At 39.4% G+C, this 89,936-nt stretch carries 72 protein-coding genes and 1 pseudogene; 43 read left to right on the top strand and 30 right to left on the bottom strand.

The window, feature by feature from the left end; all coding sequences use genetic code 11:
* Positions 1–452 precede the first annotated feature (452 nt).
* From H5160_RS05105 to H5160_RS05095, 3 genes are all read right to left on the bottom strand, one after another.
* The gene (locus H5160_RS05105; RefSeq protein WP_182736995.1) at positions 453–3,374 is read right to left on the bottom strand and encodes a TonB-dependent receptor; all 2,922 of its coding nucleotides are present in this window, start codon (positions 3,372–3,374) and stop codon (positions 453–455) included.
* A gap of 397 nt (positions 3,375–3,771) precedes the next feature.
* The gene (locus H5160_RS05100; protein WP_182736994.1) at positions 3,772–4,485 is read right to left on the bottom strand and encodes a metallophosphoesterase; all 714 of its coding nucleotides are present in this window, start codon (positions 4,483–4,485) and stop codon (positions 3,772–3,774) included.
* 215 nt (positions 4,486–4,700) lie between these two features.
* Positions 4,701–4,949, bottom strand: coding sequence for a YfhL family 4Fe-4S dicluster ferredoxin (locus H5160_RS05095; protein WP_010554958.1), 249 nt, complete (start codon positions 4,947–4,949; stop codon positions 4,701–4,703).
* Positions 4,950–5,544: 595 nt separating this feature from the next.
* On the opposite strand from H5160_RS05095, the gene H5160_RS05090 reads away from it, so the two are divergent.
* From H5160_RS05090 to H5160_RS05080, 3 genes are all read left to right on the top strand, one after another.
* The gene (locus H5160_RS05090; protein ID WP_182736993.1) at positions 5,545–6,072 is read left to right on the top strand and encodes an RNA polymerase sigma factor; all 528 of its coding nucleotides are present in this window, start codon (positions 5,545–5,547) and stop codon (positions 6,070–6,072) included.
* A gap of 63 nt (positions 6,073–6,135) precedes the next feature.
* Complete coding sequence (locus H5160_RS05085; RefSeq protein ID WP_182692786.1) at positions 6,136–7,113, top strand: FecR family protein; 978 nt, start codon at positions 6,136–6,138, stop codon at positions 7,111–7,113.
* A 24-nt stretch (positions 7,114–7,137) separates the two neighbouring features.
* Complete coding sequence (locus H5160_RS05080; RefSeq protein WP_182736991.1) at positions 7,138–9,993, top strand: TonB-dependent receptor; 2,856 nt, start codon at positions 7,138–7,140, stop codon at positions 9,991–9,993.
* On the opposite strand, the gene H5160_RS05075 is transcribed toward H5160_RS05080, so the two are convergent.
* Entirely contained in the window at positions 9,990–11,777 is a 1,788-nt protein-coding gene (locus tag H5160_RS05075; protein WP_182736990.1) for a metallophosphoesterase, read from the bottom strand. The two genes, H5160_RS05080 and H5160_RS05075, sit on opposite strands and share 4 nt — an antisense overlap.
* 180 nt (positions 11,778–11,957) lie before the next feature.
* On the opposite strand from H5160_RS05075, the gene H5160_RS05070 reads away from it, so the two are divergent.
* The 3 genes from H5160_RS05070 to H5160_RS05060 all read left to right on the top strand — a co-directional run bounded on the left by H5160_RS05070 (position 11,958) and on the right by H5160_RS05060 (position 17,023).
* On the top strand, positions 11,958–13,019 hold the full coding sequence (locus tag H5160_RS05070; protein ID WP_182736989.1) for a Ca2+-dependent phosphoinositide-specific phospholipase C: 1,062 nt from the start codon (positions 11,958–11,960) through the stop codon (positions 13,017–13,019).
* A gap of 21 nt (positions 13,020–13,040) precedes the next feature.
* Positions 13,041–15,764 carry a TonB-dependent receptor gene (locus tag H5160_RS05065; RefSeq protein WP_182736987.1) on the top strand — a complete coding sequence of 908 codons (2,724 nt, stop codon included), beginning with the start codon at positions 13,041–13,043 and terminating at the stop codon, positions 15,762–15,764.
* A 365-nt stretch (positions 15,765–16,129) separates the two neighbouring features.
* Positions 16,130–17,023, top strand: coding sequence for a LysR family transcriptional regulator (locus H5160_RS05060; RefSeq protein ID WP_182736985.1), 894 nt, complete (start codon positions 16,130–16,132; stop codon positions 17,021–17,023).
* 44 nt (positions 17,024–17,067) lie between these two features.
* Here the strand turns inward: H5160_RS05060 and H5160_RS05055 are convergent, their stop codons facing one another.
* Both H5160_RS05055 and yegQ read right to left on the bottom strand, forming a co-directional pair.
* Positions 17,068–17,940: an EamA family transporter gene (locus H5160_RS05055; protein ID WP_182736983.1), complete on the bottom strand. Its 873-nt coding sequence runs from the start codon at positions 17,938–17,940 to the stop codon at positions 17,068–17,070.
* Positions 17,941–18,164: 224 nt separating this feature from the next.
* Positions 18,165–19,550, bottom strand: a complete 1,386-nt coding sequence (gene yegQ / locus H5160_RS05050) for a tRNA 5-hydroxyuridine modification protein YegQ (protein ID WP_182736981.1) — start codon at positions 19,548–19,550, stop codon at positions 18,165–18,167.
* A 275-nt stretch (positions 19,551–19,825) separates the two neighbouring features.
* On the opposite strand from yegQ, the gene ndk reads away from it, so the two are divergent.
* The 9 genes from ndk (at position 19,826) to der (ending at position 30,316) form a co-directional block, all read left to right on the top strand.
* Positions 19,826–20,257: a nucleoside-diphosphate kinase gene (ndk, locus tag H5160_RS05045; RefSeq protein WP_002961288.1), complete on the top strand. Its 432-nt coding sequence runs from the start codon at positions 19,826–19,828 to the stop codon at positions 20,255–20,257.
* A gap of 170 nt (positions 20,258–20,427) precedes the next feature.
* A complete protein-coding gene (locus tag H5160_RS05040; RefSeq protein ID WP_002961289.1) occupies positions 20,428–21,558 on the top strand; it encodes a bifunctional tRNA (adenosine(37)-C2)-methyltransferase TrmG/ribosomal RNA large subunit methyltransferase RlmN in 1,131 nt (376 codons plus the stop codon).
* Between the two features lie 126 nt (positions 21,559–21,684).
* Entirely contained in the window at positions 21,685–23,523 is a 1,839-nt protein-coding gene (gene pilW / locus H5160_RS05035) for a type IV pilus biogenesis/stability protein PilW (RefSeq protein ID WP_182736979.1), read from the top strand.
* Positions 23,520–24,386 carry a RodZ domain-containing protein gene (locus tag H5160_RS05030; protein WP_002961292.1) on the top strand — a complete coding sequence of 289 codons (867 nt, stop codon included), beginning with the start codon at positions 23,520–23,522 and terminating at the stop codon, positions 24,384–24,386. Before pilW ends, H5160_RS05030 begins: the two co-directional genes overlap by 4 nt.
* A gap of 5 nt (positions 24,387–24,391) precedes the next feature.
* Positions 24,392–25,510 carry a flavodoxin-dependent (E)-4-hydroxy-3-methylbut-2-enyl-diphosphate synthase gene (ispG, locus tag H5160_RS05025; protein WP_154904108.1) on the top strand — a complete coding sequence of 373 codons (1,119 nt, stop codon included), beginning with the start codon at positions 24,392–24,394 and terminating at the stop codon, positions 25,508–25,510.
* 136 nt (positions 25,511–25,646) lie between these two features.
* Complete coding sequence (hisS, locus tag H5160_RS05020; protein ID WP_008168943.1) at positions 25,647–26,927, top strand: histidine--tRNA ligase; 1,281 nt, start codon at positions 25,647–25,649, stop codon at positions 26,925–26,927.
* 19 nt (positions 26,928–26,946) lie between these two features.
* On the top strand, positions 26,947–27,567 hold the full coding sequence (locus H5160_RS05015) for a tetratricopeptide repeat protein (protein ID WP_002961300.1): 621 nt from the start codon (positions 26,947–26,949) through the stop codon (positions 27,565–27,567).
* Between the two features lie 10 nt (positions 27,568–27,577).
* Entirely contained in the window at positions 27,578–28,756 is a 1,179-nt protein-coding gene (bamB, locus tag H5160_RS05010) for an outer membrane protein assembly factor BamB (RefSeq protein ID WP_002961301.1), read from the top strand.
* 93 nt (positions 28,757–28,849) lie between these two features.
* On the top strand, positions 28,850–30,316 hold the full coding sequence (gene der / locus H5160_RS05005) for a ribosome biogenesis GTPase Der (RefSeq protein WP_182736978.1): 1,467 nt from the start codon (positions 28,850–28,852) through the stop codon (positions 30,314–30,316).
* A gap of 60 nt (positions 30,317–30,376) precedes the next feature.
* Here the strand turns inward: der and H5160_RS05000 are convergent, their stop codons facing one another.
* Positions 30,377–30,880: a zf-TFIIB domain-containing protein gene (locus H5160_RS05000; protein ID WP_182736976.1), complete on the bottom strand. Its 504-nt coding sequence runs from the start codon at positions 30,878–30,880 to the stop codon at positions 30,377–30,379.
* A gap of 27 nt (positions 30,881–30,907) precedes the next feature.
* Entirely contained in the window at positions 30,908–31,495 is a 588-nt protein-coding gene (locus tag H5160_RS04995) for a DUF4202 domain-containing protein (RefSeq protein ID WP_182736974.1), read from the bottom strand.
* A gap of 227 nt (positions 31,496–31,722) precedes the next feature.
* Between H5160_RS04995 and H5160_RS04990 the strand changes: the two genes are divergently transcribed.
* Positions 31,723–33,450, top strand: coding sequence for a DUF885 family protein (locus tag H5160_RS04990; protein WP_182736973.1), 1,728 nt, complete (start codon positions 31,723–31,725; stop codon positions 33,448–33,450).
* 119 nt (positions 33,451–33,569) lie between these two features.
* Entirely contained in the window at positions 33,570–34,877 is a 1,308-nt protein-coding gene (locus tag H5160_RS04985) for a DASH family cryptochrome (protein ID WP_182736971.1), read from the top strand.
* Positions 34,878–34,906: 29 nt separating this feature from the next.
* Here H5160_RS04985 and H5160_RS04980 read toward each other — a convergent pair whose 3' ends face one another.
* The gene (locus H5160_RS04980; protein ID WP_182736970.1) at positions 34,907–35,983 is read right to left on the bottom strand and encodes a YeiH family protein; all 1,077 of its coding nucleotides are present in this window, start codon (positions 35,981–35,983) and stop codon (positions 34,907–34,909) included.
* Positions 35,984–36,104: 121 nt separating this feature from the next.
* On the opposite strand from H5160_RS04980, the gene H5160_RS04975 reads away from it, so the two are divergent.
* The gene (locus H5160_RS04975) at positions 36,105–36,983 is read left to right on the top strand and encodes a LysR family transcriptional regulator (protein WP_182736968.1); all 879 of its coding nucleotides are present in this window, start codon (positions 36,105–36,107) and stop codon (positions 36,981–36,983) included.
* 65 nt (positions 36,984–37,048) lie between these two features.
* Here H5160_RS04975 and H5160_RS04970 read toward each other — a convergent pair whose 3' ends face one another.
* The 4 genes from H5160_RS04970 to H5160_RS04955 all read right to left on the bottom strand — a co-directional run bounded on the left by H5160_RS04970 (position 37,049) and on the right by H5160_RS04955 (position 41,336).
* Positions 37,049–37,435, bottom strand: coding sequence for a hypothetical protein (locus H5160_RS04970; protein ID WP_182736966.1), 387 nt, complete (start codon positions 37,433–37,435; stop codon positions 37,049–37,051).
* A gap of 213 nt (positions 37,436–37,648) precedes the next feature.
* A complete protein-coding gene (locus H5160_RS04965) occupies positions 37,649–38,107 on the bottom strand; it encodes a thioredoxin family protein (RefSeq protein ID WP_182736964.1) in 459 nt (152 codons plus the stop codon).
* A 107-nt stretch (positions 38,108–38,214) separates the two neighbouring features.
* Positions 38,215–40,182 (bottom strand): hypothetical protein, encoded by a 1,968-nt coding sequence (locus H5160_RS04960; protein WP_182736963.1) that lies wholly within the window; start codon positions 40,180–40,182, stop codon positions 38,215–38,217.
* 242 nt (positions 40,183–40,424) lie between these two features.
* Positions 40,425–41,336, bottom strand: coding sequence for a LysR family transcriptional regulator (locus H5160_RS04955; RefSeq protein WP_182736961.1), 912 nt, complete (start codon positions 41,334–41,336; stop codon positions 40,425–40,427).
* Between the two features lie 174 nt (positions 41,337–41,510).
* On the opposite strand from H5160_RS04955, the gene H5160_RS04950 reads away from it, so the two are divergent.
* From H5160_RS04950 to H5160_RS04925, 6 genes are all read left to right on the top strand, one after another.
* Positions 41,511–42,188, top strand: coding sequence for a glutathione S-transferase family protein (locus H5160_RS04950; RefSeq protein WP_182736959.1), 678 nt, complete (start codon positions 41,511–41,513; stop codon positions 42,186–42,188).
* A 43-nt stretch (positions 42,189–42,231) separates the two neighbouring features.
* A complete protein-coding gene (locus H5160_RS04945; RefSeq protein ID WP_182736958.1) occupies positions 42,232–43,359 on the top strand; it encodes a zinc-binding dehydrogenase in 1,128 nt (375 codons plus the stop codon).
* Between the two features lie 223 nt (positions 43,360–43,582).
* Positions 43,583–46,141, top strand: a complete 2,559-nt coding sequence (locus H5160_RS04940; protein ID WP_182736957.1) for a CotH kinase family protein — start codon at positions 43,583–43,585, stop codon at positions 46,139–46,141.
* Positions 46,142–46,218: 77 nt separating this feature from the next.
* The gene (locus H5160_RS04935; protein ID WP_182736956.1) at positions 46,219–47,133 is read left to right on the top strand and encodes a polyphosphate polymerase domain-containing protein; all 915 of its coding nucleotides are present in this window, start codon (positions 46,219–46,221) and stop codon (positions 47,131–47,133) included.
* A 1-nt stretch (position 47,134) separates the two neighbouring features.
* Positions 47,135–47,722, top strand: coding sequence for a DUF4956 domain-containing protein (locus H5160_RS04930; protein ID WP_033022227.1), 588 nt, complete (start codon positions 47,135–47,137; stop codon positions 47,720–47,722).
* A gap of 1 nt (position 47,723) precedes the next feature.
* Positions 47,724–48,818, top strand: a complete 1,095-nt coding sequence (locus H5160_RS04925; RefSeq protein ID WP_182736955.1) for an OprO/OprP family phosphate-selective porin — start codon at positions 47,724–47,726, stop codon at positions 48,816–48,818.
* Positions 48,819–48,935: 117 nt separating this feature from the next.
* Here H5160_RS04925 and H5160_RS04920 read toward each other — a convergent pair whose 3' ends face one another.
* The 3 genes from H5160_RS04920 to H5160_RS04910 form a co-directional block, all read right to left on the bottom strand.
* Entirely contained in the window at positions 48,936–49,421 is a 486-nt protein-coding gene (locus H5160_RS04920) for a hypothetical protein (RefSeq protein WP_170071579.1), read from the bottom strand.
* 863 nt (positions 49,422–50,284) lie between these two features.
* Positions 50,285–50,818, bottom strand: a complete 534-nt coding sequence (locus tag H5160_RS04915) for a hypothetical protein (RefSeq protein ID WP_182736954.1) — start codon at positions 50,816–50,818, stop codon at positions 50,285–50,287.
* A gap of 163 nt (positions 50,819–50,981) precedes the next feature.
* Positions 50,982–51,479 carry a GNAT family N-acetyltransferase gene (locus H5160_RS04910; protein WP_182736953.1) on the bottom strand — a complete coding sequence of 166 codons (498 nt, stop codon included), beginning with the start codon at positions 51,477–51,479 and terminating at the stop codon, positions 50,982–50,984.
* A 696-nt stretch (positions 51,480–52,175) separates the two neighbouring features.
* On the opposite strand from H5160_RS04910, the gene H5160_RS04905 reads away from it, so the two are divergent.
* Positions 52,176–52,661: a hypothetical protein gene (locus tag H5160_RS04905; RefSeq protein WP_010554987.1), complete on the top strand. Its 486-nt coding sequence runs from the start codon at positions 52,176–52,178 to the stop codon at positions 52,659–52,661.
* Positions 52,662–53,015: 354 nt separating this feature from the next.
* On the opposite strand, the gene H5160_RS04900 is transcribed toward H5160_RS04905, so the two are convergent.
* Positions 53,016–54,221 (bottom strand): anhydro-N-acetylmuramic acid kinase, encoded by a 1,206-nt coding sequence (locus H5160_RS04900; protein WP_182736952.1) that lies wholly within the window; start codon positions 54,219–54,221, stop codon positions 53,016–53,018.
* A 149-nt stretch (positions 54,222–54,370) separates the two neighbouring features.
* Here H5160_RS04900 and H5160_RS04895 point away from each other — a divergent pair, with 149 nt between their 5' ends.
* The 4 genes from H5160_RS04895 (at position 54,371) to H5160_RS04880 (ending at position 58,586) form a co-directional block, all read left to right on the top strand.
* Positions 54,371–54,865 (top strand): GNAT family N-acetyltransferase, encoded by a 495-nt coding sequence (locus H5160_RS04895; protein WP_182693829.1) that lies wholly within the window; start codon positions 54,371–54,373, stop codon positions 54,863–54,865.
* A 179-nt stretch (positions 54,866–55,044) separates the two neighbouring features.
* Positions 55,045–56,073, top strand: coding sequence for an NADP-dependent oxidoreductase (locus H5160_RS04890; protein WP_002962785.1), 1,029 nt, complete (start codon positions 55,045–55,047; stop codon positions 56,071–56,073).
* Between the two features lie 50 nt (positions 56,074–56,123).
* The gene (locus H5160_RS04885; protein ID WP_002962787.1) at positions 56,124–56,741 is read left to right on the top strand and encodes a glutathione S-transferase family protein; all 618 of its coding nucleotides are present in this window, start codon (positions 56,124–56,126) and stop codon (positions 56,739–56,741) included.
* A gap of 225 nt (positions 56,742–56,966) precedes the next feature.
* Positions 56,967–58,586 carry a methyl-accepting chemotaxis protein gene (locus H5160_RS04880; protein WP_182736950.1) on the top strand — a complete coding sequence of 540 codons (1,620 nt, stop codon included), beginning with the start codon at positions 56,967–56,969 and terminating at the stop codon, positions 58,584–58,586.
* 107 nt (positions 58,587–58,693) lie between these two features.
* Here the strand turns inward: H5160_RS04880 and H5160_RS04875 are convergent, their stop codons facing one another.
* Positions 58,694–59,002 carry a YkgJ family cysteine cluster protein gene (locus H5160_RS04875; RefSeq protein WP_077535485.1) on the bottom strand — a complete coding sequence of 103 codons (309 nt, stop codon included), beginning with the start codon at positions 59,000–59,002 and terminating at the stop codon, positions 58,694–58,696.
* Between the two features lie 45 nt (positions 59,003–59,047).
* Positions 59,048–60,976, bottom strand: a complete 1,929-nt coding sequence (locus tag H5160_RS04870; protein WP_182736948.1) for an ATP-dependent DNA helicase RecQ — start codon at positions 60,974–60,976, stop codon at positions 59,048–59,050.
* A 247-nt stretch (positions 60,977–61,223) separates the two neighbouring features.
* On the opposite strand from H5160_RS04870, the gene H5160_RS04865 reads away from it, so the two are divergent.
* The 5 genes and pseudogenes from H5160_RS04865 (at position 61,224) to H5160_RS04850 (ending at position 67,412) form a co-directional block, all read left to right on the top strand.
* Positions 61,224–62,528, top strand: coding sequence for an NAD(P)/FAD-dependent oxidoreductase (locus tag H5160_RS04865; protein ID WP_182736946.1), 1,305 nt, complete (start codon positions 61,224–61,226; stop codon positions 62,526–62,528).
* Between the two features lie 137 nt (positions 62,529–62,665).
* Positions 62,666–64,756: a cupric reductase gene (locus H5160_RS04860; RefSeq protein WP_182736945.1), complete on the top strand. Its 2,091-nt coding sequence runs from the start codon at positions 62,666–62,668 to the stop codon at positions 64,754–64,756.
* Between the two features lie 117 nt (positions 64,757–64,873).
* The gene (locus H5160_RS04855) at positions 64,874–66,373 is read left to right on the top strand and encodes a DUF2235 domain-containing protein (RefSeq protein ID WP_154904082.1); all 1,500 of its coding nucleotides are present in this window, start codon (positions 64,874–64,876) and stop codon (positions 66,371–66,373) included.
* A gap of 232 nt (positions 66,374–66,605) precedes the next feature.
* Positions 66,606–66,947, top strand: a pseudogene (mntA, locus tag H5160_RS20370) (type VII toxin-antitoxin system MntA family adenylyltransferase antitoxin); the annotation flags it as partial.
* The gene (locus H5160_RS04850; protein ID WP_182736998.1) at positions 66,930–67,412 is read left to right on the top strand and encodes a type VII toxin-antitoxin system HepT family RNase toxin; all 483 of its coding nucleotides are present in this window, start codon (positions 66,930–66,932) and stop codon (positions 67,410–67,412) included. The pseudogene mntA and the gene H5160_RS04850, both read left to right, overlap by 18 nt.
* Positions 67,413–68,072: 660 nt before the next feature.
* Here H5160_RS04850 and H5160_RS04845 read toward each other — a convergent pair.
* From H5160_RS04845 to H5160_RS04820, 6 genes are all read right to left on the bottom strand, one after another.
* Positions 68,073–69,149, bottom strand: a complete 1,077-nt coding sequence (locus H5160_RS04845; RefSeq protein ID WP_259416671.1) for a HipA domain-containing protein — start codon at positions 69,147–69,149, stop codon at positions 68,073–68,075.
* A 197-nt stretch (positions 69,150–69,346) separates the two neighbouring features.
* Positions 69,347–69,730: a HipA N-terminal domain-containing protein gene (locus H5160_RS04840; RefSeq protein WP_259396065.1), complete on the bottom strand. Its 384-nt coding sequence runs from the start codon at positions 69,728–69,730 to the stop codon at positions 69,347–69,349.
* Positions 69,714–70,046 (bottom strand): helix-turn-helix domain-containing protein, encoded by a 333-nt coding sequence (locus tag H5160_RS04835; protein WP_029751611.1) that lies wholly within the window; start codon positions 70,044–70,046, stop codon positions 69,714–69,716. Before H5160_RS04835 ends, H5160_RS04840 begins: the two co-directional genes overlap by 17 nt.
* A 273-nt stretch (positions 70,047–70,319) precedes the next feature.
* The gene (locus H5160_RS04830) at positions 70,320–71,453 is read right to left on the bottom strand and encodes a DUF1570 domain-containing protein (protein ID WP_182736943.1); all 1,134 of its coding nucleotides are present in this window, start codon (positions 71,451–71,453) and stop codon (positions 70,320–70,322) included.
* A gap of 2 nt (positions 71,454–71,455) precedes the next feature.
* The gene (locus H5160_RS04825; RefSeq protein ID WP_182736942.1) at positions 71,456–71,941 is read right to left on the bottom strand and encodes a hypothetical protein; all 486 of its coding nucleotides are present in this window, start codon (positions 71,939–71,941) and stop codon (positions 71,456–71,458) included.
* 283 nt (positions 71,942–72,224) lie between these two features.
* The gene (locus H5160_RS04820) at positions 72,225–73,100 is read right to left on the bottom strand and encodes a nuclease-related domain-containing protein (protein ID WP_182736940.1); all 876 of its coding nucleotides are present in this window, start codon (positions 73,098–73,100) and stop codon (positions 72,225–72,227) included.
* Positions 73,101–73,608: 508 nt separating this feature from the next.
* On the opposite strand from H5160_RS04820, the gene H5160_RS04815 reads away from it, so the two are divergent.
* The 3 genes from H5160_RS04815 (at position 73,609) to H5160_RS04805 (ending at position 78,385) form a co-directional block, all read left to right on the top strand.
* Positions 73,609–76,761, top strand: a complete 3,153-nt coding sequence (locus H5160_RS04815; protein WP_182736938.1) for a DUF3427 domain-containing protein — start codon at positions 73,609–73,611, stop codon at positions 76,759–76,761.
* A 23-nt stretch (positions 76,762–76,784) separates the two neighbouring features.
* Positions 76,785–77,546 carry a hypothetical protein gene (locus H5160_RS04810; protein ID WP_182736936.1) on the top strand — a complete coding sequence of 254 codons (762 nt, stop codon included), beginning with the start codon at positions 76,785–76,787 and terminating at the stop codon, positions 77,544–77,546.
* Positions 77,547–77,638: 92 nt separating this feature from the next.
* Positions 77,639–78,385, top strand: coding sequence for a sce7726 family protein (locus H5160_RS04805; RefSeq protein ID WP_182736934.1), 747 nt, complete (start codon positions 77,639–77,641; stop codon positions 78,383–78,385).
* A gap of 7 nt (positions 78,386–78,392) precedes the next feature.
* Here H5160_RS04805 and H5160_RS04800 read toward each other — a convergent pair whose 3' ends face one another.
* From H5160_RS04800 to H5160_RS04780, 5 genes are all read right to left on the bottom strand, one after another.
* Positions 78,393–79,505: a beta family protein gene (locus H5160_RS04800; RefSeq protein WP_008136848.1), complete on the bottom strand. Its 1,113-nt coding sequence runs from the start codon at positions 79,503–79,505 to the stop codon at positions 78,393–78,395.
* A 1-nt stretch (position 79,506) separates the two neighbouring features.
* Complete coding sequence (locus H5160_RS04795) at positions 79,507–80,004, bottom strand: ImmA/IrrE family metallo-endopeptidase (protein WP_008136847.1); 498 nt, start codon at positions 80,002–80,004, stop codon at positions 79,507–79,509.
* 1 nt (position 80,005) lies between these two features.
* A complete protein-coding gene (locus H5160_RS04790; protein WP_182736932.1) occupies positions 80,006–80,587 on the bottom strand; it encodes a hypothetical protein in 582 nt (193 codons plus the stop codon).
* A gap of 455 nt (positions 80,588–81,042) precedes the next feature.
* On the bottom strand, positions 81,043–82,638 hold the full coding sequence (locus H5160_RS04785; protein ID WP_182736997.1) for a S24 family peptidase: 1,596 nt from the start codon (positions 82,636–82,638) through the stop codon (positions 81,043–81,045).
* Positions 82,635–83,231, bottom strand: a complete 597-nt coding sequence (locus H5160_RS04780; protein ID WP_182736930.1) for a bifunctional 2-polyprenyl-6-hydroxyphenol methylase/3-demethylubiquinol 3-O-methyltransferase UbiG — start codon at positions 83,229–83,231, stop codon at positions 82,635–82,637. The genes H5160_RS04785 and H5160_RS04780 overlap by 4 nt, the downstream gene beginning before the upstream one ends.
* A gap of 333 nt (positions 83,232–83,564) precedes the next feature.
* Between H5160_RS04780 and H5160_RS04775 the strand changes: the two genes are divergently transcribed.
* The 6 genes from H5160_RS04775 (at position 83,565) to H5160_RS04750 (ending at position 89,650) form a co-directional block, all read left to right on the top strand.
* Positions 83,565–84,302: an ABC transporter substrate-binding protein gene (locus tag H5160_RS04775; protein WP_182736928.1), complete on the top strand. Its 738-nt coding sequence runs from the start codon at positions 83,565–83,567 to the stop codon at positions 84,300–84,302.
* Between the two features lie 10 nt (positions 84,303–84,312).
* On the top strand, positions 84,313–85,053 hold the full coding sequence (locus H5160_RS04770) for an ABC transporter substrate-binding protein (protein ID WP_182736926.1): 741 nt from the start codon (positions 84,313–84,315) through the stop codon (positions 85,051–85,053).
* Positions 85,054–85,344: 291 nt separating this feature from the next.
* On the top strand, positions 85,345–86,943 hold the full coding sequence (locus tag H5160_RS04765) for an ABC-F family ATPase (protein WP_076914907.1): 1,599 nt from the start codon (positions 85,345–85,347) through the stop codon (positions 86,941–86,943).
* A 639-nt stretch (positions 86,944–87,582) separates the two neighbouring features.
* Positions 87,583–88,326 carry a ferredoxin--NADP reductase gene (locus H5160_RS04760; RefSeq protein ID WP_182736924.1) on the top strand — a complete coding sequence of 248 codons (744 nt, stop codon included), beginning with the start codon at positions 87,583–87,585 and terminating at the stop codon, positions 88,324–88,326.
* Positions 88,327–88,576: 250 nt separating this feature from the next.
* Positions 88,577–89,320: a nuclear transport factor 2 family protein gene (locus H5160_RS04755; protein WP_182711936.1), complete on the top strand. Its 744-nt coding sequence runs from the start codon at positions 88,577–88,579 to the stop codon at positions 89,318–89,320.
* 9 nt (positions 89,321–89,329) lie between these two features.
* Entirely contained in the window at positions 89,330–89,650 is a 321-nt protein-coding gene (locus tag H5160_RS04750; protein ID WP_076924937.1) for a hypothetical protein, read from the top strand.
* Positions 89,651–89,936 lie beyond the last annotated feature (286 nt).

Below are 89,936 nucleotides of genomic sequence, written 5' to 3'. Positions count from 1 at the left end.
GGCTGTTAGAACTCAATCTGTACGAGTGCCCACACAGATGATTGCTTTATATTGTTAAAGAACGTTTTGAGTCGCTTTAGCGTCTCAAGGGATGCGAATAATACACCCTTTATTTTTCGAGTCAACACTTTGTTTTAAACTTTCTTTTTAGAAGATTTAAAACCGAAGTTTTATTTAACTCTGTGAGTAGTTCGTGCCTCGCTATGAGTTGTCCGCTGCGCGTCGCCATATCCCGTCTCAGTGGGGTCGCATTATAGGGAGAACAGATTTTTACGCAAGCGTTTTATTGACAAAACTTTAAATAAAGCACTGTTCGCTGAGAATTTAAGCTAAACGCATTAAAAACACAACATAACCAGCATTTTATTAACATTTAACGCTTATTAAAGTGTTTGTTATGGCCTGCGCTATCAAAAAAAAACTGTCTACAGACCTGCTATTAAGTCATTTAGCTAAAAGCTATAGTTAAAGCCCGCGTAAAAACGACGACCTGAGTAGCTAGTATTGAGTAATCGCGCATCGGTGTCATTTCCTAAACGCGTTACTGATTCAGATTTAGTTAAATTAATAACCGCTGCGGTAAAGCTAAGCCCGTCGTATAAATTTACGGATGCATTTACATCGAGTTGCTCGTAAGGGTCTTGGTATACATTTAATCCGCTATTTAAACCGAGTACTGTTTCGCCGCGCTTATTATAAGAAGCACGTACATTAAAATAATCTCCTTCATAATAAACAGAGGTGTTGTACTGATACTTTGCACTACCTATTAAGGCCGACTGACCAAATTCTTTACCATTAATTGTTACATCTGCTTTATTGGTTTTGTTATAAGTGTAATTTGCGTAAAAGCCAAAACCATTATCAAAGGCATGCTGAATAAATACTTCCGCGCCTTTTGATACTGCATCGGTGCCATTACCTACAGTGCTGTAAGGGGCTATATTAATAGTCCCTGCATCCACTATATTATTTTTACCAGCAAAGTTTTGCTCTACGTCGATCACCAGTGGCACAACAAAGTTATCTACTTTTTTATGAAAAAGTGCCAACCCAACAGCAGAACCTTCGCCATAATAATACTCAATAGATAAATCAGCTTGAACTGATTCAAATGGTTTCAAGTTTTTATTTCCGCCACTACCGCTAAAACCAGGAAGCTCGTTAAATGCGGCTCTATCTTCTGCCCATTCACCTGATACATAGGTAATGCGCTGCTGCGCACCTAAATCACTATAGTCAGAACGAGATATTACTTTAGCTATTGCCCCACGAATAACTAAATCGTCGGTTGCATCCCACGCTATATTAAAGCTTGGCAAAACTTGAGTGTCTTTGTTTTGCTGAGTGACTAATTGATAGTCTTCTACAAAACGAGCGTCACCTGTTACTGGCTCACCTGTTTCATCATTTGTGTGATCTAATTGGTAGGTATATAAGTCAGTAGATGAAGTAAGTGTTTTTGTTTGCACAACACGCACACCCAAATTACCTCTGACTTCACTAAATTCAAAATCACCTTGTATATAAAAAGCCGATATTTTTTCTTCTATATCGTAAACAAAATTATCTTCAATGCGCGTATAAGGTACATAACTAGCAGTGACAATATCGCGGTATTTATTCCAGTCGATACTTGGCATTTGGTTTATATCAAAACCACCTGCAATATTATTCTCACTAGTAAATACATTTTGAGCTAATGGCATTCCACCATTCCATTGGTAGCTATCAAAACGGGTAATACCTTGTTCACTTGCTTCCCCTGCAGCAATATCAAAATTTGGATCTAAAAAGAAGGTGTTGCCGGTTTCACGGTGAAGAATTGAGTTGCGGTACTTAACACCGGTTCTAATTGTTTTTAAAAAGCCCCAATCTACATAAAAATCCACATCAGCTTGGTAGTAATCTTCTTCTAGCTCACTGCGTACAAAGCTTGAGTTTGAAGAGCCCGCATCACGACCGCCTCCAACTCCATTTTGTAAATTAACTAATGTATTAGGGTCGATATTAAGTGACACATTATTTTGATTGAGCGACCAGCCAGCCGTTTGAGCTGCGTTTTGAATAGTGGCTGCGTTTTCGCCCGCGTTAGAACTTTTATACGCCGCTTCCCAGCTTTCTTCTGGGCCGCCCTCTGATTGTGTATTACCAATTACAAAGCGCGCTTTAAAATTATCACCTTCATAGGTTAAATTAAAATCAAAGGTATGGGAGGTAGATTCCTCACGTACGTAGCTGCCACGCATCCACGGAAATTGCATATCATTTTCGACACCACTTGCCATTGCATCGTATTGCATACCAGTAACAATAGTGCCCGACTCATCAAGATTTACATCCGTCAAAAAATCAGGACTTAAAGACCACTCTGGTATATCAATCACAGATTCTGTTCTGTCTTGCCCAAGTGTAAAACCAAAATAATTAAAGCCAAGCTCTAAACGATTTGTTGGTCGCCACTGGGAACTAAATTGAATCCCTTCGCGCTCACGTTTTTCGTTAAGAACAGAACCTCGAACAACTTGCGGAAACCAAACGCCATCGTAACTGTTGCCGTTTGCATCATTAATAGTATCCCAACCGTTATTGTTATCAACTGTATTACCATGTATATCTGTTGCTTGCCCAGTGCCAGTATAGCGCCATACATTAGCATCAGTACCGCCCGAAAGCGTTCTGTTTGTCCGTTCCTGATAGGTATAGCCAACTAATACACCAAAGTTTTCGTTGTCATTTTTCCATGAATATAAACCCGTAAACTGCGGTTCGTACTCTTTTGTAACATCAGCGTAAGTACTCTCTACATTAAATACACCTGAGTTTGCATCCATACTCAGAGGTTTTCGGCTATGCATTAATACAGTACCACCAACCCCACCTTCATCTAAGCGTGCTTCTGGCGATTTATAAACCTCGACGCTTTCAATCATTGAAGACGGTAACAAAGCATAATCAAACGAACGCGAAGGCTCCCCCGGGGAAGACGCAATAAAATTACCATTAAGTTGTGTAAAGGTAAGTTCTGACGATAAACCACGAATACTAACCGATGAACCTTCCCCGCCGTCACGCTCAATTACCACACCGGGTACCCGCTGAAGTGAGTCTGCAACGTTTTTATCAGGGAACTTTCCAATGTCTTCCGCGGTAATGGCATCAACTACAGATCCCGACATACGTTTTACATCTAAGTTTTCGGCCATACTTGAACGGATACCACGTACTTCTATTACTTCCATATCTTTTGCGTGCTGCGAGTTTTCTTGCACTGCAAAAGCACACGTAGAACCCAAAGCAGAAAAAATTGATACATACAGTGACGACTTACAAAACGTTGAAAAAGGGAAAGGGTATATGCTTGCTACTATCATGTGAGGAGCTGTTCCATTTAAATCTGCTTATATAAAACTAAAGCGAGAAGTTAATCCTTTTACGTAAATTATTTACGAAATGGCAAAAATTTTTCCAAATTCTACACAGCCAAACTTAACCGTTTGTTAATAAAAAATATTAAATTAAATCAACCTCTCATATAACTGTATTAATTACCTATTAAATGAAAGTTAAAATCCAGCCCACACATCAGAGCAGCTCTCAATTAAAAAACTAAGAGCGGCTTTGTGATATTTAATAGCTCAATAAAATAACTACAGCGCACAAATCATCATTAAGAGTATACAAAAAACGAAGGGGGTAATTTGATGTGGTAGTCGGCAGTTTATACTTTAAAAAGAAAAACTGCCGGATAATATTTGAAAAGTGACAATGCTAAATAGCGTTGGATTTATTAAGCGAAGCAATAACCTCTGAAAGTTCTAAGAGTGTAGGCTTTCCTCCTAGATAATTGGTATCTATATGGTAACTATTGCCCACCCAAAAAGGTGCTTTAGTTGAGTTATGTCCATGTATTGAAAAGTCGACTCCATGACTTTTAACTACCTGATTTTGTTTAACTACTTCGCGATCCCACAATAAAGATTGCACAATTAGCGATTTATCATCAGGGTAATTTTCCCAATCCCACGATTGTGCAAATGTATGAGACAACCCAATTTTACAACCACGATACTCAAGTACTATTGAAAGCGGTTTAGTTAGTAACTCATCGCACATAACACTGAGCTTTTCACTTGATACCGACTTGTGCCAATTGCCACCATTGTCAGTCCATAATTTAAAAGCCGCTTTATCATTACTTAATAATGATTCCAACATTAAATGCTCATGATTACCTAATATCATACATGCCCTAATGGCTTGTAAGTATGTAAATAAGTCATATGTTTTATCCCCGCGATCAACAAAATCGCCTAGGCAAAACAAAGTATCTCTTTCAGGGTTAAAATTTACGTTATTAAGTGCGTTTTTTAAGGCAGGTAAATCACCATCAAGATCGCCAATTACAAATACTCGGCACTCATCATTAATAAATATTGTTCGTTTTGAAGATACAGCCTGAATAGCGTTAATACCTATATCCAAAATAGACTCCTATAGAATGCAATCTAAAACTTAGATTAATACTTGAGTTTATAAAGCCTTAAGGTAACACAATATAGTTGATAATTAATGAAGGTAATGAGATTTGATTGAAACTAAAAATGCATGACAGCGGGCTTTAGCTACAAGCTAAATAAGTAATGTAGGTAGTGCTTTTAACCTATAGTAAAAGCGGCTTAGCAAAATACCTGAACAAGTTATAAGTTAGTCAACAGCACAAACTTATCAGCCAGCTCATCTAAACTTTCACGCTTATTAGGATCGGGCTTTATGCAGTCAATTGGGCATACACTTACACAAGTAGGTTTATCGTAATGCCCCACACACTCAGTACATTTGTTTGCATCTATTTGGTATATTTTAGCGCCCATATAAATAGCCTCATTAGGGCATTCTGGGTCACACATATCGCAGTTAATGCACTTACTATTTATGAGTAAAGCCACTAATAAGCCCCTTCAATTAAAATCATTATTAAACATATACATAGATTTAAATGAAATGTTTTTTGACTACTTTTCATACAATCCAAGTTCAATAAAAAACCTTTGTTTTTCATTAAATCGTAGCACACATTCGTAACTCACCATTTTATTTTTAGGTGTAAATTCAGCCATAAATTATGCCTATTTTTCTCTGTTGCTTTGTTGATCCTAATCAATAAAAATAGCTGCACTTTTACTAAGTTTGATACTATTATTTTAACTTTTCTATGTCATTTTTTAAGTTAATATAAAACTAGCTGATCTGCCGAAAAGCGCTTAAGCCCTCTAGTCATACGCTAATCTCGCCAAAAGAACATTCAAATAAGTGATAACAAGGGAATATAGTACCTCCAAAAATTTAGTCTTTCTCAAAACGTTATTTGCTCAAATACTCTATGCCTAAAATTAAACCCTATTTAAAGCGTTAAGATGCTCTAAATGATAATTTATTCTTCGTATCATTACTTCAATTTACTTAATCGCCCAAGCGTACCTGTAATCAATTGGTCATATTATTCACTTAGTATTTATTTAAAATAAAATTCTAGACTGAGTAATGAAGACTTTTAAAAGCCCCCTGCCATCGAATTTAAATATTTCTTCTGAACAAAGCGATGTAAAAAACGTTATCAGCCATATTCGTAAGTTCATTAGTCGTCGAACAAATAATACCGATGACGTAGACAACCTTGTGCAAGAAGCTTTGCTGAGAACTTTAAATAGAAATGACACATTAGAAATTGAAAACTTTCAGGCGTACATAAATCAAGTCGCAAAGTCTGTTATGTATAGTGATTGGCAAAAAAATAAAAGCCAACCAAATAATGCAGAAGATATTGAGCTTTTTACAGATGATAATAGCGATCCAGAGGCGCAGTCAATTACAGAGCAAAAGCTCGAGCTTGTTAAAAGTGCGTTGGAAGAGTTGCCACCTTTAAGAAGAAAAGTATTTAAGCTTCGACGTATTAACGGATTAAGTCGCGAAGAAATTAGTCTGCAATTAAATATGAGCCAAGAATCTGTAAAAAAACATATTACGCGCGCAATGATACAAATAACGCTTCACATAGAAAAAAATCAATAAAAATGTCCCCTTTATTACACTTTTACGCTCTTTATATTTAATCAACGCAGGTTAGGTTTTTTAATGAACGAACAACGCTTAGAACAGGCAGCAGATTGGGTAGATCGGATTAATGATTTAAATGATCATGACCGTAAAGAACTATCGCTTTGGTTAAAATGCACAGAAAATAAGGCTGCATTTGAGAAAATAGCCAATGTATTTGGCGATCCTGCTGTTAAACAGGCTCTACACATTTACACTAAACAATATAGTTTACCGACTCCAATAATTACGCCTAATGCTAAACGTTCTAGGGCTTTCCCTATGCTCGCCTTAGCAGCTAGTTTTAGCGCTATTGCTTTTGCAGTGTACTGGCTTTCTATATCTCAACAAGCGTTTACACCAACACCTATTGCAAAAACAGCAGTTGAAACTAACCTACCTCAGCTTTTAGAAGCACGTTTAGGCAAACGTGTATCTAAGTTATTAGATGACGGTTCATATTTACACTTAAATGCAGATAGTGAGTTGACTGCGCACTTACTACCACACTCTAGGCAAATCGAATTAAAAAAAGGACAGGTTTTTTTTGATGTAGCCAAAGATAAAACACGGCCATTTATAATAAATTCCGGACAAGCAAGCATTAAAGTACTAGGTACTTCTTTTGATGTAGAGCGCAATAAGGATGAAGTAGTGGTAACAGTGTACGAAGGCAGGGTAGAAGTCTCGGCCTTAGATAAAGTGATATTAACTCCCTCTCAACAAGCTGTTATAAAAAATGGACATATAGCTGTAGATTATAGCCAGCAGTTGACACAACTCCCTGCTTGGCGAATGGGTTGGATTGATGCAAAAAAAGAACCTCTAACCACTGTTATTAAGCAATTGCAGCGTTATAGCCCTATGGTAATTAAAGTAGATAACGCACTAAATAATACTTTAATTAGCGGACGATTTAATCTCGAAACGCCGCAACAAAGCCTTATGCTAATAGCATCTACTTACAACTGGAATGTAGAAAAAAAGAGCAACGAACTTCATTTAACGCGACCTTAAATGAAGTATGTTGATTAAACTCTTATGCTAAAACATGTATGTACATTAGATAAACGTATTTTAGTGTACTTTTTTATTGCTGTTAGTTGCTTAACAGCAATGCCAAGTGCCGCAAAAAACATACATACGTTTGTTTATATACCTGCCGGTTCTCTCAGTGACAGCTTAAGAGAAGTAGCAAATGCATATGCAGTCTCTTTTAGTAGTAACCCTTCACTTATCGACGACAAAACTACATCCACCTTAATTGGCGATCATACACTTGCTCAAGCACTAGATTTTTTATTAATAGGCAGCGAGTTAACATATAAAATTCAAGACAAGGGTTTTGTTATTTTTCAACAAAAAATAACGACCAATAACGAAACACTTGAAGAAATAACAGTAAAGGGTATCCGCTATTCGTTGGCTCGCTCACGAAACTTAAAACACAATAATAAAACGATTAGCGAAGCAATTTCAGCACAAGATATTACCGATATACCAAATACTAACTTGGCTGAAGCCTTACAGTATATTTCGGGTGTAGCCATTACTCGCGAAGCTGGCGAAGGACGCCAAGTATCAATACGTGGCAGTTATCCTGATTTTAGTTTGGTAACACTTAACGGCATGCCTGTATTAGCAAATAACGATTCACCGATGGATAGCCGAGTGCAAAAACAGCGCGATCGTTCTTTCGATTTCAATATATTACCTGCCGAACTATTTAAACAAATTCATGTAATTAAAGCCTATTCAGCCGACAAAATAGCAGGTGGAATATCTGGTACTATGGCACTGCAAACTATAAACCCCTTAGATAATGAGGGGTTTAAATTTATTATTACCCCTGAGCTTGGCTACAACGACTATACAGGTACTGGCGCAACGCGTTATTCAAGCTTAATTTCTAACACCTGGAATAATTGGGGGGTACTTGCAAGCGTTGCGTACACAAACAGAGAATCGTTAGAGCAAGGCGCTAATACATTTCGCTGGCGAAATATTGCCATAGAAGGCGCTGATCTCTCGGCGTTAACTCAATCACAAGCTCAGCATTTAACTCAAGGCGATTATATAATCCCTCGCGGTAATCGCTACTCGGTATGGCAAGCAACCCAGCAGCGATTTGGGGCAAACCTATCTGTAGAGTACAAAAATGAAACCACGCATTTTGATTTTGATATGCTCTCAGGTTTTTTAAAAGGAGAGCGGCATGAATATCATTTATACCCTAGAGGGGATCAGTCAACGCCTATAATTAAAGGACTAACAACAATTAAAGACATTCAAGCTAATGAAAATAATGAGCTTGAGTATGCACGTTATGAAAATGCACGCGTGGCAACCGAAAGCCGAACTCAAAAAATAAATACGGCATATCAGCAAGGCGTGCTGTCACTTTCCCAGCAACTAGATAAAAATTGGAAAATAAACGCCATATTAGGAAACGAGCGCTCAAAGTATGACATTCCTTACAGCAATAAAATTTATACTCAAGGTGTAAGTGACGTTACAATTGATTATCGTAAAACGCCATTTTATGCAGATATTAAGTACAGCGAAAACTTGAAAAATCCGACGATGTGGCAAATGCATCATGGTGATATAGAGCAATACAATTCAAATAGTGAGTACACCTTCGCAAAATTAGATTTTCAATATGACGTTAATAGTTTAATAACTCTTCAATTTGGGGCTGACTGGACTCTGTTTGAAAATAAAATGAATAACGCACAGCAAAACGATATTTTTTTTAATGAAATATCCGATACACCACAACAATTAATTGACCTTCCTGCATCGTATGTTTCATCGCAAAATGCACATAAAAAACAGCAGTGGTTAAAAATAAACACTAATGAGGCACTTAAGCTTTATGGCATTGACCCATTTAATGTACAAGCCAATAATTTTTTAATCACGACTAAAGCTGAACATATAAAGGAATATAGCAGAGGTGCTTATACTCTATTAAGTACAGAGCAAGAAAAATGGGAGGCTCATATAGGTGTACGTTACCAATCAGAATCTATAACATCTTACACTCAAGCGCCTTACTCTCCGATTTTGTATAGTCTATGGCTTCCAACTTTTAATGGCTCATATTTTATTAACGATAATTGGCGATTTCGTGCAGGACTTTCTAAAAACTATTCAAAACCATTACTAAATTCACTCAATTTTGATGGCTCAAACGATACCCCCAATAGTACAAAATACATATTTAACTCAAATCTAAAACCTTACTTATCTTATAATAGCGATATTTCCTTAGAGGCTGATTTTAGTAGTCGCAGTTCGTTTAACATATCACTTTTTTATAAAGATCTAGAGGATTACATAGTCACAACACAAGCGCCTTTATTTGAAGATTCGCCGCCTACAACCTCCGATAGTCAATTACTTTGGCTAAGTAATGCAGAAACGGCCTATCAGTGGGGAGCCGAGGTAAGTTTAAACTACTTAATACATAATTCTGATTGGGGCATTAATATACAAGCGGCTTATAATAAAGGTAAAGTCACCTATTATGACTCAAATAGTGGCACTGCTTTATTTAAAAAAAACCTGCCTTTTTTATCTAAAATTACCGCATCAAGTATGATTTTTTACGACCACCCTAAATTCAATTTTAAACTCGGCGCTATTTTTAGAGATAAATATTTAGTGCGTGCTGGCAGCCTTTTACTCGATGAAAACGAAACCGGATTTATGCCGACCACCTATTGGGATGCAAGTGTAAATTATTATTTTTCTAATTATTGGAAACTTAAATTTAGCGCATTTAATCTCAGTAATGAACAAGAGCGACAATACAGTAATTCAACCCTCAGAGCTTACAACTCAACCACAAGTGGACGTACCTTTTACTTAGGGTTGAGTTATCAGTATTAAATGATTTTTCCTGTTTTTAAATCAACGCGGAAATTCTCCCCCTGGGTATGTTGACTAAATTTTGCCATTACTTTTATTAACAGGGCTAAGTATTGCTGTATTTGCGTATCTGTTTTACATGTCGATTGTGCTAAAAAAGTATTTAGTTGTTGATAAGTAATACGTTTTTTAGCTGTTATATCTGCTGTTACATCACCATTTCTTAATAAATAAAAATCTTGAAGCCATTCTTTTGTCGATACAGCTTCAAGCTGAGAGAGCAAATTAGGCGGTGCTTCATTTAAACATTGCATATTTGTAAACCAATCGGCTAAATGATGATTGTCATTTAACCATGCCACTAAATTTTTAGGCCAATCGCGTTTTAAAAAACGCTGTTTAATCAGCCCAAATAAATGTTGCTTGGTAAAATCACCATAACTCTTTGAGCTCAAAATAGTGCGGTCAAAATTATGAAGATTATGCAGGTTACGGTATTGCCATTCCTTTTCATATAAACTAAATAAGTTATTAAACCCCGGCACATCGTCTAATGTATGAGTACTGATAAGCGCGGTTTGCTTAGCTAAATTTAGCTCTACAACTTTATAAGCCGCTTTGTAAGCCGCTAAACTTGGCACTTGCACATTAACTAACTGGGAGTGCTGATTACTGGTTATCAGCGCCGTATCATTTAAATGCATATGCCCTGCAAAATGGAGCGTTAACCCTGTATCTGCCAGTATTTTTGCTGTACGTGGTGTTGGCACTCTTGGTAGAGAAAAATGACCACGGCTAAACACTTTATGTAATTCGTCATTTGCATTGTCGTAAAACTCCCCCATTGGAAAGTGACTAAATGCAACCAGTGTTTTATTTTGCGTTTTGGCTCTTTTTACAACCGTTTTTATCCACTTTAACAATAGACGCTTTGCATCAATTAAAGCATTATAGCCAGCACCAGACGACCCTTTAAAAGTGAGCGGTGAGTTTTGCCATTGCGGTGCATAAACATTGGCATCAATTGCCATTAACCAAACCCCTTTTATAGGCTCAACTAAATAACTCGCATCGGGCATGGTGATACAGTGTTTTTTGTTATTGGGGTTACACCATATAAACTCTCGGTTTTTATAAGGCGTTTCATATAGCACATCACCTTTATGTTTACTAAACCCAAAGTCATTGAGTGTGCTTAGTATTTCAGCGTATCCCCAGTTTTTTAAACCATCATCACATACAGACTGCTTAGCCATACACTTTTCATGTTGATAACTATAAACACCAAACTCTTTACCTTGCGCCATTAAAAAGTCCGCTTTACCTGCCGGTGTTGTATATGGTTTTACGGGATCGTGATTACCCGGTATGGCAAAGAAACGCATTCCATATTTCTTTTCATAATGACCTAAAATACGCGCCAGTGCCCGCACATTAATAGGTTGACCATCATCAGTAAAATCGCCAGGTAAGGCGACTAGTTTTATTTTTTTTTCGGCTAATTCATCTAATACATGTAAAAAAACAAAATAATTTTCATTAAAAAGACGTGTTGAATGAAGCTGGGCAAGCATACTACGCACTAGTAATGGTTGCTTTGAGGTAACATCCTTTGGTAGTTCTATATTATCTACGTCATGTAAATTAGCAAAAATATCATGTAGATGAATATCAGCTAAAAATGCCACTTTAACCGTCTCCATCTGCGACGCACTTTTAACCTCAAAGTACTCAATAGCACTTACTTTGCATGTAATACATAACCCAATCCATAGTGCTAACCATAGTACTTTGACTCTAATCATGATGGCTTTATCCCGTTTTTATTTCACTCATTATTTAGAGCGAGGTAATGGATAAAAGGGGACATAAAATTTTATAAACATGCTTTTCTATTATGAAACTTTTATTAAATGCATATTTTTGTGTCCCCTAATTTATAAATGCTCGCTCTTAGATAGCAAACTCAACAATTGAGACGTGCTATGCCATTTTTTATTTTTATTATTTTTGCAGGTTATGTAAGCAGTGTTAGCGCTAAGCCATTAAACACCCTGCAAATGATTGGCTCACATAACAGCTATAAAAAAACATTAAACGTAAGCGTTAAACATAAATTAAATGATTTAAGCCCCAAGCTAATGGCCCGTATTGATTACGGTCATTCATCTATTATTAAACAGTTAAATAGCGGTGTTCGCCATTTAGAAATTGACGTTTTAAAAGACCCTAATGGGGGTTTATACATAAAACCTTGGGCTAATACTTTTGCAACAACGCCTTTGTTTAATGAGTTAGAAAAAAAGCAATTAGCTACTCCTGGATTTAAAGTAATGCACATTCCCGACATTGATGTGCAAAGCCATTGTGTGTTGTTTAGTGGCTGTTTGAATACATTGAAAGCATGGTCAGAGGCAAATCCGCAGCACTTTCCAATTGTTGTAATGCTCAATGTAAAAGAAACACGCTCTGATTTAATTTTAGGAACCCAGCCACTTAAATTTACATCGAAAGATTATTATTTACTCGATGAGTTAATTCAAAAATCGTTACCTAACTTATTATTCACGCCAGATGATTTACGCAAAACGCCATTATCTTTAAACCAAACCGTCGTTAAGTTTGGGTGGCCAAGTACACGTGCTTTAGTAGGTAAATTCATATTCTTATTTGATGGCAATACACAGCAATCCGCACTTTATAAACAAAATAGACCTTCGTTAAAGGGGGCTAGCATGTTTGCCCATTATGATGAAAACCACCCCGAAGCTGCTTTTATGATTGTGAACAACCCTATACGCGACTTTTATAAAATTCAGCAACTTGTATTAAAAGGCTACATGGTGCGTACCCGCGCAGATGCAAATTTAAGTGCCACTAATTCGCAACGAACAATGCAGTTTAATGCTGCAAAAAATAGCGGCGCACAAGTAATTTCAACCGATTTTATACCCGGCTCGCCACAGCAGGCGCGCTTTAACTATGTGGTGCAATTTGACGAAGGTCATTTAGTGCGCACAAACCCTTTTATTAATAATCAACTTTAAATTAAAAACCAAGGAAGCATTATGTTGAACAAACCATCTCGTACGCTTTTAGCAACGGCTATAATGAGCTCATTAGGCGCGTCTAATTATGTGTATGCAGAACAATCTGCTCAAACAGAAGTAGAAGAAATAGTTGTACAGGGTTATCGCAACAGTTTGTTAAAAGCAAAAGATTTAAAGCGAAATGCTGTGGGCGCACAAGATTCTATTGTGGCTGAAGATATTGCAGATTTTCCCGATCTAAATCTAGCAGACTCACTACAACGAGTGCCTGGCATTGCGATTACCCGAGAAGGTGGCGAAGGCCGACAAATTTCATTACGAGGTTTAGGACCAAACTTTACACAAGTACAACTTAACGGTATGGAGGCTTTGGGTACGTCTTCTTCGGCAATGGATAGCCGAGGCTCAGTGAGCAGATCACGCGCTTTTGATTTTAACATATTTGCTTCTGAGTTATTTCAGCGCGTTGATGTGAAAAAATCCTTCTCAGCCGAAATGGATGAAGGTGGTATAGGTGGAACTGTTGGGCTTCATACAGCTAAACCATTTGATTTTGATGGTTTTAATACTGCAATATCAGGTCAACTTGGCGACAACTCACAAACCGATGATGTTAGTCCACGTTTTGCAGCTCTGATCTCAGATACTTGGGATGATAAATTTGGCGCATTATTTTCAATTGCATACAGCAAACGTGATGTAAATGAGCAAGGTTACAATACATATCGCTGGCGCAAAAAAAATGCTTCAGGCTCAGATATATCCGAGCTATCAGATGAATTACAAGATAAAATTAACAACGAAGAAGTGAGCTTTTCACGTGGTAGCCGCTATTCATTATTTGAAAACGAACAGGAACGTTTAGGGACGACCCTTGCTCTGCAATATCGCCCAAATAATAACCTTGAATTTAGTTTTGATGCTTTATATGGTGAACTGAATAATGATCGCAGTGAATTCCACTTGCAAAACCGAGGCTCAAGCTCAACAGCTCTTGGCTGTACAGGCCCTGCTTATAACAACGAGCAAGTATGTTCAAAGCTCACAGCACTTGAAATAAATGAAAATAACGACGCTATTTACTCAGTATACGAAGATGCCGCAATACACTCAGAAAGCCGCAGCCAATATGCAGACACTAAAATAAGTCAATTTGTATTAAAAAGTGACTGGCAAATTACAAACGATTTAAATATGACCGCTCTCGTGGGGCGCTCAGAAACCAAATTTAATACAGGGAGTGTTAAAGTTTATCTAGAAACATTTGGCGATGAAACAATTGATTACCGCCAAGATGCTTATTATGGTGAAAACACATACGGGTTTGAGCCTACAGACAGTAGTTTATTTCGTTATCACGAAATTGATATATCTGAAGAAGAAATAACTAATACATTCGACTCTATGAAATTAGATTTTAATTACACACTAAACAATGCTTCAAATATAAAGTTTGGTGTATCTAATAAAAAGTTTGAAAGTGAAAACGGTGAAAGTAAATCTGATAATATTAATCGCAGTGATTGGGAAGATGGCGTACTGGATGACACGGTAGATTCAAGCCTTACATTTACCAATACCGCACACAATAAACAACAATGGGTAAGTGTTGATGTACTAGGCACTCTAGCGAGTATGAATATCGACCCTAACTTAGATAACCCTGATTTTACCGATAACGTACAAGAAAAAACCTTTGGCGCTTATTTGCAGTACGAAGCTGAATGGGAACTAGGCTCAGGTTACTTAATGGGTAATGCGGGTGTGCGCCATTACGATACTACTACCAATGCTATAGGGTTAATAAATGGAGAAGTAGTTGACGTTGAAAATACCTATTCAGGGTTGCTACCCGCTATAAATTTAGTGTGGGATAGTAATAACAGTTTAGTGCTACGTGCAAGTTATGGCGAAAACCTCACCCGCCCTTCACTCGCTGCATTAGTGCCAACAGGTGTAGTACAAAATGATGCCACATCAACCAATGGCCTAAGTATCAGTTCAGGAAACCCAAACCTTAAACCATACGAGTCAGTTAATTTCGACTTTTCAGTTGAATATTACTTTGAAAATATAGGGTATGCAGCCGTAAGTTACTTCCATAAATCTATTGATAATTTCATTATCACCGAAACATATGACATTCCATACAGCCAGACTGGCTACCCAGTTAGTTTATTAGGCGACGTAGACGAAAACGGCAACCCACAAACAGCAAGTACTGTTTTTACCGTTATTCAACCACAAAATTTAGATGAAAGTGATATTAGTGGCTGGGAACTGGCCTTTCAACGAGATCTCGACTTTTTACCTGCTCCTTTTAATAACTTAGGTGTTATTGCGAATTATACCTTTGCTGATGGTGAAGCGCTGTACCGTAATGTGGGTAACTCAGGTGTTGATCAATATAAATCGTTCCCAGGACTTTCAGAACACTCTGGTAACTTTACAGTATATTACGATTCTGACTCATGGGGCGCACGTGTTGCAGCCGCTTATAGAAGTGACTATATTGCAGCGGTACAAGCGGGTAACGGCGATGAAGACGAAAACGGTTTTCATGCCAGCACATACATAGATGCATCCGCCTTTTATCAGGTTAATGAAAAGCTAAAGCTCACTATAGAAGCCAGTAATTTGACTAATGAACGAGAAGAGCAATATTCAGACTCCAATGATCGTTTATACAATACGACGGTTAATGGGCGTACTGTTTATTTAGGTGCCAGTTATCGCTTCTAAATTATAAAAATGAGGCTCTATTTTTGTGTAGAGCCTCTAATTATTTTTTAGGGATTCATCAAAAAAGACGACTTATAAAAATGATCACTTAATTAAGCGAATTTATATAGAGCACTCGATGTAAATCACTATTTGTAAATCTACTTTCAACGGCTCTAACAAGAACGATTTAAAACTACTTTTAATTTATTTAGATGAACAGATTGAGTTACGTTATTTACCAGTCCCCCTTATTTAAGAGTTATTAAATTAAAATCACATAAAATTTGATTGCCTAATTTCAGTTCTCCCCCCTTTAATCTCTAATGAAATTTTAAAGCGTCGCTTTTAATATTGCCTACATCCTAAACAATAAAGTAGTTCTGATGGCAGCTAGTTATTCTCTCGATGATTTACGTTACTTTTGCACCATAGTAAAACTAGGTAGCTTTAAAAAAGCATCAGCAAATCTTGATATGTCACTATCAACCTTAAGCCGCAGAATACGTCTATTAGAGCAAGCTCTTCAATTAACGCTACTCAATCGAGATGCCCATCGAGTAACGCTAACGCATACTGGCGAGTTATATTACGACCGCTATCGCAAGTTATTTGAGGAAGTAGAGTGTATCGAGCAAGCACTTTGTGATGAAAAAGACCAACCTAAAGGGAAAATTAGGATCTGTGCCCCCATTTACATGGGTAAACATTTTTTAAGTCCTATTTTTTGTGATTTTTTACTGCAGTATCCCGATATTCAACTAGATTTACGCTTTTCAAATAACCTTATTGATATTGAAAAAGAAGCGATTGATATAGCATTTAGAGTAAGAAACCCTGCCATTGATAATTGGGTTATTAGAGAGCTTAAACTTATTCATAATGTGCTTTGTGCTCACCCAGACCATGATTATCAATCCATCACTCATCCTAAACAATTAGAGCTGCACCCAAAAATTGCGTGCGTTGGGTTGGTTCCGTGGCAATTAAACAATCAGCAAACGAGCGAAGAGTACAGTTTTAATCCAAACACACATGTTCGATTGGAGGTTGATGAAATTCAAATGATGAAACAAGCAGTTGAGTCTGGTGTGGGTATTAGCTACATCCATGATTATATAGCATTACCACTTATTAAAGCCGGAAAGCTTAAACGCATTCTTCCTGATTGGCAAAGCAAAGGGCAGCCATTTTCTATGCTTTATCGCGACAGAAAACAAATCCCTTATCGAGTGCGTTTACTCATAGAGCATACACTGCAACACTTTACTAATATGTAGCAGTGTATGCTTTTTACAGCAAAGTGATTAAGCTCATTCGTCTTTTAAAAACTAAGCCTTAGTACAATTACACCTAAAAATGCCGTTGTTAATCCTATAACTTCTTGGCGTGTAAAAGACTCTTTTAGGATGATGCGTGAGTACAACAAAATAATTAAAATATTCATACCTGAAATCGCTGAAACTAGCCCTGTATTACCAATAGCAAAAGCCGATATTATTGCAACCATGCCAGCCACATTAGTTAAACCAATAAGTAACCCGCACGAAAATGTTTTACCGGCAGACCAATACGCTTGAGAAGCGCCTTGCTCTGCTAACATTTTTTTGCGCTTTACTAACCAACTAACAGCAAAAAGAAAACTACCAAAACCAAACATAGACGTTAGCGTTGCAAAGGTATCGGCCTCAAGAAGTGTTGATTGCTTACCCATTAAATCATTAAATGCAAAGGCAAGTGCAGCGAGTAATCCCCATTGCGCACCTTGTAGGTTGTTCAACGAAATATCGCTTGAATAACGAATGATATAAAGGCCACCAAAAATAATGAAAAAGCCAATTAATTGAATTGTTGTTAAGGTCTCCTGCCACAATAAAAAAGCAAATAAAAGGACAAACAAAGGCGTCAATCCCGATAAAATACTAATTAAAGACGCTTTACCAACCGAAAACCCCTTATGCAACAAACCATTAGCAGCAAAAGAGCCAAAACCTAACGCTAGCCCAACCGTAATGTCTGCCCAGCCATACCATGTATGTTCAAATACCACAGTACCTAGCGCACTAATAACAAATCCTACAAAAAATACACCGAATAATAATAAGTTACGGTTAATCTTTTTCTGCGACGTCCATTGATACAACACTCCTCGGGCACCAAAAAAAACGGTTGCGAGTAATGCAAAAATTATCCACATACAAAAATGATTCCTTTAAAAAGTAATGGGGTAACAGTGAGGAGCGATTTAACAACACGTGTTAAGTACGAATATCCATTATATTCGCTTTTAAAATTTTATAAATAAGCATTAATGATAAGATAAATTCCATAAATGGTATTTAAAAAATAGCAGATGAAGATATAACTGCTCAGCGTCACTCTATTTAATAAAATAGCTTTGAGCAGTTATTAGAGTGGATCCTAACTCACCTTTTTGAACGGATTACGGGTATCTTGGTGCGCGTCTAGATTACGCATTAAAATAGCGTGATCTAAGTTAATGCCCTCATCTAGCTGGATTTTTACAATGTGACCAGAACCTTTAGCATCGCTAATACTTTTGCCTCTTTTGTTTTCCATATATTCAAGCGTAAAAGTAATGTTGCCTTGTGGTGTCATAAGCTCTAAAGATTGACCAGTACAAAATTTATTTTTAACGTCTATTTCAACTAATCCATTTTCGCAGCGCCCAAATACTTCACCCACAAATTGCTGCTTAGTTGATACAGAGTGACCGTATTCATAGTTTTGATAATCTTGGTGGGCATGGCGTTTTAAAAAGCCTTCGGTATAACCACGATGCGCCAAGTTTTCTAATGTTTTAAATAAGCTAGTATCAAATGGTTTACCCGAAGCCGCATCGTCTATTGCTTTACGATAAACTTGTGCAGTGCGCGCCACATAATAAAATGACTTAGTACGCCCTTCTATTTTTAAACTATGTACACCCATTTTTGTTAACTGCTCTACGTATTGCACAGCGCGTAAATCTTTTGAGTTCATAATATACGTGCCGTGTTCATCCTCAAATGCAGGCATATACTCACCAGGGCGACCTTGTTCCTCTAGCATAAATACATCGTTGCTTGGTGCGCCTTCACCTAATGTAGGAATCACCTGTTTGGGGTCAATTTTATGCACCATTTCGCCGGTTTCGTTCTCAACACCAGGTTTTACATCGTAATCCCAACGACATGCATTAGTACACGTCCCTTGATTTGGATCGCGCTTATTTATGTAACCAGAGAGCAAACAACGCCCCGAATACGCCATACACAGTGCGCCATGTACAAATACTTCAAGTTCGGTGTCTGGGCAGAGTGTGCGTATTTCGGTTATTTCTTCGAGCGACAGCTCTCTTGATAAAATAACGCGTTCAATTCCCTGCTTTGCCCAAAATTGTACACTCGCGTAATTTACCGCATTTGCCTGTACTGATAAGTGAATGGGCATCGCAGGCCATTTTTCACGAACAAGCATAATTAAACCAGGGTCCGACATAATCAGCGCATCGGGCTGCATCGCAATAACTGGCTCTATATCACGTAAATACGATTTTACTTTCGCGTTATGCGGCGCAATATTAGACACCACATAAAACTTTTTATTTTGCGCATGCGCTTCACTAATACCAATTTGCAGCGTGTCTAAGTCAAATTCATTATTGCGCACACGCAAGCTATAACGAGGCTGCCCCGCATAAACCGCATCTGCGCCATAAGCAAACGCGTAGCGCATGTTTTTTAAACTGCCTGCGGGGCATAATAATTCAGGAATAAAAGGCATTGAAGAAATAACGGGTAACATGTGCGCTCCATACATCGAACTGGGTTTAAACCAGTTGCATGAGTTTTACCAATTTGATTGAAAAATTAAGCATTAATCCAGTGAAATTGGTGTTATTGAAAAATACATAAACACAAGCGCAGCAGTATAAATATGGCTAATAATTTAAATTTGATCGAGATCATAAAACAGCAATCAAACTGGTTTTTAATAAAATTAGGATTTTTCACTTAAAACGCGTATAATTCGCGCCCGTTAATATTCACACTTTTACTTAAAATTATTGGAGCATAAAGATGGCTTTAGAGCGTACTTTCTCAATCGTAAAACCTGATGCAGTTGCTAAAAACCACATTGGCGCTATCTACAACCGTTTCGAAACTGCTGGCCTTAAAATCGTTGCAGCTAAAATGGTTCACCTTTCACAAGAGAAAGCTGAAGGTTTCTACGCAGAACATAGCGAACGTCCTTTCTTTGGCGCTTTAGTATCTTTCATGACATCTGGTCCAGTAATGGTTACAGTTCTTGAAGGCGAAAACGCTGTTCTTAAAAACCGTGAAATCATGGGTGCTACTAACCCTGCTGAAGCACTAGCTGGCACTTTACGTGCAGACTACGCTGATAGCATCGACGAAAACGCTGTTCACGGTTCTGATGCTGTTGAATCTGCTGCTCGTGAAATCGCGTACTTCTTCGCTGACGAAGAGCTTTGTTCACGTACTCGTTAATTCGAATTCGTTAACAAAATGAAAAGGGCTTTCGGGCCCTTTTTTAGTCATTACGCAAAGTATTCATAAGTGCATTTTTTGATATTTTACTTAATGATTAAAGTGAGTGAATTGTGTACAATTCGTCCTCGTAAATTTTTATCTCCACCGTCACCGATTGAGGTTGTTTCATGACCGAGCAAAAAAAGATTAACTTATTAGATTTAAACCGAGATGCAATGCGCGAGCTATTTGCATCGTTCGGTGAAAAGCCGTTTCGTAGTGACCAGGTGATGAAATGGATTTATCATTTTGGCGTAGATAACTTCGACGAAATGACTAACGTAAATAAAAAGCTTAAAGAAAAGCTTAAAGCTGAGTGCGAAATTGTAGCGCCAGAAATAACAGTTCGCCAACAAGCAAGCGACGGTACTATTAAGTACGCGCTTATTCTTGAAGGCGGCCAAGAAGTAGAAGCCGTTTGGATCCCTGAAAAAGAGCGCGCTACGTTATGTGTATCATCACAAGTGGGTTGTGCGCTTGAATGTACTTTTTGTTCTACTGCTCAACAAGGCTTTAACCGTAACTTAAAAGTATCTGAAATTATTGGCCAAGTTTGGCGTGTAGCTAAAGATATAGGCCTTGATGGTCATAGCGAAAAGCGCCCAGTGACTAATGTTGTGATGATGGGTATGGGCGAGCCTTTACTTAATCTTAAAAACGTAGTGCCAGCAATGGAACTAATGATGGACGATTGGGGCTTTGGTTTATCTAAGCGCCGCGTAACATTAAGTACTTCAGGCGTTGTACCTGCTCTTGATTTACTAAAAGAAAAAATTGACGTAGCACTGGCTATATCACTTCACGCACCAGATAACGCACTGCGTGATATTTTAGTGCCTGTTAATAAAAAGTACCCTATTGAAGAGTTTTTAGCGGCGTGTCGTCGTTATATCGACGGTTCAAAAGCTAATAAAGACGTAACTGTTGAATACGTTATGCTTAATGGCATTAACGACAGCACTGATCAAGCGCATGCATTAGTACAAACGTTAAAAGGCACACCGTCTAAGGTAAACCTTATTCCGTTTAACCCGTTCCCGGGTAACGAGTACACACGCTCAAGTAATAGCCGTATCGACCGCTTTTCAAAAGTACTACAAGCTGCAGGTGTAACCTGTATTGTGCGCCGTACTCGCGGTGATGATATTGACGCAGCTTGCGGTCAGTTAGTCGGTGACGTAGTTGACCGTACTAAACGTTTAGCTAAAAAGAAAATCCGCGACGATAACGCGATTGCCGTTAATATCCACCAAGCATAATCTGTAACAGCCTTATATGAATAAACCATATAAGGCTGTTAAGTTGTTTATTTTTAAATAAATGATGCAAGAGTAAAGCTTTTAGGTAAGATAGGCGACATGGACTAAAAATAAAGAGATAAGGTAATGCGATCTATACTTGCTATAACACTATCAACACTTGCCCTAAGTGGCTGTGTGAGCGAAAGTAGTTATAACGGCAGTAATAAACCCGTCGTCGAAAATAAGGTTAATAATACTGGCGCAGCACGAACACGAATTGCTTTAGCCCTACAGTATTTAAAAACGGGTAATAATTCTCAAGCCAAATACAATTTAGAACGTGCAGCAGCATTTGCTCCTGACCTACCTGAAGTACATTACTCTCTTGCTTATTACTACCAACAAGTGGGCGAAAACCCGCTAGCTGATAAAGCCTACCAAAAAGCACTTGAAATCAAGCCAGACGATCCTAACACCCTCAATAACTACGGTGTGTTTTTATGTGGTATTGATGAATACGATCGTGCAACTGATCAATTTTTAAAAGCCATTGAAGTACCAAGTTATATTCGCGTTGCCGAAAGCTACGAAAATTTAGCCCTGTGTGCTATTGAATTTGATGATTTTGAAAATGCAGAAAGCTACTTTCAACAGGCACTTAATCACAGCTCTCAGCGAACATCTACATTAATTAGCTTAGCCGCACTGTATTACGCTAAAAGTGACTTGTACAAAGCCAGTGAACTTTTAAAACGCTATGAAAGTACGGGTCGAGTATCTTCTCGCGCATTAATGCTTAGCTATCTTGTAAAAAACCGAATGGGCAGAATTGAAGAAGCTGAAAAAATTTCCAACACTATTTTGCAAACTTACTCTACCAGCAACGAAGCCTATGCGTTAAAAGAGAAAAGAACACGTTTTAATGAGTTTGAAATACTGCGAGAAAAATACCGTAAAGCGCAGTTAAAAGAACTAAAAAATGACGCAAGCGGCGCGCACGTTAGTTCAAAACCAAAAATAAAAGTTATTAGAAAGAAACGTTCGCCAGAGGACGGTTCAACAAGCTTGGTAACAAACAACGAGCAAAAAACAGATAAAAATCTCGCAACAGCAAATAACCAAGATGTAAATCCAGTTATAGCAAGAGAAGAGCAAGCTCAAGCATTGCCAAATACGCTCAGTACGCAAGCCGACGAAGCAACCGTAATAGCAAAACAAGTAACGACCCAAAAAGAAGAGGCTCCTAAAGTCGTCGCGCCAAGCAATCCTACCGATACATCGGCTGTTATGCTTGCACTTACTACTGAGCACGACTCTGCAGATTCTATAGTAGCAGCGCCTGAAAAAGCGCAACCCGTTTTAGAACTTCAAAAAGAAGTTATAGCAACAAAACAACCGGCTAAAGCCGATGACGAGGTAACAATAATCTCGTTTGGCGCACCTAAAACAGGCCAGTTTAATTCGCAGCAAACTAGTAACTACAGTAATTCTGCACCTGCAGTTACTAATCAAAAAAACAGTAGTGACGTGGTATTCTACGAAGCGACTAAAAATACAACCGTTTTTGAAAACAGCAACTATCAAAATAATGCTGATATTGAATTTAAAAGCTACGAAGCAGTGCAAAAAGCTGAGCTTCCAATGCTTAATCCTAAAGTATCGCCTTTACGCGTGCCATTTCATGTAATTGCTGTTGGCGAAAACCTATTTAGCATTTCGGTGCGATACAATGTTAAACTACAAAAACTCCTGCAATGGAATGGTTTAAAAGAGTCGGATCGGGTAATGAATGGAAGTAAAATATACCTAAACGATCCTAATATTTATTACGAAATTAAAGCTGGTGATTCCCTTTACGATATAGCTACCCAGCGGCATGTATTAATTGACGAATTAATGCGATGGAATAAATTAAGTCCTGATATAGCATTAAAACCAGGGCACAGACTTTTACTAGTGGATCCAGACTCATACACATTATGAATGAAGAAAATACGCAAACACAGAGCGAACAGCCAACTGTAGGCCAAATACTAAAAAATCATAGAGAGCAAGCAAACGTTAGCATCGCAACTATCGCTGCACCGTTAAAGCTGTCTGAACTTCAAATTAAACGCCTTGAAAATGATGAATTTGCGTTACTAGGCCCTATCACTTTTGTTAAAGGCTATATAAAAAATTATTGCCGTGAATTAAAAGTCGATAGCGCACCTATATTAGCAATGATGCCGGCCCCACCAGAGCCGACCAAGCCCGCTAATATGCAAAGCTTTTCGCGCCGAACAGAAAAAGAAGCAAGCGACAGCCGTTTGATGTTTTTTAGTTATTTAATTTTAGCGATTGTTATTGGCTCATCTGCTTTATGGTTTTGGCAAAACGCCACCCCCATTGAAGAGCAAACCAGTAAAATAAACGTTGCCAACTCAATAATGAGTGAACGACAAGCAGCTCAACCCAGTATTTTACAGCAACAGCAACAAGCCGAAATTAACGACGAATCACTATTAGAATCAAAAGATACGCTTGAAACATCAACAAGCTCAGAAGCCGTTACAGAAACGGCTCCTATTACATCTAACAACGAAAGCCAAGAAGATGCTAGCAGTACAATTGTTATGAACTTTAACGGCGAAAGTTGGGTTGAAATTTACGATGGCGAAGGCGAAAAAATAGCATTCGGCGTTAAAAAAGCAGGCTACATTATGACCGTAAGCGGAACGCCTCCTTTTTCAGTTGTGCTTGGTAAGCATGACGCTGTAGACATTACTTTAAACGGCGAACCTGTAGATGTTTCTGCATTTCCTAAAAACCGTTTAGCCAAATTTACATTACCACTAGCAGAGTAGTCGCTATGTTTTCAGAATCCCCAATTAAACGCAGAAAATCCACCCGTATCAATGTAGGTAACGTCCCTATTGGTGACGGCGCCCCTATTGCTGTGCAATCAATGACCAACACCGACACCATGGATGTTGATGCAACCGTTGCACAAATTCAGGCAATACAAGATGCCGGTGCCGACATAGTGCGTGTATCAGTACCGACTATGGACGCAGCTGAAGCGTTTAAAAGTATTAAAGAACAAGTGACTATTCCGCTAGTAGCCGATATTCACTTTGATTACCGTATAGCCTTAAAAGTGGCAAAGTACGGCGTAGATTGTCTGCGCATAAACCCAGGTAATATAGGTAGCGAAGAGCGTATAAGAGCTGTGGTCGATTCTGCTCGCGAGTATAACATTCCTATTCGTATTGGTGTAAATGGCGGCTCACTTGAGCGCGACTTACAAGAAAAATACGGCGAGCCTACACCTGAAGCCTTATTAGAATCAGCAATGCGCCATGTAGATATATTACGCCGCCTTGATTTTGACCAATTTAAAATATCGGTAAAAGCATCAGACGTATTTTTAGCGGTAGGCGCCTATCGCTTACTCGCTAAAGAAATAGACCAACCACTTCATTTAGGTATTACCGAAGCGGGCGGCATGCGATCTGGCTCGGTTAAATCAGCCGTAGGTTTAGGTATGCTACTTGCCGAAGGTATTGGCGATACACTGCGAGTGTCGCTTGCAGCTGACCCTGTTCAAGAAATTAAAGTAGGTTTTGATATTTTAAAATCGCTGCGCATACGTTCGCGCGGTATTAACTTTATTGCCTGCCCAAGCTGTTCTCGTCAAGAGTTTGATGTAGTAAGCACCATGAACCAGCTAGAAGAGCGCCTTGAAGATATTATTGAGCCTGTATCGGTTTCGGTAATTGGTTGTGTTGTAAACGGCCCAGGTGAAGCCCTTGTGAGTGATATTGGCCTTGCCGGTGCAAACCGTCGCTCAGGTTTATATATTAATGGTGAGCGCCAAAAAGCGCGTATTGACAACAACAACATTGTTGACCAGCTCGAAGGCTACGTGCGCGACTTTATTGCTCAAAAAGAGCAGCAAACACCTATCGATATTAAAATAGTCGAATAAATACCGTATAAAGCGCCAAACAGCGGTGTTTGGCGTTTACCTTTATGACCAGAACGCTATAATAGCGGGTCAATTTTTAGCATTCTTGTTGTGTAAGCATTTTTTATTACACATAAACAGCATTTAGGATTTATCAGTGGCAAAACAAATTCAGGCAGTTCGCGGTATGAACGATTGTCTGCCGGGCGATACACAAGTTTGGCAGAAAGTAGAAAGCATTTTACGCGAGACAGTAGCATCGTTCGGTTATCAAGAAATTCGTTTTCCTATTGTAGAATCAACCGACTTATTTAAACGCTCTATTGGTGAAGTTACCGATATAGTAGAAAAAGAAATGTACACCTTTGCCGATCGCAATGGCGACTTATTAACACTTCGCCCAGAAGGCACCGCAGTATGCGTACGTGCTGGCAACCAAAATGGCTTACTATATAACCAAGAACAACGCCTTTGGTACATGGGTCCAATGTTTCGTCACGAGCGTCCGCAAAAAGGTCGTTACCGTCAGTTTCACCAATTTGGTTTAGAAACATTTGGTATTGCCACAGCCGACATAGACGCAGAAGTTATTTTATTAACAGCGCAACTATGGGAAGCCTTTGGTATTACTGACCACGTTCGTTTAGAGCTAAATTCTTTAGGCTCTAACGAAGCGCGTGCAGATTACCGTGATGCGTTAGTAGCCTACCTTGAGCAACACATTGATGTGCTTGATGAAGACTCAAAACGTCGTATGTATTCAAACCCATTACGCGTACTTGATAGCAAAAACCCAGACGTACAAGCAATTTTAACTGATGCGCCTAAATTGTCTGAAAACTTAGACGCTGAATCAAAAGAACATTTTGAAAATTTATGTGAACGTTTAGACGCTGCTGGCGTCTCATATACGGTTAATGAAAAGTTAGTACGTGGTTTAGACTACTACAACCGTACCGTATTTGAATGGGTAACCGACAGCTTAGGCGCACAAGGCACAGTATGTGCTGGTGGTCGTTACGACGGCTTAGTTGAACAGCTTGGCGGCAAAGCAACGCCAGCAGTTGGTTTTGCAATGGGTCTAGAGCGATTAGTGTTATTACTACAAGCGCTTGAGTGTGTAGGTGACATTCGTCGTAATGCTGATGTATATTTAGCAGCAATGGGCGACAAAGCAAGCATTCAAGCTCCTGCAATTGCAGCGCAACTACGTAAAGACGTACCAGGTTTACGCGTTATGGTGCATGCGGGCGGCGGCAACTTTAAAAAACAATTAAAACGTGCTGATAAAAGCGATGCACTTGTTGCAGTGATTATTGGTGAAGATGAATTAGAAAAAGGCGTTGTGACCATCAAGTATTTACGCGAGCGTAAAGAACAAGTCACATTAGAATTAGAACAAGCTAAAGCGCTATTAGCTGAGCTTATTAACGGCTAAGCGAACATTAGAGGTAAGAATGGATATTTATTCAACAGAAGAACAACAAGCAGAAGCCATTAAACGCTTTTTCCGTGAAAACGGCATTTCACTTGCACTAGGCATACTTGTTGGCCTTGGTGGCTTATATGGCTGGAAAGCATATAACCAAAACCAAATTACTACCGCTGAAAAAGCATCAGATTCATATACAGCGCTTGTTGAAAGTGATGATGTATTATCTTCAGCTGATGCGTTTATTAGCGAAAATAAAGATACAAACTACGCAACACTTGCTGCATTTGTTGCTGCAAAAGACGCTGTAGAAGCAAAAAAATTAGACGTAGCAAGCGAAAAGCTAAGCTGGATAGTGTCTAATACTGAAAATACAGAATTAAAAGCAATTGCGATTACACGTTTAGCGCGAATTCAAATTGCACAAACTAACTATGACGACGCATTAACTACATTAAATGCACCATTACCTGAAGCATTCAATGCAAACGTTGCCGAGCTTAAAGGCGACATTTACACACAGCAAGGTAACAAAGATCAAGCACGTACTGCATACCAAGCAGCAATAGATGCGGGTGGATTAACAAGTAACCCACTATTACAAATTAAGTTAGATGACCTAGCAGTAACTAGCCCAGCGGCATAAGGTTTTAGGCATGAAAAAATTTACAACAGCAGCCCTTGCCCTATGTATGGCAACACTGATGGGTTGTTCATCAAGTGATGATGAAGATGAACTAGTACTTCCTGAAATTGTAAACCAATTTGAAACTGACGTTGTTTGGCAAGAATCTGTAGGTGATGGCGTAGAGCATTACTTTTCTCGTTTAACACCAGCTGTTTACAAAGATACTGTATATGTTGCTAGCCGCGAAGGCCAAGTAGAAGCGCTTTCGCTTACTAACGGCGATACCAAGTGGGAAACCGATGTACGCCAAGATTTATCGTTTTGGCCATGGGCTGACAACGGTAATGCAAAATTATCAGGTGGTATTTTGCAAGCCTATGGTAAAATTTATATAGGTTCTGAACACGGCTTTATTATTGCTCTTGATCGCGAAACCGGTGAAGAAGTTTGGCGTAAAAATGTACCAGGCGAATCACTGTCTAAACCGACAGCAGGCGATGGCTTAATATTTGTAAATTTAGGCTCTGGTAAATTGTTAGCCCTTCACCCAGATACGGGCGAAGAGCGTTGGAGTTTTGAACAAGAAGTTCCACCACTAACATTACGCGGACAAAGCTCGCCAACTGTTGCTAACGGTGGTGTATTAGTAGGCCTTGAAACAGGCAAGCTAAGCGTTTTAATTTCAGACAGTGGTTACTCAGCATGGAGCGCAGAAATTGCGGTTGCTAAAGGCGCATCAGAATTTGAACGCCTAGTTGACGTAGACACTCAACCGCTTATTAGCGGTCCATACGCTTACGCTATAGCTTACAACGGCAACTTAGCTGCTGTAGATATTCGCTCTGGCAACGTAGTTTGGAAACGTGAGTACAGCAGCTACCGCGAAATTGCGATGGATGCACAAACAATTTATTTAGTAGATAGCGATGGTGTTATTTACGCATTAGATAAAAATTCAGGTATTGAACGTTGGAGCCAACCCGCTCTACGTGGTTGGTACCTAACAGGCCCTGCAGTTGCAGGTAGCCACTTAGCTTTAGGCGACCAAGAAGGTAACCTACATTGGCTAAATAAAGAAACTGGCGAGCTAGTATCTCGAGAAGACTTTGACAGCTCAGGCTTTTTTGTTGAGCCAGTTGTTGCCGACGATAAGCTAATTTTATACACCCGTGATGGTGAAGTTAGTATGGTAAAAATACCAAACTAACTGACTGCTATTAGTATAACCTGCTAATAGTTAATTGTTTTTTGTAAGGCTTCGCACTGCGAAGCCTTTTGTTGTTTTTTAAAGAGGTAGTTTATGCTTCCCGTGATCGCTCTAGTTGGGCGACCCAATGTGGGCAAGTCCACATTATTTAACCGTTTAACACGTACTCGTGATGCACTCGTAGCCGATTTTCCAGGTTTAACACGAGATAGAAAATATGGCCAAGCTAGTTACGATGGCTATGAATTTATCGTGGTAGACACGGGCGGTATTGATGGCTCAGAAGAAGGCATCGAAATCGAAATGGCAGATCAATCTCTGCTAGCCATTGAAGAAGCCGACATTGTTCTGTTTTTAGTAGATGCTCGTGTAGGTATGACCGTAGCTGACCAAGCCATTGCTAATCACTTGCGTAAACAAGAGAAAAAGTGCTTTGTTGTTGCCAATAAAACCGACGGCATTGATGCAGATTCAAACTGTGCTGAATTTTACCAATTATCATTAGGTGAAATACATCACATTGCAGCTGCACATGGCCGTGGTATTACCCTATTACTTGAACAAACACTTCAGCCGCTTATTGCTGAACTAGCTGCTCAAGATGAAGAAGTAACAGGTGATGACGAAGAATTAATCGATCTTTACGAAGAAGGCGAAGGTGGTGATACCGATCATCAAGCGTTTGCTGACAAACCTGTAAAGCTTGCTATTATTGGTCGCCCTAATGTTGGTAAGTCAACACTTACAAACCGTATATTGGGTGAAGATCGTGTAATTGTATATGATATGCCAGGTACAACGCGCGATTCTATTTATATTCCAATGACGCGTAACGACAAAGAGTATGTGTTAATTGACACAGCCGGTGTTCGTAAGCGTAAAAAAGTAAGTGACGTAGTTGAAAAGTTCTCAGTAATTAAAACACTACAAGCAATCGAAGATTGTAACGTGGTTTTACTTGTTGTGGATGCGCGCGATGGTATTTCTGATCAAGACTTAAGCTTATTAGGTTTTGCGCTTAACTCAGGTCGTTCGCTGGTTATTGCCGTTAATAAATGGGATGGCCTTGACGACTACGTTAAAGATCGTATTAAAACAGAGCTTGATCGCCGTTTAGGCTTTATTGACTTTGCACGCTTACACTTTATATCTGCACTTCACGGTACAGGTGTTGGTCATTTATTTGAATCGGTTGATGAAGCGTACGAGTCAGCAACTAAGCGTATTAGCACCGCAATGCTTCGCCGTATTATGGACATGGCTCAAGCCGATCACCAGCCGCCACTTGTTCGTGGTCGTCGTGTTAAGCTTAAATATGCGCATGCCGGTGGTTATAACCCGCCACGTATTGTAATTCATGGTAACCAAGTTCACGATTTACCAGATAGCTACAAACGCTACCTTATGAACTACTACCGTAAAGCACTTAAAATTATGGGCACCCCAATCAAAATTGAATTTAGAGAAGGTGATAACCCATTTGCAGGGCGTACTAATAAAGTAACGCTTTCGCAAAAACGTAAAATACGTGCGTTTGCAAAAGAAAACCGTAATAAATAAACTGCATAAGCGTTAATCTATTACAGAAAAACGGCGTACTTTTTAGTGCGCCGTTTTTTATTACTGAAAATTAAGTAATGCTAATTGCACCAACCGTTCAACTGTCGTGTCTTGAACATTTTTAGGCGCTTTGGGGTAATACTTTGATTTTGGCGGCTTAATAGTTATAAACCCATTATTGGTCGCCATTTCGTGGGCTAACAGCTTACGCTCTCGGGGGGTTAAATGGTTTTCGTGTATTTTTGCCAGCTCGCCGCTATCAAGCCATATGCCTGCACAACCAGGGCATTCGTCTATCTCAACCACTTTGAGCGGCGAAAAATACCGGCGCATCATCACAATACTTGGGCATTTAGGGCAATTTACTCGCGATGAGACTTCGCCCTCACCTTCGGTATAATTACTCAAATACTTAAGTAAAACCTGACCATGCTTTAACTCCGGCGAGCTAAACTTAAAAATTTGGCTGTTATCAAAAAATACGCCGCCTTGCGCTGACGTAAAAACAGTAATCCCGCCAACAAGTAAAGGTTCAAGTGGCGTATTACTACGAGGACAATACATTTAAAATTCCTTTTTATTTATTTTCTTTTACTCAAGTGCTTTATGAATAAGCCCAACAAGCGGGCCGGGCAATGTAATATTACCTGCAAGTACAAACTCATGGGCTTCATCTGACATTTTTTGCCATGTACGGCGAATAATACCAATCCATTTTTCTTCATTGTAATCTGGTTTTGCATTGGCAAACCCAAGCATATAATGTTCAATAAATACAAGGCTTGCTACATCTTCTACTAATTGGCTGTCTGGGTTACGTTTAATATTTTTTTTAGCGACCGCATCGTACACTCGGTTTTGCTCAGCTTCACCGTAACCAGCTTGCTTCATGAGCGCAACCACGCTGCTAGCATGAAATATATAAAGTGCACTGCGCCACTGATGATAGCCCTGTTTGTTCATTTCAAAATCACTACGTGGCGACTTCCAACGCTGAATATGCTGTGCACGCACTGCAATTTGCATGAGATCATCGGCATCTGGTTTAAAACGAGTTAACATTTCGCTCATGCGCAAGGCGTATAAACTTTCTTTTGGAAAGCTTTGTCCATTGTGCTGCTCAGTATTAGGGTCTTGGTCGTTTGCTTCATCAATTAAGGTAATTACTTTATTAAACATGACGATCATTTTTTATAATAAGTTTTAGTCATTCTAAACGCTGATAAAACAATAAACTAGTACGCCAATCAGTTACGCAGTGAAATTTGTTCAATCAAAAAGTAAAACCAAGAGTTACAGGTTATAAAAGTAAGCGCATTGATTAAGTTAACTTGGTACTATATTGAGCACAAATTAAAATAAAAAAGCGCGATAAATAATAACTAACTCGCCAATAACGGATGACTATGTTTAAAAAAAGTATTCTAGCTATATGCTTAGCGGTTGCATCGCTACCAAGCTTAGCCGACACTAACACTGATTTAAAAACCATTATTGATAACCACTGGCAAAACGCCAAAGCTGAAAAAATATTTTTTCGTACCGACCCAGACGGCTGGAAGCCAAACGGTACTTTGCCAAATTGGAGCGAGCAAGCCATTGCAAAGCGCCAAGCTTATAACAACAACGTACTAAAAAACTTAGCCAGCATTGACCCAAAAACGCTCAACAACGAGCAGCTAATGAACTACCGCTTATTTAAATATGAGCGAGAAACCGAGCAGCAAAGTTACCTTTATCAAGATAAGTATTTTCCGGTTAATTTTTTAAGTGGCTGGCATACTTACTTTGCCGAAGCACCGGCTAACATGGCATTTTTAACACCCGACGATTACAACGCATTTTTAATCAGCCTTGCCGACTACCCTCGATTTAATCAGCAAAATATTGATTTAATGAAAGAAGGTATAAAAACAGGCTTTACTCATTACTGCAAAACCTTTGAAAATTACAGCCAAAGCATTAGCGCGCATATTGTTAAGCAACCTGAAAACAGTGCCCTTTACGAGCCCTTTACACGTATACCAAACACGTTTACAGCAGAGCAAAAAGCCACATACCAAAACAAAGCAAAGGCCTTAATCAGCTCAAAAGTAGTCCCTGCTTATCAGCACTTTTACGACTTTTTTGAAAACGATTACATGCCTAACTGTAGAGCGCAGCCGGGTATTGCAAGCGTTAAAGGCGGGCTTGAGTATTACAAATATGCAGTTAATTACTACACCACAACAGACGCCACGCCAAAGCAAATACACGAACTAGGCTTAAAAGAAGTCGCGCGTATAAAAACGCAAATGCAAAACATTATTGATGAAGTAGGTTTTGATGGCACATACAGCGATTTTTTAGAATTTTTAGCGACCGATAAGCAATTTTACGCAACAGACGCGCAAGACCTGCTAGAAAAAACCGCTTTTATTACGCAAAAAATGTATGGCAAGTTACCAACCTACTTTAATCATTTACCGCGTAATACCTTTACTATTAAAGGCTCAGCGAGTCGCGGCGCGTTTTATATGCCACCTGCTGATAACCGTTCCCCCGGCACTTATTTTTTAGCCTCAACACCTAAACTACAGCCTTTATATAATTTAGAAGCACTTAGCTTACATGAGGCAATACCAGGGCATCATTTACAAAACGCTATTGCTATGGAGTTAAATGTACCCGAATTTAGACGCACACTTAGCCACTCTGCATTTGGCGAAGGTTGGGCACTATACACAGAGCGCTTAGGTAAAGAAGCCGGCTTTTATCAAAACCCATACAGCGACTTTGGTCGTTTAGGTTACGAAATGTGGCGCGCAGTGCGTTTAGTGGTTGATACAGGTATTCATGCATTTGGTTGGAGCCGCCAAAAGGCTATTGACTACTTGGCAGATCACACTGCTTTGCCACAAAGCGCGGTGGAGGATCAAATAGATCGTTACATATCATGGCCAGGCCAAGCGCTTTCGTACAAAATGGGCGAAATAAAAATACGCGAACTGCGTGCAAAAGCTGAAAAAGAACTCGGGGCTAAGTTTGATATTCGCAGCTTTCACGACACCGTTATCGGCCAAGGCTCGCTGCCTATGGAAGTATTAGAAGACGTAATAAACGATTGGATAGCAAAACAAAAATCGGCTATTTAACATTCAAGGAGGCGGTATTATTTGCCGCCTCTTTTTAAAACCCTCTTAAACACCTCAAAACTAATCCCTACCCGCTTTTGCTTCGTAAAGTTAATGATTACAAAAACCTGAGTAAACCTATGAGCAAACGCATTTTATATTGGCTACAAAACGATTTACGAATAGACGACAACCCTATTTTAAGCGAACTTGCTACTGAGCAATGCGCGCTCGATATTGTATTTGTTATAAACCCGCACTGGTTTAAAAATAATAACTATCAACAAAAGCCGTATGGCGTGCATAAACAGCAGTTTTTAATGCAAAGCTTGTATGAACTCCAACAAGAGCTTATTGAGCGCGGGCAAACCCTGCATGTGCTTGAAGGCGAACCTGTATCGCTTTTGAAAGCGCGTATTAATGAGCAAAATATAGATGAAGTTGTATACAGCGAGCAATTTGGCCTGTACGAGCAACGCCAAATAAACTTACTCAAAGCACATTGCCCAAATACACAATTTACAGGAACGCAGCAAGACACACTCTATAAACAAAGTGACCTACCGTTTGATGTAAGCGAATTACCTAAACACTTTACCCCGTTTCGTAAAAAGGTAGAGGCCGCCACTAGCCCCATTTCACTTTCAACATTACCAAACGGTTTGCTCCCTCAGCCAATAACCTTGTGCGCTAAAAAACCTTTAGAGCGTATAGCAAATAATGGCGTAATGCATGGCGGGTTTAAAAGTGCGCAAACACATTTAAAGCAATACTTTTCAGGTTTACTACCAAGTACTTATAAAATAACTCGAAACGAGCTTGATGGCTTTAATAACACCACAAAATTTAGTACCTGGCTTGCTTTTGGGTGTGTAAGTGCGCGGCAAGTTTATAAAGCAGTTGAGGCGTACGAACATAGTCAAATAACAAACGAGTCTACCTACTGGATTAAATTTGAATTGCTATGGCGAGAATATTTTAAATGGCATGCACTTAAGGCAGGTAAAAGCCTGTTTAATTTTAAAGGCCAAAAGCAAACCAAACCCCTTACTACATTTATGCCAAACCGATTTGCTGCATGGTGTAATGGCTCAACACCCTACCCATTAGTCAATGCCATTATAAATGAGCTTAACGCTACGGGTTATATATCAAATAGAGCAAGGCAAATTGCAGCAAGCTGCTTAGTGAACGAGCTTGGCCTTGATTGGCGATACGGCGCAGCTTATTTTGAACAGCAACTGATTGATTACGATGTAGCCGCTAATTGGGGTAATTGGCAATATATAGCAGGTGTAGGCGTAGATCCGCGTGGTGGTAGGCACTTCAATATTGAAAAACAAACGTTACAGTTTGACCCGCACGCTGTTTACACTAATAAATGGCAAGGCAATAAAAATACCAGCACGCAGCTGGATACTTTAAACGAAGTTGATTGGCCAATTTAAGCCGCCAATCAACTTTTACAAAGTAACGTTTAAAACAGCTCAGCAATGCCTATATTAATAGCGTAACCACCCAATGTTAAAAACAAAAATAAACACAGCGCCAGTAACAGCGGTTTAATACCCGCTTGGCGAATTGCCCCTACATGTGTGCGTAAGCCTAAAGCCACCATCGCAATGGTGAGTAATATATTATCAAACCAAACAACTGCGCTTGTAGCGACTTGAGGAATAACTGATAGCGAATGTACACCACTTGCCACAATAAATAACACAGCAAACCAAGGGATTGTAATACCCGCTTTTTGCTCGCCGCCAGGCGCGTTTATATTTGCATGCTTTTTACTTTGCCAAAACGATAAGCCCACTAAAAATGGCGCAAGCATCATCACCCTTAGCATTTTTTCTATAACGGCGGTATCTGCAGCATTGGCGCTTACAGCTGTGCCCGCTGCAACCACTTGCGCTACTTCATGAATAGTTGAGCCTACAAAAAGACCGTAAGCGTGCTCGCTCAATCCCATGTAATCAAACATAATTGGGTAGGCAAACATGCTTAACGTGCCAAACACCACCACCGTTGCTACAGCTACCGATACTTTATGCGCCTGCGCTTTTATTACAGGCTCGGTTGCCATTACAGCTGCTGCGCCACAAATAGAGCTACCTGCGCCAATTAATATGGTTGTTTGTTCATCAAGCTTAAATACGCGCTTACCTAACTGCACTGCCAAAATAAATGTGCCTAACAGCATTACAACATCGGTTAATAAGCCTTCCCAACCTACGCCCGCTACTTGCGCAAAAGTAATTCTAAACCCAAACAACACAACCCCCGCTTTAAGCAATATACTTTTAGCGTAATCAACACCTATATCGGTTTGCGTAGCAATACGCGAAAACACACTGTTACCCACAATAATGCCAAGCACTATACCAATAGTTAAAGAGCTAAATTGCGCACTTTGCATTATGGGTAACTTACTTAATGCAACAGATGCCCCCGCCAAAACAACCACCAGCAGCATACCTAACCACCAGCGCGTATCGCCATATTGCTTAGTATTAATACCCAAAGGCTGAAACCCATTTTTAATAGCGCTAAGCATAATATTCCCTCAATTGAACAACGTTAAACTGTTGACTTCATTTTATGAAAGCGCAAAATATAACTCCAATACATTAAAATCATGATTCGATAACTTAAAGTTATGTAATTTGAGAGGCACAATGAACTTGCATGCACTTCGGGTGTTTTATACGGTAGCAAAGCTTGGTAGTTTTTCAGGCGCAGCTGAAGCGCTTTTTATAAGCCAACCGGCTGTATCTAAAGCGCTAAAAGAGCTTGAGCACCAATTAAATATTCAACTTATAGAGCGTGCATCTAAAGGCAAAAAACTTACCTTAAGCGAGGGCGGCCAAGCCTTGTATGATCATGCACGTAGCATTTTTGCTATTGAAAAGGCAGCCATTGAAGATATTAAATCACGCACAGGGCTTAAGCGTGGCACGCTCGTTATAGGCACTAGTACAACCATTGCCAGCTATTGGCTACCGCCCTACTTAGCTAAATTTTGCGCGCAGTACCCTGATATAAAAGTAGAAGTACAAGTGGCTAATACAGCGCAAATTGAGCACGCCCTACTTGAATGCACTATCGATTTAGCACTGGTTGAAGGCACACCAACCGAGCCGCATATTATAAGTAAGCACTGGCAAAACGATTTAATGAGTGTTGTTATACCGAGTAACTTTAAGCCCACGAAAGACTTAAAAGCATGGTTAAACAATCAATTTTGGCTACTGCGCGAGCCGGGCTCGGGTACTTTAGAAATGTCGGTAAAGTTATTAGCCCAACATGGCGTAATAGCAGAGCGCAGTATGCAATTAGGCAGCAACGAAGCCATAGCAAGGGCCGTCGCTCAAGGTATGGGGGTCGCTTTATTGCCAAATGTAGTTACTGAGGATTTAGTGCAGCTAGGTAAATTAACACGCCTGAGCCAAAAAAATAACGAGCAACTTTCTAGGCCACTTTATCAACTGCATTATAAAGACAGACCGTCTTCACATGCTGCGCAAGCGTTCGAAAAAAACCTGTTTAGTGAATAATGTTTGATCTGAGCTGTAAGCCGAGTAAGAAAACGGTTGTGTAACATTAATCGCTTATTGTGGTGTTACCTTAATTTATTATATGTAAGCCAACTAGTTAAACCCATTGAAAGTACTAATAAATGAAGAACCAATGTTTCACGATTAAATTCACTAAATAGACTAAATAAAAAAACTGGAAGTATGCTTAAGATTAAAACTACCGGTAATGTAAATAAATTTAACTTTTGGAGTAATAAGCTAATAGGTAATCCGTAAATGAGCATTAAAGGATAAAAATAAAATAAACTTCCCACCCCTATTGATACACCAAAGCCAACACCTGAAATTAATGAACTAACAGAAGTATAGTTTTCGATACCCGCATAAAAATAACAAAAACCAAGGACTGGTAATGCAATTAATGGACTAAGAATCGCAGCAATCAAATTTTTACGTAGATCCTTAGACATATTAAGAAATACCACAACGAGCTTGTAGATTAATTCGTTTTTTATTTGTTTTAATTGATATGCAAACCATAACTGAATTCCTATTTTTGCTCAGCCAAATGGATCAAACCCGACTTCACGCATTGTAATTTTAAGAGATCACTCATAGCAGTTCACCAGCTACCCATAAATCTATTAGCAAAATCCGTAAGCTCTTATATCCCCAAGCTGAATTCACAAACCCTTAGTTAAATCTTGTGCCAATGTGCCCGATGGCTTTTCAATTACGCGTACTAACTCTTTGCCATTTTGCTTAACAATAAACGTAGGGGTGTATTGCAAGTCGTTAGCCAGTGCAATACCTGCATCGTCTTGCTTGTTGTAACCTACGGCAACATATTTAATGCTTGCAAGTTGTACTTTTGATTCATCTAGTAACTTAATTAAACGCGGCACTTCGCGCTCACTGTCGTGGCACCATGTGCCAAATAATACAATTAGCTCTTTACCTTCTAGCTTTTGCATTAACGCAATGTCTTGTGCTGTTGGCGTAAATGCTTTGTATTGCTCGTTAAATTTGTCGTAGTCGCTTAGCAGTACATCAGTTGTAATACCCCCCGAAAATGGTGCGTCAGCAGCACAGCTTAATAACGGCATGCTTAAAGCACACAATAAAATTAATTGTTTAAACATAAGGTTGCTCTTAATTAGATATTAAATTAGGTATTAAAGTTAGGTATTAAATAAAGCATTTAACGACTATACCCAATATTGAGTGTGGAGTGAACAACTCTAAAGCGTTACTTTTTATCCATAAAAAAGTTAACTTGCGATAAGTTAGTTAAATATTCTCGCCTTACGTCTTTATTCTCGGCTAACTTATCTAAGTCACCAATTAAGGTAACAAGCTTGGTGTGTGAGTGACGGTTTGTTTCTATAAAATCATCTTGCTTGTCATCACTCTCATCGCGCTCTTTTTTATGCATTGAGTAGCTGTTTTCGTTTTCTTCAAGCCAAATATCGTCAATTAAGCGAATGTCGCTTTTACTAACTGTTTGCTCTTGCATCGCCATTTGCAGCTCATATTGGTTAGTTTGCGGGTTAAACGCATACATTTTTGTATCAACATCAACCTCGTGAGACTGATCGAGCCCCACAAGTTCTTTATTTTTAACCGCAGACCCTACGTTATAACTCTCTTCTTTGTTGTAGTAATCAGGGCGACTGTATTGATAATCAAAATGGCTACTTACATTTTTACTTTGCGTTACACCGCTAAGATCCCCTAATTGGGTTTGATCAGTCGCTTGGCTTAGCTCAATGGTACTTTTAGGCTGATAGTCGCCGTTATCCAGCGCATAAGAAAATGTAGCATCAAAATCAGCGAGCTTAGAAATCCCCGCTCCTAATGTATTCGGTGCTTTATTACCTAGCCCTTGGTAACGGCTATCGTTTGCGACCATGTTATCAACTAAATCGGCTACCATAGGGCGCCCGTCATTAAAGTGCTGATCTGCAAGCAACTCCAAATTGCTATAACGCTCAGCCGCCGACGACATACTCGCAAAAGCGTCTTTAAATAATGCAAAGCCTTGCTGCATTGCCTCATCGCCTTTTCGCCCAAATGCCGACTCTTTATCGTCTTTGGTACTGTTTACTCGGCTATCTTCTAAGCTTTGATCGAGCGACGCTAAATACTGCTGCATTTGCTGCGTGTCTTTAGCGCCAATGGTTGACATATCAAGTGCAAAATCAATGTCGTTTTGCCCACCTGTGGCTTTAAACACAAGTGCTTGCTGGTTTGATGCTTCATCAATGGAGTAACTTAAATCAAGCGTGTTCTCTTTCGAATCAAGATCTTTATTTTGCGTTGTTGAAAACGACACATCAAAGCCTGTTAGCTGCTTACTATTAAACCCTGCTAAAAAATCTAAACTCATGTCTGTTTGGTTTGGCACTATAAGAGGATTAAATGAGTTATCACTCACTTTAAAAAATTCATCGGCCATTTCGCCAACACCCGCCATAACCTGCGTTAAAGCGCCATGTTCAGCCTCAGATAAATTACCATTAACTTCGTAACTTATGCCAAAGCCATCTATCGCTTCACCTGTTTCTTCGTCATAACCTTGCGATGAGTTAAAGGTAATGTTTATAACACCACCCTCTTTAGTTTTTACCGAGAGCTCAAACAGGTAGTTATCGTCATCCTCGTATTTTGCGCGATTAAGGCTTTCCATGTATGGATTAAGTGAGCGCTCAACACGTTGCTGGCTTGAGGCTAAAAACGTTTTTTGCTCATGCCCAAGCTGACCTAAACTCGATAAAATATCGCTGGTATTAGCATAAGCACCCTGAATATTTTTAACTGATGTATTTAATCGCTCAATTAATTGGGTGCTGTTTTCGTTTTTTAATAACCCCTCATGCTGAGAGCTTATTACGGTGCGCAGGGCGAGTTCTTCATCGGAGAGTTTATAGTTAAGCGTGCTCGGCGTGCTTGAAATAGTAAATAACGAGGTAAGTTGCTGCTTTAACACGTCCTCTACCTTTTGATTACTGGCTAGTGCTTCATCAAGAGTTTCATTATTTAACTGGCTTAATAACCCATCGGTTATTTTTGACTCGTTAGTTTGTAAATCATTAATAGCTTGAAGGTCGCTGCTGGTGTGTAGCGAAGGACTCACAGAGCTTTGGTTAGCGTTATTAACTGATTGGGCAAGTAAAGTGCTTAAATTAGCCTGGCTGGCGAGTGTATTATTAACCATGATTATCCTTAACCGCTTAACCCTATTAAGTAATTTATCGGACGCAGCATTAAAAGCTTTAGCTTAAGGAGACGTTTTTTACCTATTATTTATACAAACAACCCATTAATAAATTAAATAAGCATAAATCTAAATCGAATAAGCGTAGGTCGGATAAGCGCAGCGCCATCCGACAATTCACCAATTCACCACTCTATTTATCTACTACCCACCTGACTATTAAGGGCTATTCTGTTCGCTCATTACTCTTCATTTGTTTCTTTTATTCTTTGTACTAAAAAGTCGACCGCCGCTTTTACCTTTGGTACTAAATAGCGCTGCTTTTGATACAACAAATAAACCGCCATAGTCGCATTTTGGCTTATCGCTAATTCATGCTCAAACTTAAGCTCTTGCAACTGGCCAGACTCAAGGTATGAGTCGAGCGCCCACCGAGTTGACATTAAAATGCCCTCGCCATTACACGCTTTTTTAGCCAGCCACGATCCGTTATTTGAAATAGCGACCGCAGGCCCAGAAACGTCGTGCCATTGCTCATCCACTTTACATAACCAAGGCGTTGGCCCCGCTGGCGTTTTAAAATAAAGACCACTGTGGCCCTTTAATTCCATAGCATTAGTAGGTACACCGTATTTTTGTAAATAGCAGGGTGACGCAACAGGAATAAAGCCGTTATCCATTAGTTTTATTGCCAACACGCGTTCATTTGGCGCATAGCCACCGCGAATAGCAATATCAACATCGTCACGCCCAAGTGTCGACAGTTCATCACTTAAGCTAACATCTAATATAATTTCGGGGTATAGCGCGCTAAATTCATCAAGCAGAGGCAGTAATATTTTGTCACCAAAACTTACCATTGAGCTTATACATAATCGCCCCATTGGTGTTGTTTGATAACTGCGTACAGTTTCGTGGCTTTGCTCTAGCTGATTTAATATTTGCTGAACATCGTTATAGTAAATTTGCCCAACTTCGGTCAATTTAACTATGCGGGTCGAACGCTTTAAAAGCGTAGCCCCTAGGCTTTTTTCTAAATCAGCAACTCGCCTCGACAACGACGAAGGCGGCACATCAAAAGCTTTGGCGGCTTTGGTAAAACTGCCCGTTTCAACCACCTTAATAAAATACCGTATGGCTTTTAGTTGATCCAAGTTGCCTCTCCATTAAATAAAATGCTTTATTGTCTTAAAGACAAAAGTGATTCGCATTTCCCCCTATATATAAGCAAATTAAAACAAGTAATAATGTACTCAACCTAAAGACAGGGACTTAAATTGCATTTTTTGGCAATGAGTATCTTCACGTTAATGATGGAAAGCTGACTTATGATTACTTTGCACGGTTTTGCTGCTAGCAACTATTACAACCTAGTTAAACATGTACTTTTACACAAACAACTGTCATTTAAAGAACACCTTGTTTACGGCGGTAGCGAAGAGTTATTAGCAATCAGCCCTGCAGGCAAAGTGCCTGCAATCACAACAGCTAATGGCCTTAATATTTCTGAGTCGAGTGTTATTTGCGACTTTATTGAAGAGTCGTACCCACAAACCCCGCTATATCCTAAAGATGCAGGTGAGCGCGCAGTTGTACGTCAAATTATGAAAATGGCAGAGCTCTATTTTGAACTGCCAAGCAGACGGTTTATCCCTTATGTATTTTCAGGCGCTGAAGTAACCGACACAACTAAAGGCGAAGTACGCCAAGTATTAACGCGTGGCGTAACCGCTTTGAGTAGCGTGTGTAAGTTTTCGCCTTGGATTGCAGGCGAGCAATTTACAATGGCAGACATTTACGTTTATTACGTAAACACCATAGTTAGCGCCTTTGGCTCAAGCCAGCTTGATTGGGATGTACTTGCACAAGTACACGGCATGAAAGAGTGGAACGAAACAATGAGCCAATTAGCTATTACCCAAAGCATAGAGGCCGATCGCCAATCAAATATGGCTGAATTTATGCAAAAAGTGAAAGCGCAAATACAGGCAGCTCAAAGCAAGTAATTACGCTATACGCTAACCATTCTCAATTTATAGGAACAGTCTTATGACAGATACAAATACACAACTTACTTCAACAATTAGCAACGACAACACCCTAACACTTGCTTTAAAAAACATCGAGATGCCAAAGCCAAATGCTGATGAAGTGGTTATTCGTATTGAAGCTGCACCATTAAACCCATCAGACTTAGGCGTTTTATTCAGCGCAGCTGATATGTCTACTGCAAAGCAATCGGGTACTGATGAAGACCCAGTAATTACTGCCGATGTTCCAGCGCAATTTATGCCATCACTTAAAACCCGTGTAGGTAAAGCAACACCCGTAGGTAATGAAGGCGCGGGCACCGTAGTGGCAGCAGGCTCATCGCCAGCCGCACAGGCATTAATGGGCAAAACAGTGGCTGTTATTGGTGGCGGTACGTATCGTCAATTTATATGTGCCAATGTACAAAGTTGCCTAGAGCTAAAAGAAGGGACTACCGCAAAAGAAGGTGCATCATCTTTTGTTAACCCACTCACCGCACTAGCAATGGTAGAAACCATGCGCGCCGAAGGCCATAAAGCCATTATTCACGCCGCAGCGGCCTCTAACCTTGGCCAAATGCTAAACCGTATTTGCATTGCCGATGGCGTTGATTTAATTAATATTGTTCGCAAACCAGAACAAGAAAAATTACTGCGCGATATGGGTGCAAAATATATTGTTAACTCAAGCAGCGACACTTTTCTTGCTGACCTAACAGCTGCAATAATCGAAACCGGTGCAACTATAGCGTTTGACCCTATTGGTGGCGGCCAACTAACAAGTGACATTCTTAACTGTATGGAAGTTGCAGCTGCGCGCGATATGAAAGAGCACACAATTTATGGCTCTGATACATTTAAACAAGTGTACATTTATGGCGCACTAGACCGCGGCCCTATTACATTAAACCGTAACTTTGGCTTTGCTTGGGCTGTAAACGGGTTCTTGTTATTTAATGCTTTAGGTAAATTAGGCACAGATACAGTAATGAAAATGCGCAAACGCGTTGCTGATGAAATCACCACTACATTTGCGAGTAACTACACGCACGAAGTGTCATTAGCTGAGGTATTACATTTACAGTCAATCGCGGCTTATTCTAAACAAGCCACCGGCGAAAAGTACTTAATTAAACCTCAAGCTTAATTAAATATTCTTCGTTAAAAATTAAAAAGCAGATGCTAATTAGGTATCTGCTTTTTTACGTTTAAATATACGCACTCTACTATTGCTAGGTTTGCAGTTAACGCGTCCTTAAAAGCCTGTCATAAAACCATCACAAAAACGTAATTTACTGAATGTTTACACATTGTTTGCACCTTTTATTCTTATAGTTTATCCACTTTAATAAAATAATAAGCGTGCCTACATGAATATAAAACCTTTTATATTTTATTCAGTTATTGCCTCTACTACATTATTGTATGGCTGCGGCGGTGCTGAGCAAACTACCGACACTAGCACAGAGCAAAGTACTGATTCATCATCAACAATCACGTCAACTGGCTTAGTTATAAATGAAATTGTCGCAAGCCCAAGTGATACCTCCTACGATTGGATTGAGCTATATGCCACTGAAGATATAGCCGATTTGTCGGTATTTTCACTTGTTGATGATAACGCCGACAGAGAGCCTCAAGCATTACCCGCAGTAGCGCTTTCGCAAGGAGAGTTTATTGTTATTCAAGCCATTGATGAAACCGACACACCGCCCGATAATGGTTATTACGTTACCTTTAAACTAGGTAGCGACGACGCTGTTACGCTTTATGAAAATAGCACTGCGGTGTCTGTACTTGATTGGGAAGAAGGCGAAGCCGCTGAAGGTTTTAGCTACGGCTTATACACCGACGGCACCGGCACCGCGCAAACATTAACACCAACACAGGGCGCAGCTAACCAAACAGCCGACACCTCAACACTTGTTACCACGCTAATTGCTGAAGATGCCCCACTGCGTATAAACGAAGTAGTAGCAAAAGACAGCAGCGGCTCCGAGGACTGGATAGAGCTTTATGTAACAAGCAGTAGCGATGTTTATTTAGCTGACTACACACTAAGTGATGACAATAACGAGCAATTTTCCCTACCCGACATTACTTTAGCGCCCGGTGAGTTTTATCGTATTTACGCCAGCACCGATGATTTAGGCGACCTCCCAAGCGTAGCGTTTAAATTAGGCTCAAGCGATACCGTAAGCCTTTACAGTAACAATGTAATTATAGAGCAGTTATCGTGGAAAAAAGGCCAAGCCTTGAGTGGTTACAGCTATGGCCGCTACCCAGATGGCAGCGATGCAACAGCGGTATTAACTCCAACAGAGCTTAGTCAAAATAGCAAAGCAACTCACGGACCACTCGTTATTAACGAAGTGGTGGCAAGCGCTGCAGACGATGGCAACGACTGGTTTGAGCTATACAATAACAGCGAAAATACTATTAACTTAGCCAACTACCACGTTATTGATGAAAGCGACGACATAGACCCAGTAACCCTGCCCGACATAGATTTATACGCAGGCCAATACATTACTATTTATGCCACCGATGAAGATCCAGGTACTTACTACGTCCCGTTTAAACTAGGTAAAGAAGACGAGTTAAGCTTAATACTCAACGATGAAGTAATTGACTACATTGATTGGGACGAAAGCGATGTAGCCACAGGCTTTAGTTACGGCCTAAGTAACAGCACCGACTTTACTCATGCGTTTTTAACCCCTACTCCAGGTAGCGAGAATACCGTTGCAACCGCATTTACACCTACAGCTGTTAATACGCTTTCTATTACAATTACCGACGAAAACTGGCAAGACATTCTAGATAACCCACTTGATGAGGAATATCACGAAACTGCTATTACTTTTAACGGTGTAACACTCGATAGCGTGGCTATTCGCACTAAAGGCGGCTCAAGCTTAAGCAGTGTTGCCAACTCTAGCAGTGACCGATACAGCTTTAAGGTCGACATTAACGAATACGTGTCGGGCCAAAAGTTTTTTGGGCTAAAAAAATTCACACTGCAAAACTCGTTTAACGACCCGTCGTACATGCGTGAAGTAATTGCCTACGACCTAATGGACGAAATGGGCGTACCAACGCCTGAGCATGCTTACGTTAACTTTTATGTAAACGGCGAACTATTTGGTTTGTACTTAATGGTAGAAGCCATAGATGGAGAATTTGTAGAAAAACACTTTGCCAACAGTAACGGCGATTTATACAAGCCTGATGGCACAGGCAGCGATTTATTATGGCTAGGTGACGACATACAAAGCTACACCGACATAAACTTACAAACCAACGAAGACACCACCGATAACGGCGCATTTATTAACTTTGTAGAATCGCTCGATGACGGCGAAACCAGCGCCATAGAGGTAGATACACTTTTACGATATATGTCGGTTAGCACTTCGCTTTCTAATTTAGATAGCTACCACGGTACGCTTGCTCATAACTATTATATTTACGATGACGATGGCGTATTTAGCATTTTGCCATGGGATTTTAATGAGTCATTTGGCACCTTTAACATGAATTGTAATGGCGTAGATGTAAGAGAGCTCTACATTGATGAGCCAGTAAGCGGCGCATTAAATGAGCGCCCGTTAATTGCTAATGTATTTGCCGAGCAAAGCAACCTTGATGTGTACCACAGTTACTTAACGCAACTTATTAATGGTTCACTTTCAAGCGACACATTTAGTGCCCGCGTAAATGAAATAGCCGACTTAATCCGTGAGCACGTACAAAACGACCCCACTAGTTTTTACGGCTCAGATTACTTTGAGCAAAACCTAACCTCTACTACGGGGCAGTTTTACGGTTTAACGTCGTTTATGCAGTACCGCGTAGCAAATATGGCCGCGCAGCTTGATGGCACATTGCCCTCAGCCGGCGACGGCAGCGGCTTTTGCTCTAGATAAACAACCCATCCTTCATGCAGTGCCAGCACGCTGGCACTGCACTCTGTAACTTTGCAATTTAATAGTCTGAGAAAATTATGACAATTCAAGCACGTTTAAAGGATGAATTTTTTGAAAAGGATACTTCAATCTCACCAGTAGCAATTACTGCAATAAACACTAAAAATAAGCAGGCCCAACCTGAAAAGCCAACCGCTGATAGCCCATTATCAACATTAATTAACGAGCTACTCACCCCGTTTGAAGGCTACGGATTAAAAGATCTTAATAACGCCAACTTAATGAACCGTGTAGACAGCAAGTTTATGCTGCCACTGTCTTTTTTACCTGAGCTACTAACTCACTTACAAGGCCAGTACCGTGTGCTTGATATACAAGGTAAGCGTTTATTTTCTTACTATAATCAGTACTTTGATACGCCCGAGCTTGATTTATACAAAGCCCACCATAACGGTAAGCTTAATCGATACAAAGTGCGCCAAAGACGCTACGTTGATACCGCCACCGAATACCTAGAAGTAAAACTAAAAAACAATCAAAGCCGTACGGTTAAAACACGTATCAAGCTCGAAAAAAACAACGAGCAAGCTCATTGTACTGCGTTTATGAAAGAACAAATGAAAAACAGCTTTGCACATTTAAACGTAACCCAACAAAGCGGCTATAACCGTATAGCTTTAGCCAACGAAGAAAAAGCCGAACGCTTAACGCTTGATTTTAACCTGTGGTACAACACCCCAAAAGGCGATAACAAAATAACCCTACCGGGCTTTTTTATTGCCGAACTTAAGCAACGTAAAAAAACAAAACACTCGCCATTTTATAAGCTGATGAGCAAACACCACATATTCCCTGCCTCGTTTAGTAAATACTGCATTGGCTGTGCTTTGCTCTACCCCGAGCGCTTAAAAGTAAACCGCTTTAAACCCGTTTTAGCCCGTTTAAAACACCTTAACCGCACTAACCCGCTTTTACCTTTAGAGAATAATTAAAATGACAAAATTAGATCTTATTTTTCTTTCCCGTTTTTTAGTAAACATCCTATCGCTGGCTGTACTTTGCTATGGCTGTTACTTTCGCATAAGTAAAAATGCAGTGGTGGCAGGCTCGTTTATTTTATTTGGCGTAGGCGTTTTTATTATTACCTTTTTGCTGCATGGCGTTGATATGTCAATGGAATTTGCATTTGGTCTATTTGCCGTATTTACCATGCTAAGGTACCGCACTGAGTCTATTTCGATTAAAGAAATGACTTACTTATTCCTTGTTACTGCTATTGCTTTACTTACCTCTGTAGGGCAAATGAGCTTAATTGAGCTAAGTATTCTTAACGGCATAATTTGCTTAATTGCCTTTGTAATTGACTCAAGCATATTTGTAAAACGCTACGAAGTACAAAGCGTTTGCTACGAGCGCATAGAAAACATAACCCCGCAAAACCAAGCCACACTCATCAACGATTTAAAACTGCGCACAGGCCTAAACGTAGTTGCTGTAGACATAGAGCACATCGACTTTTTAAAAGATGTAGCCCAACTAAAAGTGAGCTACTTAGCCGAAAAACAAACAAAGGTAGCCTAACATGACCTCTAAACTAACTATTTCTACCGTGGCGCTTTCAACACTTTGTTGTTTTGTTAGTAACGCAAGCTTTGCCAAAATTAACGATGATATAGACCTAAGCGGCTATATCATGCTCGACTACAACAAGTTTGATACCTCATTATTAGAGGAGCAATACGACAGCAGCAGCTCAGAAAGTACCTCAGAAATACGCCGCGCTCGCCTAAGTTTTAAATCAGACATAAGCAAAGACTGGAAAAGTAAATTTCAGCTTGGCTTTGCCGATGGCGAAACCGAAATAAAAGACGCCTACCTAGAATACTCAGGCTGGAGATATGCTGATTTAACCATAGGCCAGCAAAAAGAAGGTTTTGGCCTAGAAAAACTAACCAGCTCTCGTAATTTATTAATGCTTGAACGCAGCATGATAAGCGAAGCGTTTTCGCCAGGGCGAAGTTTAGGTATTAGCCTTTCAGGAGAGATAGCCTCAGTAAATTGGCAACTTGGTTATTATCAGCCCGACGAAGACGAAGCAACATCAGCTATTACAGGGCGGGTAGCCTGGGTGCCATGGCAGCAAGATACCAACCTATTACACTTAGGCGTCGCATTTAGTGAGAGGCAGTACGACGGTAACGAATTTAGAGTAAATGAGCCACTTGAAGTTTATACCGCCGACTCATTAATAGAAGGCGATAAAATTAATGCCGATAACCTCTCGCAGCAAGGTATAGAGCTGTTATGGCTTAAAGACAGATTGACCATGATGGCCGAGTGGCAACAAGCACAAGTAACCAGTATTGAAGAGTCAACCAATGATTACGAAGGCGGCTATTTGCAATTTGGTTATCAACTAACGGGCGGATACCGCAAGTATAAAAACGCAAAACTAGGCGCAAGCTCAGAGCCAGGCTGGGAGCTCACTGGCCGCTATAGCTTACTTAAGCTCAAGCAAGAAAACCAAGACGCAAAAACCTACTCCCTTGGTGTTAACTACACCGTAAACAAAAACATAAAGTTTATGGCCGACTACATTAAAGCCGACTACTTTGAGGCAGGCGGTACTATCACATCGGGCAATGCAATCTCATTAAGGCTGCAATATTCGTTTTAATGCGCTTGGTGTTTAGTCGTTTAGCCTAAAACTATAAAGCCCCTGTGTTAAACGTTACGTTTAACACAGGGGCTTTATAGTTACTTAGTAAATAATATTTAAGTTAGTTTTTAAATACTAATTACCAGCGCCTGCAAATTGTATTGGGTAATCCATATCGCCGCTGCGGTTAATACTGTTACACAGGTTTTTATTAAAACTGGTCAGTGATGGGTCGATGGTGTGCTCATTCACTACAATACCGTCACTTCGCCTTTTAACCTCAATAGATCCGATTGTTTTAATCGCTGATAAATTATCGCCTACGTTTTTAAATATAAAATACTCTATGTGTTCAGTAATAGACACCGCGTTTTCGATATCTCCCTTAACGGCAGGCACTTGGTAGTTAACACCATTACACGTTAAATCATAAACTTTTACTAATTCTAGCTCGTCAGCTCCTTGCACATCAGCAATAACTTTAATCGTGGGCTGCGCTGCTGTTTCAAGTAAGTATTGTGTTTCACTCATTTCGCTTAAAGAAAACGAATCAACGCTTTTAGCTATAGAACAGCCCGATAATAAAGTAAAAACTAAAAACACTGCCCTATTAAAAAACACCTATAAATACCTTATTTCTAAAATTTATTTGCTTAGTATTACCATAACACTAAGAGAGGTTCTAAATATAACCTCTAAACAGCTAAAACAACCTCACTTATATTCTTTCTCATTCAAGCTTGAAACAGGGCTTTATATAAGGCGAGGCTTTGATAAGTGAATTTCCAATGGGAATTTGGAATATTTCCCATTCAATGCTGGAATTGAGCTTATTTCTCAATTAACGCTGGAAGGGATCACCCGTACGTTGCTAGCCACTCAAGTACATTAAAGGTTTAAGGATATAGTTAATTTGATAGGCGTACTCTGGCAAACTTCGCTAGTGCGACATCAGCAGGCACTGGCAAACCTTGATGTATGAAGTCAAAATTTGACTCTTTTGACCCAAAAATTGTTGGCTAAAATAGGCGACGCAGGAGCAAAAGCCCACTGTTTTTAGTCCTTGTTGATTTTCTTGTTAGTGTTCTTTGCTTTAATAATAAATTTCATAGCGCCTAAGTGAAAAAAGGGCAACATAACATATGCGAGTAAAAGAGAATCAAAAAACAGTATCCAATGAAAAATTACAGCTTTATCTTCGGAGTTACAGAGATCGCGAGATAATATCTCAAAGCAAACTCCATCAGGTGAACCTAGAATATAAACTCCGATTCCAAAAAGTACTAAAGCGATCAAAACTCTTTTGAACATTTCAGCTTTTAACTTTTTGCTAGCCTTGACTCTCAGCTGAAACCTCCTTGAACACTACCACCCCGCTTAGGGGCAATAACACGTGGGCTAAAATTTGGAGCGAAGCGACTGAGTCCACGTATTACTGTCCCAGGGAGCTTGCGACCGACTTAATGTGATTTTTCAACGTTTAATTACCAATCAGCTGCATACTGTTTATTTGCTTTAAAAGCCTCGACTTCTAAAGGTGCTTTGTCATAACCAAATTCAGCTATGTCAGAGAAGTGCTGAGTTATCACTTGGTCAAGACTAGATCTTTCGATTTGTAGCACATGAACCAATTCATGAGCCAATTTTGGCCTATTGAGCTCATATCCATTATGAACATAAATAGAATATCTGAAAGCCTGAGCGTTATTGGTAATACCTTCACCAATAAAACCTAGTGCTTCACCTAGTGTTTTTAGAGCGAAGTTTTCGAATGGAAAGGGTACTTCTTCAACATGTACAATCCTGACTTTCTCTGGTTTTTGAATTCCTATATCAGCTGCCAAAGCTAATTCTCGTGAATTTAGCGGAATTCCTGACTCCGAGCCTTTTCTTTCAGTTTCATAAGCCCAGTCAACATACTGTGGTATCAATATGTCTGAGATGATTTTCTGGTATGACAGTGCTGCACCAATAATTAAAGCAAATAATATTATCACTGTAAGTTTGAAAAATTTCATTCAATTCAAATCCCTTTAAAAATTCCTACTAACTTGCAAAACAACATAACGCCGCGCTAAGTAGTGAGCGACGCCTACGTCTAACCTTAACCATTACACCGTAAACACAAAACTCATTTGAACCAAGAATGCCATGCGTTGCGAATCTGCCTTAAACGCTTTGTTATGCGTTCATTCCATGTGCAGGGCTGATTCTGGACATGATAACCATATCTATATACCGTCCACTTTTGAATGTACTCAAACGCTTAATGCCCTCAGTTTCAAAGCCTACCTTTTCATACAGAGCTTTGGCTGAAAGATTATCAGCATGAACCTCTAATTCAACACGAACTAAATTAAGCCAATTATCAGCTTGATTGATTGCTTCATGCATCAAGGCTTTTCCGACACCTTGTCCGTGACTTTCAGGGTGAACAGCGATGGCAATAGAAGCAGTATGCTTATCCCGAACTTTATCCGTTAGGAATAGCGTCACGTGTCCAACCACCTTACCATCAACTTCTGCGACTAACGTGTATTGATTTGATGCTGAAAAGAGATTTGAAACTTGCGAAGAGCTCAAAAAAGGAAGTTGTGATGTATTTGCCATTACTTCCTTAAAGCTATAAATATTATGAAGATCTTTATGATCAAATTCTTCTAAGTGTCTAATTTTCAAGTTATATCCCTAGTGTAAGATCTGCCGAACACCTAGCAATTTAATAGTGCGCTCATCGCGCATATTTTTGCCGACGCTACGCTCATTTTTCTGCATGATATAGTTTTAACAAATAACCTAAGGTATTACTATAACTAAGTTTTCTAAAGTTTTTAGGTGAAGTTAATAATCCAATTTGCGCGCAGCGCGCATTTTCATGAATATATGCGCAAAAAGCAGTTTGACCAATCAATTAACTACTATATTTAGCCAATCTCAATAACTGGTTTTCGCTCATAACCGCCTTAGAACATTTGCATTGCGACATTTATCTTGGCCGCTAACACCGCTCTATTAATATGAGGTACAACAATAAACCGCTATCCATACAGTAATAAACCAAAAAAGATAAAGTATAGAATTTTAGTTGGGAATCTCTGTTTAATTAGTTTAAGCCTAAAAACAAAATTCTGTCCCCTATGAAAAGAACCCAAATAAGGAACGGAAGCACCATCGCTACAAGCACTGCCACATATGGCTCTTCATTCCAGATGTGTGATAAAACATTCCAAAGTTGGATGAGAAAGAACAAAAAGATCCTCTTTGATCAAACTACTCAATAATTGTACTAAATAATGCAATTAGTCATAAATCTGTAACTTTGATCCGCGATAATCTCTATCCGATAAATGAATAGACTCAAGAAGATTAAGTAAGATGAGTACACCCTTAGTGCAACTAACATTTGCACTGCAATCATTTGATGATTCTATGTCTGCGGCGATGAGCCACGCTATGGAATATGAAAAGCTATCGCTAAAAGCCAATGCTGCGCATAACATTACGCTGCAGTGTGTGTTGCCTGATGGCGCAAATGAGAGCGATGTTATTTCACTAAGTGCAACGCAGCCCAGTGCGCGTGGGGCGCAGTATTTTACTGAAAAAACGCTGAGCAATGCAGACCTTGAATCTGGTACTGTAAATCTTACTTTAAGTAACATTACACAAAGCCAGTGTTTTGTAGTGCAAATGATGCTGCACGGAAAAAACACGACCTTAAAAGAAAGCCAGCAACTCGATGTGTACATTAAAGCATTTGAGCAAGGCTATATTCCTGAGCAAATAAAAACTGAACATACCAAGTCACAGGGCGTTCGTAGCTACTTTGCAAGTATGGGCTCTACGTTTTTATCGCTGTTTTAATGCAAACTGCACTTAAATTACGCGACACTACTTATAAGTTGTTAGGGCGTGTTGAACTTTGGTGGGTGAATTTACAGCAGTATGTTTGGTTTTTAGGCAAGGCAGAGCCTATGTAGTGTGGTTACTCCCCATAAATAGGCGATAACGCAGCATAAATACCAAACATGCACTGCCCTTTGGGTTCTTTCTAGGGACGATTAACTCTTTGTTGCCTACATGGATGTAGGTAAGGGGCGTGAGCAGGACGCGGAAGCTTTGCTCGGTTTTTACTTAGCCCACTAGGTTACAAACCTCGCGCCGCGATTTAATCGCCTCTAGATTGAACAAATTTCAATCCACAAAGACCAACACGCCCTAGTCTGCAAAACTCACTTTACCCATAGTAACTCCCGCAATACCTTGTGCGGTGTTACTTAGGTGTTGCTGCTCTCCGGCTAGGCATTCGTTTGCTAAAATAGCAAATAACACAGCCTCTTTTGCATCAGGGTTAATACCTAAATCGTCGGTATTTTTAAAAGCCTTAATACGTGGGCAAAGCGTTGTAAGTTGCGCCATTAGTAATGGGTTATGAATACCCCCACCACTTGCATACACCACACAATTTTGTGCGCGCTCTGCACACTCGTTTAATGCATTTGCTATAGCGGTTGCAGTAAAGGTATTTAAGGTGGCCATTACATCTTCATGGCTTAAGTGGTGAGTATTTGTAAGTTGCTGTGCGGTGTTTAAATACGCTAAGTTAAATACCTCAGGCCCTGTGGTTTTAGGCATTGGGAGTTTAAAAAATGCGTTATTACACAATGCATTTAATAATGGTGTATTTACCTTGCCTGCTTTAGCTATTTTTGCGCCATCGTCATAATGCATATCTTTAAAATGTTGCTGTACGTAGGCATCCATAATGGTATTACCGGGGCCAATGTCGGAGCTAAACACACCGTTTGCATCACCATTTTTGGGTAAAAACGTTAAGTTAGCTATGCCGCCCATATTTAGCAAAATCCGACTCTCCACAGCGCTCGAAAAATACAAATAATCGCCATACACAGCAAGTGGTGCGCCCTCGCCTCCTGCGGCTATGTGTTTTTGCCTAAAATCACCAATGGTTGTAATACCCGTAGTAACGGCTATTTGGTCGCTATCGCCAATTTGTAAGGTGCCATTAGTAAAGCTTTTGTGATTATGCTGCGACTGCGGGCAGTGGTAAATGGTTTGCCCGTGACTTGCTATTACATCAATACTTGCCGGGTCTATTTGCCAAGTATGTAAGCACTGGTTAACCATATCGCCATGGAGTTTACCTACCCACGGGTGCAGTAAAGTTACAAGCTCTAAATCGCACTCTCGTTTGGCAAATACCTGCTTTATTTTAGTTTTATAATCGTCGTTGTAGTCAACGGTGGTAAAATTTAAAACCTCAATGTGAGTATTTAAGCCCGCGCCCGTTATTTTACACAGTGCAACATCAAGCCCATCCAACGAGGTGCCGCTCATTAAACCAATAATTAAACGGCTTGGTTTTAGGGCGCTGTTATAAAGCGCTTTAATGTGAGGGTGCATAATGGCATCTAAAATAGGTGTAATATTTTGCTTATATTAGAGGACTTTAAAACAAAGTAATAGCCGTAAAGCGTTTAATTTAGGTTCTGATTGTTTAACTCTTAAATGATTGTTAAGTTAGTGTGCATACTAAAAATTTATGAAAAAATATGATCACCCTCAGAGAGTTTAAAGCCCAAGACGCGCCTTTTATTATTAACACCTTAAATGATGAACAGGTAACGCGTTATTTATCGTCAAAAATTCCGTTTCCGTATACGCAAGCCGATGCAAACTGGTGGATAAGCCAAGGCTCAAAAAACGGCATTATTAAGGCCATTGTTGTAAATGGGCAATTTGCGGGCTGTATTGGTATAACTCCCGGCGAATTTGAATACAAACGCAGTGGCGAAATTGGTTATTGGCTTAATAAAGCCTATTGGGGGCAAGGTATTATTACTCGCGCTATTGAACTTATATGCAATGAAGCGTTTGCAAGCTCACACTTAAACAGAATTTTTGGTGCCGTGTTTGCTGGTAATACCGGCTCTATGAAAGCACTTACTAAGAGCGGCTTTGAGCAAGAGGCTGTGCTTAAACAGGCCATTTATAAAAACGGGGTACTTTACAACAATCATATATTTAGTAAGCTCAAAGCAGACTAATTACTCTAATTAAATCTGCGCAAAGGTTGAATTATCAACCACCCGCCCAAAACTCCTTTATTAAGGTACGCATTGTACATATTCATACTGCTTAGCCGCGCATTATTGTTTAGCTGAACACGATTTTTAAAGCGTAAACATTCGGTAAGTAGTTTATTTATATTAATAGGAGATCTTTTATGTCTACGACTAGTCGCCAACTTACTCTTGAATCACGCCCTAATGGCGCTCCAACAGATGAAAACTTTAAATTAAAAACGGTAGAGCTTCCGGCTTTAAAAGACGGTGAAGTTTTACTACGTACTATTTACCTATCGCTAGACCCGTATATGCGTGGTCGTATGAGCGATGCTAAGTCGTACGCAGATCCAGTTAATATTGGCGATGTAATGGTTGGCGCAACCGTGTGCCAAGTAGAAGAGTCTAAAAACGATAAGTTTAACGAAGGCGAATGGGTACTTGCCTACACAGGTTGGCAAGACTACGCCATTACCGACGGCGAAGGCTTAATGCAGTTAGGTAAAGAGCCTGCAAACCCTTCATACGCATTAGGTATTATGGGTATGCCTGGCTTTACTGCTTACATGGGTTTACTTGATATTGGCCAGCCTAAAGAAGGCGAAACCGTAGTTGTTGCAGCAGCAACAGGCCCTGTAGGCGCAACCGTTGGTCAAATAGCTAAAATTAAAGGCTGTAAAGTAGTGGGTGTTGCTGGTGGTAGCGAAAAATGTGCACACGCAGTTGAAAAACTAGGGTTTGATGCCTGTATCGATCACAAAGCTGATGACTTTGCGGAGCAGCTAGAAAAAGCCTGCGATAAAGGCATTGATGTTTACTACGAAAATGTGGGCGGAAAAGTATTCGACGCCGTACTGCCACTATTAAATACCGCAGCGCGCGTACCACTGTGTGGTTTAGTATCGCAATACAACGCTACTAGCTTGCCAGAAGGCCCAGACCGCTTAGGTATGCTAATGGGTCAATTGCTTACTAAGCGTATTAAAATGCAAGGTTTTATCATTTTTGATGATTACGGTGACCGTTACGACGAGTTTGCACAAGACATGCAAAAATGGCTACAAGACGGAAAAATTCAATACCGTGAGCACATGGTAGAAGGCATCGAAAATACAGTAGACGCGTTCAACGATATGATTTGCGGCAAAAACTTTGGTAAAACAGTGGTTAAAATTAATAACCCACTTTAATTTTAAACGACTTGTAAGGCCAAGCCCTTACAAGCCATAAAAGGACTGACATGATTAAACTACACCATTTAAATAAATCCCGTTCTAAACGTATAATTTGGCTTTTAGAAGAGCTAGATGTTGACTACGAAATTGTGGCTTATCAGCGTAATAAAGACACATTCCTAGCCCCTGACGAATTAAAACATATTCATCAACTTGGTAAGTCGCCGGTAATTGAAGACGGCGGTTTAATTATTGCTGAATCAGGCGCTATTACCGACTACCTTATTTCTAAATACGGCAACGGTAAATTTGCTCCAAAAGTAGATACCGCTGAATATGTTGACTACCAGCAATGGCTGCACTTTGCAGAAAGTTCAGCAATTTTACCGCTTTTACTTAAAATGTTTGTACTAAAAGACGGCGCTAAAACACAGTTTTTAGAAGGCTATGCCGACGCTGAAACAGCTAAAGTAATTAGCTACTTTAACGACCGCCTAGAAGGTAAACGTTATTTAGTGGGCGATACCCTAACGGGCGCTGACTTTATGATGTCGTTTATTGTTGAAATAGTTAAAAACTCAGGTCAATTAGCGCACTTTAAAAACCTCGTTAAATACGACGAGCAATTACAAAGCCATGAGAAGTTTCATACAGCTAATGAGCTAGAAGCAAAGTACGACTAAACCTTTATATAATATTTTTATATAACACTAAGGAGCATTTTGCTCCTTTTTTAATACCTGTAAAATATGCCCCGCCAAAGTTACGCTTGTAAACTAAATTAACAATCACCTACCTTATTGCTAATAAAACTTTAATTAATAAGGCATAATGCTGCTATTGTTTAAGTATTTTCACTAATAATACAAGCTGCTCTTGCGCGTATTGACTCACCCTTGGGATCAACCATGACCATAAACATGCGTTTAACGACCGGCTTTGGCGTAATTTTATCAATGATGATTATTTTAACCATTATTGGAATTTCGCGCGTTAGCCTTATTAATAATAACATTACCCACATGACCGACGTAAATTCGGTAAAGCAACGTTACGCAATTAACTTCAGAGGCAGCGTACACGACAGAGCAATAGCCGTGCGCGACGTAGTGCTAATTACCGAGCAAAGCAGTTTAAGTACCGTGTTAAATAACATACAAGAGCTAAACGCATTTTACCAAACGTCAAGCCGCGCTATGGCTAAGCTAATGGGTGATATGAATAGTGAAGAGCGCGCTTTAATTAATAAAATAAATCAAATAGAGCAGCGCACTCAGCCTTTCATTCAAGGTATAATAAACGCTAAAAATGCAGGAAACCTAAACGAAGCTAAACGCATTTTATTAACCGATGCGCGCCCTGCGTTTACCCAGTGGCTAAATGTTATAAACCAATTTATAAACCTGCAAGAGCAAGCAAATCAAACCACTACTATTAATACTCTCGATATTGCCAGTTCATTTGAAATTTGGATGATTTCGCTCACCGCGCTTGCAATTTTAATAGGTGCAAGCGTTGCGTATGTTATTAGCCAACTGATCAGAAAGTCAGTAGGTGGCGAACCACAAGAAGCCGCCGAAGTAATTGCCCTTATTGCCCAAGGCGATTTAAGAGGTGATGTACAGTCGTGTTGCCCAAATAGCATGATGGCTTCTGTAGGGGTTATGCAATCTAAATTAAAAGCCATTGTAGATAGCATTATTAACTCATCTGAAGAGCTTTCTACTCACTCTGCAAGCGTAGCGTCTGGCTCGCAGCAAGCACTTAGTGCCGCTGACGCACAAGTAACCTATACAAACTCGGCAGTAAGCAGCTTAGAAGAAATGAGCCGCAGTATAAATGCAGTTGCTGGCTCTGTTAAACAAACAGAAGATAACTCAAAAATAACTGCGCAATTATCGCAGCAAGGTAGTATTGCAGTGCAAAAAGTAGCGGCCGAAATTGAGCAAATTTCTGTAACCGTAAAAGCCACAGTTACCCAAGTAAACGTGCTGCAAGAACATGTAAAACACATTGGCGATATTTTAAGTGTGATCCGCAGCATTTCTGATCAAACAAACTTGCTTGCACTAAATGCGGCAATAGAAGCTGCAAGAGCAGGCGAAACTGGCCGAGGTTTTGCTGTTGTAGCTGACGAGGTAAGGCAACTTGCCCAGCGTACTGGTGATGCAACAGGCGACATTGAAAAGATGATTTTGCAAGTGCAAGAAAACACGCAAGCGTCGGTAACAGCTATGGAAACCACAGTACCGCAAGTAGAAAATGGCCTAACGCTTACCCATGAGGCAAACGAGTTACTGCATCAAATACAGCAACAAGCTAACGACTCATTAAGTAACGTGCTTGAAATTGTTGAATCAACATCAAACCAAGTAGCCACCGTGGCGCAAATTAGTACCGGCGTGGAAGAAATTGCTAATATGTCGAAAGAAACCAGTATGTCGTTAAATAGTAACGCACAAGAAGCGGTGGCATTAGCGGATCTGTCGGGCACACTCAAAAAGTATATTAGTTACTTTAAAGTTTAAGTGTTTAGCGTTTTACAGCAATTTAAAAAGGGGCTTTAAGCCCCTTTTTTGTAGGTAGTAATAGTTATATGTAGGGATAACCTAGTTAACTAACCTAAACGATATAACTATATACCCGCTAAATCACGCTCGGTAATACACTCATCTGAGGCCATTTCAAACTCGCGGCACACTAATGGGCGGTTTTCGTAAATGGAGCACATAAGCGTATTACGATCGAGTGCTTGGCACCAGCCATCGTCAGCGCGTTTCATTACTTCGCTGCCCCATTTATCGTATTCTATATAGTTAAAAGGCACGCCGGTGTCGGTTACTATGCGCACTTCTAATTGGCAACAACAGGCTTGGCAGTTAGCACACGTAACGGGCTCTGGGGTAGTCGTAATATTTTCAACGGGAATAACAATATGCGGCATAGTGGCTTACTTTTTTGAATAAGCCACTAGGATACAGTAACTAGTTTAACGCGCTAGTAGTTTTGCTTTAATATCGCCGTAACGCATCTGCTCGCACAATGCAAAGCCACTCAATTGGCGCACTTTATTACGCGCAAATAATGGCACACTCATCCCAGCTAAAAAGCGGCATTGGGTTTCAATACCCACATTATGATTACCTTTGTCTGCCATATGCGCTAAAAACTCATCCACCTTTTGATAAATAAGTTGCTCCTCAACATATGCAGGCTCTATAGAGTATTCAAGCTTAACCGCATGACCTCTACACACACTACAATGCCCACATTGCTGTGGTGCATTTTGATCGTCAAAATAGCGCGCTAAGTTATAGCTTAAGCAACTTTGTAGCTCAAAAAAGCGTACCAGTGCAGCTATACGTTTAATTTCGGCTTGTTCTTTATCACTAAAGTAGTCGTGTAGTTGCTGGGCAAGTTCTGGGTTATTTATAACCTCCCCATGCACTTTGTATACTTGGGTAATACGTTTGGTTTCGAGCGTTATTAGGTTTTTTTCGGCTAGGTAATCAAGGGCTGCCACTACGCGTTTTCGATCAACCTGCGCGGCTTGCGTAAGGGAGTCAAAATTTAGCGTGCCCCATATTTTTTTAAAATCGGTATGGCTAAATATTTGCGTTAAAAAAGCTTGGCGCTGCTGGTCAAACTGGCTTAGTAGCTCGTTTTTATCAACCAAAAATTTATATTTAAAATCAGCGTAGTAGGCATATTGCGGTGTTATAGCGCCTTGCATTTCTAGTTGTACTAGCAAGGTTTTAAGTGCCAGTTGCCTAATATTACTTTCGCTTGATAAGCTGTATTCTTGCATTTCCCATTGCTGGTGGCTTTGGCGAATATCGTTAATTACGTATTCAATACCGCTAAGCTCTGGGGTGTCGCCATATACAAAGTTTTCAACCGTATTTAGCCCATCTAAATTGGCAAGGGTGTAGCAGTTTGATGGATTGCCATCGCGCCCTGCTCGGCCAATTTCTTGGCTATAGTTTTCAATCGATTTTGGTAAATCGTAATGTATAACAAAACGAATATCTGACTTATCAACGCCCATACCAAAGGCAATGGTAGCCACCACTACGTTAATTTTACCCGCCATAAAGTCATCTTGAATTTGCCAGCGTAGCGTATCTTCAAGCCCCGCATGATACGCCACCGAGTGCACACCTTGTGCACTTAGCACATTAGCAACTTGCTCGGCGCTTTGCTGTAGCGTTACATACACAATACCAGGGCCATTTTGCGCGCGCACAATGTTGGTAAGCTCGGTATTTTTATCGGCGGTTTTAACGCTCAACACACTTAAATCTAAATTAGCGCGGTAAAAGCCCGTTTGCACAATACACTCAGGTGATATAGCAAATCGCTCTGCCATATCGCGTTTAACTTTTTTAGTCGCCGTTGCCGTAAGCAGCAATACTAAAGGAATATTAAGCTCTTCGCGGTAACGCGGTAGTTTAAGGTAGTCGGGTCTAAAGTTATGGCCCCATTCAGATATACAGTGCGCTTCGTCTACCACTAACATCGAAAGCTTAACTTGGCTTATAAACTCTCTAAAACGCTCGTTTTTAAAACGCTCAACCGACACCATTAATACTTTAATTTTACCATTTCGCACATCATTCATTACGGTGCTGCTTTGCATTTGATCTTGGCTCGAATCAAGGCTAGCCGCGTAAATACCTTTGCTATTTAAAAAGCTAATTTGATCTTTCATCAATGCAAGCAAAGGCGAAACCACTAACGTTAAATTTGGTAAATGCAACGCAGTTAATTGATAGCACAACGATTTACCCGAACCGGTCGGAAATATAGCCAACGACGATTGACCATTTAAAAGCTGCTCTATAGTTTGTTGTTGCCCTGTTCTAAATTGGCTAAAACCAAAGTGTTGTTCAAGTGACTGAATTAATGGCGTGGTCATAAATACCCTTTTCGTTGTTTTTCAAACAGCGATTTAACTGCACAGCTAAGCGATAAAAAAGTGAGTATAACTTATATGCCTTTAATCATCATTTTTTGCTGACATATCCTTTATTTAAGCGCAAAATAACCTCACTAAAGAGTATGTTATTACGTTTGCCAAAAATAATTTTCATAATACCCAAATAACCTCAAAACACTAAAAATAATACAGATTATTTGGGTATATTATTTTTAAGGGCAACGTTATGAGTATTACAATACCTAAAATCGTCGTTATTGGCGGTGGTGCTGGCGGGCTAGAGCTTGCAACCCAACTAGGGCATAAACTAGGGAAAAAAAACCAAGCAGATATACTGTTAATAGACAAAAACCGTACCCACATATGGAAGCCGTTACTGCACGAAGTAGCGACAGGCTCTATTGACCCCGATTTAGATGGCGTTGTGTACTCAGCCCATGCCGCAAAACATCATTACCGTTTTCAACTTGGTACTTTTTGCAATATAGACCAAAGCAATAAAACAATTACTCTCTCCCCGCTCAACGACGAGTTAGGCCACACCATTTTACCTGGGCGCACGGTACGCTACGATCACCTTGTTATTGCCATTGGCAGCGTAAGTAACGACTTTAATACCCCAGGTATAAAAGAGCATTGTTACTTTTTAGACTCAAGCCAACAAGCAGAACGCTTTCAGCATTCATTACTCGACAGCTTTACGCGCCTTCATCAGGACGACAATCAACAACAATCGCTTAATATCGCCATTGTAGGCGGCGGTGCTACCGGTGTTGAACTCTCAGCTGAGCTTTATCATGTGTCTGAACTATTAAAGCTTTATGGCTTAACAAATATGTCGTCTAAGCGTTTGCATATTCATTTAATAGAAGCCGGACCACGAATTTTACCAGCACTACCAGAGCGTATTGCCGTAAGTGCCAAACGCGAGCTATTAAAGCTTGGCGTAAACGTGCGCGAGCAAACACAAGTAAAAGAAGGCACCGCACAAGGCTTTATCACCAAAGATGAAGAACACATTGATGCCGATATTATGGTGTGGGCAGCAGGCGTAAAAGCACCTGATTTTATAAAAGACTTAGGTATTTTTGAGCTGACGCGTAGCAACCAAATTCAAGTAAACGAGTTCTTACAAAGCACCGTAGACGAAAGCATTTTTGTATTAGGTGATTGCTGCGCATTTACCCAAGCGGATGGCAAGCAAGTACCGCCACGCGCACAATCGGCGCATCAAATGGCGCAGTGCGTCGAAAAAAATCTTATCGCAACGCTAAAGCAGCAACCACTACGCGGCTTTAAATACAGCGACCATGGCTCGTTGGTTAACTTATCGAGCTACAGCACCGTGGGTAACTTAATGGGTAACCTAACCAGCAATACCTTTTTTATTGAAGGTAAAATTGCCCGCTTTATGTATATATCTTTATACCGTATGCACCAACGCGCTATACACGGTAGCGCAAAAACCTTTGCATTATGGATAAGCGAAAAAGTGCTGCGTGTAGTGCGCCCTAAAATGAAGTTGCACTAATAAATTAAGTACGCTCACAAAACCACAAAAAAGCTTTAAGAGTTAATAAGTATTATCTCTTAAAGCTTTTTTGCACTTTGCGTACCTAAAGTAGTACGATGTGAGAATATTTTAATAACATCAAAGGATTGGCGGTTATGAAAAAGCTACTTCTCGGACTTATAATTATAGCGGCTTTGGCAGTATATCTATTTAAAACCCAGCCTAACACAGCCTCTGTAGAGCAGCCCAACGTGGCTGCACCAAATGCCACTGAGCCTAACTTAGTTAATAAAAAGCAGCCTGCAGAAGGCACCCCGCTACGAATAGTCACAGATCTAAAAAAAGATATTCGCCTTTGCAGAGATCAATCACAGCAACAACACATAAAAATAAATAATTTAAACCAATCGCTTGTTTCATTTTTTGTGAGTGAGCTTAAAAAAGGGACGTCGGTCCCTACGATTTTAAAGTATGCAAACCTATCAGAAATCAATAAGCGTCAATACATTGCCTTTTTAAGAGATGCCATAGTTACTGAGCAAAAACAGCAGCTTAATATTACTAGCTCTTTAAACGAATTAGCTAATTGGCAAGGCATTGAGGCAATTAAAGGCTTCACCAATGATAAAGTAAAAGAAATGATTCAACAGCTTGGAGATAATAAGCATAGCCCTCCAGGACTTACTCTGAGTGTACCCCTTGATGAAAATGTACAAAAAGAAACCCTTTATGCTTTATTAAACAACACAGATACATTTACCACTTATTCTAAAACGTTTATTAAACTTGAAGGCAGTGAGGTTATTTCCCCGGCTACATTGTTTGTGCTTAATGCAAATAAATTTACGCCAAAAGAGTTTGAGCAGGCAATTTCATCTAACCAATTCACAGTAAATGAAGTAGCTACTGCGATTAAAAACAACATTCCTAATGAGTATATTTTTGCGCTTATGAAGCAGGTGCCGGCACTGGATGCTATGCCGCTGTACGAAGAAAATTCTGTTTTATATAACATGGCTGATATTGCCGTAAGCCAGTTTAATTTACCGCTTGTAAAAGCACTGCAGCAACTAGCCGTAACACCAACCAATCAGCCAGGCTTATTTACGGGTTTAGACGTTGCAATAGTAAGCCTGCCTAAAAGCGGTAACTTAACGCCAGCCCCTTTAGATGCAAAGCATACTCAAATGTTGGACTACCTCACAGAGCAGGGCTATAAAGCTCATAGCGGCAATGCTAATGACGACCTAAATGGCAAAGGCGTTTCTTTTGTAAGTGACTTTATTTACCAGCAAGGCGCCTATATTAATGGGCAGGAAAACCCTGAGCAATATGCTTACTTTAGCCCTATTGGTAAAATAGACAACGCCACATTGCCACAAGTGAGTGAGCCCGATGATTCTGATGTTGCACGTTTTTTAGTAGATTTGAAGCAACAAAAGGAAGATCTAGATAATAAAAGACAAAACTGTGAACTATTACAGCAGCAGTTAAGCGCTACTGAACAATTACACTCTACTATGCGAGCATATAATACGGTGCTAGAGATAAAAAAAGAGCAAGGTAATAACTTCGAATATATTTTACAAGAACAAGACCCCGTATTAGTTAATTACTGGTGGAGTATACTAAGCAATCAGCTTTCAAACGATAGAAGCCATAGCGCGTTCAGCGAATATTTGTCTAAAAAAGATTACCAAAAAGCTTATGAGTACAGCCTTAGTACACCATTAACTCAAACAGAAACCGATACACTTTTTGCATTCCTACTATTAGAGCCTCATGACTTTATAACGATCTGGCAAAGCCGAGTTGAACCTAAGCCACCTAGTGATTTAGCAAGATTAAGTCGTTTTCCTCTTAGTCAATGGCAAAAGCTTAAACAAGCTGGTTTTGATTTTTCGATTACCGATACGTATGGGCGCGACGTTTATGTACAAGCTGTATCGTCTTCTGTCGAGGTAGTACAATTTCTAATTGATAATAAAATACCCGCTGATTCAGAAAAATTAGGCGTAGATATACTCGACCTAGCGCTTGAGCAAAGCTACACCAAAGGGGAGTTAAGCCCAATGATTCCTTTAGCCCTTCAGCTTGTTGAAAAAATTGAACCGAATCACCTTTCTCGCGCAGCACGATTAAAAACGTTTTATCCTGAGGTTTACGAGCAATTAATTAAGTTAAACCCCGCATTAAAACCCGCAGAGGGCACGCAGCTAAATCACTATACTTTTAATAGCCTATAACCCGCACTTTTAATACGCCAACAAATTAGTTGGCGTATTTGTTACTAACCAAAATATTGTCTTTAATATTTAACATTGTCTGTGTAGAGTATTTAAAACAACTAAGGAAATTGGGTTATGACGGGTAAAACGCTAATTTTTAATTTTGACGGCACAGGAAACGAGCCCCGTGATGCAGAGCAATTTAGCTCAGAGCATTTTAAAGAAGACTCTAATATTACCAACATTCTAAAATTGCATTTACTGCTTGGCGGTAAATTAGAAGACTCCCCCATTACTCCTTTTGCTAACCAACTCAGTTTTTATTATCAAGGTATTGGCACTAAAGGCAGCCGCCTTAAACGCATTTTAAACCAAACCCTTGCACCTCGTGGTGACGACGTAGCCAGTATTTTAAATCAAGCATTAAGCGACTTTAAAGCTCACTACCTAATAGGCGATGCCATACTGCTAACGGGTTTTAGCCGAGGCGGTGCACTTGCTAGGCGTTTTGCTAAAATCCTAGAGCCTTTAATTGCTGATAATGTTTACGTATGTGTATTTGATACCGTCGCCTCTATTGGCTTATCAAAAGTAAGTAAAGCCACACGCGGCGCAGAGCACGTTATTTTTGAAAACCACACCATTGCCAACAACATTACTCACGCGCTGCACTGCGTAGCCCTTGATGAAAAACGCCGCGCGTTTGAACCCACACTCATGAACCATCAAAGCAATATTACCGAGCTATGGTTTGCAGGAGCGCATTCAGACATTGGCGGCGGTTACTACCGCGATGGCCTAGCCGATATTTGCTTGCGCTACGCACTTGAGTGGTTAATAGAACAACCGCTTAATATTTCGTTACTCACTAGCCACGATATAGATTACGAAACCCTACTCCCCGATAGCAACTTGGTAGCACAAGATGACGTAACCGTAACGCCCGATCCGCTCGCATTAAGTCACCAACAAAATTACTTTTGGTTTAACCCATTTTTTAAATTAGTAGATAGGCAGTGCTATGTATTAATTGATGACGAAGCCAGCAACCTTGAGCCTTTAGTGCACTACAGCGTAGCCGAACGCATTAATAAGCTAACCAGTTACCGCCCAGAATCGCTTAAAAAACTGCATTACAAAATTAGCTATAACGACAACACCACACTTAGCTTTATTGGTTTAAGCCAACATATAGAACTGGCTAATCAAAACATGAATGTGCTGAGCATTAACCAAAGCCAAGATGTAATGGTATTTGCCTCAGAGCAATATAACGCAACCGGCCTTATGCTAGAGCAAGGCGCTACGTACCGCTTTACCCCATACCCAAATCAATACTGGTTTGACGATGGCATAAAGTGTACGCCATTAGGCTGGAACCGCGATAACGTACAACTTGGCGTAAAAGAAATCCCCATGGCTGTGCTTGAACCATTTAGACGATTTCCTCGTGCACAATGGTTTTCACTTATTGGTGCTATAAATAAAAACGACGACCACCTTTTTGAAATAGCCAACGGCGCCGACATTAAAATGGATAAATCTGGCGAGTTTTGCCCATTCGCAAACGACCTAAGCCGCTTTTACGGCGCTAATGCCGGTAAAATAAAAGTGAAAGTAACGCGGCTGGAATAAGAGGAAACCGAGGCTTTTAAATTGTAGGTGCGATTTTACATCGCGCTTTGCTCTTTAGTAACGGCTCATAACTCCCAATCAACACTGCAAAGCCCGCCTAAACACCTGTAGGCGCAAAGCTTGCTCGCGCGAAAAGCGAAGCTTTTAAATTAAATAAAACAAATATCAGTTTTAATGTTCACTATAAAACTGATAGGTTATTATTACTGTTTTTATCAATGGTTACTTTTTCGTGGCAAATGAAGTTATACAAAAAATAATTGAGTATTTACATCAAAACACCGACATTGATGTAGTTTGGCTATATGGCTCCCATGCAAAAGGGACAGCTCAGCCTCATAGTGACATTGACTTAGCCATAGCATTTAAAAACTTTGATCTGGAATCGTTCGATAAACGCCTTAGGCCAAAAGAGCTTGAGCTTGAAATAAGTAATGCACTTAACCTTAATGAACAACTTATTTCGATTGTTGATATAAATATTATTCCAAGTTATTTAGCTTTCAACGTTATTGAATATGGAAAAATAATTATAAGCAATAATAGTGTTAGAGCGATGAAAGAGCAGCAGCGTATAAATAGCCAGTTCGAATTTGAAACCATAGCGAGTAAACATACTGATACCGGAATTACACTTTATTTAAGTGAAGTAACACGCCATGTTGACGAATATATGCAAGAACTCGACGAACTCAGTCAAATCGATTCACTTAATAGTAGAGACTACCGAGCTGCAGAGCGATTACTACAGTTAATGACCGAGGTGTGTATTGGTTTATCAAAGCATTGGCTAAAGCAGCACAAAAGTAGTACCAGTAGCAACGCCTATCAAACATTTAGCGAACTTACTAATTTGGGCTTTTTGAGCGAGGCAGAACTACTGTCATGGCGTAAAATTATAGGCTTACGAAATGCTCTTGTTCACGATTACTTAAATATTGACCAAAGTATCGTTAAAACAATCATTAAAAAGCAACACTACACAACTATGCACGCATTTAGTATTAAAGCGATTACAGAGCTAAACAAAGATTCATAGATAAAACCTCACCTACAATAATTAAACCACTGCACTGAACAAAACCGTAGGTGCGATTTTACATCGCGCTTTGTCCTCTAGTAACTCTGGTTCATAACTCCCAATCAACGCTACAAAGCTCACCCAAACACCTGTAGGCGCTCAGCTTGCTCACGCGAAAAGCGAAGCTTTTAAATTGTAGGCGCGATTTTACATCGCGCTTTGCCCTCTAGTAACTAGATCATTACCCCAATCAACTCTACAAAGCTCACCTAAACACCTATTCGCCTCACATGGTGAGGCGAATAACAATTTATTTGCCTCATGCAATGAGGCGAATATCAGAGTTAATTGCCTCATTACTTTTAAGCGTTAAACAGAACAATAATTCACTTTTCAATGGTAAAAACAATCCATTTTTAAGCGAGGTATAAAACCTCACCTACATTAATGTAAACACCACTCTTAACAAAAGCGTAGGTGCGATTTCATATCGTGCTTTGGCTTTTAAATAAGGCCAAGCTCAACACCTGTAGGCGCGAAGCTTGCTCGCGCGAAAAGCGTAGCTTTTAAATTGTAAGCCGGAATTTATCTCTCGCTTTTAATTTTAATTTGCAAATATCGCGTTGATGCTGACAACCAAAATATGAATTTATCACTCAAAATACGTGTATTTATTTTCTAATATTTAAATAAATGCATATTTGGTAGTTGTATTATTTGCTCACTCAGCTTATTTGCAGCTTTATTAATTATTTTTATGCACAAATCAATGTGTGCTAATTCAGCAGTAGACAAGTTATTTTTAACAGCAGAAACTTTAGCAGTATCAATTGCGGCTAATACAGAGTCAACGGTTTGACTCATAAGTAGTTGCATCCGTGGTAGTGAAATAGCAAATTCATCAGCAAAATCAGCTAACATGTAAGCTGTAATCTCATTAGTAAAATTGCCTGCACTTTGCGAATTATACTCACCCACTGACATAGCATAACACCTTGATATTTTGGGCTGTAAATAGCCCATATCACGGTCAATGCTTCCCTGCTCAATAATAGCCTCTATATTTACCAAGTCGTAAAACGGCGTAAGCTCTAAACCATTTTTGCCAACAAAAAAACTAATGTTTTTGCCATGAGCATCGTAATTACGTACTAAAATATTAAATGTCATCCAACGAATAAGCTGAGCCTCATACGCTTGTACATTCGTTGTTTTAACATTAAATAGTTTTGCAAAAGAAACGCCATCTCTAATATAAATACCATCCCCATCATCACCATGCTGACGCTCATATTTATAAGAAGGAGGTAAATTAGTGGCTTGGCAACCATCAATAATATGACGACGTAATACACGGCTTTGATCTTGTGTAACGCGCCTATCAAAACGATCTATTACAAATACTCTTACATCTGCGTAAGTACGCAACTCAACATGGGGAACATTGAGCCCCGACTCTTTTGCCAAAAGCATGGTAAAAAGTTCATTTACTGCAATGAAAGGCGCGGTACCTGTTTCAAATTTAAAAATTTTATTAGAACATAGCTCCCCTTCACCAAATCCTAATTTACTATCGATTTCGAGTAGGTTTAGTTTGTCTTGAACGCCAGCAACAGAGAGCCGAGTTCGGCCATCCCAATGAGTAATTGGTTCTCCAACTTGTACAAAGCGTTTAAGTTTTTGGCTTAGCTCGTCACTAGGGTCTGCTGTTCTTTCAAGGTTAAATTTGCAGCAGCCTGTTTGGTATTTAGGCAAGGCAGAGCCTATGCAGTGTGGTTATTCCCCATAAATGGGCGATAACGTAGCATTAATGCCAAACAGGCGCTGCCCAAAGGGTTCTTCCTAGGAGCTATTTACTCTTTGTTGCTCGGTTTTTACTTAGCCCACTAGGTTGCAAAGCTCGCGTCGCGATTAAATAGCTCCTAGTTTGGACAAATTTTAATCCGCAAAGATCAACAGACCCTAGTTACTTCACGAAAAGATGTTTGCTTTAAAGTACTGTTACTTGCTCTAAACGACAAAGCGCCTGACGTTTCCTCGCCAATTACTTTAATCAAACCAAACGTATTATTTTTAGAGATAGTAGTACTACTTATAATCTCATCAAGACCTTTGCCCTCGGGTAATAAGTTTTGTAAATAATTACGCACATCACGTGAGTCAAAATCACCATTGAGCGGTAAGTGTGGTGAAATAGCAAAACCCTTATTAATCCACTCAGGCTCATAGGTAAATGCAATTTCATTTTCAGAGCCTATATCAAGGGCTATCGCACCTATCTTCTGCGTATGCCCAATAAATACATCTAAGCTATTTTTTTTAATACCACTGCTCATCGCTCACCTCATCCTTATTATTGTTATTGTGGTGCGACTCGTCATCACTGACAAGGCTAAACGACAGCCCCAAGTATTCCATCACTTTGAGTACATTAAAAAACTGCACATTCACATCACCTTTTTCTATTTTTATCAGCGTAGGCTTTGAAATATTAAGTGCTTGCGATACATCAACCAGCGTAAGCTTCATGCCTGTTCGCTTTGAAGTAATCGCTTTAGCGAGTCGCACCGACGAAAACGGCTTTGATAGATCAGGCATTTCAGTGCGCTTAACAACTCTTCCAAGTGTTTTTTTTGCTGGTAATTCACTCATTAAAGGTCAACTATAGTTTACTTATACAATTTATTTTAGGGTAGCCCACCCAAAAGTCAAATATAACTTACTTTTAAGTTTGAACGTATATTTACCTCCTATAAGTAAACTTTACTTTATTTATAGAGAGTAAAATAAAACCACAACCCCATAAGTAAAACATAAGTTACTTATGGGAAGTTAATGACATTTTGAGCTTAATAGCCAAGCTAAACACCTGTAGGCGCTCAGCTTGCTCGCGCGAAAAGCGTAGCTTTTAAATTTTTACCTTATTTAAAATATATGCGCTTTTAAAGGCTTTTTTAACCTCTGAGAATATTCACGATTAAGATTAGGAAATTGCTTATACATCATCGTTTTTAATTGCTTTTCAGATAGCTTATTACAGAGGGATTCTTGCTCAGCAAGCATTATATTCTTAAGTAACGATCGCCCTGCTTGAGTATCCATTAAAAAGTAAATTGCAGCCCAACTGCTTGCGTACAGCTTACTGGTATCACCTCCTTTCCACGAGTCATCTAAACCCACTAACGAATCAATTAAAAATACACTTTTAGTAATATTGTTATTTTTCGTCCATGAACTATTCGGCTCAACAATAGCTGTTTGCATATTATTTTTTGTAAGTTCAAAGTACTCCGCAAACCCTTCATTTAACCATCTTGGTGTGTAACCTAACACAGTTTTATTAATGGCGTGCACTGCCTCATGTACGGCAGTTCGCATTGCACTGTGTGCATCATCATAATGAATAAAAGCAGAATTACTCGCGTGAAAATACATACCCGCAGTGTTTGTCGGGTCAGCACTGCGTTGCCTAATTGCGGCCTCATAAGCGCGGCGTGTAGGCAATACCGTTAAATTCAGCTTTACCTTTTTAAGTGCATGCACGCCAATAATCTGTCCATATACTTTAAATACAGTATTGAGTTTTATGCGTAACTCTTGGTTAAATGACGAAGGTAAATTAGGCGTATTTAAAGAGAGGTCAAAGTAATCTAACGGTTCAATAAAACCTGTATCGTAAGTTGCTACCGCAAAATCCGGTTTTTTATCACTAAAATGCGGAACGCCGTCACTGTCTGTCCACGTAAATATATCGCCATTGCGTTTATATTTAACCTTACCCAACGACACATCCACGCAGCGCGTATTGTTAGCTTGCGATAAGTGATTATCGGCAGGTACTGATACACTTTGTAAAGTAGCCGTGCTTACATTTTTGAGCTGTTTAGTTGCTAACGGTTCAGTAGTTACCTGCGACGATAAACTATTATAAATTCGTTTAACCTCGCCTATAGGATCATGATAATTAAATACCCGCTCAGTAAAATGATTAGCAATGAGCGCCGATGCAATTAGCAGCACAAAAAATACAAACACCACACGTAATTTTGTTTTGAACATATTTATGGGCGCCCTTGCCACTGTGCTTCAAACAACTCTTTTTGCTTACCCCGATACTCGCTACACCATACAAAATCGACCGACTTCATCCCTTTTTTACGGCAACGTTTAGGCAATTTATAAAATTTTGACCAAGCATCAAGCTTAGCAGCATCTTTATAGCTATCGCTGTGCAAAGACATGTTTGATACTTTTTGATTGAGTAACCAATTGCTATTAGGCGAACGAGTTGTGGTAGAAGAAGTAGCCTGATAAGCGCTACCACTCTTTTTAGGCTTACTGCAGTGGTTAGCAAGTAAGGTAAATAGCGCTTTATCGCGCGCAGTTAAACGCTCACCTTCTTTATTACTGTAGCCACTTCTAAATTGAGAGCGAATAGTTTCGCGCTGCTTTTTAATGCTATCGCATTGGGCTTGTGTGTAAGCCTCACCAGCTTGAGGAAAAGTTGTAAATACGCTAATAAATACCAGTAAAATCCATTTAATCATTATTCATTCCCTGAATTAAAACTTTAAAATAGTGTACCTATAAATGTGAAAAAACACATCAACATTACTAATCCAAAAAGCAAAATTAAAGCTATGGGTGGGAGTTCACCTTGTGTCTTGGTTTTTAAAAAGCACCCGCGAGGTATAAAACCTCACCTACAATAATTAAACCACCACACTCAACAAAAGCGTAGGTGCGATTTTACATCGCGCTTTGGCTTTTAAATTAGGCCAAGCTAAACACCTGTAGGCGCTCAGCTTGCTCGCGCGAAAAGCGAAGCTTTTAAATTGCCTTACTATCGTTTAAGGCTCGCTGCACCACTTGATAGCAAATAGCACGCTGCTGCTCTTGATTTAAGCTAACTTGTCGCATTGAAAGGATCGTTTTAACTATTTGTTTATGAGAAATGATTGGAAAGATTGGTCTCTGCTTTAGTTCCACAAACCAACCAGGAAAGCATAAAACAGGTAAAACCGGAGTATTAAAACCCGTTGCCTCTTGCAGCCATTTATTCACCCAATTAGCTTGATTTTGAGCTTGCTCTAATGGCTTGCTTTCAAACCAAGAAGGAAATGCTAAATGATTATTTTCAAATTTAACTTTGTAATTTGTATCGTCTTTTATTCGTTTATGTCTGCCTTTGGTTTCAATAGCAAATATCCCATTTGGCCCAACAACTAAATGGTCAATATTAAAACCATCTGCTTGTATATCATGAAATACCTGGTAACCGTGTGACTGTAATTCTATAAGTTCTGAAGCAACTGCCAATTCTGCATCACGTCCTAGTTTTAGCTTTATTAAGTCGTTAGATTTAACCCAAAGCTTTCGTGCCACATACGTTAGCCCCAATGCAATCACGATAATTAAAAAGTAATTGAGCTTGCCGCTGGCAAACATTTCAGCAATTCCTTTCAAAGCAAAAGGCATGGTGACTATCAAAGCAGACAAAAAGACTAAGCCTATTACATCTAAAACTTTATCATTAACTTGTTCATTAAGTGTCTGCGCTGCAACACGTTTAAGCTTTTTACGATCTACAGGTAGTTTTGCATTCTTCTGATGAAGCCATATTTTGATAAACAAAACACCTAATAGTGAATAAACACTACCAATAACAAATAAAAGGCTTAAACCTTGGTTTAATAAATCATCCATGATGAGTTCCTATAATCACAATGTTTACTTTATACATTAAAAACAGGTACATGTCGCATTATTCAAACTCACGCTACAAAGCTCACCCAAACACCTGTAGGCGCTCAGCTTGCTCGCGCGAAAAGCGTAGCTTTTAAAATAATTTACAAATATCGCATTGGCGATGGCAACCAAAGAAAGACAAGCGCCGGTCTCTCTTTGGAATCACACGGCGCCCCTCAATTTCACTTATCCTTAAACATAAAATTAATATGAACGTAAACGCGATGAAAGCACATCCATGTGCAAGCATCGCTTTTCTCACATCCATGTGAGGTAATTACTCATTAATTATGTGTTCTAAGGCGAAGTTGAAGGGGATGGTTTCTTAGCACCATCCTTTAATTGTTCTATCGGCTAATACTTAACTCACACGTTTGTACTTAATTACTAGTAACTTAGTCGATTAATACTTGTAGCTGTACCGCATTTTAGTAAACTAACCACTCGCAAACAGGGAGTGGTTTTAATGCAGCAAATTGGTATTTACGAGCAGTTAATTACGCAAGTAATTAAGCAAAACTTAAATCGTGATCAATTTTATGTGGGCGAACGCCAGCTTGAAACGGCCGAAGCCGCAACATGGCTTTCACGCTTTTTAAGTAAACTTGTAACGCATGCAATCGATGCCATTCCTAACTCGAACGAGCGCCTACAAGAACAAATTAGCCTAGCTAATAGCCTTGTACTTTGGCTTAAAGATCATATTCGTGATGACGAGCTAATTAACGAAAACCTTATCGACAGCCAAGGCCGAATACTTACCGCACTGTTTAATACCCAAAACCCGATTGCGGCCAATCTTAAAGATTACTCAAGCGATATATTCCCACTCACAGGCCTCACGCAAAGCGAGTTATTTAGCGGTGCTAATGCAGGTATATCGCTCGAAACCGAGCTAAAGCGCGAGATTAAATCGTCCGACACTATTTACTGGCTTGTCTCATTTATAAAATGGACGGGGCTGCGCATTTTTAAAAATGAGCTTGAAGCGTTTACTAAAAGCGGCAATAAACTCAAAGTTATTACCACCTCATATATGGGCGCGACCGATGCTAAAGCCGTTGAGTTTTTAGCAAACCTACCAAATACCGAAGTAAAGCTAAGTTATAACAATCAGCAAGAGCGCTTACACGCAAAGTCATACTTGTTTATGCGCAATACGGGTTTTCACACAGGCTACATTGGATCGTCTAACTTATCGCATTCGGCGCTTACCAGCGGCCTTGAGTGGAACTTAAAAATTACCGCACAAGAAATCCCGCACATAATAGCTAAAACCAAAAGCACGTTTGAAACCTACTGGGAATCACAAGACTTCGAGCTATTTACAGGCGCTGTTGAGTGTAAAGAAAAGCTCATCAATTCACTTAACGAGCAGCGCGGTGTTGGGCAATCAAGCAGCCAGTTTTATTTTGATATAGCACCAAAAACGCATCAGCTCGCTATTTTAGAAAAGCTAAGTGCTGAGCGCAGCGTACATAATCGTTTTAAAAACTTAGTAGTTGCTGCAACCGGCACGGGTAAAACCATAATATCAGCGTTCGACTTTAAAACCGTTTACGATAAAAACCCAAACGCACACTTTTTGTTTGTAGCCCACCGTGAAGAAATACTAAAACAAGCGCAAAGCGCTTACCGTGGAGTCCTTAAAAATAACGACTTTGGTGAGCTGTGGGTAGGTAATTACAAACCACAGCGCTACAATCAATTATTTGCATCAATCCAAACGCTTAACAGCCAAATTGAATCACTCAACTTAATCAATGATTACTACGACTACATAGTGATAGACGAAGTACATCACGTAAGCGCTGCAAGTTACCGCGCTATATTAAACCACTTTACGCCCGCAATATTACTTGGCTTAACCGCTACACCAGAACGACAAGATGGCGCAAATATACTCGATGACTTTTGCGGCGTAATAGCTGCCGAAATTCGCTTGCCAGAGGCTATAAATCAACGCCATTTATGCCCATTTCAATACTTTGGATTGGATGACGACACCGACCTAAGCCAAATAAAATGGCGAGGTGGCCGTTACGATATAAGCGAGCTAAGTAACCTTTATACAGGGGAGAACAGCCGCGCTAACAAAATTATATCGAGCCTTGCTGATATCGTAACCAATGTTCACACAATAAAAGCACTCGCGTTTTGTGTAGGCCAAAAACACGCAGAATTTATGGCTAAAAAGTTTAACTTAGCAGGCATAAGTGCTGATGTACTGACCAGCAAAAATACCAATGAGCGTGCGGCTAAACAGCAAGCACTGCGCCAAGGCGAAATACAAATACTTTGCGTGGTTGATATTTTTAACGAAGGTGTCGATATACCAGAGGTCGATACCCTGTTATTTTTACGCCCAACCGAAAGCCTAACGCTGTTTTTACAGCAACTCGGCCGAGGTTTACGCCTACCCGATAACAGCCAAAAGCAATGCTGTACCGTGCTCGACTTTGTAGGCAACGCTCGCCCTGAATACGACTTTGCTAGCAAGTTCCGCGCGCTTATTGGTAAAAGTAATAAGCCAATAAAAACCGAGATTGAAAACAACTTCCCGCATTTACCGCTGGGTTGTCGTATAGAGCTACAAAAACGCACGCAACAAACAATTTTAAAAAATATTCAGCAAGCTATAAACTCTAAACGCCGTTTACAGCAACTTATAAATAGCTATTCGCAACACACTAATGACGCGCTAACGCTAAGTAACTTTTTACGTATAAACCCGCAAGTTACGCTTGAAGATATATACAAACCAAAAGATAAAAAACTCGGCGGCTGGCACTGGCTTAAAGGCGATGAAATACCCGCAAATCAAGCCGATATTTACGCCGCGTATTACCGCGCTATAAACACCCAATTACTCGGCTGCGATTCAATCAGTTACTTATGCTTTTTACGTGATTTATGTAATAACGACTTTAGCTTTATGCCAACACCACAAAACCAACAGTACGCGCTTATGGCGCATTACAACTTTTGGGATAGCACTGGTAAAAACTTGGGTTTTAAAACGCTCGAACAAAGCTTACAAGCCCTCAAACACAAAGAGCTACAACAAGAACTTGCCCAAGTAATTACGCTATTAATAAACAGGATTCACCAGCAAGAAAGCGATTTAGCGTGCCTACCAAACCACGCAATAAAATTACACAGCCGCTACACTCGCCAGCAAATACTAGCAGCTTTTGGCGCGCACTCGTTTGATAAAAAATCGACCGCCCGCGAAGGTGTTTTAGAATTTAAAAATCAAAACCTAGAGCTGTTATTTGTAACACTTAATAAGTGTGAAAAAACCTACTCCCCCACAACGCTGTATCACGACTACGCAATCAGCCCCTCCCTGTTCCACTGGCAAACGCAAAACAGCGCCCGCCCAGAACACGGCCGCGGCCTTAGTTATATTCAGCACCAGCAAACAGACAAAACCATCCTGTTATTTGTGCGCGAACAAGGTAAAGACGAAAACGGCAGAACCATGGGGTTTGTAAACTACGGCGAGGTTAAATACCAAAGCCACAACGGCAGTCAACCGATGAATATAACGTGGAAGTTAACAAGCCCCATGCCAAGTGAAATGTGGCATGAGGCTGGGAAGTTAGCGGTTGGTTGATAATTTATATTAAAGGATTGTAAATGAGTGATTTTTTTCAAAACACCAAAATTATTGCAGCTCTAATTACAGCTGCAACAGCCTTAATAATTACATCTACAGGTGCATTCGCTTTCTTTTACCGCTCTCGAAGAGATGATAAAAGAAATGCAAAAAAAGTATTATTCCTATTACTAGAAGTTCGTCATGCTATTAAGTTAAAAACTTTACCTATTGATGAAGTTGCTAAAGAGTACTGCGATTATGCAGCCAAAAAACTTAGTTCATTTACCCCTGAAGAATCAAGTATCTCTATAGATAATTTTGATCTTCGATCTATAGAAAAGCAACTTTCAGAGCAACTAGCATCTATAGAAGAAAGCCTTACTGACAGCGTAATACCTGCACTCAATGATAAATTAACTGACTTAGCCGAAGATAATCCAATCCTAGCTTTTAAAATCCGAGGGAGAGACAATTTTTTAAAACTATTTGAAACTTCAAAGACTCAAATAACGAACCTTGCCATACCAAATACGGGGTTACCAACTGATATTGAAAAAGCTTTATTTGAGCGTATAGCAAAAATAATGTTGAGCCGTGTAGCAAAAGAAAGTAATCAGCATATAGATGATGCTATTTATGAAATAGCTAGATATTGTGGGCGAAGTCAGTTAAAAAAATGGCAAAAGTTAAAGAAGGAAACTGCTTCAGAACACGGGTTTGACTTTACACAATTAGACGAACTATTTGAGAGTTGTCGTTTAGCTATCATTGAATTAGAAAAAGAAGTCTTAGAAATATAAACCTCATCACTCATTACAAGCAATATTTATAGCTCAACAAAGATCAAATCTATGCTAAAATCTAAGATGTGATTGTAAGTATGAGTTTATAGATGAGTCGTTCTGAAAGGTTACTTGAGAGTGATATTAAAGCACTAATATTGAACCGTTTAAAAGCTAAAAAAGCAATTAATTCAAAAACATTGTTGATGAATGAATTAACAATAGGAAACTTTGCTCGACGAGTAGATCTTGCAATTTTGCATGAGGGTAAACTAATCGCTTTTGAAATTAAAAGTGAAGCAGACTCTCTAACAAGGCTTAATGGTCAATTGAGTACTTATCAAAAATATTTTGATAAGGTAATTGTCGTTGCTGACACCAAATTTATTAAAAAATTGAAAATTCTAGTGCCGGATAATATAGGGCTATGGGAAGTAAAAAAACCAATAATAAAAGTAATCAAAAGGGGAAAGTTAAATAAAAAAATTGAGAACTCAAAGCTTTTAGATTTCATGGATGTAGTCGATATGAAAAAATTAGCTTCCCAAGTTAAGATCGACTCAAACAACTCCCGTAGCTCTCTTGAAAATGCACTATTGCCAATCCCTAACAGCACTTTAAGAAAAGGGGTATTATCTACGATTGACCGTAAATTCTCGCTAATATCCAGTAACTTTTTAACAATGGTTGGTAATGATTGTATCTCTAATAATCACATTCGCTATTTGAGTCGTTACCACAGGGATAGAGCTGTACAAAAAGAAGAAGCTAATAGAGCTAAAAGCTTTTGGCTTGATTTCGACTCTCATATACAGCTTCTTAAAGATGACATTAAGTCAATGAACTCTTTGACTTAACACTTAATTAATCAACCCAATCGTCATCTGTATCATCTACATACACAACTTCATCATAATGGAGTTGTGTATGTAGGTGTTTATTGATTCGAACAGCCGTTGCTTTCATTGCGTTATTAATGCCGTAGTCATCTCCTTTACTTGTTAGTTCTATTATGTAATTAGCCCACAGCCCTAAATCACTCTCCCAATATGGCTCAAGCATTATCTTTTGTGCAATTAAAGTGTAAAGTTCTTTCTTTTCTTCTTTTTTGAGTTCACTAGGCAAGCTTGCATTATTATCGCTAAACTCCATACGAATAAAATTCCACTCATCTTTACACGAATAATCGATCCTAGGTGGTGGGACTCCCGCGCCACCACTCATTTTCGTAGCTCTTGTACTTCCACGATCAGAATATATTAAGTCTGGAAAGTCTATTTTTAGCTTATTGTATAATGCTCGTTCGTAAATAGTATTTACGCTTCGATAATAACCACCAAAACCATCAGGAAAAGACGTTGATGAGACGCTTAATAATGCATTTGGTAAAGCTTGTTGTATAACTCTTAAATAATTAGCTATATCTTCTTTTGCATCAACTTGCGCTTTTGTGATCTGTTCTAAGTCCAAGACAATAAATAAGTCTTGAATATTTACAAGCTCCGGTAAAATATTTTGAGTTACTTTTGATTCTATATCGAAAGGCTTAATTATAACGACCACCCCTCTTTGCAGAGAAGCTAATGTATTTAATTGATAAGCAAACCCACTTAAATCTTTCAGTTGAACAGAAGGTATGCAGTTTTCATGCTCTTTTATGAAGTCACACCAATTTCTATAACCATTGCTTGAATCAATAAGCTCTTCAAGTTCAAAATGTACCTGCCTGTATTTAGCCTTATCTCTCTTGGCTAAATCTGAATAATCAATATCAGCGATCCAGTAGTTATTTTTTCCAATCGTCGACTCTATTTTTTCAATGGTCTTACTCAACTCTTTAGTTGTCGCCCAAGACTTTAGTGGGAATATCGGCAGAATTAAATCTTTATCTTTGTTTGGAAGCTCTTTCAACGCGTTAAGCTCTGATGGACTGATAGATAAAATTGGGGAATACTTATATTTGAAATTTGTAAACATATTAAAACCCTTTTTTACCTAGTCGTATTTCCATTGCAGGTATTGATAGTTCAGCAAGATTAGCCAAATATTCTGTTTTAACTTCCAATCTTGTATTAGATGGAAATTCAATGCTTTCAATTAAAGAAAATGGCATCACAATATCAGCTGCGAGTCTATTCGCCTCAACTTCTAATTTATCCGATAAAGCAGACCTAAACAAAATAGTATCCTCTATTCCATCCTTCAATTTATCTCGATGAAGTAAAAAATGTGCAATTTCATGAGCTAAAGTAAAGCGTTGACGACCTAAAGAATCATGTCGGTTGATCTTAATTAACACTGCACCATCTTCTTCTTTTATTTGCCCCGAAATCCCTGGTTTTAAAGTTGATCTTTTAACGACTATATTAAAAGCCTTAGCAATTGCACCTACTTTAACCGGGAAATCACGTTGAAAACTAAGAATAATATTAACTTGTTCATCGGTTAACCTGTACCATTCTTGACAAACTTTCATATTAGGTATCCTCAGAGTAATCAGGAAAGTCTTCTGTTGACAAAATACCTCTATATACAGCTCTCTCAACAGCAGAATTTATAACATTATTAAAATCACCATTTTCAATCGCCAAAGTTAAAGCCGCCTCTGATTGCATGATTGAATCTTTTACCGAAGCATCTACAGATGCAGTCTTTATATTTCTATAACCCCAAAATGCCAGTAATGCTATACCGACACCCAAAACAGTGACTATAACGGCTACACAAGCAAGTAAAAAACTACCCCAACTATTTTGTGAAACATTCAGCTGAATATCCTGCTTATTTTGAGATATGTTTTTCCTATTATTGACTAAATCGATTGCTAGGCCGCTAGTGTGATTTGCAATTTCAGTATTATTGGCTTGAATTGCATTAATAGATTGATGTAAATTTTTAAGTTGAGTTTCTAAGCTCTTGTAATGCTTTTCAAGTTGTTCATACTTTGTCTTTATATCAATTTCGTTTTTATTGATTTTAACTTCAGTATCCTGCTGTGCACAACACACTGAAGAAAATAATAGAAAACCAATTACATATCTAGTTTTAAATATTTTCATTTTTCACCTTAATGTCTTCGAATCTAAAATATCTATATTTTGCTATGAGTACCAATCTACCAAAACACTCCAATTCCCCGTGATCACACCTGAAACTTAGTTAATGATGAGTAATTTACAGCATGGATGCTGTACAAAGCGTAGCTTGGCCATGGATGGCCTATCTACGCTGATTATGTTCACATCATTAACGTAAGTTGAAGACACAGTGTGATCCTCGGGTGCGCCGTGGGATTCCAAAGGGCGGTCGGCGGCAGCAGCCCTTTGGTTGCCATCGCCAACGCGATATAACCTCGAATAGAGGATTTAAAATCCCTAAATTCATACGCCAATTTATGAGCGCGATATAAAATCGCACCTATACATTAATTACACCGAAGTTTAAAAGCTTCGCTTTTCGCGCGAGCAAGCTCTGCGCCTACAAGTTAAAGCGCGATGTAAAATCGCGACTACAACTACTCTGCAACCACTTGTTTAAAACGTGCGAACGTTCGCATGCTTTCATCTGCAATCATTACCTCATAATCTAGGTTTTGAGCAATTAGCTCATATTGCCCATTGGGTAATTTATTAACTTTACGCAGTAAATACTGCCCTTCCCCGCCTATATCATCTCGTTCTATCGCGACTATTTGGCCGCGTAGCGATCCTGCTTTATCGGATGTTATTAGCTCAAGTAATAGTAAGTCGCCATCGTAAATTGGGTTTTTACCGCCGTTCATAGAGTTACCCGATGCACGAGCTAAAAAATGTACGTTTGGATCAAGCTTACCCGCGCCATATGGCGCTTCTAAATATTCAACATCGCTGCTATCGCCTGTTTTAAAGTGTCCGCAAGCTATTTTAATATTGGGGAAGTAACGCAATTTCAATGCGTTAATGATAGTTTTAAAATCAGCCTTCGGCTCAGTCGCCAAGTTTGTTTGCTCTGATTTATTTACAACTTTTGAAAATTTAAGAACCTCAGCTTTCGGTTTTGCTTCTTCAAAACTGTTTTTGCCAAGCCATAATTTAGCACTGCTTGATTCAGCTACTTGATATGCCCAATTACTGACTGCCAGTGACTTATCTGAATCACAATAAAAGTAAGGTTGGAGTTTATTGGCGATTTCGGCTTTATGCGTATCGAGGTTTTGTTCTAGCCATCGGTCGCGGTGAGAGAATGCTGCAAGGTGGTCTCGCTTATTGTTATTACAATCAGCATGCGCAGCAACAAAGTTATGTGCTAAGTCGTTGGGGTAGCGCTTAAAAGGAATAAAATGATCGATCTCTGGTGTTTTTTTAGTTTCTTTTTCGTTTTTTAGATTCATTGGCTTTTGGCAATAAAAGCAAAGCCCTTTTTGAATATCAATAAGCAGCGGCGCAACTACTTTTAAAGCAGTTCTATTAGTACCAAACAAAAATTCTTGTAGCTGGCTTTGCGATCCCAATAACGTTTGATTCGCTTTTATTGTTTGTACTTTTTCTACCCATTCAGTAACACTAAGATGCACAACCAAATCGTAAAAACGCCTAAAGCACTGAGCAATACCTACATTTAAAACAATTCGCTTTGGCTCTCTACCTTTACCTAAAAGTGTATGAGGATATAAAAAGCACTCTTCTTTTCCCGAAAGTAACTGCAAGCGCCAAAGAGGCCCATCAATAAATGTACGCCGTAATGAGCTTATTACTTTGCTGTAATGCTGATGATTTTTGAATGCGTTATAACTTTTAATACCTGCATTTTGCAGCTTAAATATCTCGGTAATGAACTTTGCTTGGCCTAAGCTATTTTGCTTAAGTAACATTTCTTCGGCATTGGTTATTATATCTGTTGTGCCCAATGCATATGGCACTGAATGATTCCAATACAGTTGAATAAACTTATCAACCAAAGTGTCGATTTCAATTTCCATTGGAGCTTCGGGATTACTATTTTTATGCTCTACACACACATCAGCAATTGCATGTAACAATGCATATTTATAAGTAGCTGTGAATTCACCTTCAACTAACATTCGCTGAATATATGCAATAAAGTCGAGCTGTTGCTGCATTGCTCCAATCATAAAACGTGCACTACTTTTATAAGCGCATTTAGCCATACTTCGCTTTCGCGCTCTGGCCGCCTGTCAACGCTTTGCCATTGTTTAATAGCTTTTAACTGCGTATGGCTAAGTAAATGCGTTAAAGCAGTTTCGTTTAAATCGGTAAATTCACGACCATTGTGCACACGCTCTGTATCGCCATATTTAAACGATACATACAAAACACCATTGGGTTTAAGCGCATTTTGTAGGTTTAAAAACACCTGCGGTAACTCAGCCTTTGGAACGTGCAATAAACTAGCGCAGCACCAAATACCATCGTATTTATTTATACATTTAAGCCCTTGGAATGTTTTAACCGCCACAGGTTGCTGTAAGTAACTGCTTGCCAACTCTGCCAGCTCTGGGCTTGCATCAAATGCACTCACGGTAAAACCCTGCGCTTTAAAAAATGCGGCATCGCGCGCACTGCCACAACCGGCATCTAAAATACTACCGTGTTGTGCAACGTGAGGTAAAAACTCAGCATAAAGCGACGACATATCAACGTTAAGTGTTGAGTCGCTAAAAGCTTTGGCATTTTGGTTGTAATAAGTAAGTGTGGTGTTTGACACGAGACTCACCGCTCCTTGGCTAATCGTTTAACAGCTAAGACACTGTTAATACTACATTCATTATTTGTTTAATCTACAGGAACAAGCGCATTAAATATAGGCTTAATAAGTAGAAATTTTTAAATTAATACGCCGTTGTTATTAAGCACTGATGCTGAGTGACACACGCTGTATAAAATATAAAATACAACCACCTTTCTATAAACACCTGCATACCAGGCATTCTCATAATTACGGATGGTTTTTACATATTCACACAAACCCGTGCCGCTAAAATACAAAAGCTAGTTTATACTGTTGTAATAATGAGCAAAATAATAACTATGAGGCGTAATGAATAAATTAATTACTGTATTTTTATGTTTGCTGTTTACGGCTCCATTTAATGTATTTGCTTGTGAGAGAACCTTTAGCGTGGCATCGCACGATGCTTTTTGGCCGCCTTATGTAATGGGCATTAACGGTAAGCTGCAAGGCTTGGAGGTTGATGCGCTTAACATTATATTTGCTGACTCCCCTTTTTGTTTTGAAGTTAAGTTACTGCCAAATTCTAAGCGGGCTTTTATTGAGCTTAAATACGGCCGTATTGATTTGGAGTGGGCTGCAAGTTATACAGATGAACGCGCTAAATATGTGCACTTTAGTGATAACTACCGAACTGAGGTTATGCGCTTATACGAAAACAAAAATAATCAGCATAGCGTTAAAAACCTCGAAGACATTTTTAAACAAGGCTTTATTGTTGGCGCTAACTTTGGAAGCTACTACGGCGAGGAGTTTGAGCAATATAAAACTAAATATAAAAAGCAGATTGAATACACCAGTGCAACCAGTAAACGCTTTGAAATGCTTAATAAACAACGTATTGATTTTGCTATTGAAGACGAGTTAGTGGGTGCTTATTTTGGCAAAAAAGGCTCAAATATCAAATTAGTAACCAATATTGAGCATGTAAATAAAGACGATATTTATTTAATGTTTAGCAAACAAACGGTGTCGGTTACTGAGCTTGCAACAATTAATGAGCACATAAATAAAAACAAAACAGCACTAAAAGCGCTGTTTGAATAGTAGGAGCGTAATGAAAACTTTATTTTTAGCGTTTACAACGCTGCTATTTACTCAGTTTAACGCCCTTGCGTGCACTAAAACATTGGTAATGGGCACTAACGAAACTAATTGGCCGCCTTATCTTGTAAAACAAGGTGATACATTTTTAGGCACAGAAGTGGATGCTGTTAGGGCTATTTTTAAAGATTCAAAATTTTGTATTAAATGGACTTATTTTCCGAGTTTTTCGCGTGTTCAAGCTGAGCTTAAAAATGGTCGAGTAGATATAACCTACGCGGCAAGTTATACAGAGCAACGCGCTCAACATGCGCACTTTAGTTTGCCTTACCGCGAAGAAGTTATGCATCTTTATAAACATAAAGACTCGCCTGATGTAACCAGCTTAGCTGATCTTTTTAGTCAAGATTTTACAGCAGGTATTAACCGAGGAAGCTTTTTTGGTGATGAGCTTGAACAACTCAAAACCAAATATTCAAAACAGGTCGTGCTTACTGCTCAAGCAAATAATCGATTTAGCATGTTAGATAAAAAACGAATCGACTATGTTATTGAAGACTCCGTGGTTGCGCAGTACTTTGTGAAAAAACACTCCTCAATTTCGCAGGTAAAAACTATTACACCGATTAACGTTAACAATGTGCATTTTATGCTAAGCAAGGAGTCGCTAACACTTGATGACGTGACGACTGTTAATCAGTTAATTACCAAAAACGAGGCGGCGATAAAGTCAATTTACCAACCTATGCATTAAAACATAGCTAATAACTTAGCTATTTGGCGCCCCCTCTTTAATATTGCTTGGCATTAGTAATTATTTACATTGTGGCTGTAAGTACATTCAACACTACATACGTTAAAAATAGTGACCTAAAACCGAGAATTGCCGTTATTTTCGCTTGGTTATAAATTAGCTACCTTTTATCTTTCATTCGTTGTGGCTGATCTGTATAATTCGCCAGCTAATTTACCCTATTGTCTGGTTCTTGTTTGTGGCGTTTTGCTGCAGCGTACTCCTGTCAGTACTAATCTAGGATTACCTTTTTTGATCTCCACCGCAAATATTACGATGCAGTTTGGCGCAGAGCCGTTGTTTGAAAACATTTCAGCTAAATTTGGTAACGGTAACCGTTACGGTTTAATTGGCGCTAACGGCTGCGGCAAGTCGACTTTCATGAAAATTTTAAGCGGTGCGCTTGTTCCAAGTGCGGGTAATGTATCTATTACTCCAGGGTTAAAAGTAGGTAACCTAAGCCAAGACCAGTTTGCTTTTGAGCAATACAGCGTTGTAGACGCGGTAATTATGGGCGACGTGGAGCTTTGGAAAGTAAAGCAAGAACGCGAACGTATTTACTCGTTACCAGAAATGAGCGAAGAAGACGGTATGAAAGTTGCCGATCTTGAAAGTGTATTTGCTGAAATGGACGGTTACACGGCAGAAAGCCGCGCTGAAGAGATTTTGCTTGAAGCGGGTATCGATAAAGAATTTCATTACGGTTTAATGGCAAACGTTGCCCCAGGTTGGAAACTACGTGTGCTTTTAGCACAGGCGTTATTTGCAAACCCTGACATTTTGCTACTTGATGAGCCTACCAATAACTTGGATATTCATACAATTACGTGGCTTGCTAACGAGCTTAACAAACGTAAATGTACGATGATTATTATTTCGCATGACCGTCACTTTTTAAACTCGGTATGTACGCACATGGCCGATATTGATTACGGTGAGCTGCGTATTTACCCTGGTAACTATGAGAAATTTTTAGAAGCTGCGGGCTTACAACGCGAGCAACTTTTAGCTGAAAATGCTAAAAAGAGCGCTGAAATTGACGAGCTACAAGACTTTGTTAACCGTTTTGGTGCTAACGCTTCAAAAGCTAAGCAAGCAAGTTCGCGCGCTAAAAAAATGGATAAAATTAAGCTTGATGAAGTTAAATCTTCAAGCCGTATGAGCCCATCGCTTTCGTTTGACGAAGGTAAAAAAATGTATCGTCAGGCGCTTGAAGTTAATAAGCTTGGCCATGGTTTTGATGGCGAAACGTTATTTAGCGGCGGCGACTTTTTACTTGAAGCTGGCGCTAAGCTTGCTGTAATTGGCGAAAATGGTGTGGGTAAAACTACATTTTTACGCTGTTTAGTAGACGAGCTTAAAAGTAATGAAGGCGAAATTAAATGGTCTGAAAATGCGAGCTTTGGTTATTGCCCGCAAGACAGCACTAAAGATTTTGATAACGATTTGACGTTGTTTGATTGGATGTCGCAATGGCGTACAGCTAAGCACAACGATTTAATGGTTCGTGGCATGTTAGGCCGTTTGTTGTTTACAGCAGACGATTCAAACAAAAAAGCGCGTAACTGTTCTGGTGGTGAAAAAAACCGCCTGTTATTTGGTAAGTTAATGATGCAAGACGTTAACGTGCTTGTTATGGACGAACCAACTAACCACATGGATATGGAAGCCATTGAAGCGCTTAATAATGCGTTAAAAGATTTCCAAGGTACGCTTATTTTTGTAAGCCATGACCGTGAGTTTGTTTCGTCATTAGCTACACGTATCATTGATATTAAAGATAAAAAAGTAATCGACTTCCAAGGTACGTTTGACGAATACCTAGCAAGTTGTGAAGAGAAAAAAGCGTAAACTCTTTTTTTATTGCTTATAAAAACGGTGCTAAATTTAGCGCCGTTTTTTTATGTTTGGAATTTGAGTTTAACTATAAAATTAATTAATAAAGGCTTAAATAAATAATTCACTAAGAGGTTAAGAGGCGCTACGCTTTTAGAGTCAGTGATAAAATACTCGTTTCTGGCTTGGCTCTCCTCATTTACTCCTCTTTGGCTTCTCCTAGTGCAATAGTTTTTCAAGTAAATAGTTCACTAAAGGTGATATAAGACGCAGCGCTTTTAAAGTAGGTGATAAAATACTCGTTTTCTGGCTTAGCTCTTCTCATTTGCTCCTCTTTGGCTTCTCCTAGTGCAATAGTTTTTCAAGTAAATAGTTCACTAATGGTGATATAAGACGCAGCGCTTTTAAAGTAAGTGATAAAATAAAAAACACTGTTTTTTGACTTAATTTTTCTTAGTTACTGCAGCTTCGCTTTCCCTTATGCAATTAATGACTCTTATCGCAGAGCTGATTATTCACATTATTTTATTGGTAAATTCTGCACACATCACTGCTTTAAATCTAGTCATATTCTCCTGTAAGTCTTTGTCACTTAATGCTAATGTTGATGGAGTGAATTATTTAAAACTTTAATAGCTAAACCAAGAGGTAACTATGTCTAATTGGGTTGAAGCAACAGTAAAAAATGTCACGTGGTGGAGCGAAACACTCTTTAGCTTAACCGTTAATGCAAACGTAGAGCCGTTTAAAGCTGGCCAATTTACAAAGCTTTCAATAATGGATGGCGACAAACGTATTGCTCGGGCTTATTCATATGTGAATGCCCCTGAAAACCCCGATCTCGAGTTTTATCTTATTAACGTAATTGACGGTTTGCTCTCTCCTCGTTTAGCTACCTTACAACCTGGCGACACAGTATTAATAGAACAACACGCAACCGGCTTTTTTACCCTTGATGAAATACCACAAAGTGATCAGCTTTGGATGTTAGGGACTGGCACTGCCATAGGGCCTTTTTTATCGATATTACAACAGCCCGATGTATGGAAAAAATACAAAAATATAAATTTAGTGCATGGCGTACGTTTTAATAACGACTTAAGCTATCAGGCACTTATTAACGAGCTATCAAGAGTGTACCCAGCACAACTTAACTATATTCCGGTTGTAAGTAGAGAGGAGCCATTACAAGGCTTAAGTGGGCGAATTACTAACGCAATTGAGAGCAACCGCTTGTTTGAATATGTAAAGTTAGACCCAAAGCCCAGTAACGCACAATTTATGATTTGCGGAAATCCACAAATGGTAAAAGACACAACCGCGCTACTTCTCGATAAAAACTTTACGCGTAACCGCCGTAAAAACCCCGGCAATATCACGGTAGAGCAGTACTGGTAGGCTTCAGTAGTGGTATTAACTACCCGATAACGTTAAAATTTGCTATGTTGCACCCTTATACTAATTTTATCAAAAATATGATCATTCTATTGCATTAAATAACTCACTAACTGCGTTAAAGGTTATTCATATAGAACAACTATATGTCACAATTTTCGCGTTGTTATTGCGCTATTTTTTAACGCTATAATAGATCGCCTATTTAATGTAATTGGTATTACACGTATTTAGTGTTCATTTTAGGAAAGTTATGAAACCGTTATCTATTATTTTAGCCTCATTAGTCACTACCGTTGCGCTAATTACTTATGCCGCAGAGCAAAGCGAGCCTGAGCAAAAAGAGCCGCAAGTTGAAGCTCAAACAAGCGTTGAAAAGCCAAAAGTTGAAATTGAGCAATCAGTAACTCAAACCAACACTGACGACAAAGTAAATACGCTTGAATACAAAGCGCCAGAGCTTAAAAAGCCAACAATTGATGCGACTAAACCAGACGATTCAAAAGTATTAGGTAACGAGCAAATTAAACCTGCTGAAAAGCCTAAAAATAAAATAGAAAAAGCAGTGGCTGTAGCCGAAGCTGAAAAAGCAGTAACGCAAGCAAAAGAAGCACTTACAGTTAAGCAGCAAACTAAAGCTAAACAATCGCGCGAATCACTTGCTGTGGTAGAGCAGCTAGTTAAAGCATATAACGCACGTAACATTGAAGAGTTTCTTCGTGTATATGCCGAAGATGTTGAGTTTTATATTTTCCCTAATGAGCTATTATTTAAAGGTAAAGAAAAACTAATAGAACGTTATGGGCTAATGTTTAAAAAGTTAAAGTGTATTCACTCATCACCAATTAAGCGCATAGTGCACGGTGATATTGTGATTGATCACGAACTTTCAGAAACTTGTTCAACTGACGAAAACGTAGTTGATAAACGCTCAGAACTTATTTCGAGCTACCAAATTAAAGATGGGAAAATAGTACGCGTACTGTTTTTTAGATAAAGGCTATTAATGCAAATAAATGACGACAAAAAAATCCGCTTAATGTATCGCATTGAGCCCGGTTGCCTTGGACCTAAGGGTGCTGAGCATGTTGAAGATTTTTGTCGTTTTGCAAACAAGCATATTAAATCCCCCTTTTATGGCCAATTTGTATTTTTACCACGTTACGATAAAACCATAGACGAGCGACAATACAGCGTTAACAGCCGTAATTTATCACTTGCTCAGGCTCGGGCTTACTTAAAGCACTTTGATATTAATATTGAAGAATTTGAAGAACAACTCGACGAGCTCCTCACAAAAGCGATTGATTTATACTTTAAGCGATAGCGTTTAATTGCTGTTGCTTAGGTATTGCCTCCCCTCAAACGTACATTTTTATTTATTTTAATTATTATTAAAAATATAAGTAATTTCTTTCACAAAGATAAGGTAATCAGTAATAACTGAGAAAAACCAGATCAGCCAATATGTATCACTACTCTAAAAGCGCAGTGCCTCTTAACCTCTTTGTGAATAATTAGCTCTTTAAAAGCTTTTATTTGCACAATGAGAAGTAAAAGAGGAGTAAATGAGAGCCAAAAACAAAAACAGTATTGTTATGTTTTATCACTAC

Source organism: Pseudoalteromonas sp. SG43-4 (genome assembly GCF_014164325.1).
Classification (GTDB): domain Bacteria; phylum Pseudomonadota; class Gammaproteobacteria; order Enterobacterales; family Alteromonadaceae; genus Pseudoalteromonas; species Pseudoalteromonas distincta.
This window is presented reverse-complemented; position numbering and strand designations above follow the sequence as displayed.

Bases quoted from the DNA above. Each gene is read 5' to 3' on its own strand.
- H5160_RS05105 (WP_182736995.1), bottom strand. From the start codon at position 3,374: ATGATAGTAGCAAGCATATACCCTTTCCCTTTTTCAACGTTTTGTAAG.
- H5160_RS05090 (WP_182736993.1), top strand. From the start codon at position 5,545: ATGAAGACTTTTAAAAGCCCCCTGCCATCGAATTTAAATATTTCTTCT.
- H5160_RS05085 (WP_182692786.1), top strand. From the start codon at position 6,136: ATGAACGAACAACGCTTAGAACAGGCAGCAGATTGGGTAGATCGGATT.
- H5160_RS05080 (WP_182736991.1), top strand. From the start codon at position 7,138: ATGCTAAAACATGTATGTACATTAGATAAACGTATTTTAGTGTACTTT.
- H5160_RS05075 (WP_182736990.1), bottom strand. From the start codon at position 11,777: ATGATTAGAGTCAAAGTACTATGGTTAGCACTATGGATTGGGTTATGT.
- H5160_RS05070 (WP_182736989.1), top strand. From the start codon at position 11,958: ATGCCATTTTTTATTTTTATTATTTTTGCAGGTTATGTAAGCAGTGTT.
- H5160_RS05065 (WP_182736987.1), top strand. From the start codon at position 13,041: ATGTTGAACAAACCATCTCGTACGCTTTTAGCAACGGCTATAATGAGC.
- H5160_RS05060 (WP_182736985.1), top strand. From the start codon at position 16,130: ATGGCAGCTAGTTATTCTCTCGATGATTTACGTTACTTTTGCACCATA.
- H5160_RS05055 (WP_182736983.1), bottom strand. From the start codon at position 17,940: ATGTGGATAATTTTTGCATTACTCGCAACCGTTTTTTTTGGTGCCCGA.
- yegQ (WP_182736981.1), bottom strand. From the start codon at position 19,550: ATGTTACCCGTTATTTCTTCAATGCCTTTTATTCCTGAATTATTATGC.
- ndk (WP_002961288.1), top strand. From the start codon at position 19,826: ATGGCTTTAGAGCGTACTTTCTCAATCGTAAAACCTGATGCAGTTGCT.
- H5160_RS05040 (WP_002961289.1), top strand. From the start codon at position 20,428: ATGACCGAGCAAAAAAAGATTAACTTATTAGATTTAAACCGAGATGCA.
- pilW (WP_182736979.1), top strand. From the start codon at position 21,685: ATGCGATCTATACTTGCTATAACACTATCAACACTTGCCCTAAGTGGC.
- H5160_RS05030 (WP_002961292.1), top strand. From the start codon at position 23,520: ATGAATGAAGAAAATACGCAAACACAGAGCGAACAGCCAACTGTAGGC.
- ispG (WP_154904108.1), top strand. From the start codon at position 24,392: ATGTTTTCAGAATCCCCAATTAAACGCAGAAAATCCACCCGTATCAAT.
- H5160_RS05015 (WP_002961300.1), top strand. From the start codon at position 26,947: ATGGATATTTATTCAACAGAAGAACAACAAGCAGAAGCCATTAAACGC.
- bamB (WP_002961301.1), top strand. From the start codon at position 27,578: ATGAAAAAATTTACAACAGCAGCCCTTGCCCTATGTATGGCAACACTG.
- der (WP_182736978.1), top strand. From the start codon at position 28,850: ATGCTTCCCGTGATCGCTCTAGTTGGGCGACCCAATGTGGGCAAGTCC.
- H5160_RS05000 (WP_182736976.1), bottom strand. From the start codon at position 30,880: ATGTATTGTCCTCGTAGTAATACGCCACTTGAACCTTTACTTGTTGGC.
- H5160_RS04995 (WP_182736974.1), bottom strand. From the start codon at position 31,495: ATGTTTAATAAAGTAATTACCTTAATTGATGAAGCAAACGACCAAGAC.
- H5160_RS04990 (WP_182736973.1), top strand. From the start codon at position 31,723: ATGTTTAAAAAAAGTATTCTAGCTATATGCTTAGCGGTTGCATCGCTA.
- H5160_RS04985 (WP_182736971.1), top strand. From the start codon at position 33,570: ATGAGCAAACGCATTTTATATTGGCTACAAAACGATTTACGAATAGAC.
- H5160_RS04980 (WP_182736970.1), bottom strand. From the start codon at position 35,983: ATGCTTAGCGCTATTAAAAATGGGTTTCAGCCTTTGGGTATTAATACT.
- H5160_RS04975 (WP_182736968.1), top strand. From the start codon at position 36,105: ATGAACTTGCATGCACTTCGGGTGTTTTATACGGTAGCAAAGCTTGGT.
- H5160_RS04970 (WP_182736966.1), bottom strand. From the start codon at position 37,435: ATGTCTAAGGATCTACGTAAAAATTTGATTGCTGCGATTCTTAGTCCA.
- H5160_RS04965 (WP_182736964.1), bottom strand. From the start codon at position 38,107: ATGTTTAAACAATTAATTTTATTGTGTGCTTTAAGCATGCCGTTATTA.
- H5160_RS04960 (WP_182736963.1), bottom strand. From the start codon at position 40,182: ATGGTTAATAATACACTCGCCAGCCAGGCTAATTTAAGCACTTTACTT.
- H5160_RS04950 (WP_182736959.1), top strand. From the start codon at position 41,511: ATGATTACTTTGCACGGTTTTGCTGCTAGCAACTATTACAACCTAGTT.
- H5160_RS04945 (WP_182736958.1), top strand. From the start codon at position 42,232: ATGACAGATACAAATACACAACTTACTTCAACAATTAGCAACGACAAC.
- H5160_RS04940 (WP_182736957.1), top strand. From the start codon at position 43,583: ATGAATATAAAACCTTTTATATTTTATTCAGTTATTGCCTCTACTACA.
- H5160_RS04935 (WP_182736956.1), top strand. From the start codon at position 46,219: ATGACAATTCAAGCACGTTTAAAGGATGAATTTTTTGAAAAGGATACT.
- H5160_RS04930 (WP_033022227.1), top strand. From the start codon at position 47,135: ATGACAAAATTAGATCTTATTTTTCTTTCCCGTTTTTTAGTAAACATC.
- H5160_RS04925 (WP_182736955.1), top strand. From the start codon at position 47,724: ATGACCTCTAAACTAACTATTTCTACCGTGGCGCTTTCAACACTTTGT.
- H5160_RS04915 (WP_182736954.1), bottom strand. From the start codon at position 50,818: ATGAAATTTTTCAAACTTACAGTGATAATATTATTTGCTTTAATTATT.
- H5160_RS04905 (WP_010554987.1), top strand. From the start codon at position 52,176: ATGAGTACACCCTTAGTGCAACTAACATTTGCACTGCAATCATTTGAT.
- H5160_RS04900 (WP_182736952.1), bottom strand. From the start codon at position 54,221: ATGCACCCTCACATTAAAGCGCTTTATAACAGCGCCCTAAAACCAAGC.
- H5160_RS04895 (WP_182693829.1), top strand. From the start codon at position 54,371: ATGATCACCCTCAGAGAGTTTAAAGCCCAAGACGCGCCTTTTATTATT.
- H5160_RS04890 (WP_002962785.1), top strand. From the start codon at position 55,045: ATGTCTACGACTAGTCGCCAACTTACTCTTGAATCACGCCCTAATGGC.
- H5160_RS04885 (WP_002962787.1), top strand. From the start codon at position 56,124: ATGATTAAACTACACCATTTAAATAAATCCCGTTCTAAACGTATAATT.
- H5160_RS04880 (WP_182736950.1), top strand. From the start codon at position 56,967: ATGACCATAAACATGCGTTTAACGACCGGCTTTGGCGTAATTTTATCA.
- H5160_RS04875 (WP_077535485.1), bottom strand. From the start codon at position 59,002: ATGCCGCATATTGTTATTCCCGTTGAAAATATTACGACTACCCCAGAG.
- H5160_RS04870 (WP_182736948.1), bottom strand. From the start codon at position 60,976: ATGACCACGCCATTAATTCAGTCACTTGAACAACACTTTGGTTTTAGC.
- H5160_RS04865 (WP_182736946.1), top strand. From the start codon at position 61,224: ATGAGTATTACAATACCTAAAATCGTCGTTATTGGCGGTGGTGCTGGC.
- H5160_RS04860 (WP_182736945.1), top strand. From the start codon at position 62,666: ATGAAAAAGCTACTTCTCGGACTTATAATTATAGCGGCTTTGGCAGTA.
- H5160_RS04855 (WP_154904082.1), top strand. From the start codon at position 64,874: ATGACGGGTAAAACGCTAATTTTTAATTTTGACGGCACAGGAAACGAG.
- H5160_RS04850 (WP_182736998.1), top strand. From the start codon at position 66,930: ATGAAAGAGCAGCAGCGTATAAATAGCCAGTTCGAATTTGAAACCATA.
- H5160_RS04840 (WP_259396065.1), bottom strand. From the start codon at position 69,730: ATGAGCAGTGGTATTAAAAAAAATAGCTTAGATGTATTTATTGGGCAT.
- H5160_RS04835 (WP_029751611.1), bottom strand. From the start codon at position 70,046: ATGAGTGAATTACCAGCAAAAAAAACACTTGGAAGAGTTGTTAAGCGC.
- H5160_RS04830 (WP_182736943.1), bottom strand. From the start codon at position 71,453: ATGTTCAAAACAAAATTACGTGTGGTGTTTGTATTTTTTGTGCTGCTA.
- H5160_RS04825 (WP_182736942.1), bottom strand. From the start codon at position 71,941: ATGATTAAATGGATTTTACTGGTATTTATTAGCGTATTTACAACTTTT.
- H5160_RS04820 (WP_182736940.1), bottom strand. From the start codon at position 73,100: ATGGATGATTTATTAAACCAAGGTTTAAGCCTTTTATTTGTTATTGGT.
- H5160_RS04815 (WP_182736938.1), top strand. From the start codon at position 73,609: ATGCAGCAAATTGGTATTTACGAGCAGTTAATTACGCAAGTAATTAAG.
- H5160_RS04810 (WP_182736936.1), top strand. From the start codon at position 76,785: ATGAGTGATTTTTTTCAAAACACCAAAATTATTGCAGCTCTAATTACA.
- H5160_RS04805 (WP_182736934.1), top strand. From the start codon at position 77,639: ATGAGTCGTTCTGAAAGGTTACTTGAGAGTGATATTAAAGCACTAATA.
- H5160_RS04800 (WP_008136848.1), bottom strand. From the start codon at position 79,505: ATGTTTACAAATTTCAAATATAAGTATTCCCCAATTTTATCTATCAGT.
- H5160_RS04795 (WP_008136847.1), bottom strand. From the start codon at position 80,004: ATGAAAGTTTGTCAAGAATGGTACAGGTTAACCGATGAACAAGTTAAT.
- H5160_RS04790 (WP_182736932.1), bottom strand. From the start codon at position 80,587: ATGAAAATATTTAAAACTAGATATGTAATTGGTTTTCTATTATTTTCT.
- H5160_RS04785 (WP_182736997.1), bottom strand. From the start codon at position 82,638: ATGATTGGAGCAATGCAGCAACAGCTCGACTTTATTGCATATATTCAG.
- H5160_RS04775 (WP_182736928.1), top strand. From the start codon at position 83,565: ATGAATAAATTAATTACTGTATTTTTATGTTTGCTGTTTACGGCTCCA.
- H5160_RS04770 (WP_182736926.1), top strand. From the start codon at position 84,313: ATGAAAACTTTATTTTTAGCGTTTACAACGCTGCTATTTACTCAGTTT.
- H5160_RS04760 (WP_182736924.1), top strand. From the start codon at position 87,583: ATGTCTAATTGGGTTGAAGCAACAGTAAAAAATGTCACGTGGTGGAGC.
- H5160_RS04755 (WP_182711936.1), top strand. From the start codon at position 88,577: ATGAAACCGTTATCTATTATTTTAGCCTCATTAGTCACTACCGTTGCG.
- H5160_RS04750 (WP_076924937.1), top strand. From the start codon at position 89,330: ATGCAAATAAATGACGACAAAAAAATCCGCTTAATGTATCGCATTGAG.